Source organism: Ochrobactrum sp. AP1BH01-1 (assembly GCF_018066705.1).
GTDB lineage: Bacteria > Pseudomonadota > Alphaproteobacteria > Rhizobiales > Rhizobiaceae > Brucella.
Genome location: NZ_JAGPOU010000003.1, coordinates 518,699 through 634,041, shown reverse-complemented (window position 1 = coordinate 634,041; position 115,343 = coordinate 518,699). Strand labels below are relative to the sequence as shown.

Sequence of the window (115,343 nt, the reverse complement as noted above, 5' to 3'; positions counted from 1 at the left end):
GAAAGCCGATGGCAAGCCCTAGCAGCATCGAGGTGTATTCAAAGGGAGCGATCGTCGACATGGGCGCATGGCGATAGCATTCGGTCAGAAGGATCTGGCCGACACCACCGGCGAAACCTGCGCCTACCAGCATGGCAATCTGCGGCCAGTCCGGCACAATCCAGCCGAACGGAAAGCTGGCCAAGGAGATAACGCTCGCGGATATGGAAAAGTAGATCACGATGGTCGATGTGCGTTCCGTCTGCACGAGACGGCGCACAAGCATCATGGCAACTGCCGACATAATGGCCGCACCGAGAGCTGCAAGAGCGCCTGTGGCCTCTTCATGCCCCATGCCGCCGCCTGAAAACACGGTGAGCCTTGGCCAGATGATGACCATTACCCCGCCAAGGCCGATGAGAACCGCGCTCCAGCGGTAAAACCGCACGACTTCATGCAGAATGACCGCGCCAAGAATGACGGTAATCAGCGGCGAAGCATAATTGATTGCGATTGCTTCGGGCAGCGGCAGCTTGGTGAGAGCGAAAAAGCTCATCGACATGGAACAGACGCCCACGAGCCCGCGCCAGAAATGGCTGAACCCGTTCCGGGTTCGAAACACGCCAGAAAGCTGCCCACGCCAAGCGAGGTAAAGCAATATCGCGAATATTGCGAAAAATGACCGGAAGAAGATCAGCTGTCCGACCGGCACCCCGTCAGCCGCCTTCAGAAGGGTGGACATTGCGACAAAAACGGCAACAGAAGCGATTTTAAGACCAATGCCGAGCATCGGATTCGATTCAAGGTGGGCAGCCTCGACAGGCGCGCTCATGTGAGCGTTCACGACGCAATTCCTTAAAAACATACTGCGCAGGTTCGCCCAAAGTATTCGGACGCCTGTTTTTCTTATTCCTGTTTGTCACGCAGCACCAGTAGCCCAAAGGTCAACTTGAAAATTATTTGGCGAGGAACACCGGCAAGCCACAAAAGGCCGGTTGGTTGTTCTGGAAATGAGTTTCCCTTGGCAACAATTCCGGTTACGAATCCCGCATGATGAGTTCAACGTGAGTTCAGGGAGAAAGTTTCGCTATGCGTACTGAAACCGGCCAGACATTCCGTCTCGAAGATTACCGTCCGACCCCTTACGCCATACCCGAGACGAAACTGGACTTCTCACTGGAGCCGGAAAAAACCCTTATCCGTGCGACGCTGACGATTGAGCGCCGTGACGACACTCCGGCGGATACGCCGTTGGTTCTCGATGGCGACGAACTGAAACTCGTCAGCATCGCCATTGACGGCAAGCCGCTGGCCGACAACAGCTATGCCGCAACGCCCGACCAGCTTGAAATCAGCGACCTGCCGGAAGGAAAGCGCTTCACGCTTGAAATCGTGACGGAAATCAATCCGACGACAAATCGCCAGCTGTCGGGCCTTTATCGCTCAAGCAACGTCTACTGCACGCAGTGCGAGGCCGAGGGCTTCCGCCGCATCACCTATTATTATGACCGCCCGGATGTTCTGTCGGTCTATACGGTTCGGATTGATGCCGACAGGCAAGCTGCCCCCATTCTTCTGTCCAACGGCAACCCCGTCGACAGCGGACCGGTCGAAGGCAAGCCGGACCGGCATTTCGCTATCTGGCACGATCCGCATCCAAAACCGTCCTATCTCTTTGCGCTCGTTGCCGGGTCGCTCGGCGTCGTGAAGGATCACTTCACCACGCAGTCAGGAAAACCGGTCGATCTGGCGATCTATGTCGAACATGGCAAGGAAAGCCGTGCAGTCTATGCGATGGATGCATTGAAACGCTCCATGCGCTGGGATGAGGAGAAGTTCGGTCGCGAATATGATCTCGACGTCTTCAATATCGTTGCCGTGTCTGATTTCAACATGGGCGCGATGGAGAACAAGGGACTTAACGTCTTCAACGACAAATATGTGCTGGCCGATCCCGAGACCGCAACCGATGTCGACTATGCGGGCATCGAGGCGGTGATCGCGCACGAATATTTCCATAACTGGACCGGCAATCGCATCACCTGCCGTGACTGGTTCCAGCTCTGCCTCAAGGAAGGTCTGACGGTCTATCGCGATCACGAATTTTCCGCCGATGAGCGTTCGCGCCCGGTCAAGCGCATCGCGGAAGTAAAGATTTTGAAAGCGCAGCAATTCCCCGAAGATGCGGGCCCGCTCGCCCATCCGGTGCGCCCCCGCGAGTATCGCGAAATCAACAATTTCTATACGGCGACCGTCTACGAGAAAGGCTCGGAAGTCGTACGCATGATCCGCACGATCATCGGCCCTGATCTGTTCCGCAAGGGGATGGACCTCTATTTCGAGCGCCATGACGGAGACGCCGCAACCATCGAAGATTTCGTCAAGGTTTTTGCCGATATTTCCGGCCAAGACTTTTCGCAATTCGCACTCTGGTACGATCAGGCGGGAACGCCGAAGGTAGAAGCCGCTTTCACCTACGATGCGGCCAGTGAGAGCTATACGATAGAATTCTCGCAGTCGCTTGGAGCGACGCCAGGGCAATCGGTCAAAAAACCGATGCATATCCCGATTGCCTTCGGTCTTATCGGGCCTGACGGCAAGGATATGGCTCCAGCCTCTGTCGAAGGCGGAGATGTGCGCGGCGATGTCATCCATCTGCACCATTCATCTGAAACGATCGTCTTTCATGGCATCAAGGAACGCCCTGTGCCGTCGCTGCTGCGCGGCTTCTCGGCTCCCGTCAATCTGACGGCGCCTCTATCGGACGATGATCGCGCATTCCTTGCCCTGAACGACAGCGACCCGGTGGCGCGTTGGCAGGCGTTGAACGGAATTTTCAGCCAGGTCCTGCTCGAAGGCGCCAAGCGCATTCGCGGCGGTCATGCCCCGGCATTTGACGACAAAATCATCGAACTCGCCGGAAACGTCGCTTCCGATGAAACACTTGATCCGGCTTTCCGCGCGCTCTGCCTCACGCTGCCGAGCGAAAGCGACATCGCCCGCGAAATGGGCAGCAATGTCGACCCGGATGCGATTCTCGCCAGCCGAAACCATTTCGTCGATGCCATCGCCGCCCGCTATGCTGGCGACTTCGCAAAGCTCTATGATGCCCTGAAGCAGGATGGTGCTTTCTCGCCGGATGCAGCGGCAGCCGGCAAACGTGCCTTGCGGAACGTGCTGCTCGATTATCTGTGCCGCCACGAGAAAAGCCAGCAACGCGCCGCCCACCAGTTCGCCAATGCGGACAACATGACGGATCGCTTCGCGGCATTGGCTGTGCTGGTGCACCGGTTTGGTGACACGAACGAGGCGAAGGATGCCCTGGCAAGTTTCGAACGCCAGTTCGGCAAGGATGGTCTTGTGATGGACAAGTGGTTCAGCGTGCAGGCGAGCCGTCCCGGCGAGGAAGCCCTGCAGGCCGTGCACGATCTTACGAAACACGCCCTCTTCTCGCTCGACAACCCGAACCGCGTTCGTTCCTTGATCGGTTCGTTCTCCGCATCCAACCCGACCGGCTTCAACCGCAAGGACGGTGCGGCTTACGAGTTCTTCGCGGAAACGATCCTGTCCATCGACCCCGAAAACCCGCAACTGGCGGCGCGGCTTCTGACTGCGCTGCGTTCGTGGCGCTCGCTTGAAGATGCCCGCCGCGAACATGCACGGGCAGCGCTGGCACGCATTTCAGGCGCGGGCAAACTGTCGACGGATCTGCGCGATATCGTGGACCGCACTCTCGCCTGATTCGCGATCTATCCTGATTGCCGTAATGAGTCGCCCGTTCCGGTTGTTCCATCGACAATCTGAACGGGCTTTTTCAGGTCGGCGGGCGCCGAGGCGGGGACAGCCAGCTTTCATGAGTCTTTTCATAACTTTAGCCGAATCACCTGCTATACAGATTCCACTTAAGCGCTTGAGATTCATGTATAAACTGGCTGATGAAACTCCCGATTTTTACGCCTCGTTAACGAATTCGCTGGACAGCGCGAATCACTTTTGATTCATTGACGTTATTCGGAGGTGGCGTATTCCGAATCACTTCACTCGCAGGGAATTCACGAGGGACCATTATATGGCGAGCACCGACGCGTATGGCGCGCCGGCGGGGACGCATTGCGAATCCGGTCGGAAAAGAAGAAAGGGCAAGCTTTCGGGCCATGTCAGTCTTCTTGCCGGCCCGGCCTATGGCAAATTCGTCTCGATCGAGCCTGTCCTGCGACGCCTCGTTCCGGCACTCATTATCATTTTCCTGATTATTCTCGGCGTTGCGCGCGTGTTTTCGATGCTGGCATGGCGTGAGGATATCGAGCAGCAGCACAAGGCATTCCTGTCAGCAGCGACCGTCAATCTTGCGCAAATGATCGAGCGTGTCGCCAATGGGACCGACGCCGGAGCACAATTATCCGCGAAGGACATGCAGGACACGATGGCGGAGTTTCGCTCTCGCGGATTGTCATCCTCGGGCATGACGCTTGCCGTTATTGATGCGCAATCGTCCGTGGTGGCGGCATCCGGTCCGGTATCCGATATTTCCGGCAAACCGCTCGATACGATCCTCTCGGATGCGCAGCCGCTGTTCCTGTTTGCGGAGCGTGCAGGCGTGCTGAAAGTCGCTCTGCAGGATGAGCCCGCTTTCGGCGCCCTGTCGAAGCCGATGACCCTTCCCTATTCCATTATCGCCGTGGAACCGGAAAGCACGATCTTTGCGGAATGGCGCCGGGCTGTTTCACTCAATGTGACGCTTTTTGCCGGTACGACCGGCGTGATGTTCGCCATCCTTTACGCCTATTTCAGCCAGGCGGCGAGAGCCCGCGAGGCGGACGATCTTTCCGGACAGATTCAGCGGCGTATTGATCTGGCGTTGGGGCGCGGGCGCTGCGGCCTGTGGGATTGGGACATGGCGCGCGGGCGCATCTACTGGTCGCGTTCCATGTACGAAATGCTGGGTTATGAAGCGCAGGACGCGGTACTGCCGTTCGGCGATGTGGCCGCGATCATCAACACGGAAGACGGCGATCTCTATTCCATCGCAGAACAGGCGGCGGCAGGTGATATTTCGCACGTCGACCGTGTCTTCCGCATGCGCCATGCCGATGGTTCGTGGGTGTGGATGCGTGTCCGCGCAGAAATTGCCAGCGAGGGCGATCTTCATCTCGTCGGCATTGCTTTCGACGTCAGCGAACAGCACCGTTTTGCGCAGCAGACGGCGGAAGCCGATATGCGCATTCGCGAAGCCATCGAGAATATTTCGGAAGCCTTCATTCTGTGGGATTCCAACAATCGCCTCGTCATGGCGAATTCCAAGTTCAGCGAGTATGCTGGCCTTCCGGTCTGGACTTTGAAACCCGGCGTGCCGCGCAATGAAGTCGACGCCCATACGCGCCCCTTCACTTTTGAGCGCCGTATGGCCAATGAGCATAACCGCGCCGGTGGCCAGACCTTCGAGCGGCAGTTGAGCGACGGGCGCTGGCTTCAGGTCAATGAGCGCCGCACGCAGGATGGCGGTCTTGTCTCCATCGGTACGGACATTACCCAGCTCAAGCTGCATCAGGAACGTCTTGTCGACAGCGAACGCCGCCTGATGGCGACCATTCATGACCTGTCGATTGCGCGCAAGGGCGAGCGGGATCGCGTGCGCGAGCTATCCGAGCTTGCGCGCAAATACGGTCAGGAAAAGGAACGCGCCGAGGCGGCGAACCGCGCCAAGTCCGAATTTCTCGCCAATATGTCCCATGAGCTACGCACGCCGCTCAATGCGATCATCGGTTTCTCGGAAATGATACAGGCGGGGACGTTCGGTCCGCTCGGCTCTGATCGCTATGAAGAATATATCAACGACATTCATACGAGCGGTAACTTCCTTCTCAACGTCATCAACGATATTCTCGACATGTCGAAGATCGAAGCCGGACATTTCTCGCTGGACCGTGAGGAAATCGATCTCTGCCCGCTCATCAACGAAACGGTGCGCATGATCTCGCTGCAGGCGGATGAGAAAAATATTGCAGTCAATACGCGCATCGAAGAGGCAATGCAGCTTTATGCCGACCGCCGCGCCATCAAGCAAGTGCTGATCAATCTTCTCTCCAATGCGGTGAAATTCACGTCCTACGGCGGACAGATCACCGTGCGGGCGCGCAAAACTGGATCAGCCCTTTTCATGACCATTCAGGATACCGGCGTCGGCATTCCGAAATCGGCGATCAAGAAGATCGGCCAGCCCTTCGAACAGGTGGAAAACCAGTTCACCAAGACCCATACCGGCTCCGGCCTCGGGCTTGCCATCACCCGCTCGCTGGCTGAGCTTCACGGCGGCTGGCTTCGCATTCGCTCGACCGAAGGCGTCGGTACGGTGGTGTCAGTCTGCATTCCCGACCGCAAGCGCGGTCAGGCCGGAAATGGTGCAGAAACCCACGCGGCTTGATTAATTACGCGCCCAGCAGCCTCTCAAAACTCGACCGCACGTCGATGGCCACTTCCGCCAGATGATGCTCCACGCGTTTGATATCCGGCATGTCCGCTGCACGGCATAGCAAGTCAATCATGCCGGGTATGAACTCTTCACGTTTGGCATCGCTTCCAAGGCACAGCCGGATCGTCTGGCTCAAATTGGTATAGAGGCGGTGCGCACTCACGAGATTGTCGGCGAGCGCCGGATCGGCAAAGGACGGGTCGAGCGCTGAAAGGATTTCTTCGGTTCCCAAAGGCCGCGGTTTACGGTCGACCTTGTTTGCCAGCACGGCAAATTGCGCAATGAATTCCAGATCGACAATGCCACCGGGTTTGAGCTTGAAATCCCAATCGTCAGCAGGCGGCTTTTCCTGATAGATGAGGTCGCGCATCTCGCGCACATCCTTGGCGATCTTCTTCACATCGCGCGGCGCGGAAAGCACTTCGTCGATCTCGCTTCTGATGTGATCCATGAAGGTCTCATCGCCATGGATCGGGCGCGCGCGGGTCAGGGCCATGTGTTCCCATGTCCAGGCTTCGCTGCGCTGATATTTGCCGAAGGATTCGATATGGGTCGCAACCGGCCCCTTGTTGCCGGAAGGACGCAGCCGCATGTCGACTTCATAAAGCACACCTTCCGCCGTCGGCGCGGAAAGAGCCGCGATGAGCCGCTGCGTCAGCCGGATATAATATTGCGACGGTGCCAGCGGCTTTTCGCCGTCGGATTCATCCGTTTCCTCGTCATGTTCGTAAAGCAGGATAAGATCGACATCGGAACCAGCGGTGAGTTCGCGACTGCCGAGCTTGCCCATGGCCAGAAGAGCGACCTTGGCACCCTTAACTCTGCCGTGGCGCCGCTCCAGTTCTGCCTCCACGACCTCGAAAGCCTTGCCGATCATGAGTTCGGCCAGATCGGAAAAAGCGCGGCCAGCCCGCACGCCATCAATGGCGCTTGTCAGCAAACGGATACCGATCAGGAAACGATGCTCGGCAGCGAATATGCGCAACCGGTCCAGCACTTCCTCATAATCGGTCGCGGGCCCCAGAAAGACGCGCAGCCGCTCTTCCAGATAGGCGCGCGTCGGCATTTCGGAGAAAATCGCCGGATCAAGTAAACCGTCGAATACATGCGGGTTGCGGGTGATGATTTCAGCAAGCCGGGGCGCAGCGCTCATGATCATCACGAGCAGGTTCAGGAGACGCGGATTGGATTGCAGCAGGCTGAAAAGCTGGATGCCCGCAGGCAGTCCTTTCAGAAAACCGTCAAAACGCAAGAGCGCCTCGTCCGCACGCTTGGTTTCGGCAAAAGCCTTGAGCAGAGCGGGCGTCAGTTCGGTCAGGCGCTCGCGCGCTTCCGCCGATTGCGTGGCGCGATACCGCCCGAAGTGCCATGTGCGGATCACCCGGCATATATCGCTCGGACGCTCATAGCCCATGGCGGCGAGCGTTTCCAGCGTATCCGGATCGTCCACATCGCCGGTAAAGACCAGATTGCCCGATGCGCTTCCAAGCTCGGGAGCCTGCTCGAACAGGGCCGCATAATGTTTTTCCACGACCTTCAGCGCGTCGAGAAAGGCAGCGGAAAAAGCCGCTGTATCGGCATACCCCATCATATGGGCAACACGGGCAAAGCCTTCATCGTCCTCCGGCAAGATATGTGTCTGTTCGTCGGCGATCATCTGGATGCGATGCTCTACATCGCGCAGGAAATAATATTCCTTCGCCAAGGCATCGCGGGCCTTCTCGGTGATCCAGCCCCGTTCTGCCAGTCGCGCAAGCATCGGCACCGTCTGGTTGCCGCGCAATTCTGGAAAGCGCCCGCCAGCGATCAGCTGTTGCGTCTGGACAAAAAATTCGATTTCGCGGATGCCGCCACGCCCCAGTTTTACGTTATGGCCGCGCACGGCAATATCGCCGTGACCCTTATGGGCGTGAATCTGCCGCTTGATCGAGTGCACATCGGCAATGGCCGCATAGTCGAGATATTTGCGCCAGACATAGGGCGACAATTCCGCCAGCACCTGCTTGCCGGACTCGCGGTCGCCCGCGACAGGGCGCGCCTTGATCATGGCTGCGCGTTCCCAGTTCTGGCCGCGTCCTTCGTAATAATGAAGGGCAGCACCAACCGGAATGGCCAGCGGTGTCGAGCCCGGGTCCGGGCGCAGGCGAAGATCGACGCGGAAGACATAGCCGTCGCCGGTACGGTCCTGCAAAATGCGGACAAGGCGGCGCGTCAACCGTGAAAAGGTTTCGACGCATTCATAAGGATCGCCAATGGCCGGTCTGGTTTCATCAATGAAAACTATGAGATCGATATCGGATGAGTAATTGAGTTCGCGCGCGCCGAACTTGCCCATGCCGAGAACGATCCAGCCGCTGTCCTTGTCTGGATGGTTGCGGTCGGGAAGTTCGATCTTGCCCGCACGATCCGCGTCAAGCAGGAGAAACCGGACAGCAGTACCCGTGCAGGCCTCGGCCAGATCGGTGAGCCAGCCTGTCGTTGCTTGCGTATCGAAAATCCCGGCGAGATCGCAAAGGGCGATCAGGACATGCGCCTCGCGTTTAAAAACGCGCAGGCTGGTCATAAGCGAGGCTTCCGTCACGTGTTCGCTTGCGGCACTGGCCGAGATTTCGGCCAGAATATCCTCCAACGCCACCTCCGGCGGTTTGGCGGCGATGCGATCAAGAATACGCGGATGGCGTGTCAAGGCTTCGCGAATGAATGGAGAAAGATCGAGAACGGCAGAGAAGAAGCGCGCGGTTCCTGCCTTCTTCAACAGGGCAACAACGCCTGTCAGCTCCTCTTCCCCGGCGCGTGCCGCAAGATCGGCCAGGAAAGTCTCCGCCCTTGCCGGATCAAGCGGCGTCAAAGCACGAATCTCTCTCTCGAAGAATAGTGCCTTTGCGTTTTCTGCCGCCATGATTCCCTCTTATGTCACGCCATTACAGCAGGCCGCTAAGATGCTAACGCTATCCAAGCCCTGCAAATGCTCAATCGCCGCACGGGCTTATACCCAAGTCTCGATGAGTCAAACTCAACGAGACTTGGTATTATTCGACCTTGTCCGATCGCAACGGGAACTCCAGGACAGCGCGCAGGCCGGGATTATTGCCTTCAAGACGAAGTGCGCCACCGTGCAATTTCATCACCGCCTTGGCAAGACTTAAACCGAGTCCAGAGCCGGGCTGTGTGCGGCTTTCCTCAAGGCGAACAAAGCGTTCCGTCGCCTGTTCGCGTTTTTCCTCAGGAATGCCGGGGCCGTTATCGGCAACGATAATTCGGACCCAGTTCGGGTCTCGCTCCATCGAAAGACTGACGGTCGCGGTCCGTCCATCACCGCCCGCATATTTGATTGCGTTGTCGACGAGATTGGAGATCGTCTGCCCGACCAGCTCGCGATTGATATGGAGCGCAACTTCGTCCAGATCGCCAAGTGTGAGATTCACACACGCATCTTCGGCAACGGGCTCATACATTTCGGCCACGTCCCGAAGAATAGGCGCTACCGGCATGTTTTCCAGACTCTCCGATGAATAGCCTGCTTCGAGACGCGAAATCATCAGGATCGCGTTGAAGGTTCGGATCAGTTGATCCGACTCGCCAATGATATCTTCAAGCGCCTCGCGGTATTCGGGTCCGGCCTTCTTGCCGGAAAGAGCTTCTTCCGCGCGGTTGCGCAGCCGTGTCAACGGTGTCTTGAGATCATGCGCGATATTGTCGGAGACCTGTTTCAGCCCCTCGTTCAACTCCAGAATTCTGCCAAGCATGACGTTGAGATTGCCCGACAGGCGGTCAAATTCATCGCCCGAGCCGTTGACGGGAAGCCTGCCTGTCAGATCCCCATCCATGATGCGCTGCGAAGCCTTCGATACTTCATCTATGCGCTTCAAGGCACGGCGTCCGACAAAAAACCAGATCAGGACCGCTCCAAGACCCATGATGCCGAGAGCCAGCATCAGCGACCGGCGAACGACATCACGGAACCGCTCGGGTTCACCCAGATCACGACCGACAAGAAGCCGCATGCCGTTCGGCAATGCGATCACGACGGCAATGGCGCGATGTTCCGTCTCTGTGCCCTGCTCGCCATAACGGCGATATCTGAAACCGCGCTCGATGATGCCGTCCGTATCCAGAACACCCGGTTCCACGCTTTCCACGTTGCCCGCAAGGATGCGACCTGTCGGGTCGGCGACCAGATAGAGATAGGCGCCGGGCTGGCGCGAACGATAGTCGATGGTGCGCACAAGCTGCGGAATGCCGCCGCGCGCATAGCTTTTGCCGATGCTGGCGATTTCCTCGCCCAGCGACTGCTGGGTCTGCGCGGCCAGCATGGAGGCGGACAGATTGGTCATGTAGAAGACCAGCGCCACCGCGCCAACGATGAACAGCAGCAGGTAAAGCGTCGACAGTCGAACAGCGGTTGTGCGCATGAGCGCTGAAAAGCGGCTCATCACTCCACCTTGGCGGCTGTGGATTGCTTGGCCCGCCCTGCCTTCAGCATGTAACCGGCGCCGCGCACCGTATGGAGCAGCGGGCCGTCAAAGCCCTTTTCGATCTTCGAACGCAGGCGCGAAATATGCACGTCGATCACATTGGTCTGCGGATCAAAATGATAATCCCAGACGTTTTCAAGCAGCATGGTGCGCGTGACGACCTGTCCGGCATGGCGCATCAGGTATTCGAGAAGACGGAACTCACGGGGCTGGAGCGTGATATCCACGTCCTGACGGCGCGCGGTGTGCGCCAGCCGGTCGAGCTCCAGGTCGCCGACGCGGTAGATCGTATCCGCCTCACGGGGGCTGGAACGACGCTGCAGCACCTCGACGCGGGCCAGCAGCTCGGAAAATGCATAAGGTTTGGTCAGATAGTCGTCGCCACCAGCACGCAAGCCGGTAACGCGGTCATCCACTTCGCCGAGCGCCGAGAGAATCAAAACCGGCGTTTCCATGCCCTTGGCACGCAAACCGGCCACCACGGACAAGCCGTCCCGTTTCGGCAACATGCGGTCGACAACCAGAACGTCGTAGCTTCCATTCTCGGCCAGCGCATAGCCGGTTTCGCCGTCACCGGCGATATCGGCTGAATGTCCGGCCTCGGTGAAGGCCTTCTCCAGATAGCGGGCCGCTTCGCGGTCATCTTCAATAACGAGAATCTTCATGGCGCTACTATAATAGTGTTTGAGGACAAGGCGATGCCAGGCGGTGCACCGCCTGGCATCGAATTTCTCAGAGCCTTGAGCAGCCGATCATCATCCCTGATCGATCGGCAGGGCCACGAAGCGGCTCTGGTCGTTGCTCTGCAATTGCAGCAGCACTGCCTTGCGACCCGTCTTTTCGGCTTCGCTGATGGCGTTGTTGATGTCCTTGGCGCTCTTCACCGTCTGGTTGTTGACACTGACGATGATGTCGCCAGAACGGATACCGCGGTCGGAGGCATCGCTGTCGGGATCGACATCGGTTACCACCACGCCGTTACCGTCTTCAGATGGCGTCACGGTCAGGCCATAGGAGTCGAGGGTCTCGCTCTGGCCGCCGCCGCCGTTATCGTCCGAAGGGCTGGTCGCCTTGCCGAGATCGCCCGGCATCGCTTCGATGGTGACATTGATTTCCTCGGCCTTGTTCTTGCGCCAGACGGTGAGTGCCGCCTTTTCACCGGGAGCAACGCCAGCGACCTTGCGCGCCAGATCACGCGTATCCTGCACGGTTTCGCCATTGACTGCCGTGATCACGTCGCCGGACTGGATGCCAGCCTTGGCAGCAGGGCCATCCTTCTGCGGCGAAGCGACGAGTGCGCCCTTCTCTTCGGCAAGGCCGAGCGAAGCGGCGATATCCTTCGTCACCGGCTGTATCTGGACGCCGATCCAGCCACGTTCCACCGAGCCCTTCTTGATGAGCTGGTCAACAACCTGCTTTGCGGTCGAGGCCGGAATTGCAAACGCAATGCCCACGCTGCCGCCCGAAGGCGAGAAGATGGCGGTGTTGATGCCGATGACCTGACCCGACAGGTTGAAGGCCGGACCACCGGAGTTGCCCTTGTTCACGGCTGCGTCGATCTGGATGAAGTCATCGTACGGACCGGCGCCGATATCGCGGCCACGAGCCGACACGATGCCGGAAGTCACCGTGCCGCCAAGACCGAACGGATTACCCACAGCCACCACCCAGTCACCGACGCGAATCTTGTTATCGTCGCCGAATGCGACATAGGTGAACTTCTTCTTCGGATCGTTGACCTTGAGTACAGCCAGATCGGTGCGCGGATCGGTGCCGATCAGCTTCGCATCGAGCTCGGTGCCATCGTCCATCACGACGCTGTAAGCATCGCCGTCGGAAACGACGTGATTGTTGGTTACGACATAGCCGTCTTCAGAAATGAAGAAACCTGACCCCTGGGCAACCGGGCGTTCGTGACCCGGACGGGGACCGCGCTTGCCGCGGCGATCCGGGCGCGCGTCGGGACGTGCATCGCCGCGCGGCTCCATGCCAAAATCGCGGAAGAAGCGCTTGAGTGGATGATCGTCCGGAAGCTGATCGAAACCGGGAGGACCGAAGAACTGGCCGCCACCACGGTCGGCGGTTTGCTGCACGTCCTTCTTGACACGGACGCTGACGACAGCCGGACGAACCTTTTCAACGAGATCGGCAAAACCCGCAGCCTGCGGTGGCGGCGTTACCTGCACGGCATCTGCACGGGCGTCATTGAGCGCGCCGATGGGACCGGTCGCGACAAATCCACCGGCGAGAACGGCCGACAATGCAATCGCGGCAACGCCCTTGCGGTAGTTGGAAATCCTGGCTCTGGACATCTATTTCTCCTTACGAGCAGTAATCCGGCCGCGGCCCTGATCATTCAGGAAACGTGGACCTGTGAAACCTTTATAGAGCGTAAGATAGTGAGGGCTACCTTACCGCTCCGTTTCCACCACATGAAAGTTTCGTAAGGTTACGAATAACAAGCGCAGGCGACCAGTGCCTATTTGCCGTCCAGCAGGCGCGAAAGTTCAGCCTTTTCGCTTTCCGTAAGCGGCTTTGGCGCCTCCCCGACCCGCTTGCGGCCGCGAAAGGCAAAAACCAGCGCTACAGCACCGATCAGCAATATGGCGACAGGAAATCCCCACAGCACAACGGTACGCGCACTAAGACGCGGCTTCAAAAGCACGAACTCTCCGTAACGGTCGACGATAAAGTCCATCACCTGTTCGTCACTATCGCCTTCCTTCAGCCGGTCCCGGACAAGAATACGCAGATCGCGGGCGAGCTCGGCATTGGAATCGTCAATGGATTCGTTCTGGCACACCATGCAGCGCAATTCGCCGGAGATGGCACGGGCGCGCTTTTCAAGCACCGGATCGGACAGGACTTCATCCGGATTGACCGCGAGCGCCGCAGTCCCCTGAAAAGCCAGAGCGGTGCCAAGCAGAAGTGCTGCAAATGCCGACCGCTTTTTCATGCTGCGGCCTCCGCTTCTGGTCGAGCCGATTTGCGGCTGCGCGATGGCGCGCCGACCCGGAGACGACGATCCGCCAGGGAGAACAGCGCACCCGCCATCATGACAAGCGCGCCATACCAGATGAGCGTCACATCCGGCTTCCACCATATGCGCACCACGACCGAACCATCGCCCGGTTCATCGCCAAGCGCAACATAGACCTGGCTGAACCACAGTGTCTTGATGCCCGATTCAGTCGTGGGCATCTGGCGCGCCGGGAAGAAACGCTTGGACGGTTCGATCTGTCCAAGGCTGCGCGAGCTGGAATCGAGCAGCGTGAACGTGCCGCGATTTTCGGTGAAATTGGAGCCAGTCAGCGGGCGCAGGCCTTCAAAGCGCAGCGTATAATCCTGCACCTTGGCTGTGTCACCCGGACGCATGATCAGCACATTCTCCGTACCAAACGTCGTCACGCTCACAATGCCGAGCAGTGTCACGCCAAGTCCGATATGGGCAAGTGCCGTGCCGAAGACTGAGCGCGGCAAACCCTTGAAGCGCGCCAACGCCTTGCTTGCGGAGACCTTGCCGATACCAGCCTTGAGAACGAGATCCGTCAGGCTGCCGAAAATCAGCCATGCCGCAAGCCCGATGCCGCAGGCGGCGAGAACCGATTTCGCCGATGTGCTCCACAGGACGATTGCCGCGGCCACAAGGGAGAGAGCGAAAGCCGCCATCAGACGCTGTGACACGCCGTAAAGATCGCCGCGCTTCCAGGCGAGCAGCGGGCCGAAGGGAACCGCAAAAAGAAGCGGGATCATCAGCGGGCCGAACGTCATGTTGAAGAACGGCGCGCCAACGGAAATCTTGTCGCCGGTCATCACTTCCAGCAGCAGCGGGTAAAGCGTGCCGATCAGCACGGTCGCAGCCGCAGTCGTCAGGAACAGATTGTTGAAGACGAGCGCGCCTTCACGCGAAATCGGATGGAAGATGCCGCCTGCCGTCAGGCTCTGCACCCGGAGCGCGAAGAGTGACAGCGACCCGCCAATGAAGATCGCAAGAATTGCCAGAATGAAGAGGCCGCGTCCCGGATCGGTGGCGAAGCTGTGAACCGAGGTCAGAACGCCGGAGCGGACGAGGAAGGTGCCAAGCAACGACAGCGAAAAGGTGAGGATCGCAAGCAATACGGTCCAGATTTTCAGCGCCGAGCGCTTTTCCATCACGAGGGCGGAATGGAGCAGCGCGGTGCCGACCAGCCACGGCATGAAGGATGCGTTTTCAACCGGGTCCCAGAACCACCAGCCGCCCCAGCCAAGCTCGTAATAGGCCCAGTAGGAGCCCATGGCGATGCCGCCGGTCAGGAACATCCATGCGACAAGCGCCCACGGACGCACCCAGCGCGCCCATGCAGCATCGAGACGCCCTTCGATCAACGCCGCCACTGCAAAGGAGAAGCAGACCGAAAAACCGACATAGCCGAGATAAAGCAGGGGCGGGTGGATCGCGAGACCGATATCCTGAAGGATCGGATTGAGGTCGCCGCCCTCCATCGGGGCCGGAAAAATGCGGGTGAACGGATTCGAGGTGAAGATAATGAATGCCAGAAAGGCAACACCGATCCACCCCTGCACCGCAAGCACATTGGCGCGCAACGTTTCCGGCAGATTGCCGGAAAAGACCGCCACCAGTGCGCTGAAGAAGGTGAGAATGAACACCCAAAGCAGCATGGAGCCTTCGTGATTGCCCCAGACGCCGGTGATCTTGTAGAGGAGCGGCTTTTGCGAGTGCGAGTTTTCGACCACATTCAGGACCGAGAAATCCGACACCACATAGGCATGGACAAGCACCGCCGATGCAAGGCAGATCAGCGCGAAGACCGCAATTGCCGTCGGCACGGCGACTGCCATCAGCTGTGTATCACGGCGATGCGCGCCGACCACCGGCACGATCGATTGGACAATCGACAGTGCCAGTGCCAGAACCAGAGCAAAATGGCCGATCTCGACGCTCATTTGCAGTCTCCATCAGGCACGTAACCGGACATCGCCGGTTTGGATGCGCCAATCATTTGTTTTTACGCATTTCCGAACGCAAAACCGTTTCACGCTTTTGCCGGAAATGCTCTTTCCGTTACTTGCCTTCCCAGACGCCCTTTTCCTTCAGGCTGTCGGCAAGGTCCTTGGGGATGTAATTCTCATCGTGTTTCGCCAGCACGTTGTCGGCGCGGAAAACCCCGCCATCTCCGAAACGCCCTTCGGCGACGACGCCCTGCCCTTCGCGGAAGAGATCAGGCGGAATGCCCTCGAAAACGACCTTCACGGTCTTGATCGTATCGGTCACAGTGAAACGCAGTTCGCTGCCCTCGCGGCTCACGGACCCTTCCTCCACGAGACCGCCGAGACGGAATCGGGAGCCGGAGGCCATATCCTGTTCCGTCAGGTCGGCAGGTGTGCGGAAGAAGCGGATATCCTGACTGAAGGCCATCAGCATCAGCCCGACCGCCGCTGCCAGAACAGCCAGCGCACCGCCGATCAGAAACAGGCGCTTGCGCTTTCTCTGGCTTACGGTGCGGGCAAAATGAGCCGCTGGTTTAGTTTTGCCTGCGTTATCGTCTGCGGTCGCGCTCATTTTTGTGCGTTCCCTGCCTTTAGCTCTAGTCCAAGGCCGGCTGCGAAACTCTCAAGGTTCGTCCGGCTCTCGCCTTCGAGGGCTGTCATTCCGCGACTGAGAGCGTCAAGCGCTGCATCGCGGCGGTTGAGGATCATATAGGAGCGCACAAGGCGCTTCCAGCCTTCGACATCACCACTGTTCTGGCGAAGACTTTCATCAAGACGTTGGACCATGCCTTCGATCATCGCCTGGCGGTCTTCGGGGCTGAGCGTCGAAGCGGCATCAACGTCGTCAGCCGTCGGACCTTTCGGCTGCTGCTGACCGGCTGCGGGATCGCGAAGCCGGGCGATAGCCTGTTCGATCTGGCCGCGCCACGGCGCATCGGCAGGCGCTTTGTCAAGGAAAGCCTGCAGGCGATTGGCCGCCAAATCCATGCGACCGTCCTGCATCTCGCCTTGTGCGAGATAGAATTGCGGGCGCACGTCATTCGGTTCGAGATCGGCAGCTTTCTTGAAAAAGCCTTCGGCCTCGGCGGTGACGGTGCCGCCGGAAGCGGTTGCAAGTGCTTCACCCAGCCCCAGAACGCGCGGGAAATTCTCGCCCGCGATACGAATGGAACTGCGATAGGCATTGACGGCATCCGCAGCGCGGCCGAGCCGCAGGTAAATCGGCGCCAGCACATCCCATCCGCGCACATCGTCGGGATTCTGCGCCAGATGCGCTTCGGCGCGCGCCACCAGCTCATCGACAGAGCCACGATCCGCGCTCGCTGAAAGCCGCTCGGCGAGCGGCATGGACGGCATGTCCGGCTTGCCGAATAGCGGATAGATGCCCCAGGCGATCAATGGAACGGCGAGTACGGCCATAAAGGCCAGCAAACGGCCTGGCGCCGCCTTGCCGGCAGCTTCCACCGCCTCCTTGCCTGACTTTTCGGCATTCAAAATGCGACGTGAAATTTCGATGCGGGCCTGCTCGGCGCTCTGCGGATCGATCATGCCTCTTGCTGCGTCAGCCTCGACTTCGCGCAACTGATCCCGATAGACCTCAAGATCGTTTTTTTCCGCAGGCAGGAATGCCTGTTTGCGCCGCGTGAGAGGCAACAAAACAGCCAGAGTGGCTGCCAATGTCAATAGTGCTGCAATAAGCCAGAATCCCATGGCTACGACTTAAGCGCAGCCAAGGGAAAAACCAACCACTACCTGCAGTAAGTTGCCGCCTAGGGCAATTCGCCGCAAAGGTAAGGTTGAGGAATCAGGTCAATGGGGTCCAACTGCCGTCCGGATTGCGACATGCCGTTCCGCGCGCAGTCTGCTGCGATCCGCCGACGGTGAAGCTATGCGAATACTGACGGCAATTCTGGGAGCCGACCTGATAAGGCTGCGCCGCCGTCACATCGCCGGAATTCGATCCGCTGCCGCTCCAGGAAACAACCTTTCCGGCTGGCGAATATTCAAGCGCGCGATATTCCGCCTCCAGCGCCTTCTTGCGGTCGGCTGCATTCAGTTGATTTGCAGAGCCGCCGAGAAGACCATTGCCGAGCGGCGTCAACAGGCTGGTTTCGGGCTTCTGCGCCGCCGAGCCGCCGCCCAGCGAGCCAAGCCCGATTCCCTTGCCGCTGGTCGTGCCGCAAGCTGACAAAGCAAGCGCCACGGCAAACATCGTCGAAGCAACTGAAACCGGGTGAGACAACCTGGATACCATCACCATAACAACCAGCCTTCATAAACAATTAGCATGCACACTATAACGGCATGTGGCTTTTCAATTTATCTTCTAGTTCGCTTTCAGCCAAAAACAACCGTCAATCTTCCGTCAGGGGCAACAGGACCCGGACTTCCAGTCCACCGAACGAACTCTTGCCCAGATTCAAGCCTCCGCCATATTCGCGCACGGTGTCTTGTACGATTGCCAGCCCCAGCCCGGTTCCGGGTTTCGTTTCATCGACGCGACTGCCGCGTTTCAGCGCCGCCTCGATCTTGTCCGACGCCAGCCCCGGCCCGTCGTCTTCTATCACAATTTCGAACTGCCGTTGCTCGCCGGTAACAGGAGCGAGCCTGATATTGATGCGTTTGCGGCCCCATTTACCGGCATTCTCCAGCAGGTTGCCGACGATTTCTTCCAGATCCTCGCGCTCCCCCGCGAAAACCGCATCCGGCAAATCATTTCGGAAGGTAACGCTGAAAGCCGGATTGAGTTTGGCCGTCACCCGCTGCATACGCTCCAGAACGGGCGTTACGGGCGTGCGAAACACAACGCTGTCGCGCTGCGCGGCAATGCGCGCGCGTTGCAGATAATGCTGGATCTGCACCTGCATCGCTTCGCTTTGTTCCTGGACAATGCGCCCATGTTCGCCGCCCATGCTTCGCGCTTCATTGACCAGCACCGAAAGTGGTGTCTTGAGGGAATGGGCGAGATTGCCGACCTGCGTTCGCGACCGCTCCATGATGCGGCGGTTGTTTTCGATCAGCGCATTCATTTCCGTGGCGAGCGGCGCAATCTCGACGGGCAGCGACGCATCGAGCTTTGAGGAGCGCCCCTCGCGAATGTCGGCCAGCGACTGACGCACCTTGTCGAGCGGGCGCAGACCGAACAGGATCACGGCGGCGTTGATAAGAATGCTGCCGATGCCGAAAATCGCCAGATAGATGGCGAGGCGGGTTCTGAAATCGGATATTTCCTTGAGAACTTCGCTGAGATTTCCCATGACGCGAAAACGCGCGACGCGATTGGCGGTATCCAGAACCACTTCCGTTTCAACGATGAAAAGTTCCTCGCCGTTCAGTCCCGGCAAAGTGTAGCTGCGCATGAAGGAACTGTCGAAAGGTGCCTGCGCGACGGGCATTTCGGGCACCAGACGTCCGACGAGAGAAGGCGACTGAAGTTTTCCGGTAAGATTTGGCGTGACGGGATCGACAGACCAGTACCAGCCGGAAAGCGGACTGGAATAACGCAATTCGCCAAGCTCGGGCCGCCCCTGCAGCGTACCGTCACCGGAAATGCTGACGGCACCGACGAGGCTGAAGAGGTGGGCCGTCAGGAGCCGCTCAAAATTGCTGCGCGCCGCTTCGCCGTATAGCGAGCCGATAAAGGTCGCCACCACCACAAGGGCGACGATGACCCAGATCGTTGAGAGGGTGACGACGCGGACCGCGAGCGAACGCAGCGGAGGAAAGACGCGAAGAAGCTTCAGCTGTCGTTGCCTTTCGTTTCGCCCCCGCCTTCCGAACGGATGCGGTAGCCCATGCCGCGCACGGTCTCGATCAGGTCTACGCCCATCTTCTTGCGCAGGCGGCCGACAAAGACTTCGATCGTGTTGGAATCGCGGTCAAAATCCTGATCGTAAAGGTGCTCCACCAGTTCGGTGCGCGACACCACCTCGTCCATGTGGTGCATCAGATAGGACAAAAGCCGGTATTCGTGCGAGGTCAGCTTGAGCGCGACGCCGTTGATGCTGGCTTTCGATGTTTTCGTATCGAGATAGAGCGGCCCGCAGACAAGTTCGGACGATGCATGGCCAGCCGCACGGCGGATCAGCGCACGCAGCCGCGCCAGCACTTCCTCGATATGGAAGGGCTTGGCAACATAATCATCGGCACCCGCATCGATGCCGGCAACCTTGTCGCTCCAGCGATCACGGGCGGTGAGCATAAGAACGGGCATGGCGCGGCCGCTGCGCCGCCAGCGTTCCACAACACTGATGCCGTCCATGCGCGGCAGGCCGATATCAAGTACCACCGCATCGTAAGGCTCGGTATCGCCCAGATGATGGCCTTCTTCGCCGTCATAAGCGCGGTCGACCACGTAACCGGCAGCGGCCATCGCTTCCGCAAGCTGCCGGTTCAGGTCCTTGTCGTCTTCAACGATCAGGATACGCAAGCGGACGTTCTCCCCTCAATAAATGCAGAACAGCAACGAAAACCGTTGTTATTGAGCGGGAACAGCCACTTCAACGCGGCGCGGGCGTTCGCCATCACGGCCCGGCACCAGCACGACGATGACGCACATGGGACGACCATTTTGCGTCGTGGCGGTTGCCTTGGCCAGCTGGCCACCCTGCTGGGCAGCCACCTGTTCGCCGACCGCGGCGCAATCACCGGCGGCAGCGACAATGAGATTGGACTTCTGCGGCACCGTCATCGGCAATGCACCGGCACTGACCGGCAGCAAGCCAATACTAACCGCGAGAAGCGCGAAAACTTTGAGAGCAGGGTTCTGTTTCATCATGCCGCCTTATATAGCGCCCAACAGCTGAATGATGCATGAACAACCAAACCTCTTGCGGGCCCAAAGGAAAAATCAGCCTCTGACTATCACGGTTTGTGTAATTATGAAATGCGCGATGTTGCCCCGATGCGCCCGATAATCGTAACAATTCCGGCAATTGCGGTCGCCAGTTGCAGCAGAACATCCGTTAGCGCGCCTTGATCGATCAGATCGGTTGCCACACCGAAAACACCGGCAAGCGAGAGAAAAGCGCGACGGACCAGCCCAGACCGTGCGCGAAAGATACCATGATTTATCTGCGTTCATGTTTTTTCCTGTCAGTTGATCATTGCCGGAACGTCGAGACACGCAAAATCGCCCGGTCCGCTCTTTGCGCCGATCATTGCAACCCGAAACTGGAAAGCAGCCCCGAATGCCGCATCGCCAAGATCTGCTTGCCTTACCGCCGCGCCGTAAATCCATGAAGGCGCCAATGCCTGGCTGGCTCGCACCAGCGTGTCGTTCCGCCAGATTTCGATGCGGTAGGCCTCGCGTTCTTCGCCAAGCGGAATATCTTCGCCAAACCAGTTATCGGACCAACCGTCGGCATCGATCCGCCCACGCCTGATCCAGTTGAAGGACAGATCGTCATTCGCCAGCCGCTCCACTTTCAAATGGACGGGGCTGAGCGGACGGAAGCGACACGCTTGCTGCGCAAGCCCGCGCAGGTTTCAAACGTGCTGTCATCGCGCCGTCTTGAGCAAGATGTCCTTGCCTCTTTGTGCCGCCATTCAAATCTCCCTGAAATTTAGTCTGCCGGTTCGGTCACGGCGCGATAGCGCATGGTGCCGAGATAGCTGCCGAGCCCATCGGTATTGCGCGCCAGAACCTCGGTCAGCATCAGGTTCACGACACGATGGCCGCTGACCTCAACCGGCTTCGCGATCTTTGCGGCGATGTCCAGCACACGCTTGCGCCCGCTTTCCCTAGCCCAGATCTGGATATTGAAAAAATGCTCACCGCCCTTTTCCGTCGACGTATTCCAATCGAAACCGCAGCAGGATGCGGTGCGTCACCTCGGGTTGCGGGCGCGTGTCGAAATCCTTCTGCGATGCGGAAAGCGGCTCGGTCCGTCCCCAGACCATGCCGACATCGGACCAGTTCTCGCCGTAACCGCCCATGCCGTCCGCCACAGGCTACAGTGCTTCCAGAACCAGTTCGGATGAGCTGGCCGGATCGATGAAAAGCACGTTGTTCATAGGGACACCCGTTTCCAGCTGTCGATCATCTGGCCGATGACCGGCGGGAAAGAACGCTGCGCGGCATCCGCATCAACACCAGCGCACGATTCGTAAAGATGAGCGACAAGCGTCAGGATCGCCTGTTTCAAAGCGTCCGGCACTTCGACGCCGCTTTCCCCGAAACCGGCCACGAAATCGACTTCCAGACCTACAAATTCGGCTGCGTCGGGATACTGTGCCATATAAAGACGCTGCGGCCTGCGGCTATGATGCAGGACAAATTCTTCCGGCGAAAAACTGATCGCGGTTCCGTCCGGCCTGTAGGCCACGACAGTCGTCACCATTTTTACCGGATATTTGAACAGGGCAAGACGCCCCGAGCGCGGCCAGCGGTCAACACGCAGCCGCCAGGTCTGCTCGATCAGCGACAGTGCGGTTTCAGCTTCAATGATTTCGCGGGCTGCGGCAATGAGGCGACGCAGAATATCGTCCTCGCCGTCGGTGGAAACTCGTAAAAATGCGCGCACGTCGGCTACCGTCACCGGCTCCAGCGCCGGTGGCGTGACAAGAAACATTGTCATGGACTTCCCTCTAAATGATAACTTTCAAATCAGATAGTTAAACACGAACTCCACATGGAGCTTCCCTTGCTTTGGAGCGGGAAACTACCTGCCAAAACCGGCAGGGCAGCCCGGTAATCTACTGCAAAAACTGACAGCTTCAGGCTGCCAGTTCCGTCAGACGGTGAATTTCAGGAGCTTAATGGCCTCGAAATCCTGCACGCCGCCGCCGACGCGCTTGGTCATATAGAAGAGCACATAGGGTTTGGCGGAATAAGGATCGCGCAGCACACGCACGCCAATACGATCCACCACCAGATAACCGCGTCCGAAATCGCCGGCAAGCGAACGGGTAAAAGCGCCCGTTCGATCACGTCATTGCCGAGATCGGACAGGCCGGAGATGTTTGCATAGCTGGAAAAGCTGCCGTCCAGCTCCACATCCTCGATGGCAAGCGCGGCTTGTTTCGTTTCCAGTCGCATATCATGCATCGCCATTCTCTCTCCTTTCCTCCGGCAGAATGCCCGGTATCGGAGCCTGTTTCAGCCGCTCGGAAAAGCGCTTGAAGATGCCGAGCGCCGACCAGGCGGCAAGGCTTGCGGCTGCCGATCCCATGAGAATCAGTTCCGCTCGCCCGAGTAATCCGCCGAGAGCCAGGGTTTCGGAAATCTTGACCCCTGCCGCACCGCCGAAAATCATGCCGCAGATGATGCCGACCGCGAAACGGATCGCCGCTTCGCGCTTTCCGTGCGGCATCATATAGGCGAGCGAGACGGCGGAGCCTGCCACCGCGCCCGCCACCTTGGCGAACCAGATCCAGGCCGCTTCCGAAGCGAATACTGCATCGTTGAGGTTGCTCATAACAGTCTCCCTGCTGAATGCGGCTAATAGCCCACTGCATCCCGTTTTTCGTCGGTGAGAAACGATGCCTCGGAAATGCGCCGCCACAGCGATTCCCGCTCGGATGACAGCCCTTCCACGCGGTCGATATCGTGCTCAAGCCGCAGATCGTCGCCGAAATGCGGGCCGCCATCCGGAGAACGCCTTTGCGGTGCGCCCAATCAGCGGCAATACTGTCAGCCGGTAGAAGGCGCGGTTTTCCTCCGCATAATTGGCATAGGTATTATCGCCCGGAATACCGAGCAGCATGGCGGCACACCGAAGGCAAGCGCGATGTCGCGGGCGGCTCCGTTCTTTGCTTCGATGAAATCCACGTCCTGCGGGCTGTAGCCCATCGCCTTCCAGTCCAGGCCGCCTTCCAGAAGCAGCGGACGGCCCGCGCCGGATTGTCGAGAAGCGCCTTGTTCCACGCGCCAGCCGCATTGTGGAGATCGAGCGCCATCAGGGCCGCTTCCAGCGGCGGAAATCCGTAATGATCGTCCAGCAGACGAAACAGCTGGAGCTGCAAGGCAGCCGCGCCGTCACTTCCAAGCGAAAGCCGTCTCGCCGCCTTGCCGGAGCGATAAACCAGCGCCTGCGGCCAGCCATCCGCATCCGTTATGATGCTGACCCGTTCCGGGCGCAAAAGATGCAGTTCCATGCGGCCGCTCGGCAGATCAAGACGTTCGACATAGGCATTGCCGGAAATCAGAAGATGCCCGTATAGCGGCTCGAAAAATGTCGTTCCGTCCAACCCGCATTGAGGGCGGGCAACAGGCTCAAGCAGCGAATGCGTTTCGTGTTCGGTCGCGCCTGCATAAAGCAGCCACGGCACATTGCTTGCCGCTTCCGCAATCATGCGCACGCAGCGATGGGCGACCGGATTGCGCATGAAGCCCTCACGCGCCAGCGAGGTATAATCCCGCGCAATCCACGATGCGCCGTGATCCATATGCAGCGCGACAAATCCGTTCGCCATTTTCGAGCGGGAACCGCCCGGCATGGCGGATGCGGCCCTGCTCGTAGAGCGCAGCCACCGGCTCCGCCCGCAGAAACTTGCCCCGCGAGGCGTGGCGTTTGAGCACCGGCACGCTTGCATCTTCCGCCGCCAGCACCGCCGCCACCATCTCGCCGCCCTGATTGACCTCCGCAATAATCGCATCGGCCTGATGCGCGTGGAAAAGCGCAATGGCCTTCCGCGCCCATTGGTGCGGCTTGGCGGCGTTCATGCTGGCATCGGCAAGCACATGGCCGCTTCCTTCATTGTCGATGCCGGCAACGACAATGCCGCAGGCATCCGACGCCTTGCCGGACGAGGCAGGCGGGTCGATCGCCACAACGATACGAGCCAGTTCCGGGGCTCTCGCCTCGAAACACCGCTCGATGAGGTCGCGCGACCACAGGGCATCGGCGCGTTCCTCGATCAATTCGCCGTCGAGTTCCTGCCGTCCCAAACGCGTCCCGCCATAGCGGTCGTTGATCGCCTGCATGAAGCCTTGCGCCAGATTGTCGGCGTTTTCTTCCGTCCGCATATGGGTCATCGAAACCGAACCATCACGGACCAGAGCTTTCAGGAGCGGAACCGCGCGCGGGGTTGTGGTCACGACCTGTCTCGGAAAAGCGCCAAGACGCAGGCCGAATTGCAGCATGTCCCAGGTTTCCTGCGGGTTTTTCCATTTCGCCAGTTCGTCGCACCATGCAGCATCGAACTGGGGACCGCGCAGGCTGTCGGGATCTTCGGAAGAATAAACCGACGCCACCGCACCGTTCTCCCATAAAAGCCTGCGGCGTGTCGCTTCATAGCGCGGGCGCGCCAGCCGCGACACCGCCAGAATGCCGGACGGCCCGTCCACCATCACCTCGCGTGCATCGCTCAGGGTTTCGCCCACCGGCGCGATGTGCCCGCAGGCTACCTTGGCAAAGGGCGGCAGTCCCAGCGCTATGCCGGACGCCCATTCCGCCCCTGCCCGCGTCTTGCCGGAGCCGCGACCGCCCATGATAAGCCATGTGCGCCATTCGCCATAAGGCGGCAACTGGGCGTCACGCGCCTGAAACAGCCACTCCGCCTCGGCTGCTTCCATTTGCTGCGGCGTCAGGCCTGCCGTCCAAGATCTGCCGCGCCCGACTTTCTGCAAGTTCGTTTATCCTCCTGCTTATACGCGCCAGCGCCCTGCGCGTGTCGCCCAACGAAGCAGCCGCGCGACCGGCGGGCAACGGACCGGCCGGCTTGTCCTCGGCGCTCAGTTCGCCGACAGACCTGACCGCGCGGGCAAGCGCCATCAGCGCTTCCGACTTGCTCTTGTCCGGCAGGTCCTCGCTGTCGAGCAACCGTTTCAGTTCTGCCTGAAGTCGCTCCAGAATTGCATCGCCTGTCTTCATCCGCGAATCCGGCGCTGCGGTTGAACAGGCCAGGTTCAGGCGATGCAGACGGTTGAGATACTGGCTTATCGAAACAGAGAGCAACGCCGCCATATCCGCGGGGTCAATGCCATGTGCAATCTGCAATTGATGCGCCAGACGGATGTGGGCTTCGCCCCGTGACATGTTTTCCACAATTTTAGGATGTATATTCACAATCTTTGCAATTGCTGCAAAAGACATAACCCTGAAAAGCAGCTATGGCTCCTCAGGGTTATGCACACCGGTATCTGCCGGGGGTAATATAGCAAAACCGGCGACGGTCACACTTTGTCGACCGTAGATAAAACCTAACAAAGCACCGTCACGCAGTCAAGGACTATTTTCCTATTATTTGATTTTTTTCCTATAATGAAAAAGCTGCCAGCGCTTTAACCATTTCGCATGAGCTGTGGCTTACTTATCTGCTATGATGGACAGGCAAGCTCCATCTGTCCGCGAAACCAACCGCGCCGAAGTCAGTGAATGCGTAAGACGGCAGAAAAAGATCCCGGAAGCCAAAAGCGCAAGCCGTTCAGGGTTTCGCGCCTGATCGGGCTCGACGCGTGGATCGATTCCACCCTCTACAGCCTGCGCTATAATCTCGGCGAGTGGTGGGAAAACATCACCATCTTCTCCCGGCGTTTTCGCGTGCGGGGTTTCCGGCGTTTCGTCGTCGAGGTTCTCGACGAGGGATTTACGCTCGGGGTTGCCGGAGCGGTGCTGATGCTGGTGCTGGCACTGCCCGCCTTCGAGGAAACCAAGAAGGACTGGCGCGCGCAGGACGACTATGCCGTCACCTTCCTCGATCGCTACGGCAATGAGATCGGCCAGCGCGGCATCCTGCATCGTCAGGCCGTGCCGATCGATGAATTGCCGGATCATGTCATCAAGGCCGTGCTCGGCACGGAGGACCGGCGCTTCTTCGATCATTACGGCATCGACTTCTGGGGCCTGACCCGCGCGTTAAGCCAGAACATGCGCGCCAATGGCGTCGTCCAGGGCGGCTCGACCATCACCCAGCAGCTTGCCAAGAACCTCTTCCTCTCCAACGAGCGCACCATCGAGCGCAAGATCAAGGAAGCCTTCCTCGCGCTCTGGCTGGAAAGCAATCTCAGCAAGAAGGAAATCCTGCAGCTTTACCTCGACCGGGCCTATATGGGCGGCGGAACCTTCGGTATCGCAGCCGCTTCGGAGTTTTATTTCGGCAAGAACATCAAGGATGTCTCGCTGGCGGAAGCCGCGATGCTGGCGGGGCTGTTCAAGGCGCCTGCCAAGTTCGCGCCGCATGTCAACCTGCCCGCAGCGCGTGCGCGCGCCAATGTCGTGCTTTCCAACATGGTTGAAAGCGGTTTCCTGAGCGAGGGACAGATCGCCGTCGCGCGCCGCCATCCGGCAAGCGTCATCGACCGGGCCAAGAATGAGAGTCCCGACTATTTCCTCGACTGGGCGTTCGAGGAAGTGAAGAAGGTCGCTGCCAATATTTCCCAGCACACGCTGATCGTGCGCACGACGCTCGACCGCAATATCCAGAAGGCGGCGGAAGAATCGCTCGAATATCACCTGCGCCAGTTCGGCAAGGATTATAATGTTTCGGAAGCGGCAACCGTAGTGATCGCCAATGACGGCTCGGTCCGCGCACTCGTCGGCGGGCGGGACTATGGCGAAAGCCAGTTCAACCGTGCCACAAAGGCGTTGCGGCAGGCCGGTTCGTCCTTCAAGCCTTACGTCTATGCGGCGGCTATGGAAAAGGGGCTGACGCCTAGCACCATTGTCTCGGACGCGCCGATCAGCTGGGGCAACTGGTCACCGCGCAATTATGGCCGCAGTTTCGCGGGCCGCGTGGACCTGACGACCGCGCTTGTGCGTTCGTTGAACAGCGTGCCGGTACGGCTGGCGCGCGATTATCTGACCACCGCCCCCATCGTCGCGCTGACCAAGGCAATGGGCGTCGAATCACCAATCTCGTCGCACAAGACTATGGTGCTCGGCACTTCGGAAATGACGGTGATGGATCAGGCCACCGGCTTCAACGTGTTTCCGAATGCGGGCATGGCCGGCAATCGCCATGCCTTCACGCAGATCGTTTCGCCGGATGGCAAGGTGTTGTGGGATTTCGGTCGCGATGCGCCGAAGCCGCACAGGGCGCTATCGGAAAAGGCAGCGCTCGAAATGAACTCCATGCTGGTGCAAGTGCCCGAACGGGGCACCGGGCGCCGCGCCGCGCTGCCCATGACGCGGGTTGGCGGCAAGACCGGCACGACGCAGAATTATCGCGATGCATGGTTTGTCGGCTTCACCGGAAATTTCACGGCGGCGGTTTGGTTCGGCAACGACAATTTCACTCCGATGAAGGAAATGACCGGCGGCGTTCTGCCTGCCATGGCCTGGCAGCGGATGATGTCCTACGCGCATCAGAACATCGAACTGAAGCCCATACCGGGCGTGACGCCGCCCTTCCCCGCGCCGCCCAAGAAGAGCGAGCCGCAAGTGGCAAACGCCAAGCCGGAGGAAGCCATGGCCGCGCCGCCGCGCGTGCTCTCGCCCCTGTCGACAAAAGTCATTAAGGAGCTGCATGACCGCTTCCTTGCGGCCCCGCCTCTGCCTAAGATCGCCGGGCGCACAAAAATATCGGTACTCTGAGGGGCGATGTTCAAGACGATATTCAATACGGCGATCGTGCTTGCGCTGGCGCTCGGCGGCGGCATCTGGAGCGTCGACAAGGTGCTCGACCGGTTCGAGGGGTTCGGCGAGCTTCGCGTCGGGACCTGGAGCGCCTATCCGGCGGCGGGTACGCCGGATGCCGATCCCTATTCCAAGGCCCGCGCAGCCCGCAAAGCCTATCTGGCGCTTGGAACCGCCGAGGGCCTGCCCTTCTATGCGCGCACCGACGATAGCGGGCGCACGCTTCGGCGCGGCTGCACCTATCGCCTGAGCGGCATGACCCCGCCCGCCCGTTTCTGGACAGTCTATCCGGCCACGCCCGATCTTGAGCCGATCACGCCGCGCGAGGGATTGCTGCCAGCGCTGCATTCCCGCGAGGTGCTTTATGGCGATGACGGCAGCGTCACGATAACCATCGGCCCGGATGCCGCGCCCGGCAACTGGCTCCCCGTCGAAGGCGGCGGCGATTTCGTTCTCGTCATGACGCTCTACGACACGCCTGCGGCATCATCCTCCGGTCTTTCCGATCTGGTCATGCCGGGGTTGGTGCGCGTTGCCGGCGTAAATCCGGGAGCTTGCCGTGGCTAGAATTTTCCGCCTCGTCCTTCTCGGTATCATCGGCGCGGCGATCGTCCATATCGCGGTCCTGTTCCTCGTTCCCTTCTATTCCGACAAGAATGCCTGGTCGCGGATCGAAACCGGAAGCGAGCCATACCGTTTCCAGCGGCTGGATCATAAGACCGGCCCCGTCAGCGACAGCGACCCGCTCATACAGGAAGCCACCTGCCGCTTCGATCTTGCCGACGGCCCGGTGCACATCACGGCAGACGCAAACGTGCCTTACTGGTCTCTTTCGATCTACGCGCCCAACGGGGACAATCTCTACAGCCTCAACGACAGCGTTTCCAATGAACGCAAGCTCGATCTTATCCTTGCCGATCCCATCGGCATGGCCAGTCTTCGCTCGGATGGCCTTCGCTCCGATGGTTCGCAGGCCGATGCACATTCGATCCTGATCGAGCAGAATATCGGTGAGGGTGTCGCCGTGCTGCGCGCCTTCGTGCCCGATGCGACCTGGAACAGGCAAGTGCAGGGCTTCTTTACCGAAGCGCGGTGCGCGCCGTTTGAGGGACTCTGACCCAGCCGCAACCAAATGCTGTTTCTTTATGGCACGGTTAATGAGTTGCTAAGGCTTCAACGCTACTATCGGGAACACCGACCCATGCGGGGTGCATTTCGTGCAGGCCAGCTGCTGCTGGATGCGTGATCTGCGATTGGGCGGGTGAGTTGGGTGCCTACCGGAGTATTCTGCGTGACAAATGATCAGTTCCGCGCCCTGGAGGATATTTCAGGCCACCGGAGCCCGTCGGATTCAAAAGCGGGGAGAGCCAAGGCGGACGACCTTCTGGCGGCCGCGATTTCGGCATTTGCGGGCATCATGCGTCCCGGACGGCAGGATATGCAGCAGCTCGAAGATCTTGCCATGCCGCTTCTGCAATGCGCTTCCACCCGCGGCAAGCGCCATGCAGCCAATGCGCTGGCCCAACTGGAAGACGCGCCGCGCCGCCTCATTCTCGCGCTCGCCGACCAGCCCGTGGAAATCTCCGCGCCCATTCTCCTGCGCTCGCCCCTTCTGCGCCCTTCCGACCTGATCGAGATCATCGGCAAGAACGGTCTTGCTCATGCGCGCGCCATTGCGCGGCGCCAATCGGGGGATGTGCTTCTGCAAGGCGTGTTGCGCAGTTTCGCCGATCCGGTCATCGACCGCACGCTGGCGCTTCAGGAAAACCTCGCCAATATCGAGGCTGAGCCGCTTGAAAAACCGGATGTGCCAGACCTGTCCACCGCCAAAATACCCCTGATGAAAGAGGGCAGTTCGGAGCGGCTGGCGCGCGCGCTGCAACAGCCTTTCTACGAAACAGGTGCCGCCACCGGCTCGCAGCATCTCATCGATACCGCCCTTCTGATCGACGGCCAGTTCTTTCGCAACGCACTGGCCGATGCGCTCGACCTTTCGTTCGAGCGGGCCGATGCGATTATCGGCCAGTGGCCGGATTCGCACCTGCCGATTGCGCTCAAGGCGCTCGGATTGTCGCCAGCGGAATGCTATCTCACCATGACGGCCATTCTCGGCCCGATCGACACCAATCGCGACAGCCTGCGTGAGTTCGTCCACATCTACCGTTCCATCGACCGCGAAAAGGCGATGGCGCTCGTGCGGCGCTGGAAGGCTGAAGACATGTCGGCCATGCTGCGCGGCAAATTGCGCGAAATGGCGGAAGCAGGGGACGACACCCCGCTTGTGGATGCGGCCAATTCCGATCATCCGTCGCAGCAGCGTTTGGTAAAATAGAACCGTCAGCTAGACGCTTCCCCGTCCTGCGAAATCGAAAAGAACGCCGATGCGTCGGCAATATCTTCCAGTTCGACCAGCCAGAGGTCGGGGTCGAAACGCGTTTCCCGCGCCATGCGGTCACTTGCCGCCAAGTCATCCGCGTCATGAAGAATGCGCAGGAACATGCGCTCTCCATCGTTATCCTCGTCATAGGAGGTTTGCGGCGCAGGCGAATATAAGTCGCATGTGCCGAAGCGCGAGCTTACCTTGATGAAGATCGCACCCGCTTCCGGCGAACCGCGACGGGCGAGATAGGCAAAGCCGCCCTCGCCCTGCACCTTGCGGATCAGGGCGGAAACCCAGAAATCGGATGTCAGGCGCATCGCGAAACCATCAGCTTATCAGGCCGATCTCGCGCATCTTGGCGATGAGCGTTCCATCGATTTCGCCGGTCACGGGCAAGCTGAACAGTTTCTGGAATTCGCGCACGGCTTCCTGCGTCGACTTGCCCGGCTGCCCGTTCACCGGCACCGTGTCATTGCCGAATGCCTTCAGCCCGGCCTGCACGCGGATAATATCCTGCGAACTCACTTTTCCCGATTGTATGGCGGGCGTTGCCGCAACCTGCTTTTTGGCGGCCGGTTTTTCATAGGAAGCAAGGTCAGGCTTCGGCTTTGAAACTGTTTCCGATTTCAAAACGGCAGGCTGCGGACGCGGCGATGGAACCGCGACCTCGATGGCTTTTGCCACCTCATCCTGAACCGGATTGCGCTTCTGCGTGTCAGCCAGCATTTGTGGAGGGATGTTGGCCTCCTGCACGCCGAGCTTTTGCTGCAAGGCGCGCCAGCGTTCCACCGCTTCGCGGGTCTGCGGCCCGGTAAAACCGTCCACCGGCCCCTTGTAAATTCCGAGCGTCGAAAGCCGATGCTGCAGCCGCGCGATCTCCAGATCGGCATTGGGCGCAAGTGCTGGCAGCATATCGTCCACCGATGCGCTCATATTCAGCCGGTCAGCCGACAGGCTGGCGGTTTCAGGCGCCGGTGCGGTCTCGCTTTTCGCGGTTTCAACCGGTTTGGGGGCGTTGTCGCTCGCCGCCGCCGTTCCCGGCAACACCTCGCGCGGGGTTGGCTTGAACACGAAATCCGGCCTGGTGCGGAAGAACACGGCGTTGTGCGCCTCCGGCTGATACCAGAGCGCATTGGCCGAAACGAAACTCATGACCACCAGAAATGCGGTTGCCCCGCCGGTCAGGACGGGGTTGCGCGCAATGAAATCTCCGGCGGCGATTGCAAGCGCCGAGGCCGACGTGAAGAAGAAATGGAGGAGCCGCGATCCGAGACTACGCCGTTTTGCGGGCTTGCGCATTTTTCTGCTCCCGGATTTCGTCGTTCTGCCAGTCATGCTGCCTTTCTCCCTGGTGACGGTGCATGTCGATCACCGTGCCAAGCTCCTGATGTTCGTCTTCTCCCATGACAAATTGCGGCCCCGACACCGGAAGGCGGACCGTGACGATCGTGCCTTCGCCGGGGCAGCTTTTCAGTTGCATCGTTCCCTGATGCAGTTCCACCAACCCCTTGACCACCGAAAGGCCAAGGCCGCTTCCTTCCTGCGCGCGCGCATAATCGTTGTTGGCGCGCACGAATGGCGTGCCGATGCGCTGCATGTCTTCCGGCTCGATGCCGATGCCCGTATCCGACACGCTGAATTCCAGCATTGCACGGCCTTCAGCCATCACGCGCGCCGCATCGATGGTGACGCAGCCGCCGCTTTGCGTGAACTTGACCGCATTTCCGGCGAGGTTGAGCAATATCTGCTGGACGGCGCGGCGGTCGGCCACCAGTTCGCCAACGCCGTTGCCGACGCGGTGGCAGAAGGCGACGCCTTTCTTTTCAGCCAGCGGCAGCATGACGGCGGTGCACATTTCGGCTGCTTCGCGGAAAGCGAGCGTCTGCGGATCAATGCTGTAATTGCCGGTTTCCAGACGCGAATTGTCGAGAACGGCGTTCACAAGCTCCAGCAGATAATGGCCGGACTGGTGGATGAGGCCAGCATATTCGCGCTGCTTTTCATTGGCCAGCTTGCCGCCCATTTCATGCGACAGCATGTCGGAAAAGCCGATGATGGAATTGAGCGGCGTGCGCAGCTCATGGCTGACGGCTGCGAGCAGACGGCCCTTGCCGATGCGCTCCGATTCCAGTTCCGCTTTCAGCGTGGCGATTTCTTCCAGAAGCTTCTGCTCGCCTTCCAGCGAACGGCCGATCAGCGTGATGGCGCGAGCGCTTGCCGCACCTTCGAGCCGATAGGCGCGGAAGACGGTCTCGCCATTTTCGATGGAGCGCAGGCGCACGTCGATCTTGCGCACCGTGGCACCGGCGCGCAGATCGGCCAGAAGCGAAAGATATTCAACGCGGTCGGCCACATGCACGCGGTCGATCAGGGCAGTGCCCTCCAGCATTTTCGGCTGCACGCCCAGAAGCCTCGCAGAGTTCGCATCGACCGAAGACACTACGCCATCCGCATCGAGGCAGAACTGCACGTCACCGGCAGCAACCGCGATCTGCGGTGCGCCGACCTTGATCTCGGCAGGCCGGGCGGCGCTCACAAAGCCACGCGCGACAAGGCTTGCGGCATAAAGGACAAGAACCGCGACAGACACATAGCTGCCGCCGGAAACAGCGCCGCCGCTTGCAGTCGCAAGGAAACCCAGAATGATCGCGGCGAAAGCAGCGCCTGCGGCGGCAGCGCCCGGCTTGCGGGTTGCAAACCAGATCTCAAGCGGCAGAGCTGCCGCCATCAGCCACAGGACCGCATTGCCATGCGAAAAGGCGCCAAGGGCAGCAAGACCCGCGCCATAGGCAGCGAAGTTCAGGCCAGCCAGAACGGGCGCAGCGACGCCCATCAGCGACAGCGCGCACAGGATCATGGCCACGCCTGCAAAGCTGGCGGCGAGAATCGCAAATTCCGTGAATCCCGGCGTCACGCCGGAGCCAAGCACCGCAGCACAAAGCAGGACCGGCACGGTGACGACCGAGCCGATGACACGTATGGAGGCCGCGTCGGGCGTGGATACCCAGCGGCGGCAGAAACGTTCGTAAAAACGGCTGATCGCCTGCACATTCATGCGGACGGATTCGGCTGTTTTCAAAAGAATGGCGTTCAACGTGCCCTACTCACTCAATACTCTTGCATGGTCTGAACCGGAAAACCGTGCGCCGTGGCGACGCTCTTCCAGCCAGCAACAGATTGCAGCCGAGGCTTTAAAGAAACGATAAAGCGGAGCCAACCAAAGCGGATAAGTGAGACGCCGGGTCTGCTTTTCTGTCTATGGTAAACAGAGAGTAGCAATCGACGAGACGCCACTGCCGCCTGCGTGCAATTTAGCGTTCAAACCGGATGGTTACGGAATCTTTTCAAATTCATCCGACATTGACGCGTACATATCGCAACAGAAGCAAGGCAATGATCCGTTTTCTCCTCAAATCCGCATTCTGGCTGACGCTGGCATTCCTTGTCATGCCGCGCATCTTCTCCGCGGATGAGCAGAACAAGCCGCAGGAGAAACCCGCCATCGCCGAAACGAAGCAGGAACCGGATTCCATCGGCCAGCTTCTCGCCAATGGCAAAACCGCCGTGGAGCTGGGCAAGCTTTGCATCGACAACCCGTCTTTTTGCCCGAACGGAACCTCGCTCATTTCCAGCGCCGGAAGCGGACTTCTGGAAGGAAGCCGTGTTGCGCTCGAATATCTGAGCGACCGCTTCGGCACCAAGCCGCAACCGCCCGCGAAAGCGGAACCCGCCGCATCCGAACCCGCGCAGGCCGCAACCGGCATTCCCATCCCGACATCGCGGGAAGAAGCCCTTCGCGCACTGGATCGTCGCGCGACTGGCGCGATTGGGCGTTAGTCATCATGCTCCAGGCTTTTGTTCGAGCATGATTTTATCTGATCGCAGCAGGATCAGAAATCAGTCCAGTGGACTGATTTCCCTGCGTAGGCGGTTCCCACTTTTCGGAATCATGGTTCAGGCTTTTGTTTGAGCATGATTTTACCCGAAAACCGGTTCCCACTTTTCGGAATCATGCTCTGGTTTTCCGTGACCTCGCCACGTTTCATGACTATATAAGCGGCAAGAAACTTCTTTCAGGCGAGTACAATGACCACGACCATCGATAGCATCATGTCCGATTTCGAATTTCTCGACGATTGGGAAGACCGCTATCGCTATGTCATCGATCTCGGCAAGGAACTGCCGCCCTATCCCGACGATGCGCGCGATGCGGAGCACAAGGTGCAGGGCTGTGTCAGCCAGGTCTGGCTGAAGACGCTGCCGCAAGGCGGTAGCGATCCGGTCATCGAGTTTCTCGGCGATTCCGATGCGCATATCGTGCGCGGCCTTGTGGCCATTGTGCTGGCGCTTTATTCGGGCCGCAAGGCTTCGGAAATCCTGACGATAGACCCCGAAGCCATTTTGAAAAAGCTCGGCCTCGACGAGCACCTCACCCCGCAGCGCGCCAATGGCCTGCGTTCCATGGTTGCGCGCATCCGCCGGGAAGCGGAACTGGCGAAAGAATCAGCCTAGCAGTTTTTCCACCGACAAGGCTGCGGCCAGCAGCCTTTTGTCCGTGCTGCCGCGCGCGGTGAGCATGAAGCCGGTCGGCAGCACCATGCCCGGCATGGGCAAGGTGATGCTGCACAGGTCGAACTGGTTGCCGACTTGTGTATCCCGCAAAAGCAGCCCCTCAACTCGATCATACTCGGCCTCGTCATTACTGACCGAGGCAATCGTCGGCGCAACGATGGGCGTAGCGGGCGTCACGAACATGTCGAACCGGCTCAAACGCTCGTCCATTTTCCGCACCAGCGCTGCCCGCGTTTCCATGATCCCGCCATAGGTTTCCATCGGCACCTTGACCCGGACAGAGAGCGGGCGCTTCACGCGGATATCGACATTGGCATCGGGATCACCAAGCCATGTCGACGCATGAACATGGCTTGCCTCAATGCCGGCGATGGAGCCGACGCTGGTTGCCTCACGCAGGCGCTGGATCAGGTCGTCGACTTCCAGATCGGCAATGACAGCGCCCGCTTTTTCAAGAAGCGCGACGGTGGCCGCGAAATGCTTTACCACATCCGGCTCCATATCGGCCAGAAGATAGCCCTTCGGCAGCGCGACGCGCAGACCTTTCAGCGGCAGGGCTTCAGGCAGGACCGGCGTTTCGCCCGCCATGATCGCGTCCGTCAGAATGGCGTCGGCGACGGTTCTGGTCAACGGGCCGACGGAATCAAGCGATGGCGCCAGCGGAAAAGCACCGTCGAGCGGAATGCGCCGGGCTGTCGGCTTGAAGCCGACAAGGCCGTTCAGCGCCGCCGGGATACGCACCGACCCGCCCGTATCCGAACCGATGGCAATCTCGCTCGTGCCTTCCGCAGCCGAGACTGCCGCACCCGAGGACGAGCCGCCCGGAATGCGCGTCGGGTCAATGGCATTGCCCGGCTCGCCATAATGCGGATTGAGGCCGACCGGCGTGAAGGCAAATTCCGTCATATGGGTTTTGCCGACAATGACCGCGCCCGCCTCGCGCAGACGGCGGACAATCGTTGCATCCTGCGTCGCAGGTACCGCATCACGGCGGATAACCGAGCCTGCGAGCGTCGGTTCTCCGGCAACATCGAAGAGATCCTTGATCGAAACGATGCGCCCGTCGAGGGGGCCGATAGTGCGTCCGTCGCGCAGGCGCGCATCGGCCGCATCCGCCTCGGCACGCGCCTGCTGCGTGTAAACCTTGCTGAAAACGCACTCGTTCCCTGCCCGCGCTTCCAGCCGCGACAGGATGCTTTCCAGCCGATCCCGTACCGAATTCATTTGATTTCTCCCCACTTCCCCATCAGGCCTGCCAGGCTTGTTTGGGACACAGGCGATAGACCCGACCCAATGGAGTGTCAATGAGGGAGATGGCTTCACGTCTTCTGCGGCTGCATCCGGGGGCGATAGTCGTCAGTTCCCCAATGCAGGGCAACACCTCCCCGCTTCCTTTCGAGTTGCGGATTATAGTGCCGGTGCAGTGCAGCCAGGCCGGCCTTGAGCAGCATCTTGGCCGAACGCGCGGGCCATTGCCGCTCGCGCTCCACGGTTTCAAGACCTTTCAGGAAGCAGCAGACATCAACCAGAACACCGTTCAGTTCCGGCCCGACCGCCTCCAGCGCCCGCTCGACCCGGACGCGGCTGGCAAGCGCAATATCCGTCAGTTCGGCCATGCCGCCCGGCCCGCTCGCCCTGCTCCTGACGCTTTTGTCCCAACGCATCGTGATGGAAGGCATGAGCGATCCGCGCGTGAAGTCGGCACGCAGCCGCTCGCCTGCAAGAAATTCGTCCTCAGAAATGAAGGAAGAACCGCTCGCGGTCTTGCGCCGGTAGAGCATGGCCAGCGGCGACTCTTCCGGATTGATCTCGACCTTCTCGCCCTGCTCATACTCGACCGTGAGTGTGGCCCTCGCCGGAACGGGCAGCGGCCCGGCGTCCGCCTTCAAGCGTTTGGCAGCCCGCTGCGCGGGCACAAGACGTTCGCCCTCCCACCGCAGCAATCCCCTTTGATGCATGGCCTTCAGTTCGGCCCGGCTAGCCGCGATGGTGCCGTGATCCGCCGCCAGCAATACATGCGTGGCGCGAACCGAATCCTGGACCTCGCAGGCCCCGCCCTTCAAAAAGCGTATGATTCTCGCTTCGGACACTGACAGTTGGGTGGTCATGCCGCCATCCTCCACTCCGCGAAAGCACTTTGCGCAATGCGCTCGAAGGTCGAGACGATTGCATCAAATTCGGTATCGTCGCGCATGTCTTCCACCAGATGGCAGGCGTGCATTACCGTGGTGCGGTCCCGGGCAAAGCCCACGGCCACATCCCGCATGGCGAGGCCGAAAGCCGTATGCGCGACATACATGCCGATCTGCCGCACGCGCGCGACCTCGCGCCTGCAACGCAAGGGAGAGCGCAACTCGGTGCCGGAAACCCCAAACATGGCTACGAGCAAATCAATCAGGGCCTCGCACAGCGCTACATTGCGCCGCTGCCGCAACCGGTCGGACGAGCCCTCCTCCATTGCGAGGCTAAGGTCGCGACCATGCCTTGCTGCCAGCAGCTTCAATGCTTCGAAAGCTTCCGCCCGCGTGTGAATGACATCCGATAGTTCCAAAGACATTCATCTTCCCTCGCCAGAATAGGAATATCTTCTTATACAAAGGAAAATGCAAGAGTGGATAAGTTTTGTAGAATGGATTGCGCTACACGGTTGATACCGACACTTCAAAGATAGGCTAAAGCCTTGTAACCATGGCATTAACGCGCGGCGAAAGAGTGCGGCTGCCAGCTATTTTACAGAAAACTTCGCAAAAATCTAGGAATATTATCCAACGCCATCTTGCAAGGCTCATGCTCGTTCACACCGAGAAATGAGGATTGTGACGATGGAAGCGGATCTCAAGCACGCCCGCAAATTATTCTTTGCCCGACAAAAAGAGAATCAAATGACTGCGGCGCAACGCCTTGCCTTGCAGATCATCGCCGGTATCGATCTGGATGAGGTTCTCAAAGCATCGCAGGAAGAAAAGGAACAGACCAAGCGGCGCCTGACGCGCCTCATGGAAAGGGAACGGCTGAAAGGAATGTGCGGCCACTGGAGTTATGACCTGAACCGGCACATCGCACTGAAACAGGCTTTCGACCGGATTGGCTGATGAAGACGAGCCTTTCGGGAAAAACGGCCACAAGCAAAATGGCCGTTATCGTTAAGCTTTCGCTTCCCGATAACGACCATTTCAACAAATGCTTACGAATAGATGCGGTAAAGCGCAGTGCGCTCTAAAGTCAGAGCGCTCAGGCTTCCTTCGGCTTGCGGCCGAGGCCCATCTTCTTCGCCAGCCGCGAACGGGCAGCAGCGTAGTTAGGAGCGACCATCGGATAGTTCGGGTCGAGATCCCACTTTTCGCGGTACTGTTCCGGCGTCATGTTGTAATGGGTCATGAGGTGACGCTTCAGCGACTTGAACTTCTTGCCGTCTTCGAGGCAGATGATGTAGTCGTCATGAACCGATTTCTTCGGATTGACGGCAGGCTTCGGCTTCTCAACAACGACAGGAGCTTCCTCGCGTTCGACGTGACGCTTGAACGCGGCATGTACTTCGGCGATCAGCAGCGGCAATTCGCCAGCGCGAATCGAATTATTGCCGACATATGCAGCCACAACATCTGCAGTAAGGCTCAGAAGCAGCTCTGCGCTCTCGTCGTGCGTGTCCAGATTTTCCATCATATTTCCTTTTTTACTTCTTATTGTTGCGCAATCGACGACTGGAGATCCCCGCCTTTCATCGCCGTTACGTATTCCAACTCTACCCCATCCATTCCCGACTGCGAATATCAGTTGATAATGTCATTTGCAATAGAATTGTCAAACCACATTACATTAATAACAAGTCATTCTTCTTAATTCGTCAAATACAAAAATTCGGAACCCAACCGCGCCAACCTATGGAAACTTTGAATCACAATGTGTTGGCGTTGCCGCCCCTGTCATTTATTACAGGATTTGGGTGAAGCCGCAGTTCACTGCCGCGCTTCCATTAATTTGCCCAGCTATCGTTAGCAATAGTTTTCTCCCTCAAGTTTTCTTGTACGCGACTCAAGACTAATTGCCTCCCGCAGCGTAGCTTTTGGACGCGGAATCGGGCCTCAAAATGGCATTGTTCAAATATATTTCAACGGATTGAACTCGCTTTCGCCCTTTCGGCCAACTATATAAATATCCCCATCACCCGCTGGTGGTCTGATTCCAACATTTGCATTCCCGGTTCAAGCGCTGAGCAAATGTCGGTATTCAAAAGACCACCAGGAAGTATATGTATCTAGTGGATTTTTCAAATTTGACGTTTGAAACGGCATCTATGCCAGCTGGAATTCAAACGTCAAATTCTATCTACTAGCACGGCTTACCGGCCTTGCAGCAAATCGAAACAGTTTTCATCGGAATTGTGGATGTCTCAAAGCTCCTTGCAACTTCAACCGCCGCACGCAACCAAACATCCGGTCAGCGATACCCGTCACGGCATCACCCGCACCGACGATTATGCTTGGCTGCGCGCAGATAACTGGCAGGAGGTATTCAAGGACCCCTCGGTTCTCTCCGCCGAGATCCGCGCCCATCTGGAAGCGGAAAACGCCTATCAGGCAGCACTGATGAAGGACACGGAAGCGCTGCAAAAAAGCCTGTTTGCCGAAATGCGCGGGCGGATCAAGGAAGACGATTCATCCGTTCCTTCCAAGGATGGCCCTTATGCATATGGCGTGTCCTACCGCACCGGCGGCGAGCAGCCCTATTTCATCCGCACGCCGCGCGACGGGGGAACAGAAACCATCCTTCTCGACGGCGACGCGGAAGGCAAGGACAAGGCATATTTCCGCCTCGCCTCCGCCGACCATGCGCCAGATCACAAGCTTTTGATCTGGGGCTATGACGACAAGGGATCGGAATTCTACAAGCTCAAGGTCCGCGACCTGTCATCGATGAAAGACCTTGAGGACATCGTTACCGATACGAATGGCGGCGGCGCGTGGGATGCGCAAAGCGAAGGCTTCTTCTATACGCGCCTCGATGAAAACCATCGGCCATCCAAGGTCTTCTATCACAAGATCGGCACGGCGCAGTCGGACGACCGCCTGATCTATGAGGAGAAAGACCCGGGCTTTTTCCTTGGCGTCGGCGGTTCGGCGCTGGACGACTATATCTTCATCGATATTCACGACCACGAGACCTCGGAGTGCTGGCTGCTTCCCGCCAGCGACCCGGCGGCAAAGCCGCAGCTCGTCATGAAGCGCAAGACCGGCACGGAATATGACATCGCGCCGGGCGGCGATGTCTTCTACATCCTGACCAATGCCGATGGCGCCAAGGATTTCAAGATCTGCCAGGCGCCCGCCAGCGCTCCGCAGCCGGAAAACTGGGTGGAGGTCGTGGCGGAAAAGCCGGGACGGCTGATCCTGTCGCACTCGGCCTACAGGCATCACCTGGTCTGGCTGGAACGCGACAACGGCCTGCCGCGCATCGTGATCCGCGATCGCGAGACCGGCGAGGAACACGCCATCGCCTTCGACGAGGAAGCCTATTCGCTCGGCCTGCATGGCAGCGCCGAATATGATACGGACGTCATCCGCTTCTCCTATTCGTCCATGACGACGCCGGAACAGCTTTTCGACTACAATATGCGTACGCGCGAGCGGAAGCTGTTGAAGACGCAGGAAGTTCCGTCCGGCCACAATGTGCAGGATTACGTCACGCGCCGCGTCTTCGCGAAGGCATCGGATGGCGAACTGGTGCCGGTCTCGCTACTCTATCACAAGGACACCCGGCTCGACGGCTCTGCGCCGTGCCTGCTTTATGGCTATGGTTCCTACGGCATCACAATTCCGGCAAGCTTCAGCACCTCGCGGCTGTCGCTTGTGGATCGCGGCTTCGTCTATGCCATCGCCCATATCCGCGGCGGCAAGGACAAGGGTTTTGCATGGTACGAAAACGGCAAGCGCGACAAGAAGGTCAACACCTTCACCGATTTCATCGCCGCCGCAAGGCACCTCGTTGCCGAAGGCTTCACCAGCCATGACCGCATCGTCGCCCATGGCGGTTCGGCAGGCGGGATGCTGATGGGTGCGATTGCGAACATGGCCCCCGACGCCTTTGGCGGCATCATTGCCGAGGTGCCGTTTGTCGACGTGCTGAACACGATGCTGGACGACACGCTGCCGCTGACCCCGCCGGAATGGCCCGAATGGGGCAACCCGATCACTTCGGAGGCGGATTACAGGACGATTGCGGGCTATTCGCCCTATGACAATGTCAGCCGTCAGGCCTACCCGGCCATTCTGGCGGTGGCGGGGCTTACCGATCCGCGTGTTACTTATTGGGAGCCCGCCAAATGGGTCGCCCGGCTGCGTGAACTGAAGACCGACGACCATCCGGTCCTGTTCCGCATCAATATGGATGCAGGCCATGCCGGAGCCTCGGGCCGTTTCTCACGGCTGGAAGAAGTTGCCTATACTTACGCTTTCGCGCTCAAGGTGACAGGCAGGGCTTGCGACACGCTCTGATTGCAGATAAGGTATCGCACCCGGGTTTTAAGGGTGCGATACTTCTCAATGGAAGAAATCGCACTATTTTACTTATGAAGTTGTTTTATAGCTGTTCTTTTCATGGAGAATCCGATGTTGCGTCAAGTCATTGCTGTTTGCCTCACTTCCGCATCGCTTGCGGTTCCCGGCCTTGTTGCCCTGCCCATGTCGGCTGAGGCTCAGGTGCGCAAGGATGTGAGCGAATATGCGGGCCAGCGCTGCAGCATGCCAAGACGAGGCAGCGGCATCATCGTCGGCCAGTTCAGCGGCGTGGACGATTCACCCTTCATCACCGGCGGCGACGGACTGGTCTCGATCGACCGTATCCGCTGTTTCAGCAGCATGTCCGAATGCAAGGGGTGGCTCTATACGATGCAGAGCAAATACACCAATGCCGGTGCTGCAACGCTCGTCCGCTGCACGAAACGCTAAAGCGGTTCCTGTTTTACGCAATCGCTGGAACCGCCCTATCTATTTGTTTTTGCCGCATTTGCGAACGCACAACCGTTTCACAATTTTGCTGGAATGCTCTGGAGCCGTGCGTCCTTACGGACGCACAAAGGTCGCTCACCCTATTGCATCCACGCATCATCCTTTGCGAAATTCGATCCCGCTTTTCAGGCCGACGCCGTAGGAACCGTGACGAATTCCGTTCATTCCGCGCTGAAAGAGAAACGTTAAATACTCCTGATATTTTGGCATTCAGCCGCTTGCAAAGCGAAGGCGAGAATGCATATTACGTAAACGTAAGATTTTTGGGAGAATTTCCATGGAAGAACTGATCGCACGCATCACCTCCAAAGTCGGCATCGATGCGGCAACGGCAGAAAAGGCTGTCGGCATGATCCTCGCCTTCCTGCAGAAGGAAGGCCCGGAGGCGGAAGTCCAGAAGCTTTTCGCGGCGTTTCCCGGCGCTGAAGAAGCCATTTCGCAGGTCAAGGGCGGCGGCTTCCTGTCCGGCCTGATGGGCGGTGTGATGGGCCTCGGCTCGCAGCTCATGGGTGCGGGCCTCGGCATGGGCGAGATTTCCGGCGTTGCCAGGGAAACCATCCGCTTCGCCAAGGAAAAAGCGGGCGACGAACCGGTCGACGCCGTGATCGGCGCGATCCCTGGCCTCGGCCAGTTCGTCTGATCGAACGTGCATTTATGAGAAAGGCCCCGGTTTTTTCCGGGGCTTTTTTGCATTGGCCGCCTGAAATCCCGTTTCGCCGCCGAGCTTACAGGCCGGCATAAAACAATATCGTTTAAGTCATGTTTTTCACGATAACGTGAACCCCATGTAATAATCTCACTAAATTAGCGATGATACTTGCAGCATTGGGGATTTAAGCGGATGCAGTGATTGCAATGCCCTCCATTGTATCGGATATTTGAACCAAAGAACGAAATCTGTTCAATTTTTAAATGCGGAGGATCACATGCGTTTGTTTTTCCTGACTATCAGTTCTGCTGCTGTCTTGGTCGCCGGTGTAGCACAGGCTGACGTGACAGCTGATCGTCAGGCGATCATGAAGGACCTTGGCCGTTCGGTCGGCTCTATAGCTCCCATGATCAAGGGCGAGAAGCCTTTCGACGCCGCCGCCGCGCTTGCAGCGCTCGAAAAGATTGACGCAGACGCCAAGAAATTGGACGTGGACGCGCTGTTCCCTGCCGGTTCCGATCAGGGCGACACGGAAGCCTCGCCAAAAATCTGGGAAAACAAGGAAGATTTCGTCAAGCACGTTGAAAAATTCCGCACCGACGCCGCCGCTGCTCTCGCCGCCAAGCCGCAGGATCTGGATGCGCTGAAGCCAGCCTTCCAGCAGGTTGCCGCCAATTGCGGTTCCTGCCATCAGGCCTATCGCGTCAAGAAGGACTGATCTTAACGGTTGATGCCGAGCGTACCGGACCGAAACATTCGGTGCGCAAGAGCATTTCCAGCAAGGTGCGGGGGAACTCCGGAGGCCTTCGCACATTGAAACTGTCGTGCTGAACGACAGCCATAAGAGCGGTCCGCTTCGTCGGAACCGCCAGACGGGAACGGATGAAATGGTCCGAAAACTGGCATATGTCGCGGGTGCCGTGGTCGTCCTTGGAGCCGCGGCTTTCTGGATTCTGACCACGCCGCAGAAGGTCAGCGATGCCGTCCTGGACGCGATGGAACCGGGCGATCCGGTCAAGGGCGAGCAGGTTTTCTGGGCGGGCGGCTGTGCCTCCTGTCACGCCGCGCCCGGCGCAACCGGCGATGCGCGCAAGGTTCTGGCGGGCGGGCATGAACTTGTTTCGGATTTCGGAACATTCATCGTCCCCAATATCTCGCCGTCCGAGCAAGGGATCGGCACGTGGACGATCCAGGATTTCGCCAATGCCATGCTGAAAGGCGTCGGCAGGCAAGGCGAACATCTTTATCCCTCCTTCCCTTACACATCCTATGCGAAAATGCGGCCGCAGGACGTGGCCAATCTGTTCGCCTTCATGAAAACACTGCCGCCATCCGCCAATGTAGCGGCGCCGCACAAGCTTTCCTTCCCGTTCAACATACGGCGCGGGCTGGGCCTCTGGAAACAGCTCTACCTCTCCGACCAGCCTGCGGTGGAAATCGCAAATGCCTCCGATCAGGTGAAGCGCGGCCAATATCTGACCGAAACCCTTGGTCATTGCGGTGAGTGCCACACGCCGCGCAATGTGATCGGCGGGCTGGACAAGAGCCGATGGCTTGCGGGCGCATTATCGCCCGAGACCGGCAGCGACGGGAAAAGAGGCGTCGTGCCGAACATCACCCTGGGCGAAGCAGGCATCGGCGGCTGGAGCGAGAAGGACATCGCCTATGCGCTGCAAAGCGGCTTCACGCCGGATTTCGATTCGCTCGGCGGATCGATGACCGATGTGGTCGCCAACATGGCCCATCTTTCCGAAGCGGATCGCAACGCAATCGCCGCCTATCTGAAAGCCATTCCAGCCCGTCCGAACGGCTATCCGGCGCGCTGAGGTTCAGCCGCAAGCTTCGTTCCCTCGTCTACGGCGTCTCCCGAGGCTTTTTCTTGTCGTGACGATGAGCGACGTTTATACGTTGAAGCGAGATGAACAGAGGGAGCAAACCGCCTGATGACTGCCGAAGACGCTATTTTTCTTGGCGCGAGCCGCAAGCCGGACGACTCCTACCAGCAGCCGGAATATCTAGCGCTGAAATACGGCAACCGCCATGGCCTCGTCACCGGCGCGACCGGCACGGGCAAAACGGTTACATTGCAGGTTCTGGCCGAAAGCTTTTCGGCGGCGGGCGTGCCCGTTTTCTGCGCGGACATCAAAGGCGATCTTTCCGGCATCGGCGCGATCGGCGTTCAAAATGACGGCCTCGTCAAGCGGGCGGACGAGATCAAGCTCGACCCGTATGAAATGCGCGCGGCGCCAGTAATCTTCTGGGATATTTTCGGCGAACAGGGGCATCCCGTCCGCGCAACCATTTCCGAAATGGGGCCGCTGCTGCTGTCGCGCCTGATGAACCTGACCGAGGCGCAGGAAGGCGTGCTGAACATCGCCTTCCGTCTGGCGGACGAAGAAGGCTTGCTGCTTCTGGACCTCAAGGACCTGCAAGCGATCCTTGCTGAAATGGCGGAACGCTCGGCAGAGCTTTCGGGCAAATACGGCAATGTCAACAAGACCTCGGTGGGCGCGATCCAGCGTTCGCTTCTGGTTCTCGACCAGCAGGGCGGCTCGAAATTCTTCGGGGAACCGGCGCTCAAGATTGCCGACCTGATGCGCACCACCACCGATGGGCGCGGCGTGGTGAGCGTGCTGGCCGCCGACAAGCTGATGATGAGCCCGCGGCTTTATTCCACTTTCCTGCTGTGGCTGATGTCGGAATTGTTCGAGGAACTGCCCGAAGTGGGCGATCCGGACAAGCCGCGGCTCGTTTTCTTCTTCGACGAAGCCCATCTTCTGTTCGATGAAGCCCCCAAGGCGCTGATTGACCGCGTGGAGCAGGTCGTGCGCCTGATCCGCTCCAAGGGCGTCGGCGTTTATTTCGTGACGCAGAACCCCCTCGATGTGCCGGAAACGGTTCTGGCGCAGCTTGGCAACCGCGTGCAGCACGCGCTTCGCGCCTATACCCCGCGTGAGACCAACGCGGTGAAGACCGCAGCCGACACTTTCCGCCCCAATCCGGATTTCAACACGTTTCAGGCAATCACCAATCTTGCCACGGGCGAGGCTCTGGTTTCCACGCTTCAGGCCAAGGGCGTCCCCTCCATCGTGCAGCGGACCCTCATTCGCCCGCCCTCTTCCCGCATCGGTCCGCTGACGCCCGACGAGCGCGCCAGGATCATCGCCGCAAGCCCGGTTGCCGGTCAGTACGATCAGGCCGTGGATCGCGATTCCGCTTTCGAAATGCTGGCCCGCAAGGCGCAGAATGCGGCGGCAGCCCAGCAGAAGAGCAAGGAAGAGGAGGAAGGCGGCGGCGGTATCTTTGGCGAGATCGCCGGTACGGTGTTCGGCACGGGCCGCCGCTCCGGTCGCCAGACGGTGGCGGAAGCAGCCATGAAGTCCGTTGTCCGCTCGGTCGGCAATTCACTCGGCCGTGCGCTCGTGCGCGGAATTCTCGGCAGTTTCAAGCGGTGAATTAAGGCAGTAAGGCAGCAAGGCAGCAAGGCAGCAAGGCAGCAAGGCAGCAAGGCAGCAAGTGAAATAGGGCAGAAGGTTTCAGTCAAGCAAACATATTGCCCTACTGCCTTACTGCCCTATTCCCCTAAGCTCACATTACGAGAATTGGCGACTTCGCCGGAACGCGATCGTAGAGATCGATGATGTCCTGGTTCAGGAAGCGCACGCAGCCCGAAGAGACTGCCTTGCCGATGGACCACCATTCCGGATTGCCGTGCAAGCGGTACAGCGTGTCCTTGCCGTCCTGGAAAATGTAGAGCGCGCGGGCGCCCAGCGGGTTCTTGAGGCCCGGAGCCATGCCGCCGTTCTTGGCGCTGTACTGCGTCAGTTCCGGCTGGCGGGCAATCATTTCATCCGGCGGAGTCCAGCGCGGCCACTGGCGCTTGTACTGGATCACGGCGCGGCCCGACCACGCAAAGCCCTCACGACCGATGCCGACGCCGTAGCGCATCGCCTGGCCGCCTTCGAGGACCAGATAGCAGAAGCGGTTGGCCGTATCGATGACGATCGTACCCGGCAGTTCGCCGGTCGGGTCCTGCACCACCTGACGCAGGTAGCGCTTGTCCATCTTCTGGATCGGGATTGCCGGAAGCTGGAAGCCGCCATCCTCGACGGCGGCATACATCTGCGCCCAGCCGCCATAGGAAGAGTCTACATTGGCCTGCGGGGTGCGGTTGATCGGGTTGCCCGACTGATCCACATCGATGATTGGAACATTCTGCCCCAACTGAGCGCAACCGGCCAGGCCGGTGGCCGCTGTTGCTGTCATTGCCGTCAGAAAGGAACGGCGGGTAAGGGTCGTTTGCATATGAAAACCAGTTTAGTGACGGGAGGAGTTACAGATACACATTCAGGGTTAACGAATTGCGACCCAACCAAATTGTGGCAGATGCGCAGTGAACGGTCGAAACGGCCCGAAATGGCTGTTTCCGGTGTTCGATTGCACGGAAAACGCCCGAAAATTGTGGCGTACACCCGTTCTTAATGCGGCCTAAACGTGGCGAAGGCACACCAGCATGGCTCGTGTTGCAGCCGCGACACAATTTTGGGTGCAAGAGGAAGGTTTCAATAAACTGGTCGAGTTCAACTTTTAGTGAGAAGTCAATCCAGCAATTGAAGGCTTGGCAAAATGAGCGCCGGCGCGAACTGCCTGTATTCGTCGGGCTGGTTGGAACGGTTGATCCAGACCCCGCGCATGCCGAACCGCACCGCCCCCGCCACATCCCAGCGGTTTGAAGACTGGAACGAGATCGCTGACGGATAAAGTCGCCAGTGCAGCGTGACAAGTTCATAGACTGCCGGTGCGGTCTTGTACTTCCTGACTTCATCGACGGAAATCACATCGTCCAGCAGAACATCGAGCGCTGCCGACCGGACGGCGGATTCCAGCATTGCGGGCGAGCCGTTGGAGAGAATTGCAAGCCTTGCGCCCTTCTCTTTCAGGCCTTTGAGGGCAGCGGGCACTTCCGGATAGCAATCGAGCTTCCAGTAGGCGTCGAGCAGGTCGCCGCGCAGGGCCGGATCGACGGAAGGGTAGCGCGCGAAGGCGAAATCAAGCGATTCCTCGGTGAGTTTCCAGAAATCGCTATAGGCGCCCATCAGGCTCAGCACCCAGGAATATTCAAGCTGCTTTGCGCGCCACAGCTCGGAAAATGCCCTTCCGTCCGGCCCGGCCTTGTCCGCATGTCGCCGCACCGCCGAATGGACATCGAACAATGTGCCATAAGCGTCGAAGACATAAGAACTGTGGGACACCATTTCCTCCTGTGAGGGTCCGCCGCGGATCGCGAAGCGACAGAGCGCGTTTCGATCTGACTGGATCAGACCGACGCTCCAATCCTTTGTTTTTGACACGCATCTTGTCCGAAAACCGTTTCACACTTTTCCGGATGCGCTCTAAATTCAGAATTACGCCATCCTACTGTGATTTCAATAATAATTCATTGTCTTGAAGCTGAATCGCTCATTGACGCCATTGCCGCCCGCACCGATGCGGCCTATGTAGATTCCGCACGCAAGTTTTGTGGCAGCATCTGCTCGGCCAGCCGCGAGCTGCCCATATAAGCTGAAGAAAAGAGGAGAGTTTCCAATGGCTTTCGAACTGCCCGCCCTGCCGTATGACTATGACGCCCTTACGCCCTACATGTCGCGCGAGACGCTTGAGCTTCATCACGACAAGCACCATCAGGCCTATGTCACCAACGGCAACAAGCTGCTCGAAGGCTCCGGCCTTGAAGGCAAGAGCCTGGAAGAGATCGTCAAGGAAAGCTACGGCAAGAATCAGGGCCTCTTCAACAATGCCGGCCAGCACTACAACCACATCCAGTTCTGGAAGTGGATGAAGAAGGGCGGCGGCGGCAAGAAGCTGCCGGGCAAGCTTGAAAAGGCAATCGAGTCCGATCTTGGCGGCTACGACAAGTTCCGTGAAGATTTCATCGCCGCCGGCGTCGGCCAGTTCGGTTCGGGCTGGGCCTGGCTGTCGGTCAAGAACGGCAAGCTTGAAATTTCCAAGACCCCGAACGGCGAAAACCCGCTCGTTCACGGCGCAACGCCGATCCTCGGTGTCGACGTGTGGGAACACTCCTACTATGTCGATTATCGCAACCTGCGTCCAAAATACCTCGAAGCCTTCGTCGATAACCTCATCAACTGGGAATTCGTCGAGGAACTTTACGAAAAGGCTTGATGCGTTTCGCCTGACGGTAAAGAAAAACCCCGGTTTTGCCGGGGTTTTTTGCTGTTTTATTCGTTTGTCACCCGCACGCCCACATGCCGCGCGCGCCCCGCGCCCCATCCGGCAGTGGCGGCCCCCAGTCCGAGAAGCGCAAAGAACGCGCCGCAAGCCGCAAAGCTGCCCGTCGCGCTGTGGATCATGCCGACGATCAGCGGGCCGATGGCGGCGATGGTGTAGCCGACGCATTGCGCCATGCCGGACAGATGCGCCGCCGTGTGTGAATCCGGCGCACGCAGAACGATCACCATCATCGCAGCCGCGATAAGACCGCCCTGCCCGATGCCCTGAACGACTGCCAGCCCCCAATAGGTCCACTGCGGCAGGTAGAGAAAACCGATTAGCGGCAGGGCAGCACAAGCACACAGAATGACATTGAGCAGGCTCTGGTTTTTCTGGCGAGTGGCTATCGACGGCACCCCAAGACAAGTGACGACCTGCACCATGATCGAGAAAGAGACGAGACCGCCAGCCGCAGCCGGGCTAAGCCCCTGCTCGCGCAGGATCGGCGCCAGCCATCCAAAGACGATATAGGCCGTGGAGGATTGCAGCCCCATGAACAGCGTTACCTGCCAGGCCAGCCTGTCCTTCCAGAGACCGATCACGCGGAAGCCCGAATGCGCCACATTGTGTTTTGCGCGCATGGCCTGCGGCAGCCACAGAAGCAGCACAAGTGCCGCCGGAATGGCCCAGAAGGCCAAAGCAAGGTTCCACGAGCCGCCGAGCAATCCCTTGACAGGAATGGTGAAACCGGCTGCGGATGCAGCGCCGCCGCACAATGCCATCGTATAAAGGCCAGTCATGATGGCCGCTGTCTTCGGAAAATCGCGCTTGACGACACCGGGAAGCAGCACGTTGCCCATGGCAATGGCGGCACCGGCGAGCGTGGCGCCAATATAAAGCGAGGAGAACGAGCCGAAGCCGCGAATGGCCGTGCCGACGGTCAGCACTGCCAGCACGACAAGCAGGACGCGTTCCGCGCCGAAACGCTGTGCCATGCGCGGCGCGAACGGGGCGAAGACACCAAGGCAGACAACCGGCAGCGTGGTCAATATACCGGCCGCAACGGACGACATGCCCGTCGCCTCGATGATTTCCGGCAAGAGGACGGAAACGCTAGAGAATACCGGCCGCAGATTGGCGGCGATGAGCACGAGGCTCAATCCCAGCAAAATGCGCATCGCCTTGCTGGGCGGCTGCTGGACAGACGGCGGCGGAACGCTGTCAGCCTCCGCGTCGACCAGCGCGTCCGGCTGCATCGCCTCATTTTCCGTCGTGTCCGACAGGGCTGTGTTCGTGTGGCTCATGATGCGAGCAACCTTTCAAGTTCTTCAATCAGGGGCGCCATGAAACGGCGAACGGTCGCGCCGGCCTTGTCGGGATCGCCCGAGGCGATGGCTTCGACGATCTGGCGGTGTGCTTCGTCGTTCGGTTCGGGCAGTTCGCCATTGAGCGTGGCTTCTATGGATTCGCGAATGGATGCGGAGAAAAAGGCATAGACCTCGATCAGAGCGCTGTTGCCCGAGGCCGCGACAATGGCCTCATGAAAGGCAAAGTCCCGGGCCACGAAAGTTTCGCGGTCAAGTTCGCCGCGATTGCCACGTTGCACCAGCATTTTCTCAAGATGCGCGAGCCCTTTCCGCGTGATGCGCGAGGCAGCCAGGCGCGCCGCTTCCGTTTCCAGAACCGCCCGGGTCTCAAAACGGTCGCGCAGGCTGGTGTGGCGGATGCGGTCAAGGCTGCGCGCAGTATCCGCCGTCGAGCGGACATAAGTGCCCGAGCCCTGCCGGGTTTCCAGCATTCCCTGCGCCACCAGCGCCCGCACCGCCTCGCGCACCGTGCCGCGACTGACATCGAGCGTTGCGGAAAGTGCCGCCTCGTTCGGTAATTGGTCGCCGACCGACCAGCGCCCCGACATGATTTCCGCACGCAGTGCCTGCGTGGCCGAATCCGTCAGGGTCTTGCGGGATATCGCCTTCATAAGCTCCACCAAAGTCATCTGATGACTTGATGAATTAGACCCACGGAAGGAAGCTGTCAACCGTCATGGAGAAAGCTGATTGCGGACTGGAAACCGCTGCCGCATTCCGTTAACAATTTTCGCGCACAGTGCCCATAATCCCGCTGCCCGACATTCGGGCCAGACTTCAGGTGCCAGTATGATCACACTCTACAGCCTTTCCGGTGACCACCTCGAACAGGTGGAGGTCGAACCGGGTACTCCGTTGCCCGAGAATGTGATCTGGATTGACCTCTTCGCTCCCGGCGTCAACGAGGACAGCATTGTCGAGGCATGGACGGGCATTTCGATCCCGACGCGCGAGGACATGACGGAAATCGAGGAATCGAGCCGGTTTTATATGGAGACCGGCGCGCAATATCTGACGGTCCCGATCCTGCACGCCGTCGATCTCGACCATCGGGAGCTTGCGCCAGTCACCTTCATCCTGCACGGTTCGCGGCTGATAACCGTGCGTTACGCCAATCCGAAATCCTTTACCACCTATGTTCTGCGCTCGACCAAGCCGGGCAATGGCCTCATTTCGGCCAAATGCTCGGGCCTGTCGATCATGCTCGGCATCACGGAAGCCACGACGAACCGGCTCGCGGATATACTGGAGGGCGTTGCGGGCAAGATCGATGCGGCCTCGCACTCCATCTATCGCCGCCAGCCCAAGGCTCGCCCGATGACGACGCAGGATTTCCGGCACATACTGACCCAGATCGGCGGACAGGGAACCTTTCTCTCGCGGATGCGGGAAAGTCTGGCGGGCATCAGCCGCATGCTGGTCTATTTGTCGGCCACCAGCAATCCCGCATCCGGCAAGAAGGAAACGCGAAGCTGGATCAAGTCGCTGGAGCGCGACACGCAATCGCTGACCGCCTATGTGGACTTTCTGTCCAACAAGGTCACGTTCCTGCTCGATACGATCGTCGGGCTGATCTCGGTCGAGCAAAACGCCATCATCAAGATATTTTCGGTCGCGGCCGTCGGCTTCATGCCGCCGACGCTGGTCGCTTCCATCTACGGCATGAACTTTTCCTTCATGCCCGAATTGCACTCGCCTTGGGGCTACCCGATGGCGCTTATTCTGATGGTCGCCTCTGCCCTGCTGCCGCTCTATTATTTCCGCCGCAAGGGCTGGCTGTAGTTTGCAGTGACAAGGGAAGCGCACTATGTTATATCATGCGTTATAACATAGGAGAAAGGCCATGAATGTAACCCTGCGCAAGATCGGCAATTCTGACGGTGTGATCATCCCGAAGGAAATGCTGGAGCAGTTGAACGTGCAGACGGGTGACACCTTGGTCCTGACCGCAGACAAGGACGGGCTGAGACTGACCCGAAGCACCGAAGACCCGGAAATCTTCGAGAAGAAAATGAAGATTGCCCGCGAGCGGATGAAAAAATATGAGACCGCCTATCGCGTGCTCGCTCAATGATAGACTTTCATTCGCGGACCTTCATAGAAGCGCTGCATCAGGAGCAGTTGCGCCTGCATGGTGGCGCGGCAGGAATTCGCGATTCCGGCTTGCTGGATTCCGCGCTGGCGCGACCGCTACAAAAGGAAGCCTATGGCGATCCCGACGTTTTCGATCTGGCGGCGGCCTATCTGTTCGGCATCCTGAAGAACCATCCCTTTGTGGATGGCAACAAGAGAACCGGACTGGCTGCCGCCGATTTGTTTCTTTATTTCAACGGCTACAGTCTTGAAGCCGGACAGGAAGACGTTATCCAGCTTGTCCTGATGGTTTCGACCAGCGAAATCGATGAATCTGGCGCAGCAGCGTTTTTCCGTGACCATACGGTCGCGATAGAAGGTTAACCCCCTTTCAGCGATACGATTTCCCATTCGACATTGTTGATTTTGACAACATCGCCGACCGGCTTGCCGAACAGCAGGATGGCAACAGGCGCGACGTGGGAAATCTTGCCGTTTGACGGGTCGGCCTCGTCCTCGCCCACGATGGTCCAGCGGCGGACCTTGCCGTCGTCCAGATTTTCCAGCTCCACTGTCATGCCGAAACGCACCACATCGCTGTCGGGAGCGGGAATGGAAAGCTCGGCATTTTCACGCCGCGCCGTCCAGTAGCGCAAATCGCGCGAGATGCGCGCAACCGCCGTGCGCTCGCCGGCGACATTGGCATCGGCCAGCTCGCGTTGCAGCCGGGCAATTTCATCATCGATCATCTTCAGACCGGTTGGCGTGACGAGATTGCGATGCGGGCTGACAGGACGCTCCCCGAGGTCGGTCGGCGCATCATCCTGTTCTTTGGTGAAAGCTCTGCTCATTGCCTCAATGTAAGCAAGCATATCCCTGCCGACAAGCCTTCCCCCACCCGCTTCCGCGATGCGTAAACGCATGATTTGCATGACGGGTTTTTATTGATTGATGAGTCAATCAAAGATAGACTACGCCAGAATTAGCCTGAGAACGGACCAAGATTATGCCCAAGATCGGGATGGAGCCCCTGAGACGGCGCGAATTGATCGATGCCGCCATTCGCACCATCGGCCAGCGCGGTTCGCTGGATGTAACCGTTGCGCAGATCGCGCATGAAGCGGGCGTGTCGCCCGCGCTCGCGCATCATTATTTCGGCGGCAAGGACAAGCTCATTCTCGCTACGATGCGGCATCTGCTGCGTGAGCTCGGGCAGGATCTCAAGGCGGCCATCGGACAAGCCGAAACGCCGCGGGCGCGGATCGCGGCAATCATCGCCGTCAATTTTTCCGCCTCACAGTTCACGCAGGAAACGATTGCTGCCTGGCTCACCTTCTATGTTCACGCCCAGCAGTCGAAAGACACAAGGCGGCTGTTGCGCATCTATGCGCGCCGCCTTCATTCCAACCTCGTTTTCGCGCTGGAGCAGCTGACCTCCCGCGAACAGGCGCACCGCATTGCCGAAGGTGCCGGGGCGATGATCGACGGCCTCTATATCCGTCACGCGCTTGGCGCCGACGCGCCGGATGCAGCCCGAGCAACGGCACTGGTTGAAGACTATATCGCGGTTCAGCTTGCGGGGAAGAAATGAGCATGGAAGCGGATTTCGTCATCATCGGCTCGGGCTCCGCCGGATCGGCCATGGCCTATCGCCTGTCGGAAGACGGACGCTATTCGGTGATCGTCATCGAATATGGCGTGCCGGATGTCGGACCGTTGATCCAGATGCCTGCCGCCCTCTCCTTCCCCATGAATATGGAGACCTATGACTGGGGATTCTCTACCGAGCCGGAACCGCATATCGGCGGGCGCAGCCTTGTGACGCCACGCGGCAAGGTGCTGGGCGGATCGTCCTCGATCAACGGCATGGTTTATGTGCGTGGCCACGCCAAGGATTATGATCATTGGTCGGAAAGCGGCGCGCGCGGCTGGGCCTATGCCGATGTGCTGCCCTATTTCAAGCGGATGGAAAATTCGCAGGGCGGACAGGAAGGCTGGCGCGGCACCAGCGGCCCGCTCTATATCCAGCGCGGCAAGCGCGACAATCCGCTGTTTCATGCCTTTGTGGAGGCCGGCCAGCAGGCGGGCTTTGAAGTCACCGAAGATTATAATGGCGAGAAGCAGGAAGGCTTTGGCCCGATGGAGCAGACGATCCACAACGGTCGTCGCTGGTCTGCCGCCAATGCCTATCTGAAGCCTGCGCTGAAGCGCCCGAACGTCAAGCTGGTCAAGGGCCTTGCGCGCAAGATCGTGCTGGAAGGAAAGCGCGCCGTCGGTGTGGAAATCGAGGCGGGCCGCAGCTTTTCGACCATCCGCGCGCGGCGCGAGGTCATCATTGCCGCTTCATCGATCAATTCGCCGAAGCTCTTGATGCTTTCCGGCATCGGCCCGGCTGCGCATCTGAAAGACCACGGCATCGACGTGGTTGCCGACCGCCCCGGCGTCGGCCAGAACCTGCAGGACCATCTGGAAGTCTATATCCAGCAGGAATGCACGCAGCCGATCACGCTCTATTCCAAGCTGAACCTGTTTTCGAAAGCGAAGATCGGCGCGGAATGGCTGTTCTTCAAGACGGGCGACGGCGCGACGAACCATTTCGAATCCGCCGCCTTTGTGCGTTCAAAGGCGGGCGTCGAATATCCCGACATCCAGTATCATTTCCTGCCGGTCGCCATCCGCTATGACGGCAAGGCTGCGGCGCAGTCGCACGGCTTTCAAGCCCATGTCGGCCCGATGCGATCGAAGTCTCGCGGCAGCGTGACGCTTCGCTCGGCCAATCCGCGTGAAAAGCCGGCCATCCGGTTCAATTACATGTCGCATGAAGACGACTGGGCGGACTTCCGCCATTGCGTGCGGCTGACACGGGAAATCTTCGGGCAGGCCGCGTTCAATCCCTATCGGGGAGCGGAAATCCAGCCCGGCGACAAGGTGCAGACAGACGAGGAAATCGATAATTTCATCCGCGAGCATGTCGAAAGCGCCTTCCATCCCTGCGGCACCTGCAAGATGGGGGCGGTTGACGATCCAATGGCCGTGGTCGATGCTGAATGCCGCGTGATTGGCGTCGATGGTTTGCGCGTTGCGGATTCATCCATCTTCCCGCGCATCACCAATGGGAATCTCAACGGCCCGTCGATCATGGTCGGCGAAAAAGCCTCCGACCACATTCTGGGCCGCACGCCGCTCGCCCGCTCCAATCAGGAGCCGTGGATCAATCCGAGGTGGCAGGTTGCAGACCGCTAACGCGGTCAAGGCAATAGGGCAGTAAGGCAGTAGGGGAATATGTCAAGTCGTGTTCCCGGCGCTTAAAAACATACTGCCTTATTGCCTTACTGCCCTACTGCCTTAAACAAGGAAACAACAATGAAAGCACAACCCAAAGCCTCGCATTTCATCGGCGGCGCATTCGTGGAAGACAAGGCCGGAAAGCCCTTGCCTGTTATCTATCCGGCCACCGGCGAGGAGATTGCCAAGCTTCATTCCGCCACGCCCGGCGTGATCGAAGCGGCTTATGCGGCCGCACTGAAAGCGCAAGGCGAATGGGCCGCGCTGAAGCCTGTCGAACGCGGGCGCATCCTGCGCCGCACGGCGGAAATCCTGCGTGAGAAGAACAAGAAACTGTCGAAGCTCGAAACGCTCGATACCGGCAAGGCGCTGCAGGAAACGCTGGTGGCCGATGCGGCGTCAGCCGCCGATGCTCTGGAGTTCTTCGGCGGCATCATTTCCGGTTTCAACGGCGAGTTCGTGGAACTCGGCGGCTCATTCGCCTATACGCGCCGTGAAGCGCTTGGCATCTGCGTCGGCATTGGCGCATGGAACTATCCGATCCAGATCGCCGCGTGGAAATCCGCGCCCGCACTTGCCATGGGCAATGCCTTCATCTTCAAGCCGTCTGAAAACACGCCGCTTTCAGCGCTCGCGCTGGCCGAAGCCTACAAGGAAGCGGGGCTGCCGGATGGCTTGTTCAATGTCGTGCAAGGCTTCGGCGACGTGGGCGCCGCACTCGTCAATCATCGCCTGACGGCAAAGGTTTCCCTGACCGGCTCGGTGCCGACCGGCAAGCGCATCATGGCGCAGGCCGGCGAACATCTGAAGCATGTCACGATGGAACTTGGCGGCAAATCGCCTATCATCGTCTTTGACGATGCGGAACTTGAAAGCGCCATCGGCGGCGCGATGCTCGGCAATTTCTATTCGACGGGACAGGTCTGCTCGAACGGCACCCGCGTATTCGTTCATAAAAACCTGCGTGAACGTTTTGTCGAACGGCTCATCGCGCGTACGCGCAAAATCCGCATTGGCGATCCGCTGGATGAGGCCACCCAGATGGGTCCGCTCGTCAACGCGGCCCAGCGCGAAAAAGTTCTCTCTTATATCGAAAAGGGCAAGGCGGAAGGCGCAACGCTTGCCTATGGCGGCGGCGTGCCGAAACTGCAAGGCTTCGATAAGGGCTACTTCATCGAGCCGACCATCTTCACGGATGTGACCGACAGCATGACCATCGCCCGCGAGGAAATCTTCGGCCCGGTGATGAGCGTGCTGGAATTTTCCGATGAGGACGAGGTGATTGCCCGCGCCAACGATACGGAGTTCGGACTGGCGGCGGGCGTCTTCACCGCCGACATCGCCCGCGCCCATCGCGTGATCGGCCAGATCAAGGCCGGCACATGCTGGATCAATGCCTATAACCTCACTCCGGTGGAAGTGCCGTTCGGCGGTTACAGGCAATCGGGCATCGGGCGCGAAAACGGCATTGCAGCCCTTGCGCATTACAGCCAGATCAAGACCGTTTATGTGGAAATGGGCAAGGTCGACAGCCCTTACTGACCATCGGACCGGTTATATGGAGCCGGGTCCGGCTCCATATAACCGGGACTGCAATCATAACGATAGAGTTGCGGTGACGGCGCAGCCTGCGGATAGACGATAGCGCGCTGCGACCGCGAGCCTGCCGGTCTCGACAGCGGCATCGCCCACGATGGTCTCGCAGCGCCAATTGAAACGCCCGTCCCCTCCATCGGGACAAGACGGCACGCCGTCTTGACATGATCTTTCAGCGCCTCCGCAGAGGCAATATCGGCGCAGCTGATCAGAGCCAGAACCACAAAAGCAAAAAACGGTCTCATCTCGCAACACTTTCAGACACCATAAATATCGGTGCGGATTCGCTTCGGTCCAGCGCCAACCATAAATTTAACGCTGCGGCCTTATTAATGGCAACACCCCCAAGAAGGTCAAATATATTAATGATCTCTAATTCCATTTTGAGATAAATTAATTAATAATCTTATTTTATAGTTATTAATATTGAAAATATTTAAGTTCAATAACGAAAATTTCATAGACAAAATAATTTTGATGCCATATTAATAAGGAAGCAATTTCTTGGTGCCTATAAAAAAATCAGACATATACTTATAGTATCTAATTCTAATTCATGATTAATTCCCTGTCATGTTATGGTATTTGTCCAAGCGGTTTACAATGAGCAACAATTTATCAATTTCGACAGACATGATTGAGGACGGGCTGCGCAACGAATTCTGGCGTGCTGTCATCAAGCCAATGTACGAAATCAAGGCTGAGAACGACGATTATCAGTTGTCGGGATCAATTGTTGTGCGGGCCCTGGGCTCCATTCAAATCGGCATAACCTCGTTCAATTCACAACGCTACACACGAACACGAAAGCTCATCGCCGAGGGCGGACTGGATCACTATGTCCTGCAACTCATCACCGGCGGAAATCTGAACGGCGATTTCAACGGTGTCGATGTCGAAGCGAAACAGGGCGATATCGTTGTCATCGATTTGAGCCAGACGGTGGAGAGCCGCGTGTCGAGCGGCTCGCGCATTACAGTGGTGATTCCGCGCGAGGAACTGGAGAGGACGGTCGGCTGGCGGAACCTGCATGGCCTCGTAATGCCGGCAGATGCCCCCATGACATGCCTGCTTTTCAGCTATCTGCGCAATCTGCAGTCCGTGAGCGGGGTCCTGGACAGGGCGGAGGCACAAGCGGCGCTGGATGCAATGTTCATGCTGCTTGGAGCAGGCATCAATGGCGCGGAAGGTGGCGTGATCGAAAGCCTTCCGGCCAACCTGCCCATACGCAAACGAATCCTTGCCTATATTGATGAGAAGCTTTCCGATCCGCTGCTCGGCCCACATTCAATAACCCAGAATCTGCGCATTTCCCGCTCCGGCCTTTACCGAACGTTTGAGAGGGATGGCGGCGTGGCCAGAATTATTCGCGACAAACGGCTGGATCGCGCCTGTCGCATTCTGGCCGATGAACGGGGGCGGCATATTTCATCCAAGGAAATTGCCTATCGTTGCGGATTTCATGACGGGGCACAGTTTACCAAGGCATTCAAGGCCCGTTTCGGTATGTCGCCCAAAGAGGCCCGAGCATCTGCCACGGCTCTGCTGGCGTCGGATGCTGACGATTTCGGCTGCGCGGCCCGCGGTTCGAGAAATGCCGTCAAGCGCGGCATACTGATGCTCTGATACCTGGCCAAGCTCTTCATGACCAAGCCATTATCATCCCGATGAAAGACGCTTCAGAAAGTCGTCGCACCAGCGGTTGACGTCATGGGTGGTCAGAAAGCGCATCATGCTTTCAAACCGCTCCTTGCGCTCCTCAAGCGGCATGGCCAGCGCGCGGGCCATGGCATAGGCCATCGCCTCTGTGTCATACGGATTGACGAGAAGCGCGCCGTCAAGCTCCTGCGCGGCGCCGGCAAAGCGGGACAGCACCAGCACGCCGGGATTTTCGGGGTTCTGGGCGGCAACATATTCCTTCGCAACAAGGTTCATGCCATCGCGCAGCGGCGTGACCAGACCGACAGCGGCGAGCCGATAGAGACCGGCCAGCACGTCACGATTAAGCGAGCGGTTGATATAACGTATCGGGGTCCAGTCCACCGTGGCATTCGCTCCGTTCACCCGCCCCGCCAGTTCGGCCACCGCGCGCTGCATATCCTTGTATTCCGGCACTTCCGAACGTGATTTCGGCGTAACCTGCAGAAAGGTGACCTTACCGCGATTGCCGGGATCAACCTTCAGGAAATGCTCGAAAGCCTCCATGCGATTGGTGATGCCCTTCGAATAGTCGAGCCTGTCGACACCGATGATGAGGCTGCGATCCAGCATGCTTTCGCGCATGCGCCGCACCGTCGAATGGCCTTCCGCCTTGCCGGCAATCTCCGCAAATGCGGCCGTCTCGATACCAATGCCGAAACGCTCGGCCCGGAACCGGTGCCCGAAAGCCTCAAACAGGCCGTCATCGCTGAGGGGCTTGCCGATTTTCTCACGCCGCAGGCAGCTGATGAAGTTATCGACATCGTTTTCGGTCTGGAAGCCGACGACATCATAGGAAGCGAGGCCACGCATGATGGTTTCGTGCACGGGAAGCGTGAAGACCATGTCTGCGGGCGGCCATGGAATATGCAGGAAGAAGCCGATGCGGTTGGTAATGCCGAGATTGCGCAGTTCAGCAGCAAGCGGGATGAGATGGTAGTCGTGAATCCAGATGAGGTCATCCGGCTCGATCATCGGCAGTAGATGCTTTGCAAACAGGCGATTGACCCGGAAATATCCGGCCATGTCCTTGCGCGTGTAATCAATAAGATCAAGCCGATAGTGGCAGAGCGGCCAGAGCATTCGATTGGCGAAGCCAGCATAATATTCATCGATATCCTTCTTGTGGAGATCGAGCAGCGCATAGCGGATCGGTCCCTCGTCGCGGATCGTCAGTTCCTGCGGCTGACGGGCGGGAAGCGTCTTGCCGGACCAACCGAGCCATATGCCGCCGCGTTCGTTGAGCGCTGCCTGCAACGCAACCGCCAGACCGCCCGCTGGCGCCTTGCCCTGTTCGTCAGGCAGGGGAACACGATTGGAGACCACGATCAGCCGACCCATACACCGAATCCTTTCATTGCTTTTCCTGTCCCTTGTCCTGGAGGCGGGAGAGCCAGAGGCGAAGCTCATCCGGGTTTGCAAAACGCGCAGCCCCCGGACGGTCGATTGCACGCCCGATCACGACGGCTGTTCCTCCCAGTTTTTCCGCCGCCTCGAGCATCGGCAAATCGGTCAGATCGTCACCGAAAGCGATTGGCACCCTGCCCGCGAACGGTTCCTCCCGCATGAAGCGGCGCAAGGCCGCCCCCTTGTCGCTTATCGCGGGCCGCAGCTCGAAAACCATCTTGCCTGCCTGCACGGTCCAGTCCGGACCGGCGAGCTTCAACGCCTTGTCCACGAGCTCATGGGCAAGTTCGGCCTTTTCGGGCGCGGCGCGATAATGAAGGGCGACGGCACTGCCCTTGTCCTCCGCACGAAGGCCGCTGACGCGAAGTGCCGTCTGCCGCAGGAAATCCTTGGCGGTTCGAAAATGCTCGCCGGGCTCGATCAATTCGACCAGCCCTGATGCGTGACGAAACTCGGCACCGTGCAAGGCGGCTATCGGCCCGCGATAGTCAGGAAAGCGTTCCTCAATGAAGGCGATTGCCCGGCCGGTGATCAGCGCCGTTGCCCCCGACAGATGCCCGGAGAGAGCCGAAAGGGACTTTTGCAGGCCGACCGGAACGACCACGCCGTCTGGATCGGCGGCGATATCGAGCAGGGTTCCATCGACGTCGAAAAAAAGTGCGTGTTTCTGAAAATCGATGAACGGCATGCCGATCAGATCGGTCGCCGCCTCTTGTTCATTACCTGGCATATAAGGCAAACATTCGCGACGGCGAATGGTTCCCGAATAAATACCGCGCCCGGAAATTTCCGATTCTTTTTGCCAAGGCGCTGGAATGCCGACACATCACGCCTTGGAAAAATTCAGCCGCTACCGGGCTTGATCAGAGTCCAAAGAGTTACTCAAAGGACCCTGATATTATGTGCGCCCATAGACGTCATCGAAACGCACGATGTCGTCTTCGCCCAGATATTCGCCGCTTTGCACCTCGATGAGCACGAGCGGCAGAATGCCCGGATTTTCCAGCCGGTGCCGGAAGCCACAGGGGATATAGGTCGACTGGTTCGTCGTGAGCAGGATCTCGCGGTCGCCATTGGTCACCTTCGCGGTGCCGGAAACGACGATCCAGTGTTCGGAACGGTGATGATGCGCCTGAAGGCTCAGACGCCGCCCCGGTTTCACTTCGATCCGCTTGATCTTGAAGCCGTCACCTTCCTCAAGCACCGTGTAGGTGCCCCAAGGACGATGGGCAGTGCGGTGAAGCTTGGCCGCTTCATGGCCATCGGCGCGCAGCGTGTTGAAGACCTTGCGCACCTCCTGCGCCTTGTCCCGATGGGCGACCAGCAGCGCATCGGGCGTGTCCACGACAAGAAGGTCGCGAACGCCGACAAGGCTGACGAGCCGGGTTTCAGACAGGACAAAACTGTTGGTCGTGTCTTCGATGACCGTTTCGCCGCGCAGCCGGTTGCCCTCGCTGTCGGGCGTGATGAGATCGGCCATTGCCGCCCAGGAACCAATATCGGACCAGCCGCAGGACACCGGAATGCAGGCAATGTTGTCGGCCTTTTCCATGATCGCATAATCAATGGAAATCGCGGGCGCCGCCGCAAAATCGTCCTTCGCGATCTCAACGGTCTTCGTCTCGCCATTGACGCCGCGCCGGGCATGTTCGAGCGAAGCCTGAGCAACAGCGAAGATTTCAGGCGCATGGCGCTGCATCGCTTCGAGCATGGTTCCGGCGGTGAAACAGAACATGCCGGAATTCCAGAAGTACCGGCCGCTTTCCACATAGGCCTGCGCCGTCGCGGCGTCGGGCTTTTCGACGAAGCGCAGCACGTCGATGCCCTCGGCCTCGATATAGCCGAAGCCGGTTTCCGGATGATCCGGCACAATGCCGAAAGTGACGATGCGGCCCGCTTCAGCGAGCGGCCTCGCCTTTGAAACCGCCTCGGCAAAAGCAGCCTCGTCCTCGATCAGATGATCGGCAGGCATGACCAGCAATGTGGCGTCCGGGCCGTAAGCGGTCGCGGCATGGAGCGCGGCGACGGCAACAGCCGGCGCGGTATCGCGTCCAAGCGGCTCCAGCAGAAATGCGTTATCGACCTTGGGCGCGTTCGCATCGGCATAGGCGTCGAGCGTCAGAAACAGGAAGTCGCGATTGGTGACGGTGAGGATATGGTCCACACCGTCGAGCCTTGCCGCGCGCTTGTAAGTCTTGCCGATCAGGGTGCTGCCATCCGGCAACTCGATAAATGGCTTCGGATGCGCGTCGCGCGAAAGCGGCCATAATCTCGAACCGGAACCGCCGCTGATGATGACAGGAATAAAGCTCATTGCTCAGTTGTCCTTGTTGCGTCGCGGGCGATGGCGAGCCCCGTTTCCAGAAGTGTTTTTGCCTCGCTCTCGCCTGAGGCTTCCACATAGCACCGCAGTTCCGGCGCGTTGCCGGAAGCACGATAGTGGATGGCATTGCCTGAATGGAAGAAGAGTTTCACGCCGTCGATTGCCTCAGACCGGACAATCGGATCGTCCATTTGAAACAGTGCGCCGCGTGCTGCCTCGCTTGTCAGCGAGGATAGAAACGCGAGGCTCTTTTCCTGCGCGACATTCTGGAGCCTGTCGCTCAGCGCAACGCGGAAGTGGAAACCTGATGCTATTTCAGACAATGGCTTGCCTGTTTTCTTAATGGAACCAAGGCACCCCAAAATTGGCAGCAGCGCATCGCGGGTCGAAAGCGCGGTTAGCGCATGTCCGCCACGGCTTATATCCGTGCCCAACAATACACCGCCATTGGCCTCAAACCCGACCACCGACCGTGCGCCTCCGGCGATGGCCCGCTCCATGCCTTCGATGACATAGGGCGATCCCACCCGCGTTCTGATAACGCGATCAAAACGCTCTTCAAGAGCGGAATTGGACGTAACGGGCGTCACGATCATTTCAACGCCAAGCCAGCGCGCGGTGATTGCTCCGACCAGATCGCCCCGGACAAAGCGCCCCTTCTCGTCCGCAACCAACGGACGATCGGCATCCCCGTCCGTGGATACAATCGCGTCGAAGTGGCTTTCCTTCGCCCATCGATCGAGAAGCGCAATATCTTCGGAACGAAGGGCCTCGGTGTCGACCGGCACGAACACATCGGACCGTCCGAGCGGCACAGCCTCGGCACCAAGACCGGTGAGAATCCTGACGATGAGATCCCGCGCGACAGAGGAGTGCTGATAGACGCCAACCCGCAACCCCTCAAGGCTTCCGCGCTCCAAAAACTCGACATAGCGTTGCACATAGAGATCGATTGCATCGCTGCCAAGGGGCACTTCGTGCAAATGGCGAAAGGCAAGATTTGCAGGCAAAGCCGCGTAGGCGGCACTGATGGCACTCTCGTCGCTCTTGTCGATTTCGCCATCAGCGCGATAGAATTTGAGCCCGTTGCGGTCGTCCGGGATATGGCTGCCAGTGACCATGATGCTGGGCGCTTGCTGCGAGATTGCATAATGGCTTAGTGCCGGAGTCGGCAAGACGCCGCAATCGACCGGCTGAAATCCCGCATCCTCGATTGCCGCCATGCAAAGTGCGGCAATGGCAGGACTGGATGGGCGAAGGTCGCGACCGACGAAGACCTTGTCGCCCTTTCGCAGCTTGCCAGCTTCGGACAGCATTCCGACGAAAGCAAGAGAATAGGCATAAGCGGGCAAACCATTCAGTTCATCCGCCAATCCCCTAAGACCGCTGGTGCCAAATTTAAGGGATGTACCGCTCATGCTTTCCGCCAGATCTTTTCGTATCGAAAGGACTACGCCTGCAAGCGCATTCCGGGCTTAAAAGTTTTGTCATCTTATAACGTGAATCCGAAAATCATTATCCCCACAATGGTGCAATCGCATGCACCTTATTGTGGGTCATAATCCGTATAGGCAGGCAATTTCAAATCCTTAACGCAGACTGCGTTAATAATTGCTGTTTGCGCCCTTACTGGCTGTGAAACTAAATCAGCCGGGACACAACGCCCTGCAGTGACGACTGCCAATGCGGGGCCGACCAGTTGAACACCCGCTGGAATTTGGCCGTCGACAGGCGCGAGTTAGCGGGGCGCACGGCCTTGGTTGGATAATCGGCTGTCGTAATATCCGAGACAGTCGCAGTCGGACCTCCAAGCCTGGCGCTTTCACTGAATATAGCGCGCGCAAAGCCGCTCCAGTTCGTGTCACCCGTTCCCGCCAGATGATAAATACCATAAGCTGAAAAGTCCGGCGTGGCCGCCAAATGGTCTGCCACCCGGATAATTGCGTCAGCGATATCGAGTGCGCTGGTCGGGTTGCCCTGCTGATCAGCAACGACCGAGAGAACGTCACGCGTTTCCGCGAGCTTCAGCATCGTCTTGACGAAATTCTTGCCGAAAGGGCTATAGATCCAAGCCGTCCGCACAATGATGTGCCGTGGATTGGCCTGCGCAACCAGACGCTCGCCTTCAAGCTTGGAGCTTCCGTAGACATTGCGAGGGCCGATGGCATCCGTTTCAACATAGGGTTCGTCAGCGTCACCCGCAAAAACATAATCCGTGGACAGGTGGATGATGGGAACGCCACAAGTCTTCGCCGCTTCGGCAACTGCTTGAGCGCCAGTAGCATTCACCGCAAAGGCAAGTTTCTGCTCATCCTCTGCCTGATCCACCGCCGTGTAAGCGGCGGCGGAGACAACGAGATCGGGCTGGATCGCCTCAATGGCACTATGCACTGTTTCCGGCTTTGTCAGATCGAGTTCCGGGCGTCCCAGCGCATTCACTTCCAGATCGGGGCGTTGGGCTGCCTTCTCAATCAGGCTCTGGACAACCTGCCCTTCCCGCCCGGTCACAGCGATCTTCATGCCTTGACCTCTTTCGCTGGCGTGCTGCCCAGACGCTCACCAGCATAGGTACCGCTGCGGATCGGTTCCCACCACCATGTATTTTCGAGATACCATTGAATGGTTTTTTCCAATCCCGTCTCAAAGGTCTCCTGCGGTTTCCAGCCAAGCTCACGCTCAATCTTGGAAGCGTCAATCGCATAGCGGCGATCATGGCCGGGACGATCTGTCACGAAGCTTATCAGATCGGCGTAGCTCTTGCCGTTTGCGCGAGGCCGCTTCTTGTCGAGGATAGCGCAGATCGTTTCCACCACATTCAGATTGGTGCGCTCTGCGCGTCCGCCGATATTGTAGCTTTCGCCGAGCCTGCCAGTTGTCGCGACCAATGCCAGGGCGCGCGCGTGATCCTCGACATAGAGCCAGTCTCGCACATTCGCCCCTGCCCCATAAACCGGCAGCGGCTTTTCATCGAACGCATTGAGAATGACGAGCGGAATCAGCTTCTCCGGAAAATGGAACGGTCCATAATTGTTCGAGCAATTGGTGAGCACCACCGGCAGGCCATAGGTTTCGTGCCAGGCGCGCACAAGATGATCCGAGGCTGCTTTTGAAGCCGAATAGGGCGACGAAGGCTTATAGGGCGTTTCTTCCGTGAAAATGCCGCTGTCGAAAGGCAGATCGCCAAACACTTCATCCGTCGAAATATGATGGAAGCGGAAAGCCGACTTGCGCGGCTCCGGCAGTTCACGCCAATAGGCAAGTGCGGCATTGAGGAGGCGGAAGGTTCCGACGATATTTGTCTCGATGAATGCACCCGGACCATCAATTGAACGGTCGACATGGCTTTCCGCCGCCAGATGCATGACCACATCGATTTCGTGGGCACGCAAAGCTTCCAGAATGGTTGCGTCGTCGCAAATATCGGCCTGAAGAAAGCTGTAATTCGGATGATTTTCAATCTGGCGCAGAGACGCCAGATTGCCCGCATAGGTCAGCTTGTCGAGATTGACGACATTGATCTTGGGATCAGCAGCCAGATGGCGACAGACCGCCGAACCAATGAACCCTGCGCCGCCGGTAACGAGAATATTCATATCATTTCCTCAAGCAAAAACTTCTGCATCAGCCAAAAGCGGGGCCTTCCGATCCTTGTCGGAAAGCTGGACGCCTGAAGAAGAAAGGGGCCAATCGATACCAATGGCCGGGTCATCAAACCGGATCGAGCGGTCATGCTCGGGGGAATAATAATTCGTCACCTTGTAGATAACTTCAGTGTTTTCCACGAGTGTCATGAAGCCATGTGCGAAGCCCTTGGGCACCAGAATCTGGTTCCATTTTTCGGCCGAGACTTCCAACGCGACCCATTTTCCGAAAGTCGGCGAACTTTTGCGAATATCGACCGCAATATCCAGAATTGCACCGCGCGTGACGCGCACTAGCTTGTCCTGCGCGAACGGCGGCAACTGATAATGAAGCCCGCGCACGACACCCTTGGCGGCAGAATAAGAATGATTGTCCTGAACGAAAGTCAGATCAATCCCGGCTTCGGCAAATGATTTCGCATTGTAGGTTTCGGAGAAAAAACCACGGTCATCACCGAATTTGCGCGGGATGATTTCAAAAACACCAGCAAGCTCCAAAGCGTGAACCATCATCTTTCGCTACCGATTTTCTCGACGCGACGACGCAGATAAGCCGCATATTCGGTCTGGCCGAGTTTTTCCGCCCGTTCTAGAACAGTATCACTATCGATCCAGCCTTTTTCAAAGCCGATTTCCTCAGGGCAGGCAATCTTGATGCCTTGCCGTTTCTCAATTGTGCGCACAAAAGACGACGCGTCCTGAAGGCTGTCATGCGTTCCAGTATCGAGCCAGGCATAACCTCGTCCTAACTGCTGGACGGTAAGATCGCCACGCTGAAGATAGATATTGTTAATGGCTGTAATCTCCAGTTCGCCGCGCGCGGAAGGCTTGAGCAAAGCGGCAATATCAACGACTTCATTGTCGTAAAAATACAGCCCAGTGACCGCCCAGGAGGATTTGGGCTTGATCGGCTTTTCCTCAATGGAGATTGCCTTACCGGTTGTCTTATCAAACTCAACCACGCCATAGCGCTGGGGGTCTTCCACTCGATACGCAAATACGGAACCACCCTTATCAAGACGGGCAGCGCTTTCGCACAAATGGGACAGGCCATCGCCGAAATAGATATTATCGCCGAGGATCATCGCCACATTGTCGTTACCGATAAAATGGCGACCGATGATGAATGCTTCCGCCAGACCGTTTGGTTGCGGTTGTTCCGCGAATGAAAAATCCATGCCAAATTCGCTACCATCTCCGAGCAACTTACGGAAAAGTGGTAGATCGTGTGGTGTAGAAATAACCAGAACATCTCTGATCCCCGCCAGCATCAAAACACTCAACGGATAATAGATCATCGGCTTATCATAAATCGGAAGAAGTTGCTTAGAAACTGCAATAGTCAGAGGGAAGAGACGGCTACCGCTACCGCCAGCGAGAATGATCCCTTTCATACAATCTCCGTAATCAGTTTCGTCTACCCGCCCCCCAATACTCCAGTCTATCAACGCATCGCACAACTTCACTCTTTGAAATTAGCAACGACTGACCCCGCGAAATTTTGCGGACTATATCACGAGCACTAAACTTCACCCAGGTCAAATACCTACGGCGCGGACTCATAAACTTTGACACCCTATTCTCGTAGAGACGAGCTTTACGGAAGGGCAACGCAGAGAAGTGCCGGAATGAAATTTTCGTAAGCGCATGCAAAATTTTGAAAGGGCGAGCAACAGGTGCAAGACACATAAAAGTTTCCAGGCAAACGCCTGGATTCCCAGCCAGACCAAATTCCTCAATGATTTCAATAAATCATTTTTTCACATTAGCCAAATGTGTCATAGGTTTGTGCTACAGTTGGCGCACGGCGTCAAGCGCCCGAAAACAGGATGTGACCGGGTCTCAGGTCACACATCATCGGTCTCTCTCACCAACAATTAACGTTCCCAAAGCCCCGTCCGTCGATTGCTGCTATTGACCTACTCTCTCTGAAATGTCCTCGCAATTTGGTTAGTCTGTTTTCCAATACTGCTCTAACAAACCGAACCACTTCTGTGAACACGCATGTACACTGTTGCATCCAGTTTATTTTACAGGCATTAGTCCGTTTTAATCGCTACATGTTCTGATTTAGTTAGGGATATGAATGAGTTCGATCCGTAAAATCCGCAAGGCTGTTTTTCCTGTCGCTGGTCTCGGTACCCGGTTTCTGCCGGCCACCAAGTCCATTCCGAAGGAAATGCTGACCGTCGTCGACAAGCCTGTTATCCAATATGTGGTCGATGAGGCACGCGAAGCGGGCATCGAGCATCTGATCTTCGTGACGGGGCGCAACAAGTCCGTCATCGAGGATTATTTCGATGCACAGGTGGAACTCTATTCGACGCTGGCCGAGCGCGGCAAAATGGCGGAACTGGAGCATCTTCAGGATTTGCAGCCGCAGCCGGGAACGACGAGCTTCACGCGCCAGCAGGTGCCGCTGGGTCTGGGGCACGCCGTCTGGTGCGCACGCGAACTGGTCGGCGATGAGCCTTTTGCACTGCTTTTGCCCGATATGGTGATGCAGTCGAAAAAGGGCTGCCTGAAAGAGATGGTCGAGCTTTATGAAAAGACCGGCAATAATGTCATTGCCGTGCAGGAATGCGACCCGGAAGAGGCGCATAAATATGGCATTGTCGGCAAGGGTAACGCTGTCGGCAACGGTTTCGAGATCACGCAGATGGTCGAAAAGCCGGCCAGAGGCACCGCGCCGTCCAATCTCTATATCAATGGCCGCTATATCCTCCAGCCGGAGATTTTCGAGTTGCTGGGCAGGCAGGAAAAGGGGGCTGGCAACGAAATCCAGCTGACCGACGCCATGCTCAAACTGGCCGCTGCGCAGAAGTTTTACGGTTTCACCTATCAGGGGCGGACCTTCGATTGCGGCTCCAAGGCGGGCTTCATCGAAGCCAATGTCGCTTTCGCCTTGTGGCGTCGCGATATTCGCCCATCAGTGGAGCGGTCTATCGGCGAGCATTTGCGGAATATTATGCCGGAGTAGTGCCAAGCTTATCCAAAAGCCTGAATTTGCAGTCCTTCCGATCCGAGACCGTTAACAATTGGAGACTCGAGGGTTCCCGATTTTCAGTTTCTACGTGCGTAGTCGATCCAGCGAACATCCATTAGGATGCGCCGTCGCCGCCTCATTTCGGATATTTTGCGCGATGATCTTTCTGGCAGAAGGTCTTCGAAAATGTAAACGCGTAAACCGTCCCATGTATCAGTAATCGTTCCGATGGGCGATTTCCGCATGAAACATGCGGAGAGTCCTATGAACGACGATATAAATCATCCCCAGTTATTTGAGATATTGACTGCGGAACCCGTACGTAGCCGACGCAAGCCGTGTGTGCATTTTCCTTGATTGTGAGGTGAACGAGCAGACGTGCGGCTTGCCTCATATATATATAGCCGTTGAAAATGCCACCTCAGCGCGCCACGCGACGGACAATTCAATATGTATGTCTCAGTTTAACGGTATGAAAACGTGAAATCTCGCATTGTCTTTATTGCTCATTGCAATCTAAGGGAGTATCAGCCGAATCGCTTTGCGACATAGGGGGCTAGTAGATGAAATCACACTCACGAAACACAGATATTTTCTTGCTACTCATAGCCACGGCGTCTGCTGCTTTCTGCATATATGCATTCTTCCCAGGATACATATATTCTGATGTCTTCGATCAGTATACGCAGGCTGTCACATCTACATATACTGATTGGCACCCTCCTATGTTGGCATTTTTATGGCGGCTGCAGTATCTATTTTTGGGCAATGGCAATTGGTTCTATTCAATAAATTTTACCGTTGCCGCAATCTCTTTATTTTTTCTCGTAAAACGTTTGCCACTGTATGCATCAGTACCAGTGTTTTTGATAGTTTTTTTCTCGCCATTGTTCATAGGACAACTTGGATTTCCTGTAAAAGATGTTGTTCTATCCGTTCTACTTCTAGCAATAATTGCTCTGATATCTACAACAGACCAAAACGGTGCTTTATTAGATAGAAAATTTGTACTGTTTCTACTCGTTATATTAATTACCATCGCCCTTCTTTCAAGAACAAACGCGCCGTTCATTGTTGCACCCATTATCGTCTACCTAACAATGGGATGGAAATTTTCCATTCGAAGCGTCACTTCTGCGGCTCTCATTACACTGTTGGCCATCGGTATATCTGGGCCGATCAATCATAAGGTCTTTAGGGCAGCGGAAACGAGGCCCATCACATCCCTGCAAATATTTGACCTTGGTGGAATTTCTTACTTCACAGGAAAAAATCACATTCCGGGACAGTGGACAGCCAAAGAGCAAACAGAAATCGAAGACGACTGCTATACCCCCCTGTCTTGGGATAACTATGCGTGGGGTGAATGTGGTTTCGTCAATCAAAAAGTTCGGAAGCAAAACCTAACAACAGCATGGGTTCAAGCGATATATGAAAACCCCATTGCTTACATTAAACACCGCGCAATGTATTTTAATGAGTTTCTTAGATTTGTAGGCGATTTTGAAGCTTTCCGCTACGTTTCGTGGACTGAACCGGGCTATCAGAACGAGAAATTTCCAGGCGATTATATTATTCACAAGAGCTATGTAGAGTTAATGGGGGCACATCCAAGACAGCCATGGCATATGCCGTATATTTGGCTGGCCCTCTCTGCAGGGCTATTAATCGCGAGCGCACCGTGCAGAAATACAAATGCAAAATTGATCAACTGTTTTTCTTTTGCTTCCCTGGTGTACATCGGAGCATACTTACCCGTCGGGGTTGCATCTGATTTCCGCTATGTTTTACCGTCTTCATACCTGATTATTGCATCCCTGCTGTTGTGGTGGGAGCGCAGAGAAGCTATAGGAACCCGAGCTACCGTCATATCTGGTGGCTTTGTATCCACGTCCATTATCGCAGTTGGGGTTCTTCTGTGAAAAATTTCGAAGATGTTGCTGTCATTATACCGTGCTACAATGAAGAAATCACCATTGGAAAGGTTGTTTCTGATGCCAAGAATTATCTTCCCGGCGCCGGAATATTTGTCTATGATAACAACTCGAGCGATAATACCTCAATCGTAGCTGCCACAGCTGGGGCTAATGTTCGGAAGGAGTTGCGGCAAGGAAAGGGCTACGCAATACGTCGAGCTTTTACAGACATTGACGCTGAAATATTTCTGATGGTTGACGGAGATGATACATATGATCTTTCGAAGGCTGCTGAAGCCATAAAGCAGTTTAAAGATGACCACCTCGACTTTCTGAATGTGCGGCGTATCGCGTCTGTATCAGATGCCTACCGCCGAGGCCACGTTTTGGGTAATATGGTGCTGACAGGAGCTATTGGCCTAATATTTGGAAAGCAATTGCACGACATGCTGTCCGGTTACAAAATCCTATCGCGCCGTTTCGTTAAATCTTTTCCAATTTCTTCATCCGGGTTCGAGATTGAAACGGAACTCCTCGTTCATGGGCTGGAGCTTGGCATTCCCGCTACAGAGATATCAGCTCCATATAAAGAGAGGCCCGCAGGTTCAATAAGCAAGCTATCAACATATAAAGATGGCTTTAGAATTTTATTGACGATTATTCGTCTAGTGCAGATTGAAAGGCCTTTACTATTTTTTTCGAGCTTATCTGGCCTGTTCTTACTCATATGTCTTTTTGTAGGCCTGCCCGTTGTGTCTGATTTCTTTGAGACAGGATTGGTTGAACGGTTACCGTCAGCTGTTCTAGCTGGATTCTTAGGATTAATTAGTGTGATCCTCACGGGCGTCGGGTTGACACTAGACCTCGTTCAACGAATGCGGTCCGATCAGAAGAAGCTTGCCTTTTTGGCAATCCCCAAGAAATGAAGGTAATTATTAAGTTTGCATTGGTGGGAGGATTAGGCTTCATAACCGATATAGCCATCCTAACCATCATGTTGCAACTCGGCGCTGGAGCTATTTATGGCCGTGTCATTTCATTTTCCTGCGCCGTTTTACTTACATTCTTTTTGAATAGGCGCATCACGTTCCAATCTATTGGCCCCATACCAAACCAGTTATTTTCATACTTAAGTGCCAGCTTTATAGGGCTTCTTGTAAACTGGTTTGTTTATTACTTTGGATTAAGTTTTACTTCCGCACAGGTATCTTTAGGAATAGCAAGTGCCGTAGCAATGATATTCAATTTCGTTCTTTATCGATATGCCGTATTTAAGACGCCGAAACAGCCGCCCCCCAAGCCATGACATGATGGACTTAACACATAGTGGACTGACTCCAACGTTTGCAACCCACGGCTTCAGGCTGTGATGTCGTCCGTGTTTACTTTCCAGACACACATCAGAGCATAATAAAATGCAGCAAAATTAATACAGATTGACCTAGCCAAAACTTAGGCTAAAAGGGTCATAATATAAAATTTGTAGGGGTTATAAATGCAAAATGTTACTCTATGCATTACTGCAGGGGGACGGCCTGATTTGTTGCGGGAAACACTTACATCGTTGCTTCCATATAATGGTCGCTTCTTCGCAGATATGTTGTTCACAAATGACCGCAATGATGATGAGACAAATGCGGTGATTAGAGAGTTAGCGCCAAAAGGTAGGCTATTCAACCATCAAACCCCGTTCGGACAACACCGTTCTATCGATGAAATGTATGATCATGTTCAAACTGAGTTCATCTTTCACTGCGAGGATGATTGGTTCTTTGATCCCATTCCCTTCATCCCAACTATGCGAAGCGCACTCACCGAGCTCCCTAATGTTAGCTCTGTGAGCGCGCGACAGAGTGGATCACTTCGTTCCCACGATGGGCGATCAAGGAAATTTGGACCTACTGTTCCTATATCCGGTGGATTTGCTCGGAGATTAGAGGAAGAATCTTGGTACGGACATAGCTTTAACCCAGCAATGCTACGAACAAGCCTATGGCGCGATGTAGGACCATTTAGCCGATACATTAACGAATCGCAGGTCAATGCTGCAATACAGGATACCGGATTGTCGCGGGCATTCCTTGTCCCGGGGATATACTATCATATAGGAGATGGGCGGCATATGCCCAACGTTACAAGTCTATCTCCTGCTGAGATGGAACTTTCGTAGAGTTCTGTAATCTATCTGATCGCAGCTCATTGCCGATCCATCATGTCAATTGGATTGCTAGATTGGGCGCACCGGTTTTAGTCAGTGAGCGTTGGTATAAACCAGTCTAGTTACAATATCCCGTAATGACGACTGCCAATGCGGTGCAGACCAGTTGAACACCTGTTGGAATTTGGCGGTCAACAGGCGCGAGTTGGCAGGACGTATCGCTTTGGTCGGATAATCGGCTGCCGCAATATCCGCAACAGTTGCGGTCGGCCCGCCGAGCATGGCGCTTTCACTGAATATTGCGCGCGCAAAGCCACTCCAGTTTGTATCGCCCGTACCAACCAGATGATAAACACCGTAAGCTGAAAACTCTGGCGTAGCCGCCAAATGGTCGGCGACCTGGATAATCGCGTCGGCGATATCAAGAGCACTGGTCGGATTACCCCATTGATCGGAAACAACCGAGAGAGCATCACGTGTCTCCGCAAGCTTCAACATCGTCTTGACGAAATTCTTGCCAAAGGGGCTATAGACCCACGCCGTTCGCATAATGATGTGTTGCGGATTGGATTGTGCAACCAGACGCTCGCCTTCAAGCTTGGAGCTTCCATAAACACCGCGAGGTCCGGTAGCATCCGATTCAATGTACGGTTCGTCAGCGTCGCCCGCAAAAACATAATCAGTCGACAGATGGATGACAGGAGCACCGCAGGCCTTCGCAGCTTCAGCAACTGCTTCAGCGCCAGCGGCATTCGCCGCAAACGCAAGTGCCTTTTCATCCTCGGCCAGATCCACCGCAGTGTATGCAGCGGCCGACACGACGAGATCGGGCTTGATCGCCGCGATGGCACCGTGCACGGTGCCCGGCTTTGCCAGATCCAGTTCCGGACGACCCAACGCAATCACATCCAGATCGGGACGTTGAACCGCCTTCTCAAGAAGGCTCTGAACAACCTGCCCTTCCCGCCCGGTGACAAGGATTTTCATGCCTTGGCCCCTTTTACTGACGTGCTGCCCAGACGTTCACCAGCATATGTACCGCTGCGGATCGGCTCCCACCACCATGCATTATCGAGATACCATTGAATGGTTTTTTCCAATCCCGTCTCGAAACTTTCCTGCGGCTTCCAGCCCAATTCGCGCTCAATCTTCGAAGCGTCAACTGCATAGCGGCGGTCATGGCCGGGTCGATCTATCACGAAGGTTATCAGATCAGCATAGTTCTTGCCGTTTGCGCGAGGCCGCTTCTTATCGAGAATGGAACAGATCGTTTCAACGACACTCAGATTGGTACGCTCCGCACGCCCACCAATATTGTAGCTTTCGCCGATCTTCCCGGTCGTCGCGACCAAAGCCAGTGCGCGGGCGTGATCCTCGACGTAAAGCCAGTCGCGCACATTCGCCCCTGCCCCATAAACTGGTAGCGGCTTTTCATCGAGCGCATTCAAAATGACAAGTGGAATGAGCTTTTCCGGGAAATGGAATGGCCCGTAATTGTTCGAACAGTTCGACAGAACCACCGGCAAACCATAGGTCTCATGCCATGCGTGGACCAGATGATCGGAAGAAGCCTTCGATGCCGAATAGGGCGACGATGGCTTATAGGGCGTTTCTTCCGTGAAAATGCCGCTGTCGAACGGCAAGTCGCCGAACACTTCATCAGTTGAAATATGGTGAAAGCGGAAGTTCGACTTGCGCGACTCCGGCAGTTCTCTCCAATAAGCAAGCGCCGCATTGAGCAAACGGAACGTTCCCACGATATTCGTCTCGACGAATGCACCCGGGTCATCAATTGAACGGTCTACGTGGCTTTCCGCCGCCAAATTCATGACCACATCGATTTCGTGGGCGCGCAATGCTTCCAGAACGCTCGTGTCGTCGCAGATATCAGCCTGCAGGAAGCTGTAGTTCGAGTGGTTTTCGATCTGACGCAGCGATGCGAGATTGCCCGCATAGGTCAGCTTGTCCAGATTGAGAACATTGACCTTCGGATCAGCGGCAAGATGACGACATACCGCCGAACCGATGAAGCCTGCACCGCCAGTGACGAGAATATTCATATCATTTCCTCAAGCAAAAACTTCTGCGTCAGCAAAAAGCGGGGCCTTCTGATCCTTGTCAGAAAGCTGGACGCCTGAAGAAGAAAGTGGCCATTCAATACCGATAGCCGGATCGTCAAAACGGATCGAGCGATCATGCTCCGGCGAATAGTAATCCGTGACTTTGTAGATAACTTCGGTGTTTTCAACGAGCGTCATGAAACCGTGGGCAAAGCCCTTGGGCACAAGAATCTGGTTCCACTTTTCGGCTGAAACTTCCAGCGCGACCCACTTCCCGAATGTTGGCGAGCTTTTGCGGATATCAACCGCAACATCCAAAATTGCACCACGTGTAACACGCACCAGTTTATCCTGTGCAAATGGCGGCAACTGATAATGAAGCCCACGCACAACGCCCTTGGCGGCCGAATAAGAATGATTGTCCTGAACGAAAGTCAGATCAATCCCAGCTTCAGCGAATGTTTTGGCATTATAGGTCTCGGAAAAAAAACCTCGGTCATCACCAAATTTACGCGGGCTGACCTCGAAAACGCCGTCTAAACCTAATGCACCAACTCGCATCAATCTTTTCCTAATTCTGCAACACGGCGACGAAGATATGCAGCGTATTCAGTTTTACCAAGCTTGGCCGCGCGTTCGAGCACAGCTTCACTGCTCAGCCACCCTTTATCCAAACCGATTTCCTCTGGACAAGCTATTTTAATGCCCTGACGCTTTTCTATAGTCTGAACAAATGACGACGCTTCGTGGAGGCTGTCATGTGTACCCGTATCAAGCCAAGCATAGCCGCGACCAAAGCGCTGAACGTTCAGTTCTCCGCGTTCGAGATACACGTTATTCACCGTGGTGATTTCAAGTTCGCCACGGGCGGACGGCTTAATCGAACGTGCAATATCGACCACCTGATTGTCGTAAAAATAAAGCCCTGTGACTGCCCAATGAGACTTTGGCTTTTCCGGCTTCTCTTCAATCGAGATTGCTTGTCCAGTATTGCTATCAAATTCTACCACACCATAGCGTTTCGGATCATCCACGCGATAAGCAAAAACAGTTCCACCTTTCATTGGCCGGGAGGAAAGTTGTGACAAGTGCGACAGACCATCGCCAAAATAGATGTTGTCGCCAAGGATCATGGCCACGCTGTCGTTGCCAATGAACTCTCTACCGATGATAAAAGCCTCCGCGAGGCCGTTCGGATGCGCTTGTTCAGCATATGTGAAATGCAATCCGAACTCGTGGCCATCACCGAGCAATTTCTGGAAGAGGGGCAAATCGTGCGGAGTCGAAATAATCAGAATATCTTGAATACCCGCAAGCATAAGCACGCTGAGCGGATAATAAATCATCGGCTTATCGTAAATTGGGAGAATCTGTTTGGAAACAGCAATGGTCAACGGATAGAGTCTAGTGCCGCTGCCACCCGCGAGTATAATGCCTTTCATACGATTTCGCTTCCCTGCATCTTACTTCTTGCACTTTTCAGACGAATACATCTGCATTAACACCGTGGCTTCGATTTGGCGACGCACTAAAAAAAGCAGATACCCACAAAGAAAAACGGTATGTAAACCGCACAATGGCATTCGTCGATTTCCAAACAGAAACTCCTATGTTAACCATCGACAAGGTAGAAAAATCAATGAATGAATGCGTCTCAATCAATGATCGGCCGTTGTTAACAATTTCTGTCGTGACGTTTGATCCCAATTTTGTCGAATTGCGCCAAACTCTCGACAGTCTGACAATAGCTCTCAAGAAAATTGAGAAATGCTCCTTTTTATTAACAATCATTGATAATTCTGCTGGTAATTCTGTTTCAATATTTCTAGCGGAAAACTACCGACATCTTCCTATTCGTTTACTCCATGGGCACGGAAATATTGGATTCGGTCGGGCACATAATCTTGCATTAGATACGTTGGGAAAATTTCATCTAATTCTGAATCCGGACATTCAGTTACATCCAGAGGCGCTCGCAAATGCTGTTGCATTTATGAATGCTAACCAGAAGTGCGGATTAATTAGCCCGTATGCTGAGTGGCCAGATGGAGTGCGCCAATATCTATGTAAAAGATACCCATCGGTATTCGATCTTTTCTTAAGAGGATTTGCTCCCAAAATAATCAGAACATTCTTCAAAAAGCGTTTGCAACGTTATGAAATGCAGACAGAGACACAAAATAATGTTTATTGGAACCCCCCGATAGTTAGTGGGTGCCTCATGTTTTTTAGGAGCCAAACAATAATAGAGACCGGGGGGTTCTCGGATTCATATTTTCTCTATTTTGAAGATTTCGATCTATCTCTCAGAGTCCATAGCTTTTCGCAGATCGCTTATGTTCCAGCGGTACGACTAATCCACTCCGGTGGCAATACATCAAAGAAAGGATTTTGGCACATTCGCACTTTCATCCGGTCAGCAATATTATTCTATAAAGATCATGGGTTAAAGATCATATAGATAAAATACATCAGAAATATCAGATCGCCGGACACTCAATAGATACACAAAAATCTGGGCGTTACTTTTAAAATACGGATACTATGAAATATAGAGGCGATTGACTTTAGATCATTGAATAGATGACAACTCCGGCCGGGGCTAGAAAGCCCCGTACTCGGTCGAAATGGCATTCAAAATGTCTTGTCTGGTCGCATGGAACGATACACTCGGAAAGTATTTCTTCAACGAGTGATTATACACCGCCTCGTTCTTATAGTAATTATTCGCAGTCATATAGACATGTTTCCCGAGAAACGATGCCAAAATTGCAACATGTAAGCGGTCCGTAGCAACGACAGCATAGGGCGATAGTGATGCGGCCATAGCTTCCGTACTAGCCTTGCTCAATCGTTCATTTGTCCACCAAGAGCCATTCCAAGAGAGCGAAATATCCTGGTTCCCGTCGACCCAAGTATCCGTATCTCGCTCGTCGTCTTGTCGAAAGCAATAGAATACACCAGTTCCTCGCTGCCAGAAGGATTGAAAATAATTTTTTGGTAGATAAAATGTCATATCGTGAGCAAGTGAAACACCACAGTTTTTCGATGCAGCTTCATACGAGATTGGATCACGAAGAAATATTTCCAAATTATCTTTCTCAAAGAGATCAGAGTAACCTTTTATTGTGTGAGGTAGAATGATCCCACTACTCCCGTCGATGTTCGCCAGAATCGTATCATGAAGGGTTTTGTATTTTCCTTCGATGAGATTCCCACCGCCGCCAAATAGTAGTGTACTCCCCTTAGGAGCTACTTCTTTTGGTCCTAAGCATGTGAAATTTATATTTAAGGCGCGCAATAGCCACATTGTAGCGTAAGCAATGAAGCCATCGCCGCCGTTTCCTGTGTTAGGGAAATAGAAGACGTGCTTATTCCGAAGTTGGTTTAGTCTAACAGTCAACGCATCGTTTATCATAACGAACCACCAATCGACTTTCTGGCCAACCAAGACGTGGCACGATGCATCACACTAATAATCCTTCCAGCGATTGGATGTCTTTCTCTGGCTGCGCGGATGAACTTCCCTCGAAGAATGGCAATCTGATCCTGTTGGCTTAACGAATGCATAGCAACTGTTTCGCCGCTTCCCTCGGCCTGCATTCTAAAGGTCTCCCGTGACGTCATAATTTCTAACATCAGGTCATCTGGTACGCGATTTTGTTTTAAAGCAGACAAAATCCTCTTAGAGAGTAGCTCGGCTGTCAGCGCTGCTTGTCCGCTTGACCAAGGCCACGACATACTGCCGGGCGTGACTCGGTAATGGAAAAGTGCCTGCGGCAACATGGCCGCTTTATAGCCGAGCTCATTAAATCGAAGCCAGAAATCCCAATCATCGGCCTCACCGTGGCGCATCGATGGGCGAAAATTGACAGACCTAAGGGTCGCCGTTTCAATTAGCGATGTCATGCGCAAATCATTCCACAGAAAAAATTCATAATCGTCAATATTGTGATTAATGACAAGATGATTGTTAGTGCCGAAATTCTTTCGCCAAGTCAGTACAGCATTTGCAGAAAAATTATTATAATTGTAAACACTCAGTGTTCTTTCCAAGTACGCGGAATCAATGGTGTCATCATCATCTATAAAGATCGACAAAGGAGATTCACATGCACTGATCAGCTTGCGTCTAGTAGCACAAAGCCCTTCATTGCCGAGAGACTTAATGACTTTAACTTGATCTGAGGCTATTGTGTCGAGCCTATTTAGAGATTCCTGATCATTCGATCCATCGCTGCATATAAGGACTTTGGCGCCTTTTACCGTCTGCCTGTTAATGCTTTCTAATGTCTCATGAATACGAGCATTTGGATTGAATGTTGCCATTAAAAACGTCACATCGTGAGCACGTGCAGGCTGCTTCACTGTTGCGGATACCGTTTGTTTCGGCTTGACCAGATGGGAAACTGCCCGGTCATAGTTCAGGGCGAAAGTTGCCGGATCCGTAACTCTTTTCGAATGGTCGCGGACTTCGGTCCAGAAGTTGTTTCCAAGAGATAGGTATTTGTAGATACTGGGCAATTCACTGAGATCGAAGTCTCTCGGTACGAGATATCTCTGTAGATGATCTGGATAAAATTCGGCCACAGCTGTTCCAGCTAGCCCGAACGGTGTCCATCCAAAATCCAGCATTTCAAGGAATGCAAAATTAAATGTTTCTGGTGGAGAAAAATTAAGAGAGTATCCCTTTTCTTCCGGATCTCTTAAGATAGAGTTTATCTGTCCAGTATCTAGCCGCCCTGTAAATTGTATTTTGTCTCGCAGATTGGACGCGATTTTCTTGAGCACATATTCTTCCGCGTCATTGATTTTGAACGGTATATAATCTTTCTTTCCAACAAGAGTTATCCCACTAACCGGAGCGAAAGAATTAAGCACATTTAGAAAGTGAACGATATGGTCAAGCCCTTTAGAGATACTCAGGCGTCCTAAAAAGGCGAAGCTATCGTCTGGCCTCGTAACTTTTCTATCTGGCGACCCCCAATAGTAGGGTTCTGGAACGACTACTATGTCTGAAAGGTTCCCACACTGCCTGACAATAGTGGACTTTGCGTGGTTAGAAGGTGCAAAAACCATGTCTGCCCATCGCAGCGTGGTGCGCTCGAGTGAAGTGTCTACACGCTCCCATGCGGTCGGAATCGATGCATTCGCTCTGTAAATTTCCCTTTGAAATCCATGATTGTAGACAACAACAGGTTTAACCTGAGTAGGCTTCAATGCCCCGTTCCGTCGACAGTTTTGGTATGCAAATAATGGCCCCAGATAATCAGTTGATTCAATGATATCCGGATTTATCGTGTCTATTACTTCTAGGATATACGGCAACAGGTAATAGCTTAGAGCCTGATTAAAGGGGCCTTGTGGGAACATCTTCCATATTTCGTCCCCATTGATTTTTAGTTCGAAGAATTGTCCATCCGAGGCCAACCTCGTCGGGCCGCCTTCATCAAAGGACCAACTAAAAGAAAATACTTCGTGGCCCGACGAAGAAAGGGCCTGATCAGAGAACTTACTGTATGTCGCTATCCCGCCGCCCCCGTTAAAATGGGTTTCCGGGCTAACAAAAAGAATTCGCATCAGATGTTCCTGTATTTCATTTCAAACAATCGGAGTGGGTTTGACAATGACGCCGACACCACCCCAAAGGTCCATTTGCTTTGTTTCCCAAAGCATGAATCGATGGACGGGTAAATCCATAACAACGGAATAAACAGGTAAAATCCTATCTATCATAAGCGCTGCCTGCGCTTTGCCTTTACCCCACTCATTGCCTTCCCAAAGAATATCATGGATTAGCATGAAGCCTCCTGGCTTCAAAAAAGGCAAATATAGATCTAGTTCTCGCATTATATGCGAATACATATGACTAGAATCAAGGAATATAACGTCCGCCAACTTGCCATCTAGTACGTCATGGAGACCAGAGATAGTACTCTCTCCCACACTATCACCTACGATAGATGTGAATTTCTGTGTTCCCTTAATATAAGTGAGCAGCTTTTCCTCGGCTTGGGCATTTGGCTCGATATCAATGTCAATGAGATGAGCATTATCATCGGCAAGTGTCGAAACCCACGCGACATTGCCTTTGTCTCGAGATCCCACCTCGATATAAGTATGACAACCCCGTGCGACCCTAAACGCCCGAATGATATCGTTCATATAAGCACCAGGGCCACCTTCAGTGAAAAAATCCTCGCGAACACGTTTCGCGTGCGCAAGCTCTTCGTCAGTTGCAAGCGCAATCATAGGACGAAGATATTCAGGCACGGACTGAAGGATAGAAGGGATGCCCGTTGTGTTGAATGGGTTCATTCTATTCGGCCCTAATTATATTGTTGCCGGGCAAACAAAACGGCATGTAGAATGGTCTGCACCTCACATCCATGCCATCACGCTGAGCACCACGAATTAGATAGCCCAAATCGGCTCCTGTCAACCAGTACCTGTCGTTACCGGATCAGCCCCATCAACTGTAGCACGCTAACTTCATGGCCAAGCTTACCGATCGCGCACGCCTAGCATACGCAGCGGCCTAAGTCTCCATAGCAACACTGTAGCTCGGCAACTCCACAAAGAACTGCAGAAGCTTGCCACACGGTAGCTTTCTACCAGAACTGCGCCGCCATCGATTCCAGGCGCATGTACCTGAAACACCCCTATGCAAGGCGTAAACTTACAATGCTATCGAGATGAGAACCTACCCACCACTTATCAGTGAAATCAAGAGGTTAATTACCTTTGGAAGGTTCCATACCCCACTCTCGAATTAAATCTTCAATTTTCTTCTGAGCTGCCGCGATCATTGGGCTATACCGTTCATTTTGAAAGCCCCATAAAGTAGACATCACATCTTCTTTGTGACCGGCTATAAACGGTACTGTCACGACGATCCGCAATGTCTCCTGCCGTTCTAAATACCTATCAATCGTATTCGTGACAGCATCAGTATCAAGCGGATTCCATTGAGAGATCATTTGCAACGCGCTTTTGTTGTATATATTGAAAACGGTGCTTGTCATCTTATCAAGCGTAACATAAGTGCGACCACCAGCTTGGTCTACGGAAATAATTTTTGCATTGGGATGAACATCCGCCATTAGCCCCGAAAATATATCCCAATCGGAACTGCGCGCATCAAGATATTCATTAATCTCTATTAGGACGCTATCGAAGTTGTCGGGCAGCTCCGCATCATCTTCAATGACAGTTAGCCTGTCTATTTTATTCGCAACTGCATAACGTGACAATGCATTGAAACTACTCCCGCAACCAATCCAGCCCAAGCTATGACGAATACCGTCGAATAACTCGCAACCATTCGGCAGCGCGCTGGCTATTGTTCGACGCCTCTCTATCGTCTCCGGCAAGGAAAGAGCAAAAAAATCACTTTTCCGAACCACATGCACTGGACGTTCAATAATATCATTGGGTGGAATAATTCCTATAGCTACCAAAAAACGGTCCATCATAAAATTGAAGCGTGACGCGCTTACTCCCACCGCCGCATCAAGGCGATCATATATATCCTCAAGACCATTCAGCATGTCCTCAGCACAATCCATCATACTATCAAGGGAACCTTCATCAAAGAACTTCACAGCCCCCTCAAGCTCAGGATACTCATCCTTATCAGACGTTCCTTCGGAAAGAACAGGCACACCTAAAGATATACACTCGCATATCCGAGGCATCTCCAACAATGCGCCTTCATAGTAATGAATATTAATTACAGCCCTGGAATCACTTATTGCAGCATAAAGTTCATCACCAAATAAATTTTTACATACTCTTACAGTATACTTTTCTTGTAATTTAGAAATAAATCTACGACGCCTTTCACTGCTTAAAATATCGCCATAAAATAAGAAATCATACTTTTTTGAAGCAACATCATTGTGACGTATTTCGTTCAATACAGCTCCAACAGGGATATAATGAACTTTTGGGTATTTCACTCCATTTTTAGCTAAAAAATCGATATTCGTTAAAGAATAATCAATAACCGCTAATGACTCAGCGATAATTTTCATATATTTTTCTGTAAACCATCTGGAACTAACAGATTGCTCAAGCTGAAATATCACACGTTTATTTGCAGGTGGAAGGCGTTCAAACATTTGAGCACACAGGACGATATAAAAATCATGATAAAAATCCCTCACCGAGGAAGTTAAGATTTCACTCTCAATACCGTGTACCGCCAAACGCTTTGATATCGCCCTTGCTAGAAAAAGGGTGTGCGGCGTACAAATGATCCCCCAAACAATACCGTCTCCCTGCGCAAGCCGTCTTTGTAATTTGGCATGACTATATTCTCGACCATGCCATTTTATTCGGCTGAGCAACCCCATAAAGTCCCCTCGAACCAAATAGCGCAGAGCGTTAATCGATTGCCTTAAACGGCTAGCGAACTTAGGCATTGTTTAACAACCTACAGTTTTTTTGAGCGGCGTGTACAATAAAAAATCAACTTGAAGATCGCTTTCCAAGCTCTTCACCCATCGCGTCTTCAATTTTTGCATTCACTTTGTTCATTCTCCAAAGTAAATAGGAAGTAACTCATCAGGCGAGCCATCCATTTTAACCTTACCATGTTCAAGCCAGATTATTCTGTTGCAGTTTTTCTTCATCAAATCCTTTGAATGACTTGCAAGAATGAGTATCTTTGTTGAATCGACTAATTCACGCATACGTGCATTAGCGCGCTCCTTAAAGTCTTCATCACCTGTCGAAAGCCATTCGTCCATGATCAGAATTTCAGGTCGAACCGCCGTTGAGGTCGCAAAAGCCAGCCTTAATTGCATGCCAGATGAATAAGTACGGAATGGCACATCCAAAAATTCACCTAGGCCGGAAAAATCTGCTATCTGATCAAACTTTTCGGTAATTTCGTCCGGAGACATCCCCATCATTGCAGAGCGCAGGCGAATATTCTCCCGTCCTGTGGCATCTGGATCTATTCCCAGATTGATATTGATCAGAGACACACAATGGCCACTAATCACTGAACTTCCGTGCGTCGGCGTATAAATGCCTGACAAGACACGCAGTAGAGTGGTTTTTCCCGATCCGTTGTGACCGATTAGCCCAATTCGATCTCCATCCTTGAATGTCATAGATACATTATCGAGGCCACGAACTATCACTAGGCGATCACTTCGCCGTTCGATTTTCCCACCGGTAGCGATACTAAGGACCCGGTTTTTGAGAGAACGGCTGGTCGAATTATAAATAGGGAATTCGACGCTCACATTCTGAAGATGAATTAAACTCATTTTCTACAACCAATACGCTACGCGCCAACGATACCGACCGAAAAACACAATTGCTATAATCCAGCCGACTATCGTGCATGCAACCCCAAAGATCCAATCAAGTAAGGATGGCGGAAAGCCGAATAGTGGGGCTCTTACAAGCTCTATAAAGTGATAAAATGGGTTCAACTCAATGAATGCTCGGGAGACATGATCGGGCAGAACCTTAACCATCCACATGATGGGCGTAGCGTAGAACAGAACTTGTAGAATATTTGTTACAACTTGGGTCATATCACGAAATCTAGCGCATAAAGTAGCCAGAATGAGCATCATCCATGATAAATTTAGACACAATAGCAGGAAACCAGGAATTGCCCAAAGTGCATTTAAACTGATCATTCTACCGAAAATAAGAAGAAGAGCAGGAAAAATAACAATATTATGGGCAAATATTATTACATTTCTCCACACCGTGCGCATAACATGGGTAAACAATGGCATTCTAACTTGCAGAATTATTCCGTCTGAAGAAGTAAATGTTGTGCATCCCTCATTCAGACAGGTTGATATAAAGCCCCAAGTAATAACGCCAGCACAAAGATACGGCAGAAACTCACGCATCTCACTTTGAAAAAGCGTTCCAAAAATCAATCCAAGCGCGCCGATAAACACAGCCATATTCAAGGTGAGCCAGAATGCACCGACACGAGACCGACGATAGCGCTGCGCGACATCCTGCCATCCGAAAATCAAAGCCAGACGATATTTGGATAAAGCCTCCGAAATATCTGCAATGGCAACTTTAGCTCCTTTTGTCGGTTCTGTTGCTACAGCGTTATGTGACATGGATATCTTGGAGACCTCAATACTCATGTTTTTCCCAGGTTAATCTGCTGTTTGTCACGACTGCCGCCCTCTCGAATAAATTTAACCAATCCGTTTGAGCGTAATTGAAGAAATCTGGCGGTTAAGTCAACTCTGTCGTCGTCGGCGAATAAGGCGCATTTAGGGCCCGTTCGTTATAGACGAATTTACGAGCCCTCATTTGTCCTTTTCGCCCCTCTCCCTGTTTATTGTTAGGAAGCGCTATTAGACCGCAATCTCGCCATTAGTACTCCATTAGCTATCTGATTTTGTATTCGTCTACCACAAAATCCCACCGAAATCCGTTTCGGCCCTGCTCCCACCTGTAACCGTAAGGATTGCAGACAATACGGCTTCGGCCGATCTGAACGTCAAACGCGTGGTGCGTATGGCCACAGATCCACAAATCAGGAGCTTGGTCGGAATGCAGGATGTCATTGAAAGCCTCTGAGCCAGAGGCAAACAGAAAATTTGCCTCTTGCCCCGTATAGACGGGCGGCGTGCAATCGGGATGCGGCATGTGATGGGTCAACACCACAGTGGGGCCGTCAAAGGATTCTGACAGCTTTTGTCGGATATAAGCTGCATCTGAGCGATGGAGGTTCAGCATGTTTTCAGGCGTAAACCGTTTGCCATCTTGCATGTAGATTGCATGAAAATCGTTGAGTATCTGACGCGCCATCACCAGTCGCTGTCGCAGGTCAGACTTCTTGGCAAGTTTCATCTGAAAATCGACCCATAAGCTTGCGCCAATGAAGCGCGTGTTGTCGATAATCACCGTATCTGCATCGAGACAACAAAACCGCTGCGGCCATTGCAGAGAAAGGGCCTCGATTGTTTTGATCGTCCGCCTGTCGCTTTCAAGCGAACGGGTGCGGTCGTTCATAATCCACTTGTTCTGATAAAATTCGTGATTGCCAGGTACATAGATAATCGGCTTTTCGTAGCGCCTGATCAGGAATTCCAGCGTTATGTGGAGATCTGGCGCCGCATTAAGATCGCCGGCTATCATGATCACATCGCAATCCGGTGCTTCTTCAGGTGGTGGATAGACAACATCCTGCAGTTCATTATGCACGTCGGACCAGATCCAGAGTTTCATGCCATTCTCCCTCTATTCCTATCCGTATTATCGAAGCCGTTTTCGTGTCAGGCTTTTCCAAGACAGGCATCCGCGTCTCTGGCAGACGTGCAGAGACGCGGATACCGGCTGCATGTCGGTTGATATTGTGCTGTCTGATCAGCTTCATTCTGTCTCATTGGCCTATGTCTTTTTGGCCAAGCCGATAAAAGCGACTGAAGGTGCGGGCATAATTTCTGTCGAGATCGAGTAACCAGAGCTCGGACGTGATGCCATTGGGCACGATGTAACCAAGATGAGGATGTTCGAATAATACGCCCTCCAGACACGTTGCCCGCCGCGCGCTCAGCTTCCAGTTGGTGATCGCTGGCGAAATTGTCAGTATCCGCTCATCCGGATAATCACCCTGGAATATCCGCTCGAGATCACCGACCAGAGCTTTCAGCATCCTGATTTCGAGTTCGAGCTGTTCGCGATTGTATTTTCCGTTTTCGATTATGACTGTCATGACGTGTTCCTGATGTATGAAAAAATGAGGGATCGTTCGGGCGCGCAACAACGCGCCCGGGGATTGGCGTTTCCTGATTTCCACGCATTTGATTGTTATCGAGAGCAAAAAGCTGAGCTGTTCAGCGTAACAAAGGCGTCCACCCTGATATCTGGGCAGAAGCTTCTCCGCTGCCTCAGCTATTTTGCTATAGCCCTCGTTCTCATTGGTTGGCCGTTAGTTCACCATTGAGATACCGGATACCCTTGTTGGTCTGCGTCGCGGCAAACGTCCACGCCGTTGCATAACGGATAAGTCCGTGACACGCAGTTTCATTAGTTTCGCGCGAGGCATCGGCTGATTGGCTCACGTCGGCTCAGCGCCACTATCCGGCGTCAAAATCTGAACCTTCGGCACAGGCATCTGGTCGAGCGCTTCGACCGCAATCTTCGCGATCTTTTCATCGATCAGAAGCGCTTGCTCAGCTTCAGTTTCCGCGAAAGTGTCACCAAGCCAAATGATGAGCTCTTCACGAAGCGCTTTTTGCACATCCATTATTTTCTCCGCGATACCCGGTGCGCCGATCAGTCGGTCAAGATCAGACAGCGCCCAGATCCCCGCATCGCGTTGGCTTTCGCTCAGCAGCGGATCGATCAGCGCGAATTCGTAGTGATCAATATCAACGCCATAATATTGTTGCGCAAGCCGCCCCCACAATGCTGAGGTATTCGATGCTTCAATACGCCATTGATCCAGAGCCCTTTTATGGGCGCTGATCCCGTAAATCAGACTGAACACCCGGAGGCGTCTGCGCTCTTGTTCATAGACTATCAATTCGAACGCGTAAGGGTCTGCCGGGAGTTCCAGGGCTCTCCGATTTGTATCGTTTTCGTCTGCGGGGGATTTCGACGCAACAGACTCGATGACGTTATTAAAAGTATCGCGTGTCAGTGGCATAGAATGAGACGAGCGCAAATCCTTAAAGCTGGCTTTCACCACCGCTTCTTCAATAAGGCTGATGATTTTTTCGCCTTTGTTCCAAAGTGCCCAGCGGCAGATCTGCTCTGACAAAGCTCGTTTCTGGCTACTCCTGTCATGAGCGCGGTCAATCATATGAAAACATAACGACAGGTGTAGCGCCGCGTTTAATTCACGTGTGTAGCTGCGCTGCGGAATTTTGTTTTCGATCAAGTCGATGTAGCCGATCACCGTTTCTGCAAACATAGTTTCTCCTTCTCCGGAGCGACTATCGGCCGCCGGAGCTAAATGGTGTGAAAGGTCGGTCGCGCTTGCCCTTGCAAGCGGCACCAGTTTTTAAAGACAGCAAAGACCGTGACGTTGCGCACGAACGCACACGACCAGAGTGTCAAAATGGGAAATTGGGAGTTCAGCTTTAAAAAGCGCCGAACGCGTCAGAAGCGGAAATTACTTCCGCTGAGGAGCCACAAAGCCGATAAGATTATCAGGCCACAGATCTTTTAATCCGGCACGAATGTCGATAATAACCAGCATAGCTTGGCTCCTGTGTTGGCAGGCTAAGTTAGTCTCCATTCCGGTGCTCGAACACCGGAATGGAGATGTCTGATCGATCAGACAAGGTGACTATTGCAGGATCTCAAACGCGCTGCAAGGATCCGGAACAAAAAAAGATCTCCAGACAGCATTTTTATCTAAGCCCCGGATATCACCGGCTTTTTCGGATTCGTCCCAATCGCTACAAAACCCAGTAGCCACAAGGCTTCTGCTTTGGTCGGCGACTGATCCGGGCGGTTGGAAGCAAGATAAAAAGTTATCCACAGGCGAGCCATCAGGCCCATTTTAGCATCCGGCAAGAGTGCTCATCCAACGAAGCACCCTTGCCGGATGTCTCGCCGGAAACAAGGCATGGGTTTAAAAATGCGATACCGAACACATTTCGGCCTTACTTTCAAACGGCGTTTGCCGCTGAATCGGGAAAATTCCCTCGGGTAACGCTCTTCTCGAATTTTGAATCCGATTACTGCAAATTATTTCGATTTGAAACGCGTTACCAACAAATCGAAATGACGTGCCTGCACATTGCGTGGCCCTAGGCGGCGTGGACGAATTGGTTGACGAATTGATCGCAGCTTGATTCAAGACTGCTTTTTGGAGGCAGTCATGAGCCGAGGCGATCTGAGCGAATCCGAATGGCGTGTTCTGAAGGATTTATTGCCGATTGAAGCAGTCAATCGGGGACGCGGTCGTCGTCCGGAGCAAAATCGTGCGATCATCAACGGCATACTTTGGAGACTTCGCTGCGGGACGCCTTGGCGGGATGTCCCACCCAAATACGGCAATTGGAATACGATCTATCGGCGGTTTCGGCGTTGGAGCGAAGCCGGGGTCTGGGAGGCTGTTTCGATCACGCTCGCTGAGATCATGGCTGACAGCGGCCACTACAGCATCGATAGCACCACAGTTCGGGCCCATATTTCGGCAGCGGGCGGAAAGGGGGGATTCATCGACGCGCTCTTGGCCGCTCGCGGGGCGGGTTCACCAGTAAACTTCACTGTCTGGCTGATGCCAGAGGAAGACCGCTTGCCTTCCATCTGACGGTTGGCGAAGCCGCAGATTGCAAGGCTTACGACACTCTGATCAGCTTACCCGAGCAAGCGCCACAGGCGCTTCTTGCTGACAAGGGATATGATGCGGATGCCATTCGTGATGATCTTGCCAGCCGCAATATCAAGCCCGTCATTCCTGGCAGAGCAAACCGCCGCGTGAAGATTGAATATGATCGCACGCTGTATAAACAGCGCAACCTAATCGAACGGATGTTTGGCAGACTGAAAATCAACCGCGCCATTGCTACTCGATACGACCAACTCGCCGAGAGCTTCATCAGCATGGTTCATATTGCTACCGCAAGATACTGGCTCAAATTCGTCCACGCCGCCTAGCCGCCTGCCATTTCTAGCTCGATATTTCCGATTCACCTGCAAACGGCGTTTTATGAAGTAATGGGGGGAGAACAGACAAAAGGGACAAACGCCGTTTGAGCAACGAACCAGTTGAAATCAGGCTGCTACGGTTTTGGAAGCCATCTTCATTGCTCGGGGTCGTCGGCATCTCCAGGAGGCATCAGATGCACTTTGCGTCGGAAATCCCACCCCCTTTTGGTGTATTTGTCGATCAGATCGTCAATGACACCCAACGAAGCATCTTTATCGAAGCCCTGATCTGCCAGCCCGTAATGCAGCAAAACCCGGACGATGTCGTCACGCGTCGGTTAGCGCTCTGCTCTCAAACGATCGCGATAATCTTTCTGCCGCTCGCACTGTTTGCGCAAACGCTCCGACTGCTGCCAGTTCGATGCCATCACTTCTTCAGATTACGTCCCCATAATCAAAGCATGAGCCCGAAAACCGTCGGCGCAAAGCATTTTTCCGCCAAGCCCCGCCCTACCCGTAAACGTCGTTTGCCCCTGAATCGAAAATCTCGTGCTCAGCAACGTTTGCCCGGAACTTTGCAACACTCTTCCCAAGTTTTGAATCGGATTACTGCAAATTATTTCGATTTGAAACGCATTGTCGACAAATCGAAATGACGTGCCCGTACGTTGCGAGGCCCTATTCACCTGCCATTTCTAGCTCGATATTTCCGATTCATCTGCAAACGGCGTTTTGTGAAGTAATGGGGGGAGAACAAACAAAAGGGACAAACGCCGTTTGTGAAACGAGGCCGTTGAAATTAGGCTGCCACGGTTTTGGAAGCCACCTTCATTGTTCGGGGTCGTCGGCATCTCCATGAGGCATCAGATGCACTTTGCGTCGGAAATCCCAGCCCCTTTTGGTGTATCTGTCAATCAGATCATCAATGACATCCATTGAAGCCTCTTTATCGAAGCCCTGATCTGCCAGCCCATCAAGCAGCATATCAATCAGCTTCTCCATCCCGTCTTGATTGCCAGACTTCATCGCTTTGGCAATCATGAAATGCAGGAACACCCGAGCAACGTCGTCGCGCGTCGGTTTGCGCTCTGCTCTCAAACGATCACGATATTCTTTCTGCCGTTCTCGTTGTTTGCGCAAGCGTTCTGCCTGCTGCTTGCTCGATGCCATTTCATCCCCATTGCCCGCTAACAATTAAATTATGAGCTCGAAACCTGTCGGCGCAAAGCGTTTTTCATCATCCCCGCCCGCCTACAACAGCGTTTGCACCTGAATCGGAAATATCGAGTTCAGCAACGTTTACCCCGAACTCTGTAACGCTCTTCCCAAGTTTTGAATCGGATTCTCGATTACGAATTGCGACGCCGGGACGGCTTCTCTTTTTCTTTTCTAAACCAGGGCGCTGGTTCTTTTGCCTCTACATACGACAGCAAGCGTAAGGGCTGTGGTTGCAGATGCCCCGTAATGACCGGATACACGTCAATTGTTTTTTTCATCACCGTCAAGCTGGCAATGTTCGTATAACGTGTCTCTCCCTCCGTTCGGCCCAGATGCCCGGTAATGTCTTCCATGATCGACATTTCTATCCCCTTCTGTTTCAGCGTGTTGCTGAACCCATGGCGCAGGGCATGGATTGCACGACCCCAAAGCTGATCACCAAGCCCCGTTTCCGCTTTCAGCAAAGGGACAAAGCTCTTGTAGAAACGATCACCGGTGTCGTTTTTGCGTCTTGGAGCGACCAATTCCGGAAATAAACATCTGTGTCCGAGTTCCTTCAAACGCTTTGCGTAGTCGATAAAACCCAGTCGGATAAGCTCATCGGGTACGGGGAGATCGCGGACTGATTGGAGGTTCTTCAATCCTCGGAGCTCATTTTTCCGAATTTTGATGGACCACATACCTTCGTCCTTTGCGTAAACCACATCATCAACCATGAGGCCCGTAAATTCGGCGCGTCTTGCGCCCAGATATGCGTAAAGCATTGGCACATAATAAAGGGACGAATGATATACGGTCTGCCCGAACTCCCGCATTTCCTGCGGCATCGGCCCGGCACAACCGGTGAACACCGGAAGCTGGAAGATCGGTTCAACCTCCTCAGGGCCGGGTTTGGCAGTCAGCGCCCGAACAGATGCGAGGCTGCGCTTCTTCGGCTTGATCCCTTTAAACGTAAATGCCCGCAACATGAAACCTGACGCGACAAGATGGTTCAGGAATTGTTCGAGGTTACCAAGATGACGCCTGATTGTTCCACTCGACAAGCCGACCTTGGGTGCTGGCAAATTAAGCTTTTGTGCGCGGATTACTTCCCGTTCTGTCGCCTCACGTAATTGCACGGTCGTCATTGCCACGTAACGCGAACTACTTCCCCATCTGGCAAGGATGTTATTGAAATGCTGGCGCAACGCCGCCAAGTGGGTCTGGTTAATGCCGCTGCTCTTGAGAACATTGTGCTCGTCCAGAATACCGCAGAAAATGCGAACAACTGTCTTGACGTCCTTTGCCGTGTCTTCGTTCCAGTTCTCACGGTTGTTGGCGATCAGAAGGTCGCACTGCTTCATGAATTGCTTCACTGGCAAGTCCTGCCCAGTAAGCCCCAACACGTCAGATGCTGATACAGGAACAGGATTTTCCACAACTGGCTGTGGCTGTGGCTGTGGCTGTGGCTGTGGCTGTGGCTGTGGCTGTGGCTGTGGCTGTGGCTGTGGCTGTGGCTGTGGCTGTGGCTGTGGCTGTGGAATGATATCCGGCACAGGTTCCACGTTTACAACCGAAACAATTGGTGCTGGCTGGATGGGGGCTGGTTCAGCCTGTTCGTCAGGAAAATCGATGAGATAGCGATCCTCGGTGCTAAGCAGCACATCAGCACGCGCTTTAAAATATTCGGCCTTCGCTTTTTCGAAATTCAAGATCGAGTAAGCGAGGCCGTGCTCCTGCATCAGCGCTCTCAGTTCGCGAGCGAAGCGTGATGTTTCTGCGTCTTCTCGCTCTCCGCGATATGTTGTAACGATGCCTTGATACAGGCTCTTTGGCACCTTCGCCTGCTCAAGAAAGCGCCAACCCTGACAACCTCCCTCTTCAAACAGGGCACGGCGAGTACCGAATTTTTCCAGAAGCCTGTAAGCCCATCCGACTTCCAAATCGGCAGTCAGATTATCGATCTGATGGAACCCGGTCGGAGTGCGCTGGCCTGCAAATTGCAGGTTCTCCATATGATCATTCATCCGCGCAATTTCGGACTGGAATAATCCTTCAAGGGCTTCTTTCGACATCAATACACTTCGCGGGTTCTCTGCAATTTCATAAAGCATAAGATTGAGCTTGCGGGCCATGTAGCCTGCTTGTCGATGATCAGATTGTTTGAGGCTGAAAGCAAGGTGACGCGAACCAATATTGCGTCCCAGATGTGCCGGAAGGCGCGCGCGCCAATAAAAAATATTTCCGCGCCTTTGAAGATTCTGAACCTGATGTCTGATTGCCATGATGGACTCGCCGTTTGGAGCCACGAGACAAACCGACCAGGCGAATCGGCATGTGTCATAGCTCTGTGTCACAGTTTTGTGCACAGTCGGCGAAATGGAAAAAAGTTTGAGGATTCCCAGCGGGGGAAACATTAAGTAAAATCAATAAGATATTGATTTTACGCATGATTCATGGCTGGGGCGCCTGGATTCGAACCAGGGAATGGCGGTACCAAAAACCGCTGCCTTACCGCTTGGCTACGCCCCAACAAATCAAACCGAAGCAACCGGTTGCGCGGCCTTATAGCCGCTTCGAAACCGGAGCGCAATCGCCTAATCACGAAATCCCGCCCAAGCTTACAGCCTCCGTGAAGAACGTTTTCAACACCAAAGCAATTCGCGCTTTATCCTATTCAAGTGGCATGCTTCAAACTCCCGTTTTCACGCATGTCTTTATCGCGAAACCGGTTCCCACTTTGGGGAGACATGCTCCAGGACCACTGGCCGTCACATAAAGCGAAACCGTCGATTTGCGTCCCGCTTCAAAGCTGCTACTTCCTATTGAAAACTGTGTTCTCGGTGTTCGCTATGCTGTTTCTGTTGATCTCATTTCTCGTGAGCGCCGCCTTGTGCGGCATCGGTCTCTATCTGCTGAACCGGCTCTTGCCCGAGCGCTTTCTTGCGGCCCGCATGAGTTCGCGCTCCAACCATACCACAGTGGCCCGACAGATCGGCGGGCTGGCGCTCGTTCCCGCAATCATCGCGACGATGCTGATTTTTGCGCCGGATCTGGAAGTCAATGCGCATCTGGCGCTCTGTCTTTCGGGAGCCTCTCTACTCCTCTGGATCGTCGGAGGGCTGGATGATCGTTACGAGCTTTCAGAAATTATTCGGCTGGGGTCGCAGTTCATTGCGGCTGGACTCGTTGTTTACGGTCTGGGACCGGATTTCCGGCTGTTGCCGGAACTATTGCCGCACTGGCTGGAGGCAGCGCTCATAGTCATTGCGCTCATGGTAGCGATAAATGTGACCAATTTCATGGATGGCCTCGACCTGATGACCGCTGCGGGCATCGGGATTCCTTTGGCGGGTATCGGGCTTCTTGCAGCTCTTGGGCTCGCTGGGTTGGAAAGCGGCGGCATCGGGACTATTGCGGCGGGTGGAATTCTCGGTTTCGCGCTGTTCAACCGACCGCCAGCGACAATTTTTCTGGGTGATTCAGGAAGCCTGCCGCTTGGCCTGATCACGGGCACGGCGCTGATCCTGCTGGCACGCGAAACACACATCGTCGTCGCGCTGATCCTGCCGCTCTATTACATTCTCGATGCGGGAACCACCATCGTGATGCGGCTGAGCCAAGGCGAGAATATCCTGAAAGCGCATTCCAAACATGCTTATCAGACGGCGAAGCGCGCGGGCTGGAGCGTACCGAAGGTCGTCAGCCACGTCGCACTTCTGAACCTGATTCTCATCGCCTGCGCCGTTGCGCTGCTTGCTTTGGACCACACAATCACACAGGTCGCATTCCTGCTCGTGGCAGTCGTGGCGACGCTGCTTCTGCTGCTGGATTTCCGCGGCCGGTTCAGGAAGCTATAACGTCGAACAGCACCTTGCGGACTGCATCAACATCGCCGCTTTCCATGGCAATACGCAGGGCTGCAAGGCTGGCCGGAACATCCACAGCTGCCTTGTTGCCTTTCGGCGCGCGCATGATCTTGGGATGGCGCGTCGGCTGCGCCAGCGAAGGATCGTAGAAGAGTTCTTCATACATCTTCTCGCCTTCGCGAATCCCTGTCACCTCGATGGCGATGTCGCCATGCGGATTTTCTTCATTGCGAACGGTCAGCCCTGCCAGCAGAATCATATTCTCTGCCAGATCGCGAATCCTGACCGGCTCGCCCATTTCCAGCAGTACCGTGTCGCCGGATGCGGCAATGCCACCGGACTGCACGATAAGCTCGGCAGCCTCCTTTATCGACATGAAATAGCGGGTCATGTCTTCATGGGTGAGGGTAATGGGACCGCCACTGGCAATCTGCTCACGGAAAAGCGGGACGACCGAACCGTTCGAGCCCAGCACATTGCCGAATCGGACTGAATAGAATGCCTTCTTCTTTCCCGACTCCTCGGCGAGTATACCGGAATAATAGACAACCAGCTCGGCCCAGCGCTTGGTTGCGCCCATGACATTGGTTGGCCGCACTGCCTTGTCGGACGAGATGAGGACCATGCGTTCGACGTCAGTATCAAGAGCCGCCTGCGCCACTTCCAGCGTGCCGAAGACATTGTTGTAGATACCGACCAATGGGTTCTTTTCGACAAGGGGCACGTGTTTGTACGCCGCGCAGTGATAGACCGTATCGACGTTGTGGTCGCGAATGGCCTTCTCGACGCATTTGCGACTGCTGACTGTGCCGAGGATCGGCACGATCTCGCAACCGGCTATTTGCCTCAGTTGCCTGTCGATATTGTAAAGCGCGAACTCGCTTGATTCGAACAGGACAATGGAGGCCGGGTTCCATTGCGCAATGGTACGGCAGAGCTGGCTGCCAATCGATCCACCGGCACCCGTCACCATAATGCGTCGGCCTTCAACCACTTCCCGCAACAAGGCCGCATCCGGCGGCACCGGCGAACGTCCGAGCAGGTCGTCGATTTCAACATTGCGAAGCGAGCTGACCAGATATTTGCCCGCCGTCAGATCGGCAATGGGCGGCAGAATACGCGTATTGACCGGAAGGCGCCCAAGAAGCCGCGCAAAATCCTGACGCTGCTTCTGTTCCAGCCCCGGCTCCGACACGACCACCTGCTTGATGCCGTAGTTTTCGATCAGGGCGGGAATATCTTCCACACCGTAAACACGCAATCCCACGATATCCATGCCAATAAGCTGGCCGTCAGGATCGACAAAGCCGACAACCAATGTGTCGCTGTGGCTGCGAAGCGCGGTTGCGAGCTGGCGGGCGGGTTCGCCCACGCCAATGATCAATGCAGAACTTGTATAGCGTTTGTCCGATTCAGCGCTGCGCAAAAGCCATTTCGCACCGAAACGGCTGGCGGAGATAAAAACGGTGCTCAAAAGCCAGTAGAGCAGCGGGACCGAGCGCGGCAGCCCGGCGCTGCCGTAGAGTTCCATCAGGAACACCAGCGCAACCCAGAACAGGGAGGCAATGGCCGTCGCCTGAAAAATCGGCCAGATTGCACGCTCCGCCAGATAGCGGATGATGGCGCGGTAAAGCCCGAAGCGAATGAAGACCGGAATTGCCAGAACGGGCGCGATGAAAATCAGGAACGTTTGTCCCTCGTTCGGTACGAAAACGAAGCCGAGACGTATGACGAACGCGATATAGGCACTCAGCAACAGCAGAACACAGTCGCTCAGCATCAGAATGATCTGTTTGCTGGCGCGGGGCAAAAGCGCCAGTCTCTGCCATGGATATTTCAAACTCATACGCGTGTAATCCCGCTCCCCGACGGAGAGAAATACCGGAACGATTCCAGCGCCATAAGGCTATTCATACTACTATTTGGGACTAAAACTTAGTCAATCCCTTCGCGGCGTGCCGCACGTCGTAGCTGCGAAGTATTCTAATGTCTCGCCACCGTTATCATGAGTCCACTGACAGGACTATATCAATTGCAGTTTCAGGCGCTTAACAAACATCTTTTGGCTGCGAAGCAGCGCTGCGCCCGCCGCACGGCAAACCCGCCGCGCCTAGTGGATTTGCGAAACCCGACTCACGGGGATCGTGCTTCAGGCAATAACGGCACCGCTGCGAACGCTTCGCCAGTTCACGCCATCCGAATAGAGCATTTCCGCGCCGGACGGACCATCGGTGACGAAAACCATCGCGCCTGAGCCGTTGCTTCCCGCGGAGGGCAGCGCCGCAATGGCATAGGATGCGGGGCGGATCGGGCCATCGACATGAAGCCTGGTCTGCGGCCAGACCGAACCGATGGCGACATTGCCTGTAGCGTGATCGATCTTGATCGCCTCCCGCCATTGTCCTGCATCGCTGCTTACCTTCACGCTGAAATCGTTGCTGCCATTCAGCCCCATTTCGGCAAAACCGGTCCAGTTGGTCTGGTATAGAAGGCTTGCCGTATCAGTGACCGCCTGCTTGTTTACCTTGATCTGGTGCCCTGCCCCGGCATTGTTGAACAGGCTTGCGTCGGACGAGACCGCGAGCCGGTTGACCGCATCGGCTGTTGCCTGCACGCCCAACATGGTCAGGGACAAACTGTCAGGAACTGACGAAACGCCTTTCCAGAGCGCGCCATCGAAAACCAGCAACTGTGCTTCATCCTCGACATAGGCCTGCCAACCGATAGCAGGCGTGACGAACAGCCAACCGCCATCAATGAAGCAGGCAATCGTCCCCTCTTTGCCGGTCCAGTTCCCTGAAGCGGGTGCGGCCACCAGATAGCGGTCTCCGCCTGCAGGGGTTTCCGGTGCGTCAGTTCGGGTTCGCGACCTGACGCTCAGATGCACCACGGCATCCAGCAAGCGCAATGCCTCATTGTGGGTGACATGCTTCTGCGCCTGGCTGGGCAGGATATAGGGCAATTTCAGATTTGGGGTTTGGTCCATGAAGAACTCCTCGCAATGAATGATGCGAGGAGTCTATTTCTCTCAACGGCAGAGGGGATAAGTCCGGTCAACTTCCGCGATAGGTGGAATAGGACCACGGGCTAACGAGCAACGGCACATGGTAGTGCCCCTCGACATCAGCAATTGCGAAGCGGATCGGAATAAGGTCCAGAAACGGCGGATTGGCCAGTTCGGCCCCACGTCCCTCAAAATATTCGGCAACATGAAACTGCAATTCATAAGTGCCGGTCCGCATTTCGTCGCCTAAAAGCAGTGGCGCATCGGTGCGGCCATCCAGATTGGTCACCGTCCGCTTGATGAGTTCGGACCCGCCGTTTGCGACAATCCGATAAAGCTCGATGCGCATCGCGGCGGCGGGACTGCCGTGGGCGGTGTCGAGAACATGTGTGGAAAGTTTACCCATAAGTCTACCTCAATACGCTCAGGCCGGTTTGATCGTTTCGATGCGATAGAGAGCATCGGAGAAGAAAAACTCCTCCAGATTGTCCTCCTTGCCTGCCCTGTCGACAACCAGAAAATCGGATTTCTGCTCGAGCGCCAACAGTGGGTGATGCCATGCATTGCGCAGATAATTGACGCCCTGGTCACCGCGCGCAAGGAAAACACGGGGACGTGCAGGCTTGCCGCCAGCATCTTCGGCAACCACCACGAGGAACGGCCTGCCGTTCAACGGAATGAATGCCTGCGAGCCGAATGGGTGGCGTTCCATCATGGCGATTTCGATGGGCGCCTCGAATGATTGTCCCCGGAAAATATTGACGAGCACCCGGGCCTCGGTGCCAGCGGCTTCAACACGTGCGAGATCGTGATACCGCTCCGTGGTGCCATTGTTGATGAGCCGAAGTTCAGCCCCTTCCGTCTCGATGACATCGCCAAACGGCGCAAAAGCCTCTTTTGTCAGCGGTTCGACCACCAGAGTTTCGACGCGCAAATCATCCTCCCCTTGAAAACAGATCCGTTATAGCGACAAAGCTGGGCTGCAACGCATCTGTCAATTGCGAAGCAGTTTCAACCGAAACACAAAAGCCGGGCGAATCGCCCGGCTCTCATCACGCTTAGAACTGGAAATTTCAACGCTTCAGAAGCGACATCATCGCAGGCACGCCGCAGGCAGCGAGTGCGAGCTTCACAAGGTCGCCCACGATGAATGCGCCGAAGCCGAAGGCAATGGCCTTTTCCAGACCGAAGAGATAGGCCATCCAGCCAGCGCCCATCAATAGAATGATGGCTTCCGCGAGCAGCATGGCACCGCCGAGAGCGAAGGGATTGCGCGCCAGACCCTTGTCGGCGGCGCGTCCGACGATCCAGGCCGCGGCAAGGTAGGAAAGAAGGTAGCCGCCCGTCGGGCCAACCATATAGGCAAGGCCAATGCCTTTTTCCGGCGTTCCGGTGAAGACCGGCATGCCAAGGGCGCCTTCAAGCAGATAAAGCGCGACCGTCGCCACGGCGAGGCGCGATCCGTAAAGGGCCGAAATTGCAAAAAGAGCGAAGGTCTGCATCGTCACATTGACGTAGACGAGATCGACCTTGATCTTGGCGGAAATGGCAAGCACAGCCGTTCCGATCAGCGCAAGACCCACAAACCAGAAAGCACGGGCCAGTTGTCCGGTGGGCAGATACTCCGCAGCCAAAGATGCGACAGCAATGCGAGACTTTGCTCTATGAGACATATCCAACTCCACTTTTGACGCGGCGGCAGATACCGGAATCTGACTCCTGACGCGATTGTCAGCGCGCGCGACTGTTCACGTTTGCAACCCGACTATATAAGGCCTATGCCGTTTCATCAATCAAACCAAAGAAGAATTGGAAGCCGCTTCCATGGCGCTTGTTTTCGACAGCAGTTTCACACCCCAATATGGGGAACCGGTCGAACTGGGTAAAGGCATTTTGCGCCTCACCGTCAATAATCCGAGCGCTTTCACCTTTCACGGCACCAACAGCTATATTATCGGCACCGATACGCTGGCCCTTATCGACCCCGGCCCTGAAGACGAGGCGCACTATCATGCCCTGATCGCGGCTATTGCCGGTCGGCCGGTCAGCCACATTTTCATCAGCCACACCCACCGCGACCACTCGCCGCTGGCGCAACGCCTGAAGGTAACCCTTGGCGCGCGCACGGTCGCCGAGGGGCCGCATCGCCCTGCCCGCCCCTATTATGCGGGCGAAGTAAACATGCTCGAAGCAAGCGCCGATACGGATTTCATTCCGGATATCGTGATGGCAGACGGCAGCACGATCGAAGGCGACGGCTGGGCTCTGGAAGGCATTCATACCCCCGGACATGCCGCCAATCACATGGCGTTCGGCCTGAAGAATACCGGCGTTGTTTTTTCCGCCGACCATGTCATGGCGTGGGCGACATCCATTGTCGCGCCGCCCGACGGCTCCATGAGCGATTATATGGTCTCGCTGGAAAAACTGCTGGCTCGCGATGACAAGGTCTATCTGCCGGGCCATGGCGGGGCCGTCACCAAGCCTGCTGCTTTCGTTCGCGGCCTGCGCGCGCATCGCAAGATGCGCGAACGCGCCATCTTCGAGCGCGTCCTGCAGGGCGACAGGACGATCGGCGACATGGTTAAGGTCATCTACCGCGATACCGATCCACGACTGCATGGTGCGGCTGCGCTATCGGTGCTGGCGCATCTGGAAGATCTGGTCGGACGGGGCGAGGTCAAGGCCGACGGCCATCCGTCGCTCGACAGCATCTATTTTCCGGGCTGATTATTCCACGTCGCGTGGAGCCTTGTTGACCTCACCTTCAAGCGCACCCAGAAATTCGGTGATAAAGCTCGCATTCTGCCCCATATCGCGCCTGCCGTAGCGCGACAGCGAGCGCACATCGACATAGGTCGTCTCGCCCTCGTCAGACAAACGGATGACGATATCGCTCTTGAGGCCCAGAATGAAACTATGCGCGGTTGCGACAAACCGCGTTGCATTCTGCTCCGGCGACGGAGCATCATGCGCGATCACCTGCCATCCGAATGTCTTGAAAACCGTTTTGACACCTTGTGCGACCCGATCGGGGGCGGCTTCATAGCGGCGTCCGACGACATCGGGATAGGCCGTCAATTGGGTCAGCACATCGCCGCTCACCGCAACGGTCAGCGGGTTCATCCATTGCAGACGCGACGGCATGTCAGGTGGAAATTGCGGCGGTGTCTCAAAGTCGGTCGAGAGGTCGTAAAGCGGTGGGGACGTGTACCACAGTGCTGCCACCAGCCCCACCGGCACTAACACGGCAAAAGCGAACAAACCGCCCGAGACGGACCGTGCGCCGCCCTTGTCGCCATTGACCCACAGGTTGCGAAAACCCTTGGCGGCACAGAGCAAGGCCAGAGCCGCGAGAGCGGTACTCAATCCGGCAACCAGTACCAGATCCGGTGTCTCCAGCTTCCAGAAGCGATGCAGCAAAAACGCCAGCGCGAGCAGCAAGGCCGCAAAAATGCCAAGCCGAAGCGCCCAGACCGCAGAGCGCGACTGACGCCGCTGGTAGCGAAGTTTTCTCATGCAGTCTCCGAGAACGTCCCTCTGTTTTCACGGTATGAATAGCAGAGAGATTTTCGCTCGGCAAAACCCCAAAGTGGAAATCAGGCACCCGACCTGTCCTGCGCATGGCCGGGTGCTTTTTCCGGTGGCCCATTCAGTAACGCGCGTCTTTCGGCTTCTTTGTGTTCGGCCAGTCCTTCACCTTGCCGGCGAAATCAGGACGCGGCATGTGAGTGAAATATTCCGATACGTCGACTGCTTCCTGATCGGTCAGAACCCCGCCCTGCCCGATGGGCAGATTGTAGTTCTGGGCAGGCGGCATCGCATATTTGACAAATTGCGCCGCCTTGTAGGTGCGAGCCAGTCCCGCCCCGATGTTGAAGCTTTCATCACCCCAAAGCGGCGGGAAGATATAATCGCCTGCCTGATCTTTCATGCCTTCGCCGCCAGCTCCATGGCAGGTAGAGCATTGTGCAGCGTAGATTTTTGCACCGTTAACCGGATCGGGAACGAGGCTTTCATCGATGGGACCGGCATTGCGTATCGCCACTTTGGTTCCCTTTTTCACATCCTGCCGCAGCCAGTCCATATAGGCGACCATCGCCTTCATATCAGCGCCGTCGGGGGGCAAGGGCTTGCCGTTCATCGAACGCTGGAAACAGCCATTGATGCGCATCACCAGATCGACTTCCTTGCCTGCACGGGGCATGACGGCAGGATAAAAGTTGCTGGTATTGATATAGGGCGCAACGTTATCCATCTTGCCCTGCCCCATGTGGCAGGAATTGCAGTTCAGACCATTGCCGACATAGTCAGGCAGAAGCCGCGCCGTTTCGTTGAGCAACCGCTTTCCATGCATGATCTCGGGCGCGTTCGGCTGTTTTAGAATGTCACGGTCCGGCGGAATGACATAGGTTCCGACCTGTTTCTTATCCTTGTCCAGGACCGCATAGGCCTTGGGAGCCGGAGCATCCAGCGAAGGCCGCAGATGATTGAAAAGGAAAGCGCCGCCCGTTACCGCCACGGCAAAACCGGCACCAAGAACGACAATCGTACTGGTTTTCATTGCTTGTTCTCCGGAACGTACTGGGCAGGCTTGTGAGCGATTTCACGCCGCATGCGGGCGATATCCTGCTCCGTTATGGCTGCGCCGTGGTTGCCCCAGCCGTTGCGAATGAAGTTCAGGATTTCGGCGACCTGCCAGTTCGGAAGATCGGCAAAGCCGGGCATGGTGAAAGCCATCTTGTCCGCTGGCGTTTCGGGCGTTCTGCCCCCGGTCAGCGTAACTTGAATAAGCGAGCTTGGGTCATCGGCAAAGACAATCGAATTGCCTGCAAGTGCAGGATAGATGCGCGGCGCACCCTTACCGTCCATTCGGTGGCAAACCGAACATTGCTCGACATAAGACAGGGCGCCCGGCGCAGTGAAATCCCCAGCCTTGAGGGCGGCAGTCGTCACATCTTCCTTGGGCCGCCATTCGCGCTCCCGCCCTTCACTGGGCGGTAGCGACTTCAGATAGCGGGCAATCGCACGCAGATCATCTTCCGCCAGATACTGAGTCGAGTGCTGCACGACATCGGCCATCGAGCCGAATGCCGCGGTGCGGTCGGTCCGTCCGGTCTTCAGGAAGGTGACGATCTCGTCCTCAGCCCATGTCGAAAGACCGGTGTCCTGATCGCGCAGGTTTTTCGCATACCAGCCTTCCAGAACCGAACCGGACAGGAACTTTCCTTTCGCGTCGTTCTTGATCGCTTTTTCTTCATAGGCGAGACCACGTGGCGTGTGGCACGCGCCGCAATGACCGAGCCCTTCGACCAGATAGGCGCCGCGGGCGATCACCGGATCGGTATCGGCTGCAATCTCGAACGAACGCGAGTTTCCAAAGAAAAGCTGCCAGTAGGCGAGCGGCCAGCGCATATTGGTCGGCCATGGCAAGGTGCTGGGCTGGTTGTCCTGCTTTACCGGCTCCACCTTCGACATGAAGAACGCATAAAGCGCCTTCATGTCCTCATCATTGACGACCGTATAGGAGACAAACGGCATTGCCGGATAAAGATGGACGTTATCCCGGCGCACGCCCTGCCGCACCGCGCGCTCGAAATCGGCATAGCTGTAGCTCCCGATGCCGGCCTCACGATCCGGCGTGATGTTGGTGGAATAGATCGTACCAAGCGGCGTCTGCATGCCGAGCCCGCCTGCAAAAGCCTTGCCACCCGGTGCCGTATGGCAGGCAGCGCAATCGCCCGCATGAGCAATATATTCGCCCTTTTCGATCAAAGCCTTGTCGGTGACATCGACGGCGCTTTCCTGCCGTGTTGTCAGCCAATGGGGTGTTGAAAGCGCAAAGAGCCAGGCTGCGGCCAGCGCACCCGCGCCGCCGACCGCCGCTTTCCAGATCAGTTTCATGTGCCCTCCGACACCATTTCCCTTGTGATGGGGAGAACGTCGGAGATTCGGAATGAAAGAGCATTGACCGCGATCAAGGCTCGTCTGGGTTAACGTTCAGCAGGCGATAAACGCAAAGGCTTATGCACGTTTAGCGTGCTTGATAACCCGGGCAAATCGCTTTACGGGCGGCACCCTATCCGAAACCCTTGCACACTTTTCGAGATGGGCTCTTAGCCTGCAAAGATCACCAGCTTTAAGAATAAGTGAGAAAAAGCTAGGTAAATCAAATAAAAAAGGCATTGCAGCAACCGCTAACAGAAGGCATGATTGCACATATGGGGGCAGGTATTGCAATCGTCGGAGAGGACGGAATGGATCGCGCCCTTCAAAATGGCAGCCCGTTATCGGACGGGACAACTGCAGACGATATGATGACACTTGAAGCCGTCGAACTGGAGTTCGCGCTTGGGGCCATTGACGTACTGATCGAAGGTTTTGACTCCGCTCTCGCCAAGGCCGCCGAACGTGTTGGCGGTGAAGTGCTGTTCAACATGCCGGCGCTGGACACCAGCGAAGCACAACGCATCGGGGCAATTGCCATCGCCGGACAACCGGAAGATCAGGTCATATTCGTCACATTGCGCAATGACGGCACGACGCTGTCCGTCGAGCCGCCAGCGGGCGAGAATGCCGTTTTCGAAAGCCTGGGCCGCAACTATGCCGCAGTGATGAAAAGCCTTTCTCCGAAGGAAAAAGTCAACGGCGCGTGAACTGTCAAACTGGATTATTTCGGCGCTGCGGACTTTGGAACGCCCGCGTGAAGGTTGTGCGGTGCGACCGGGTTGAGCGTCATGGTCGTCTCGACGTCCTTCAGACGGACGAATTTCATTCCCTTCGCTTTCAAGGCCAGCACGCCTTTGACCACGCCCTCGCCCGCCGAGCGTGCCGGCTGGTTGACATGCGAAATGATGACGTCTCCATCCCGGGCGGCGGCGATGCGGCGCTCGACCGCCGGTGCCAGCAGGGAAGCGCCCTGATCGCCGTTCAAGGAATAACCGCCGATCTTGTAGCCCATGCTCGTCGCCAGCTTGACGGCGTCTGTCGAATAACGGGCCGTCGCATCGCGATACCAGACAGGCTTCGGCATTTCGGTATCAGTGATCGCCTTCGTTCCCCCCTCTATTTCCGTACGCACAGCTTCAAGTGAGCCCGCTGTCGTGATGCCGTACATTTTCGGCTGGTTGGTGATAGCCGGAACATGCATCGCACCATGATTCTCGATATCGAAGAGATCGGCATTGGCCTTAAGAACCGCCATGGCGTCCGGATTCTGCTTGATCCACCGACCCGTTACGAAAATCGTTGCCGGAATGCGGTTCTGCACCAGCATGTCGAGTATCCGGTGGTCTGTCTTGCCCATGCAGGCATCAAGCGTCAACGCCACCTGCGGCGACGCCGCGCCGCCGCGCGCAATATGCAATTGCGGCTCGACAATTCTTATCGTGTCGGGGCCGACTTTGTTCTCCGCACGCTCCTGCGGCGAGATATCATAAGCGCTGGCAATGCCGGTCGTAATGAGAAAGGCGGCTCCAGCCGCAGCAATATAACGAAACATGACAAGGTCTTCTAAAAATGTTTTAACCAGCGGCACGTTGCGCCGCCAGTTAAGCCAAACTGTGGCATACTGCCTCAAACCTTGCGTATAGCCGACTGCGCCGCCGCCAGACGGGCAATCGGCACGCGGAACGGCGAGCAGGAAACATAGTCAAGACCGGTCTTCTCGCAGAAGGCGATCGACGCCGGATCACCGCCATGCTCGCCGCAAATGCCAAGCTTGATATTGTTGCGTGTCTTCCGTCCACGTTCGGCGGCGATTTCCACCAGTTCACCGACACCTTCCAGATCGAGCGATACGAACGGGTCCTGTTCGATCACGCCCCGCTGCTGATAGGAGGTGAGGAAGGACGATGCGTCATCGCGTGAAATGCCGAATGTCGTCTGCGTCAGATCGTTGGTGCCAAACGAGAAGAACTCGGCGGTTTCAGCGATTTCGGCGGCGCGCAGTGCGGCACGCGGCAACTCGATCATCGTGCCGACCATATAGTCGATCTTGATACCCGCCTCGGCCATGACGTCCCTTGCAACGGCATCGATACGCGCCTTGACGAAATCGAGTTCAGCTTTCAGACCGACCAGCGGCACCATCACTTCCGGCCCCACAGGCTCGCCGGTTTTCCTGCCAGCCTCGACGGCTGCTTCAAAAATGGCGCGCGCCTGCATTTCCGCGATTTCCGGATAGGATACAGCCAGACGGCAACCGCGATGGCCCAGCATCGGGTTGAACTCATGCAGGCTATCTGCGCGTTCACGCAGTTTTGCCGCATCGACCCCCATCGACCGGGCAACTTCTGCAACTTCCTCATCCGTATGCGGCAGGAACTCATGCAATGGCGGATCGAGCAGACGGATCGTGACGGGCAGTCCCTTCATGATCTCGAAAAGCTCGACAAAATCCGAACGCTGCATGGGCAGAAGCTTTGCCAGCGCCGCGCGTCGGCCTTCTTCATTGTCGGAAAGGATCATCTCGCGCATGGCAACGATGCGGCTTCCATCAAAGAACATATGTTCGGTACGGCAAAGGCCGATACCTTCCGCACCGAACGACCGCGCCGTGCGGGCATCGGCAGGCGTTTCGGCGTTAGCGCGCACCTTCATCCGGCGAGTACGGTCGGCCCATTCCATCAGCTTGCCGAAATCGCCGGAAAGCTCCGGCTGCAGCATGGCGACCGCACCTTTGAGAACCTGCCCGGTGCCGCCGTCGACCGTGACCACGTCGCCCTTCCTGAAGGTCTGGCCAGCCGCCAGCATGACGCCGTTGCGATAATCGACGCGTAGCGATCCCGCGCCGGAAACACAGGGCTTGCCCATGCCGCGGGCAACGACTGCCGCGTGACTGGTCATGCCACCGCGTGTCGTCAGAATGCCTTCCGCCGCGTGCATACCGTGAATATCTTCCGGGCTGGTTTCAATGCGAACGAGGATAACCTTGCGGCCTTCCGATTTTGCCTGTTCGGCATCTTCGGAAGAGAAGACGATTTCGCCCGTCGCAGCCCCCGGCGATGCGGGCAGCCCCTGACCGATCACCTGACGCTCGGCGCGTGGGTCGATGGTTGGGTGCAGCAACTGGTCGAGCGCTGCCGGATCGACGCGCAGAACCGCTTCTTCCTCGGAAATTAGGCCTTCGCCCGCCATTTCGACGGCCATTTTCAACGCGGCCTTTGCGGTGCGCTTGCCAGAGCGGGTCTGGAGCATCCACAATTTGCCGCGCTCGATAGTGAATTCAAGGTCCTGCATATCGCGATAATGCTGTTCGAACCGGTCGGCGACGTTGAGGAATTCAGCAAAAGCTTCCGGCATCACCTTTTCCAGCGACGGCTTGTCGGACCCGGCTGCGATACGCGCTTCCTCGGTAATATTCTGCGGCGTGCGGATACCCGCGACGACGTCTTCGCCCTGCGCATTGACGAGGAACTCGCCGTAGAGTTTCTTCTCGCCTGTCGAAGGATTGCGCGTGAACGCGACGCCCGTGGCAGAGGTTTCACCCATATTGCCAAATACCATGGCCTGCACATTGACGGCCGTGCCCCAGGCCGCCGGAATATTGTGCAGGCGCCGATAGGTGATGGCGCGCGCATTCATCCAGCTTGAGAAGACAGCGCCGATGGCGCCCCAAAGCTGTTCTCGCGGGTCTTGCGGGAAAGGCTGGCCAAGTTCTTCCTCAACCTTGGCCTTGTAAGAGCCGATAACATCCTTCCAGTCCTCCGCTGTCAGCGCCGTATCGACCTCGACGCCGAGGTCGGCCTTCTTGTCTTCGAGAATTTCTTCAAAAAAGCCGTGGTCGACGCCCAGAACGACATCCGAATACATCTGGATGAAGCGGCGGTAGCTGTCATAGGCAAAGCGCTCATCCCCCGCCTCGCGCGCAATGGCCTCCACGGTCTCATCGTTGAGACCAAGATTGAGCACCGTATCCATCATGCCCGGCATGGAAGCCCGGGCGCCGGAGCGCACCGACACCAAAAGCGGCTTTTCGGCATCGCCGAAATTGCGCCCCGTCACTGCCGCAATATGGCTCAAAGCCGCCTGAACCTGATCATTCAGTTCGGTTGGATAGGAACGCTCATGATCGTAATAATAGGTGCAGACTTCGGTCGTAATGGTAAAGCCCGGAGGCACTGGAAGACCAAGGCTGCTCATTTCAGCCAGGTTCGCTCCCTTGCCGCCGAGAAGATTACGGTCGCTTGCCGCACCTTCTGCCTTGCCGTCGCCGAATGTGTACACCCACTTCGCCATCATGGCCTCCCTTGATGCAGGACGGCTCATAAAAGGCTTGCAACAGTTGCAAGCACTCCTTGAACCTGCTCCTGTTGCTTATGCGATCAGCAACACTGCTGCCAACCAAAAAAGCGCGGCCGCGACAATAGAATCGATTAGACTTCAACCTGGAAAGAAGTTTCCTGACTTGCGTGAAAGGGCGCGCTCCGTGAAATTGAGGTCCGGTCGGTAATGCCAATATTATCCCTTCAACACGCAATCAGTTTATCGCTGGTGCAGGGGAAATAACGTCCCGATAGGTTGAAATGTTTCAATATGCCGACATGCCAACGATGGGGCGACTGCGTTTCTGAACAGTTTCCATGTCGTATCGTCTTGACAAGAGTGGGGATTCCCCACCATCGTAAGAACAAATAGAGAACTTTTGGAAGTCGTACCATGCGTATCACAGGAAAACTCGATTATCTGGAAATGCCGGCCGCCAATGGTTCGCTTGACGCGACCAAGAGCTTTTATGCACGGGCCTTCGGGTGGAGTTTTACGGATTACGGTCCCACCTATTCGGCTTTTGCAGAAGGACTGGACGGAGGCTTTGATGCAGATGGCGGCGCAATCGCAAAGCCGCTGCCTGTGCTTTATTCCGCCCAACTGGAAGACACGCTGCAGGCGGTCACGGAAGCGGGCGGAACTATCGTCAAGCCCGTATTTTCCTTTCCCGGCGGACGCCGTTTCCATTTCATCGATCCCGCAGGCAACGAGCTTGCGGTCTGGAGCGACCGATAGATTTTTTCTCGCATCCATTCCGCCGGTTTGTCGCGGAACAGGATGACGGCTCGCCGCAAGCCAAATGCGGCGAGCCGTTCGAATTCAAGAGCGGCTCCTATTTTAACGGAATCGCCGGAACCGCTCTAACTATTTGTTTTATCGCATTTTACGACGCAAAACCGTTTCACACTTTTGCTGGAAATGCTCCGCTTGCCATTACAACTGCAATTGATGGCCTTGGAACCTCAATGAATGCGTACTTTCGGAATACAGCTTTCCGTTTCAGTCTGTAGTGTGGTGTGATGGAGGTCATATTGCTCTTGCAAAACCTGTTCGACAGCACGCCGCACTGTCTCGCCGTCGGCTTTTTCTTCCAGAACGATGTGAGCCGTTAGCGAATGCTGGCCCTTGGTTAGCGACCAGATATGAAGATCATGCACGGAAGCCACGCCGGCAACCCCGGCGATCGATGTCTTGATCTGCGCCACATCGATCCCCGCCGGTACGCCTTCCAGAAGAATGTTGATGCATTCCTTGAGCAGAACCCATGTGCGTGGAAAGACCATGAAGCCTATCCCCACAGCGATAAGGGAATCGATCCATTCCCATCCGGTTAGGTAAATGAGGAGTGCGGCGGTAATCACGCCCACCGAGCCGAGCATATCCGCCCAGACCTCGAGATAAGCGCCCTTCACGTTCAGGCTCTCATCCTTGTGCCCTGCCAGCACCCGCATGGAAATGAAGTTGACGACCAGCCCGACAATGGCTATCGCCATCATGCCTAGCGACTGGACCTCAGCCGGTTTCGACAGGCGTTCGTAAGCCTCGTACAAAATATAGAATGCGACGGCCAGCAGCAGAAGTGCGTTGAACGCCGCTGCCAATATTTCGAAACGTGCATAGCCGTAAGTACGGAAAATATCGGCAGGACGCCGGCCAATATAAATGGCGATTAGCGCCAGCAGAAGCGCAAAGGTGTCCGTCGCCATGTGCGTGGCGTCGGAAAGAAGCGCCAGACTGCCAGTGATGAAACTGCCGACAGCTTCGGCGATCATGAAGGCTCCGGTCAGGCCGAATGCGATCCACAGCCGGGAGATCGGCGTATTCTTTACATCTGCATGATCGTGGCCCGCTTCCATACGTCCTCCCGCACAGAACGCGTTTCGCTCTGATTAATTCAGATCGACGCTCTAACGCCTGTTATCTGAAGTAGAATCCTGCGCTCGTTTCATTCCGGTCGGATTCTGCTCCATATCGAAAATCAGCTTGCCTCGCGCAGCCGCTCCGCAGTCTGCAAGTCCACCGAAACGAGCTGGCTCACGCCCTGCTCGCCCATGGTGACACCGAACAGGCGGTTCATGCGCGCCATGGTGATCGGGTTGTGGGTGATGACTACAAAGCGCGTTTCGGTCGAAGCCGCCATTTCATCCATCAGATTGCAATAGCGCTCGACATTGTGATCGTCGAGCGGCGCGTCCACTTCGTCGAGCACACAGATCGGCGCTGGATTGGTGAGAAACACCGCGAAGATGAGCGCCATGGCAGTCAGTGCCTGTTCACCGCCGGAAAGCAGCGTCATGGTTTGCGGCTTCTTGCCGGGCGGGCGGGCCAGAATCTCCAGCCCGGCCTCAAGCGGATCGTCACTTTCGATCAGTTGCAGTTCCGCCGTGCCGCCACCGAAGAGATGTGTGAACAGCCGCTGGAACTGCACATTCACCACATCGAACGCAGCCAGAAGGCGTTCGCGCCCCTCGCGGTTGAGGCTCTGAATTGCCTGGCGCAGCTTCTTGATCGCCTCGATCACGTCCTCGCGCTCTGAGACGATGGTATCGAGACGTCCGGACAATTCCTGCTGTTCTTCATCGGCACGAAGATTAACCGCACCAAGTCGCTCGCGCTCGATCTTCAGCCGCTCCAATTGTCGTTCCAGCTGGTCTGGATCAGGCAAGGCTTCGTCCGGCTTCAAACCGGCCTGGCGGATAGCCTCATGCGGCGGGCAGTTCAGCGCTTCGGCGATGCGGGCTTCCGCATCCTTGCGCCGCTCTTCGGCTGCGGCAAGACGTTCTTCGGCACGTGCCCGCTGTTCGCGGCTAGCCGCCAGTTGCTGAATCGCAAGGGTTGCGATTCTGTCGAGTTCCGCCTGCGCCGCCTCGGCTTCAGCCAGAATGTCAGCCGCCTGCTTGCGAAGGGCATCTGCCTGAGAAAGCTCGTTCAACAGCGCACGGCGTCTGTTTTCGATCTCGTCAGGTGCCTCGGCCAACGCTTCGGCCTCATCCGCCGTTTCTGCCCGACGATCATTCAATGCCGCTATATGGCGGTCGGCATTTTCGGCGCGCGATTTCCAGTTGCGGCGCTCCAGCGCAATTATTTCCAGCCGTCGCTTGCGGGCATCAGCTTCACGCCGCAGCCCTTCATAGGCAGCGCGCGCCTCAGCTAGCGCCGCGCGATCCGCCATGACCTCGCTGCTCAATGCGGCGAGCCGTTCGCCAATCGCATCGATATCCGGCATTTCGCCGAGCCGATCTTCGGCTTCCGCGACACGCATCTGCGCTTCTTCGAGATTTTCAGTGAGATGCGCCTTGCTGTCTTCAAGACCGGCGCGGCGTGTTGCAAGCTGGCCTGCGGCGCGTTCGGCAGCAGCCAAGGCTTCGCGCGCTTCGTCAAGCTTGCGCTGGTTTGCGCGCCATTGGTCGCGGGCGACGCGCTCCCGCTCGATGGCCTCGCGAACGCCAGCCTCGCTGCGCTGCACGTCCTGCTCTGCCTGTTCGGCACGCTTGCGGGCGGCAACAGCTTCCTGTTCGAGTTCCGCCAGCCGGTTTTTTTGTGCCAGCCGCTGGGCCGCAGGCGTCGGCGCATCGGCGCTCGCCGTATACCCGTCCCAACGCCATAGCGCGCCGGCCTTGCTCACCAGCCGCTGACCCGGTTGCAGCAAGGCTTGGAGGCGCTTGCCGTCGCTGTCCGAAACAACGCCAACCTGTGCCAGCCTGCGGCGCAATTGCTGCGACCCTTCCACCAACCGGTCGAGCGGCGTCGCACCCTCCGGCAAAGCTGGATCGGCGTTGGCGGCAGGATTATAAGCCCAATAGACCGGCGCGCGCTCATCGCTGGCCGCATCGAGGTCTTCGCCAAGTGCGGCCCCGAGCGCGACTTCATAGCCCTTCTCGACGCGCAATTCTTCGACCACCGGCGGGAACTGTCCCATTTCACCGGCATTCAGAATGCGGGCCAGCGTCTGCGCTTCCGTTTCGATACGGTTCAGTTCAGTGCGGGCTTCGCTCAAAGGCTGACGGTTGGCAGCCTCCGCCTCGCGTGCATTCGCGACAAGCTCTTCCGCGCTGGCAACCATTTCCTCGGACGAAGCCAGTGCTTCCGCGCAATGGTCGACCACGATGCGCTTTTCCGCCGGATCGAACAAACCGCCGATCTGCTCCGCAACCGAAGCGATGTCGCGCTCAATTGCTTCCATCTGGACAGCCAAGCGGTCGCGGCGGTCGCGGGCTTCCTTCAATGCCCGCTCAATCTGCGCGCGTTCCGCAGCAGCTTCGGCACGTTCAGCCGTTACGCGGGACAATGCATTCTCGCTGTCCTGCAAGCGAGCTTCCGCTTCCTCGAACAGCGCACGCAATTCCTGATCGCGTTCGCCGGACTCTTCGGCAGAAGCGATCAACTCCTGCTCTTCCTCATCGAGCCGCGCCAGAATGTCAGCGTTCTCGCGCATCATTTCTTCTTCACGCGCGATGTCGGCGGAAAGCTGCTCAAGACGCTTTATCAACTCGGCCCGGCGGACACGGAGGCGCTCGCCTTCCTCGTCCAGCTGGGTCCGTGCAATGGAAAGGCGCTGCAATGCAGCAGCGGCCTTCGCCTCGGCCTCGCGCAGTTCGGGCAGTTTGTGCGCGCCGATTCCTTGCGCCTTGGCGGCGTTCATCTGCGCCTGCGCCATGTCTCCAACAGCAGAGGTTGCCTGCGCCAGTGCGCTTTGCGCCTCGCCTTCCTGCATTTTTGCCTGCGCCCAGCGCAGATGGAGGAGTGCGGCTTCCGCCCGGCGGATATCTGCGGAAAGCGCTTTGAAGCGGTTTGCCTGACGGGCCTGACGCTTCAGGCTTTCGATCTGGCTGCCCAGTTCGCCCACCACGTCATCCAGACGTTCCAGATTGGTTTCGGCGGCACGAAGGCGCAGTTCGGCTTCATGACGGCGCGTATGCAGGCCGGAAATGCCAGCGGCTTCTTCGAGAAGCGCACGGCGCGCCTGCGGCTTTGCCTGAATAAGCTCACCGATACGCCCCTGTCCGACCATAGATGGCGAACGTGCACCGGTCGACTGATCCGCGAAGAGAAGCTGCACATCCTTGGCGCGCGCTTCCTTACCGTTGATGCGGTAGACCGATCCGGATTCGCGTTCGATGCGGCGCGAAACCTGCAACTCGTCAGCATCATTGTAGCTGGGCGGTGCGGTGCGGTCCGAATTGTCGAGGAAGAGCGTGACCTCCGCCGTATTGCGCGCGGGTCGCGTGGCGGAGCCGGAGAAAATCACGTCGTCCATGCCGGAAGCGCGCATGTTCTTGTATGAGTTTTCACCCATCACCCAGCGCAGTGCTTCGACCAGATTGGATTTGCCGCAACCGTTCGGGCCAACGACGCCAGTCAGCCCGCCTTCGATAACGAACTCCATTGGCTCGACGAAGGATTTGAAGCCGACAAGACGCAGCCTGGAAAAGCGCATCAGCGAACGCCTCCCGCTACGGTCTCAGAAACGCAAAAAGCGGGCGCAAAGAAGCGCCCGCTTTTCGATCTGAAAAACGGATCAGAGAAGCTTGTCGATGATTGCCGACATTTCGTCAACCGAAAGCGCTCCAGCGTATTTTTGTCCGTTAATGAAGAAAGTCGGCGTTGCATTCACACCGAAATCCTTCGATCCACGCTCCATCGTAGCTCTCACATCATCGAGAAGTTGCTGGTTCGTCAAGCAAGCCTTGAAGGACTCCTGTGTAAAACCGGCAAGTTTTGCAATTTGCAGGAGAGCGGCTTCGCCGTCTTCGGCAGTCGCCCATTGCTGCTGCTGCTTGAAGAAAACGTCAACCATCGGGAAGTACCGGTCTTCCGGTGCGCAGCGCGCCAGCATGAAAGCGGCAGTTGCGCGCGGATCGAACGGAAATTCACGGAAGATGAGCCGCGCCTTGCCCGTATCGATATATTTTTCCTTGATTTTCGGGAAGGTGTTGATCGTGAAATCGGCGCAATGCGGGCAGGTCAGCGAGGCATATTCAACGATGGTGACCGGCGCGTCCGCCTTGCCGTAGACCATATCCTTCAGCTTGCCAGCTTCGGCAATCTTGGCTGCATCGACTGTGCCTTCCGGACTACGCTGCTGCGCATTCGCGCCACCGGCAAAAGCCAGACCGGCAGCAGCCGCTCCAGCAAGAGAAATAACGTGTCTGCGATTAAACGCTGCAGGCATCCGAATCATCCAGTCCTGTTTCAATAGTTGACTTCGACATACAATCTAAAGCGGCAGATCGCACTTCGCTAGACCCGCAGCGTTCACATGAAAGTCAGCACCTTGCGTTTTTTGTCTTCATATTTGCGACAATTCAATTGGGGTACCGAACTCAAACTGCTGAAAGCTTGCATCAAATTTATGGCAGTTAGCCGAATTCAGCTATCTTTGCGATCTTTTCGGCCCGTCGTCCGCTTCTCCGCAAGAATGTTCTTGCCAAGACGGGCAAGTGCCGCGCGAAGCGCATCGTCTTCTATGGCGTCCGTCGCCTTGTCGATGCGACGCTCGTCCGCTGGCCCGAGGGGCGTCAGCCGCTTCACCCGTCGCTTGACCGGGATGACCGGGGGCTTCTGCTCGATGCGAATGCGCCCCACCGCCGAGAACCCTAGAAACCCGTTGATACGACTGAT

General features: G+C 56.1%; 103 protein-coding genes, 1 tRNA gene and 7 pseudogenes (2 of these 111 running past the window's edge). 35 read left to right on the top strand and 76 right to left on the bottom strand.

Annotated features, from left to right (window positions below):
- Positions 1-823, bottom strand: the 5' portion of a protein-coding gene (locus tag J9800_RS13655) for a DMT family transporter (protein ID WP_112590624.1). The gene continues 137 nt to the left of window position 1, outside the view; the window shows 823 of its 960 coding nt (coding positions 1-823); it begins with the start codon at positions 821-823; its stop codon lies beyond the left edge, outside the window.
- Positions 824-1,068: 245 nt separating this feature from the next.
- Here J9800_RS13655 and pepN point away from each other — a divergent pair, with 245 nt between their 5' ends.
- Positions 1,069-3,720 carry an aminopeptidase N gene (pepN, locus tag J9800_RS13650; RefSeq protein ID WP_112590625.1) on the top strand — a complete coding sequence of 884 codons (2,652 nt, stop codon included), beginning with the start codon at positions 1,069-1,071 and terminating at the stop codon, positions 3,718-3,720.
- Positions 3,721-4,048: 328 nt separating this feature from the next.
- Positions 4,049-6,400 carry a PAS domain-containing sensor histidine kinase gene (locus J9800_RS13645; protein ID WP_112590627.1) on the top strand — a complete coding sequence of 784 codons (2,352 nt, stop codon included), beginning with the start codon at positions 4,049-4,051 and terminating at the stop codon, positions 6,398-6,400.
- 4 nt (positions 6,401-6,404) lie between these two features.
- Here the strand turns inward: J9800_RS13645 and J9800_RS13640 are convergent, their stop codons facing one another.
- The 24 genes and pseudogenes from J9800_RS13640 to J9800_RS13530 all read right to left on the bottom strand — a co-directional run bounded on the left by J9800_RS13640 (position 6,405) and on the right by J9800_RS13530 (position 25,892).
- Positions 6,405-9,347, bottom strand: a complete 2,943-nt coding sequence (locus tag J9800_RS13640) for a bifunctional [glutamine synthetase] adenylyltransferase/[glutamine synthetase]-adenylyl-L-tyrosine phosphorylase (RefSeq protein WP_210845850.1) — start codon at positions 9,345-9,347, stop codon at positions 6,405-6,407.
- Between the two features lie 130 nt (positions 9,348-9,477).
- Positions 9,478-10,884: a sensor histidine kinase gene (locus tag J9800_RS13635; RefSeq protein ID WP_210845849.1), complete on the bottom strand. Its 1,407-nt coding sequence runs from the start codon at positions 10,882-10,884 to the stop codon at positions 9,478-9,480.
- The gene (locus tag J9800_RS13630) at positions 10,881-11,588 is read right to left on the bottom strand and encodes a response regulator transcription factor (protein WP_121983061.1); all 708 of its coding nucleotides are present in this window, start codon (positions 11,586-11,588) and stop codon (positions 10,881-10,883) included. Before J9800_RS13630 ends, J9800_RS13635 begins: the two co-directional genes overlap by 4 nt.
- Before the next feature lie 90 nt (positions 11,589-11,678).
- A complete protein-coding gene (locus tag J9800_RS13625; RefSeq protein WP_121983062.1) occupies positions 11,679-13,235 on the bottom strand; it encodes a Do family serine endopeptidase in 1,557 nt (518 codons plus the stop codon).
- A 167-nt stretch (positions 13,236-13,402) separates the two neighbouring features.
- A complete protein-coding gene (locus J9800_RS13620) occupies positions 13,403-13,879 on the bottom strand; it encodes a cytochrome c-type biogenesis protein (protein WP_121983063.1) in 477 nt (158 codons plus the stop codon).
- The gene (locus tag J9800_RS13615) at positions 13,876-15,867 is read right to left on the bottom strand and encodes a heme lyase CcmF/NrfE family subunit (protein ID WP_121983064.1); all 1,992 of its coding nucleotides are present in this window, start codon (positions 15,865-15,867) and stop codon (positions 13,876-13,878) included. Before J9800_RS13615 ends, J9800_RS13620 begins: the two co-directional genes overlap by 4 nt.
- Positions 15,868-15,985: 118 nt before the next feature.
- Complete coding sequence (gene ccmE / locus J9800_RS13610; RefSeq protein ID WP_121983065.1) at positions 15,986-16,483, bottom strand: cytochrome c maturation protein CcmE; 498 nt, start codon at positions 16,481-16,483, stop codon at positions 15,986-15,988.
- Entirely contained in the window at positions 16,480-17,622 is a 1,143-nt protein-coding gene (gene ccmI, locus J9800_RS13605; protein WP_121983066.1) for a c-type cytochrome biogenesis protein CcmI, read from the bottom strand. The genes ccmE and ccmI overlap by 4 nt, the downstream gene beginning before the upstream one ends.
- Before the next feature lie 94 nt (positions 17,623-17,716).
- Entirely contained in the window at positions 17,717-18,172 is a 456-nt protein-coding gene (locus tag J9800_RS13600) for an RT0821/Lpp0805 family surface protein (RefSeq protein WP_121983067.1), read from the bottom strand.
- A gap of 94 nt (positions 18,173-18,266) precedes the next feature.
- Positions 18,267-19,565, bottom strand: a complete 1,299-nt coding sequence (locus tag J9800_RS13595; protein WP_210845870.1) for an ATP-binding protein — start codon at positions 19,563-19,565, stop codon at positions 18,267-18,269.
- Positions 19,566-19,651: 86 nt separating this feature from the next.
- Complete coding sequence (locus J9800_RS13590) at positions 19,652-20,341, bottom strand: response regulator transcription factor (protein ID WP_025091278.1); 690 nt, start codon at positions 20,339-20,341, stop codon at positions 19,652-19,654.
- A 48-nt stretch (positions 20,342-20,389) separates the two neighbouring features.
- On the bottom strand, positions 20,390-20,686 hold the full coding sequence (locus J9800_RS13585) for a hypothetical protein (RefSeq protein WP_121983069.1): 297 nt from the start codon (positions 20,684-20,686) through the stop codon (positions 20,390-20,392).
- 104 nt (positions 20,687-20,790) lie between these two features.
- A pseudogene (locus J9800_RS13580) lies at positions 20,791-20,995 on the bottom strand (hypothetical protein).
- 11 nt (positions 20,996-21,006) lie between these two features.
- Positions 21,007-21,342, bottom strand: a complete 336-nt coding sequence (locus J9800_RS13575; RefSeq protein WP_428980600.1) for a hypothetical protein — start codon at positions 21,340-21,342, stop codon at positions 21,007-21,009.
- A gap of 23 nt (positions 21,343-21,365) precedes the next feature.
- Positions 21,366-21,459 (bottom strand): annotated as a pseudogene (locus J9800_RS13570) (phage major tail protein, TP901-1 family); the annotation flags it as partial.
- 17 nt (positions 21,460-21,476) lie between these two features.
- Positions 21,477-21,716, bottom strand: a pseudogene (gene gp17, locus J9800_RS13565) (tail completion protein gp17); the annotation flags it as partial.
- Positions 21,715-21,927, bottom strand: a pseudogene (locus J9800_RS13560) (head-tail adaptor protein); the annotation flags it as partial. The pseudogenes gp17 and J9800_RS13560, both read right to left, overlap by 2 nt.
- Positions 21,924-22,490 (bottom strand): head-tail connector protein, encoded by a 567-nt coding sequence (locus tag J9800_RS13555; RefSeq protein ID WP_122066676.1) that lies wholly within the window; start codon positions 22,488-22,490, stop codon positions 21,924-21,926. The gene J9800_RS13555 and the pseudogene J9800_RS13560, both read right to left, overlap by 4 nt.
- Before the next feature lie 156 nt (positions 22,491-22,646).
- Positions 22,647-22,808, bottom strand: a pseudogene (locus J9800_RS13550) (phage major capsid protein); the annotation flags it as partial.
- Between the two features lie 144 nt (positions 22,809-22,952).
- Entirely contained in the window at positions 22,953-23,330 is a 378-nt protein-coding gene (locus J9800_RS13545) for a DUF6107 family protein (protein ID WP_121983072.1), read from the bottom strand.
- A gap of 23 nt (positions 23,331-23,353) precedes the next feature.
- Complete coding sequence (locus J9800_RS22220; protein ID WP_208851939.1) at positions 23,354-23,530, bottom strand: hypothetical protein; 177 nt, start codon at positions 23,528-23,530, stop codon at positions 23,354-23,356.
- A gap of 15 nt (positions 23,531-23,545) precedes the next feature.
- A pseudogene (locus J9800_RS13540) lies at positions 23,546-24,207 on the bottom strand (phage portal protein).
- Positions 24,208-24,247: 40 nt separating this feature from the next.
- Positions 24,248-25,429, bottom strand: coding sequence for a DNA-packaging protein (locus J9800_RS13535; RefSeq protein WP_121983073.1), 1,182 nt, complete (start codon positions 25,427-25,429; stop codon positions 24,248-24,250).
- Positions 25,389-25,892, bottom strand: a complete 504-nt coding sequence (locus J9800_RS13530; protein WP_121983115.1) for a hypothetical protein — start codon at positions 25,890-25,892, stop codon at positions 25,389-25,391. Before J9800_RS13530 ends, J9800_RS13535 begins: the two co-directional genes overlap by 41 nt.
- Positions 25,893-26,231: 339 nt before the next feature.
- Between J9800_RS13530 and J9800_RS13525 the strand changes: the two genes are divergently transcribed.
- From J9800_RS13525 to J9800_RS13510, 4 genes are all read left to right on the top strand, one after another.
- A complete protein-coding gene (locus tag J9800_RS13525; protein WP_121983074.1) occupies positions 26,232-28,388 on the top strand; it encodes a penicillin-binding protein 1A in 2,157 nt (718 codons plus the stop codon).
- Positions 28,389-28,394: 6 nt separating this feature from the next.
- The gene (locus J9800_RS13520; RefSeq protein ID WP_121983075.1) at positions 28,395-28,997 is read left to right on the top strand and encodes a DUF1214 domain-containing protein; all 603 of its coding nucleotides are present in this window, start codon (positions 28,395-28,397) and stop codon (positions 28,995-28,997) included.
- Positions 28,990-29,547 carry a DUF1254 domain-containing protein gene (locus J9800_RS13515; RefSeq protein WP_121986783.1) on the top strand — a complete coding sequence of 186 codons (558 nt, stop codon included), beginning with the start codon at positions 28,990-28,992 and terminating at the stop codon, positions 29,545-29,547. The genes J9800_RS13520 and J9800_RS13515 overlap by 8 nt, the downstream gene beginning before the upstream one ends.
- Positions 29,548-29,721: 174 nt before the next feature.
- Positions 29,722-30,762 carry a DUF2336 domain-containing protein gene (locus J9800_RS13510; protein WP_151682609.1) on the top strand — a complete coding sequence of 347 codons (1,041 nt, stop codon included), beginning with the start codon at positions 29,722-29,724 and terminating at the stop codon, positions 30,760-30,762.
- A gap of 5 nt (positions 30,763-30,767) precedes the next feature.
- Here J9800_RS13510 and J9800_RS13505 read toward each other — a convergent pair whose 3' ends face one another.
- The 3 genes from J9800_RS13505 to J9800_RS13495 are packed head-to-tail and all read right to left on the bottom strand — an operon-like array spanning position 30,768 to position 33,904.
- Positions 30,768-31,127 carry a DUF1491 family protein gene (locus J9800_RS13505; RefSeq protein ID WP_121986785.1) on the bottom strand — a complete coding sequence of 120 codons (360 nt, stop codon included), beginning with the start codon at positions 31,125-31,127 and terminating at the stop codon, positions 30,768-30,770.
- Positions 31,128-31,137: 10 nt separating this feature from the next.
- A complete protein-coding gene (locus tag J9800_RS13500; RefSeq protein WP_121986786.1) occupies positions 31,138-32,109 on the bottom strand; it encodes a peptidoglycan-binding domain-containing protein in 972 nt (323 codons plus the stop codon).
- On the bottom strand, positions 32,084-33,904 hold the full coding sequence (locus tag J9800_RS13495; RefSeq protein ID WP_210845848.1) for a sensor histidine kinase: 1,821 nt from the start codon (positions 33,902-33,904) through the stop codon (positions 32,084-32,086). Before J9800_RS13495 ends, J9800_RS13500 begins: the two co-directional genes overlap by 26 nt.
- Positions 33,905-34,203: 299 nt before the next feature.
- Between J9800_RS13495 and J9800_RS13490 the strand changes: the two genes are divergently transcribed.
- Positions 34,204-34,647 carry a hypothetical protein gene (locus J9800_RS13490; protein ID WP_210845847.1) on the top strand — a complete coding sequence of 148 codons (444 nt, stop codon included), beginning with the start codon at positions 34,204-34,206 and terminating at the stop codon, positions 34,645-34,647.
- A 249-nt stretch (positions 34,648-34,896) separates the two neighbouring features.
- Positions 34,897-35,322, top strand: a complete 426-nt coding sequence (locus J9800_RS13485; RefSeq protein ID WP_121983082.1) for a SufE family protein — start codon at positions 34,897-34,899, stop codon at positions 35,320-35,322.
- Here the strand turns inward: J9800_RS13485 and J9800_RS13480 are convergent.
- From J9800_RS13480 to J9800_RS13470, 3 genes are all read right to left on the bottom strand, one after another.
- Positions 35,314-36,606 (bottom strand): amidase, encoded by a 1,293-nt coding sequence (locus J9800_RS13480; protein ID WP_121986788.1) that lies wholly within the window; start codon positions 36,604-36,606, stop codon positions 35,314-35,316. The two genes, J9800_RS13485 and J9800_RS13480, sit on opposite strands and share 9 nt — an antisense overlap.
- Before the next feature lie 95 nt (positions 36,607-36,701).
- The gene (locus J9800_RS13475) at positions 36,702-37,490 is read right to left on the bottom strand and encodes a DUF6456 domain-containing protein (protein ID WP_210845846.1); all 789 of its coding nucleotides are present in this window, start codon (positions 37,488-37,490) and stop codon (positions 36,702-36,704) included.
- Positions 37,487-37,933: a helix-turn-helix domain-containing protein gene (locus J9800_RS13470; protein ID WP_121983116.1), complete on the bottom strand. Its 447-nt coding sequence runs from the start codon at positions 37,931-37,933 to the stop codon at positions 37,487-37,489. Before J9800_RS13470 ends, J9800_RS13475 begins: the two co-directional genes overlap by 4 nt.
- 271 nt (positions 37,934-38,204) lie before the next feature.
- Here J9800_RS13470 and J9800_RS13465 point away from each other — a divergent pair, with 271 nt between their 5' ends.
- Positions 38,205-38,474, top strand: a complete 270-nt coding sequence (locus tag J9800_RS13465; protein ID WP_121983085.1) for a cytoplasmic protein — start codon at positions 38,205-38,207, stop codon at positions 38,472-38,474.
- A 139-nt stretch (positions 38,475-38,613) separates the two neighbouring features.
- Here J9800_RS13465 and J9800_RS13460 read toward each other — a convergent pair whose 3' ends face one another.
- Positions 38,614-39,042 carry a Ros/MucR family transcriptional regulator gene (locus J9800_RS13460; RefSeq protein ID WP_006466324.1) on the bottom strand — a complete coding sequence of 143 codons (429 nt, stop codon included), beginning with the start codon at positions 39,040-39,042 and terminating at the stop codon, positions 38,614-38,616.
- A 725-nt stretch (positions 39,043-39,767) separates the two neighbouring features.
- Between J9800_RS13460 and J9800_RS13455 the strand changes: the two genes are divergently transcribed.
- From J9800_RS13455 to J9800_RS13430, 6 genes are all read left to right on the top strand, one after another.
- Positions 39,768-41,873, top strand: a complete 2,106-nt coding sequence (locus J9800_RS13455; RefSeq protein ID WP_210845845.1) for a S9 family peptidase — start codon at positions 39,768-39,770, stop codon at positions 41,871-41,873.
- A gap of 114 nt (positions 41,874-41,987) precedes the next feature.
- Positions 41,988-42,326 carry a hypothetical protein gene (locus J9800_RS13450; RefSeq protein ID WP_122066670.1) on the top strand — a complete coding sequence of 113 codons (339 nt, stop codon included), beginning with the start codon at positions 41,988-41,990 and terminating at the stop codon, positions 42,324-42,326.
- 337 nt (positions 42,327-42,663) lie between these two features.
- Positions 42,664-43,026: a DUF2267 domain-containing protein gene (locus J9800_RS13445; protein WP_210845844.1), complete on the top strand. Its 363-nt coding sequence runs from the start codon at positions 42,664-42,666 to the stop codon at positions 43,024-43,026.
- A gap of 286 nt (positions 43,027-43,312) precedes the next feature.
- Positions 43,313-43,753, top strand: coding sequence for a c-type cytochrome (locus J9800_RS13440; protein WP_121986792.1), 441 nt, complete (start codon positions 43,313-43,315; stop codon positions 43,751-43,753).
- Between the two features lie 169 nt (positions 43,754-43,922).
- A complete protein-coding gene (locus J9800_RS13435; protein WP_210845843.1) occupies positions 43,923-44,861 on the top strand; it encodes a c-type cytochrome in 939 nt (312 codons plus the stop codon).
- Positions 44,862-44,978: 117 nt separating this feature from the next.
- A complete protein-coding gene (locus tag J9800_RS13430; protein WP_121983089.1) occupies positions 44,979-46,490 on the top strand; it encodes a helicase HerA-like C-terminal domain-containing protein in 1,512 nt (503 codons plus the stop codon).
- A gap of 133 nt (positions 46,491-46,623) precedes the next feature.
- Here J9800_RS13430 and J9800_RS13425 read toward each other — a convergent pair whose 3' ends face one another.
- Together J9800_RS13425 and J9800_RS13420 are read right to left on the bottom strand one after the other, a co-directional pair.
- The gene (locus tag J9800_RS13425; protein ID WP_121983090.1) at positions 46,624-47,340 is read right to left on the bottom strand and encodes a L,D-transpeptidase; all 717 of its coding nucleotides are present in this window, start codon (positions 47,338-47,340) and stop codon (positions 46,624-46,626) included.
- Between the two features lie 293 nt (positions 47,341-47,633).
- Entirely contained in the window at positions 47,634-48,287 is a 654-nt protein-coding gene (locus J9800_RS13420) for a haloacid dehalogenase type II (protein ID WP_121983118.1), read from the bottom strand.
- 334 nt (positions 48,288-48,621) lie between these two features.
- Between J9800_RS13420 and J9800_RS13415 the strand changes: the two genes are divergently transcribed.
- Positions 48,622-49,218 (top strand): superoxide dismutase, encoded by a 597-nt coding sequence (locus J9800_RS13415; protein WP_121983091.1) that lies wholly within the window; start codon positions 48,622-48,624, stop codon positions 49,216-49,218.
- A 56-nt stretch (positions 49,219-49,274) separates the two neighbouring features.
- Here the strand turns inward: J9800_RS13415 and J9800_RS13410 are convergent, their stop codons facing one another.
- Positions 49,275-50,522 carry a CynX/NimT family MFS transporter gene (locus J9800_RS13410; protein WP_235964075.1) on the bottom strand — a complete coding sequence of 416 codons (1,248 nt, stop codon included), beginning with the start codon at positions 50,520-50,522 and terminating at the stop codon, positions 49,275-49,277.
- Positions 50,523-50,566: 44 nt separating this feature from the next.
- On the bottom strand, positions 50,567-51,244 hold the full coding sequence (locus J9800_RS13405) for a FadR/GntR family transcriptional regulator (RefSeq protein WP_210845842.1): 678 nt from the start codon (positions 51,242-51,244) through the stop codon (positions 50,567-50,569).
- Positions 51,245-51,422: 178 nt separating this feature from the next.
- On the opposite strand from J9800_RS13405, the gene J9800_RS13400 reads away from it, so the two are divergent.
- The 3 genes from J9800_RS13400 (at position 51,423) to J9800_RS13390 (ending at position 53,090) form a co-directional block, all read left to right on the top strand.
- Positions 51,423-52,415 carry a magnesium transporter CorA family protein gene (locus tag J9800_RS13400; protein WP_121983094.1) on the top strand — a complete coding sequence of 331 codons (993 nt, stop codon included), beginning with the start codon at positions 51,423-51,425 and terminating at the stop codon, positions 52,413-52,415.
- A gap of 61 nt (positions 52,416-52,476) precedes the next feature.
- Positions 52,477-52,707 carry an AbrB/MazE/SpoVT family DNA-binding domain-containing protein gene (locus J9800_RS13395; RefSeq protein ID WP_061347202.1) on the top strand — a complete coding sequence of 77 codons (231 nt, stop codon included), beginning with the start codon at positions 52,477-52,479 and terminating at the stop codon, positions 52,705-52,707.
- A complete protein-coding gene (locus J9800_RS13390; protein ID WP_210845841.1) occupies positions 52,704-53,090 on the top strand; it encodes a type II toxin-antitoxin system death-on-curing family toxin in 387 nt (128 codons plus the stop codon). Before J9800_RS13395 ends, J9800_RS13390 begins: the two co-directional genes overlap by 4 nt.
- Here the strand turns inward: J9800_RS13390 and J9800_RS13385 are convergent.
- Positions 53,087-53,557 (bottom strand): GreA/GreB family elongation factor, encoded by a 471-nt coding sequence (locus tag J9800_RS13385; protein WP_210845869.1) that lies wholly within the window; start codon positions 53,555-53,557, stop codon positions 53,087-53,089. The two genes, J9800_RS13390 and J9800_RS13385, sit on opposite strands and share 4 nt — an antisense overlap.
- A gap of 155 nt (positions 53,558-53,712) precedes the next feature.
- Between J9800_RS13385 and betI the strand changes: the two genes are divergently transcribed.
- The 3 genes from betI (at position 53,713) to betB (ending at position 57,533) form a co-directional block, all read left to right on the top strand.
- Positions 53,713-54,297, top strand: a complete 585-nt coding sequence (betI, locus tag J9800_RS13380; protein WP_210845840.1) for a transcriptional regulator BetI — start codon at positions 53,713-53,715, stop codon at positions 54,295-54,297.
- A 2-nt stretch (positions 54,298-54,299) separates the two neighbouring features.
- Positions 54,300-55,949 carry a choline dehydrogenase gene (betA, locus tag J9800_RS13375; RefSeq protein ID WP_210845868.1) on the top strand — a complete coding sequence of 550 codons (1,650 nt, stop codon included), beginning with the start codon at positions 54,300-54,302 and terminating at the stop codon, positions 55,947-55,949.
- Positions 55,950-56,069: 120 nt separating this feature from the next.
- A complete protein-coding gene (gene betB, locus J9800_RS13370; RefSeq protein WP_210845839.1) occupies positions 56,070-57,533 on the top strand; it encodes a betaine-aldehyde dehydrogenase in 1,464 nt (487 codons plus the stop codon).
- Here betB and J9800_RS13365 read toward each other — a convergent pair.
- Positions 57,527-57,832 (bottom strand): hypothetical protein, encoded by a 306-nt coding sequence (locus J9800_RS13365; protein ID WP_210845838.1) that lies wholly within the window; start codon positions 57,830-57,832, stop codon positions 57,527-57,529. The two genes, betB and J9800_RS13365, sit on opposite strands and share 7 nt — an antisense overlap.
- 358 nt (positions 57,833-58,190) lie before the next feature.
- Between J9800_RS13365 and J9800_RS13360 the strand changes: the two genes are divergently transcribed.
- Positions 58,191-59,213 (top strand): helix-turn-helix domain-containing protein, encoded by a 1,023-nt coding sequence (locus J9800_RS13360; RefSeq protein WP_210845837.1) that lies wholly within the window; start codon positions 58,191-58,193, stop codon positions 59,211-59,213.
- A 33-nt stretch (positions 59,214-59,246) separates the two neighbouring features.
- Here the strand turns inward: J9800_RS13360 and otsA are convergent, their stop codons facing one another.
- The 8 genes from otsA to rfbA (J9800_RS13320) all read right to left on the bottom strand — a co-directional run bounded on the left by otsA (position 59,247) and on the right by rfbA (J9800_RS13320) (position 68,050).
- Positions 59,247-60,626, bottom strand: a complete 1,380-nt coding sequence (gene otsA / locus J9800_RS13355; RefSeq protein WP_210845836.1) for an alpha,alpha-trehalose-phosphate synthase (UDP-forming) — start codon at positions 60,624-60,626, stop codon at positions 59,247-59,249.
- A 13-nt stretch (positions 60,627-60,639) separates the two neighbouring features.
- Positions 60,640-61,422, bottom strand: a complete 783-nt coding sequence (gene otsB / locus J9800_RS13350) for a trehalose-phosphatase (protein WP_210845835.1) — start codon at positions 61,420-61,422, stop codon at positions 60,640-60,642.
- A 168-nt stretch (positions 61,423-61,590) separates the two neighbouring features.
- Positions 61,591-63,006 carry a mannose-1-phosphate guanylyltransferase/mannose-6-phosphate isomerase gene (locus J9800_RS13345; protein WP_210845821.1) on the bottom strand — a complete coding sequence of 472 codons (1,416 nt, stop codon included), beginning with the start codon at positions 63,004-63,006 and terminating at the stop codon, positions 61,591-61,593.
- Positions 63,003-64,433, bottom strand: a complete 1,431-nt coding sequence (locus J9800_RS13340; RefSeq protein WP_210845819.1) for a phosphomannomutase — start codon at positions 64,431-64,433, stop codon at positions 63,003-63,005. The genes J9800_RS13345 and J9800_RS13340 overlap by 4 nt, the downstream gene beginning before the upstream one ends.
- A 223-nt stretch (positions 64,434-64,656) precedes the next feature.
- Complete coding sequence (rfbD, locus tag J9800_RS13335; protein WP_210845817.1) at positions 64,657-65,535, bottom strand: dTDP-4-dehydrorhamnose reductase; 879 nt, start codon at positions 65,533-65,535, stop codon at positions 64,657-64,659.
- On the bottom strand, positions 65,532-66,608 hold the full coding sequence (gene rfbB, locus J9800_RS13330; protein ID WP_210845814.1) for a dTDP-glucose 4,6-dehydratase: 1,077 nt from the start codon (positions 66,606-66,608) through the stop codon (positions 65,532-65,534). Before rfbB (J9800_RS13330) ends, rfbD (J9800_RS13335) begins: the two co-directional genes overlap by 4 nt.
- Positions 66,609-66,617: 9 nt before the next feature.
- The gene (gene rfbC, locus J9800_RS13325) at positions 66,618-67,169 is read right to left on the bottom strand and encodes a dTDP-4-dehydrorhamnose 3,5-epimerase (RefSeq protein WP_210845812.1); all 552 of its coding nucleotides are present in this window, start codon (positions 67,167-67,169) and stop codon (positions 66,618-66,620) included.
- Positions 67,166-68,050, bottom strand: a complete 885-nt coding sequence (gene rfbA, locus J9800_RS13320; RefSeq protein ID WP_210845810.1) for a glucose-1-phosphate thymidylyltransferase RfbA — start codon at positions 68,048-68,050, stop codon at positions 67,166-67,168. Before rfbA (J9800_RS13320) ends, rfbC (J9800_RS13325) begins: the two co-directional genes overlap by 4 nt.
- 692 nt (positions 68,051-68,742) lie before the next feature.
- On the opposite strand from rfbA (J9800_RS13320), the gene galU reads away from it, so the two are divergent.
- From galU to J9800_RS22215, 5 genes are all read left to right on the top strand, one after another.
- Entirely contained in the window at positions 68,743-69,636 is an 894-nt protein-coding gene (gene galU, locus J9800_RS13315; protein ID WP_210845807.1) for a UTP--glucose-1-phosphate uridylyltransferase GalU, read from the top strand.
- Between the two features lie 569 nt (positions 69,637-70,205).
- Positions 70,206-71,564 carry a hypothetical protein gene (locus J9800_RS13310; protein WP_210845805.1) on the top strand — a complete coding sequence of 453 codons (1,359 nt, stop codon included), beginning with the start codon at positions 70,206-70,208 and terminating at the stop codon, positions 71,562-71,564.
- Positions 71,561-72,484 (top strand): glycosyltransferase family 2 protein, encoded by a 924-nt coding sequence (locus tag J9800_RS13305; protein ID WP_210845803.1) that lies wholly within the window; start codon positions 71,561-71,563, stop codon positions 72,482-72,484. The genes J9800_RS13310 and J9800_RS13305 overlap by 4 nt, the downstream gene beginning before the upstream one ends.
- On the top strand, positions 72,481-72,864 hold the full coding sequence (locus tag J9800_RS13300) for a GtrA family protein (protein WP_210845801.1): 384 nt from the start codon (positions 72,481-72,483) through the stop codon (positions 72,862-72,864). The genes J9800_RS13305 and J9800_RS13300 overlap by 4 nt, the downstream gene beginning before the upstream one ends.
- Before the next feature lie 189 nt (positions 72,865-73,053).
- A complete protein-coding gene (locus tag J9800_RS22215) occupies positions 73,054-73,728 on the top strand; it encodes a glycosyltransferase (RefSeq protein WP_210845798.1) in 675 nt (224 codons plus the stop codon).
- Between the two features lie 81 nt (positions 73,729-73,809).
- Here J9800_RS22215 and rfbD (J9800_RS13290) read toward each other — a convergent pair whose 3' ends face one another.
- Genes rfbD (J9800_RS13290) through rfbA (J9800_RS13275) form a run of 4 tightly spaced genes read right to left on the bottom strand, consistent with a single transcriptional unit; the run spans position 73,810 to position 77,218 of the window.
- Positions 73,810-74,703, bottom strand: coding sequence for a dTDP-4-dehydrorhamnose reductase (rfbD, locus tag J9800_RS13290; RefSeq protein WP_210845797.1), 894 nt, complete (start codon positions 74,701-74,703; stop codon positions 73,810-73,812).
- Positions 74,700-75,776, bottom strand: a complete 1,077-nt coding sequence (gene rfbB, locus J9800_RS13285) for a dTDP-glucose 4,6-dehydratase (RefSeq protein ID WP_210845795.1) — start codon at positions 75,774-75,776, stop codon at positions 74,700-74,702. The genes rfbD (J9800_RS13290) and rfbB (J9800_RS13285) overlap by 4 nt, the downstream gene beginning before the upstream one ends.
- 9 nt (positions 75,777-75,785) lie before the next feature.
- Positions 75,786-76,337 carry a dTDP-4-dehydrorhamnose 3,5-epimerase gene (rfbC, locus tag J9800_RS13280; protein ID WP_210845793.1) on the bottom strand — a complete coding sequence of 184 codons (552 nt, stop codon included), beginning with the start codon at positions 76,335-76,337 and terminating at the stop codon, positions 75,786-75,788.
- The gene (gene rfbA, locus J9800_RS13275) at positions 76,337-77,218 is read right to left on the bottom strand and encodes a glucose-1-phosphate thymidylyltransferase RfbA (protein WP_210845791.1); all 882 of its coding nucleotides are present in this window, start codon (positions 77,216-77,218) and stop codon (positions 76,337-76,339) included. Before rfbA (J9800_RS13275) ends, rfbC (J9800_RS13280) begins: the two co-directional genes overlap by 1 nt.
- A 167-nt stretch (positions 77,219-77,385) precedes the next feature.
- Between rfbA (J9800_RS13275) and J9800_RS13270 the strand changes: the two genes are divergently transcribed.
- Complete coding sequence (locus tag J9800_RS13270) at positions 77,386-78,237, top strand: glycosyltransferase family protein (protein ID WP_286191722.1); 852 nt, start codon at positions 77,386-77,388, stop codon at positions 78,235-78,237.
- A 141-nt stretch (positions 78,238-78,378) separates the two neighbouring features.
- Here the strand turns inward: J9800_RS13270 and J9800_RS13265 are convergent, their stop codons facing one another.
- The 9 genes from J9800_RS13265 to J9800_RS13225 form a co-directional block, all read right to left on the bottom strand.
- Positions 78,379-79,194: a polysaccharide pyruvyl transferase family protein gene (locus tag J9800_RS13265; RefSeq protein ID WP_210845789.1), complete on the bottom strand. Its 816-nt coding sequence runs from the start codon at positions 79,192-79,194 to the stop codon at positions 78,379-78,381.
- Positions 79,191-81,356, bottom strand: coding sequence for a glycosyltransferase (locus J9800_RS13260; RefSeq protein ID WP_210845788.1), 2,166 nt, complete (start codon positions 81,354-81,356; stop codon positions 79,191-79,193). Before J9800_RS13260 ends, J9800_RS13265 begins: the two co-directional genes overlap by 4 nt.
- Before the next feature lie 21 nt (positions 81,357-81,377).
- A complete protein-coding gene (locus J9800_RS13255; protein WP_210845785.1) occupies positions 81,378-82,094 on the bottom strand; it encodes a class I SAM-dependent methyltransferase in 717 nt (238 codons plus the stop codon).
- A 416-nt stretch (positions 82,095-82,510) separates the two neighbouring features.
- On the bottom strand, positions 82,511-84,133 hold the full coding sequence (locus J9800_RS13250; RefSeq protein WP_259030373.1) for a methyltransferase type 11: 1,623 nt from the start codon (positions 84,131-84,133) through the stop codon (positions 82,511-82,513).
- Positions 84,134-84,313: 180 nt separating this feature from the next.
- Positions 84,314-85,057, bottom strand: a complete 744-nt coding sequence (locus tag J9800_RS13245) for an ABC transporter ATP-binding protein (RefSeq protein ID WP_210845781.1) — start codon at positions 85,055-85,057, stop codon at positions 84,314-84,316.
- Between the two features lie 3 nt (positions 85,058-85,060).
- Positions 85,061-85,912, bottom strand: coding sequence for an ABC transporter permease (locus J9800_RS13240; protein WP_210845779.1), 852 nt, complete (start codon positions 85,910-85,912; stop codon positions 85,061-85,063).
- 250 nt (positions 85,913-86,162) lie between these two features.
- Positions 86,163-87,005 (bottom strand): metallophosphoesterase, encoded by an 843-nt coding sequence (locus J9800_RS13235; protein WP_210845778.1) that lies wholly within the window; start codon positions 87,003-87,005, stop codon positions 86,163-86,165.
- A 154-nt stretch (positions 87,006-87,159) separates the two neighbouring features.
- Positions 87,160-87,492, bottom strand: coding sequence for a hypothetical protein (locus J9800_RS13230; RefSeq protein ID WP_259030372.1), 333 nt, complete (start codon positions 87,490-87,492; stop codon positions 87,160-87,162).
- A gap of 345 nt (positions 87,493-87,837) precedes the next feature.
- Positions 87,838-88,695: a hypothetical protein gene (locus J9800_RS13225; protein WP_210845776.1), complete on the bottom strand. Its 858-nt coding sequence runs from the start codon at positions 88,693-88,695 to the stop codon at positions 87,838-87,840.
- A gap of 915 nt (positions 88,696-89,610) precedes the next feature.
- Here J9800_RS13225 and J9800_RS22210 point away from each other — a divergent pair.
- Together J9800_RS22210 and J9800_RS13215 are read left to right on the top strand one after the other, a co-directional pair.
- A pseudogene (locus tag J9800_RS22210) lies at positions 89,611-90,392 on the top strand (IS5 family transposase).
- 95 nt (positions 90,393-90,487) lie between these two features.
- The gene (locus J9800_RS13215; RefSeq protein ID WP_210845775.1) at positions 90,488-91,039 is read left to right on the top strand and encodes a hypothetical protein; all 552 of its coding nucleotides are present in this window, start codon (positions 90,488-90,490) and stop codon (positions 91,037-91,039) included.
- 172 nt (positions 91,040-91,211) lie between these two features.
- On the opposite strand, the gene J9800_RS13210 is transcribed toward J9800_RS13215, so the two are convergent.
- The 3 genes from J9800_RS13210 to J9800_RS13200 all read right to left on the bottom strand — a co-directional run bounded on the left by J9800_RS13210 (position 91,212) and on the right by J9800_RS13200 (position 94,112).
- Positions 91,212-91,553, bottom strand: a complete 342-nt coding sequence (locus J9800_RS13210; RefSeq protein ID WP_210845774.1) for a hypothetical protein — start codon at positions 91,551-91,553, stop codon at positions 91,212-91,214.
- 179 nt (positions 91,554-91,732) lie between these two features.
- Positions 91,733-93,865 (bottom strand): DUF6538 domain-containing protein, encoded by a 2,133-nt coding sequence (locus tag J9800_RS13205; RefSeq protein WP_210845772.1) that lies wholly within the window; start codon positions 93,863-93,865, stop codon positions 91,733-91,735.
- 172 nt (positions 93,866-94,037) lie between these two features.
- Positions 94,038-94,112 (bottom strand) — tRNA-Gln (locus tag J9800_RS13200).
- A 320-nt stretch (positions 94,113-94,432) separates the two neighbouring features.
- Between J9800_RS13200 and J9800_RS13195 the strand changes: the two genes are divergently transcribed.
- Complete coding sequence (locus J9800_RS13195; protein ID WP_210845770.1) at positions 94,433-95,440, top strand: MraY family glycosyltransferase; 1,008 nt, start codon at positions 94,433-94,435, stop codon at positions 95,438-95,440.
- On the opposite strand, the gene J9800_RS13190 is transcribed toward J9800_RS13195, so the two are convergent.
- The 5 genes from J9800_RS13190 to J9800_RS13170 all read right to left on the bottom strand — a co-directional run bounded on the left by J9800_RS13190 (position 95,427) and on the right by J9800_RS13170 (position 100,126).
- Positions 95,427-97,295 (bottom strand): polysaccharide biosynthesis protein, encoded by a 1,869-nt coding sequence (locus J9800_RS13190; protein ID WP_210845768.1) that lies wholly within the window; start codon positions 97,293-97,295, stop codon positions 95,427-95,429. The genes J9800_RS13195 and J9800_RS13190 overlap by 14 nt on opposite strands.
- A gap of 303 nt (positions 97,296-97,598) precedes the next feature.
- A complete protein-coding gene (locus J9800_RS13185) occupies positions 97,599-98,435 on the bottom strand; it encodes a DUF2793 domain-containing protein (RefSeq protein ID WP_210845766.1) in 837 nt (278 codons plus the stop codon).
- A 67-nt stretch (positions 98,436-98,502) separates the two neighbouring features.
- Complete coding sequence (gene uraH / locus J9800_RS13180; RefSeq protein ID WP_210845764.1) at positions 98,503-98,859, bottom strand: hydroxyisourate hydrolase; 357 nt, start codon at positions 98,857-98,859, stop codon at positions 98,503-98,505.
- 18 nt (positions 98,860-98,877) lie between these two features.
- Positions 98,878-99,387 carry an ureidoglycolate lyase gene (locus J9800_RS13175; RefSeq protein ID WP_210845761.1) on the bottom strand — a complete coding sequence of 170 codons (510 nt, stop codon included), beginning with the start codon at positions 99,385-99,387 and terminating at the stop codon, positions 98,878-98,880.
- Positions 99,388-99,526: 139 nt separating this feature from the next.
- Positions 99,527-100,126, bottom strand: a complete 600-nt coding sequence (locus J9800_RS13170) for a biotin transporter BioY (RefSeq protein WP_121980498.1) — start codon at positions 100,124-100,126, stop codon at positions 99,527-99,529.
- A 151-nt stretch (positions 100,127-100,277) separates the two neighbouring features.
- Between J9800_RS13170 and J9800_RS13165 the strand changes: the two genes are divergently transcribed.
- Positions 100,278-101,183 (top strand): MBL fold metallo-hydrolase, encoded by a 906-nt coding sequence (locus J9800_RS13165; RefSeq protein ID WP_210845759.1) that lies wholly within the window; start codon positions 100,278-100,280, stop codon positions 101,181-101,183.
- Here J9800_RS13165 and J9800_RS13160 read toward each other — a convergent pair whose 3' ends face one another.
- The 3 genes from J9800_RS13160 to J9800_RS13150 all read right to left on the bottom strand — a co-directional run bounded on the left by J9800_RS13160 (position 101,184) and on the right by J9800_RS13150 (position 104,357).
- A complete protein-coding gene (locus J9800_RS13160; RefSeq protein ID WP_210845757.1) occupies positions 101,184-101,972 on the bottom strand; it encodes a DUF1499 domain-containing protein in 789 nt (262 codons plus the stop codon). It lies immediately after the preceding gene.
- A gap of 133 nt (positions 101,973-102,105) precedes the next feature.
- Complete coding sequence (locus J9800_RS13155) at positions 102,106-103,017, bottom strand: c-type cytochrome (RefSeq protein ID WP_210845756.1); 912 nt, start codon at positions 103,015-103,017, stop codon at positions 102,106-102,108.
- A complete protein-coding gene (locus J9800_RS13150) occupies positions 103,014-104,357 on the bottom strand; it encodes a c-type cytochrome (protein WP_210845754.1) in 1,344 nt (447 codons plus the stop codon). Before J9800_RS13150 ends, J9800_RS13155 begins: the two co-directional genes overlap by 4 nt.
- Positions 104,358-104,710: 353 nt before the next feature.
- Here J9800_RS13150 and J9800_RS13145 point away from each other — a divergent pair, with 353 nt between their 5' ends.
- On the top strand, positions 104,711-105,109 hold the full coding sequence (locus J9800_RS13145) for a hypothetical protein (protein WP_121980503.1): 399 nt from the start codon (positions 104,711-104,713) through the stop codon (positions 105,107-105,109).
- 14 nt (positions 105,110-105,123) lie between these two features.
- Here J9800_RS13145 and J9800_RS13140 read toward each other — a convergent pair whose 3' ends face one another.
- A complete protein-coding gene (locus J9800_RS13140) occupies positions 105,124-105,954 on the bottom strand; it encodes a polysaccharide deacetylase family protein (RefSeq protein WP_210845752.1) in 831 nt (276 codons plus the stop codon).
- 74 nt (positions 105,955-106,028) lie between these two features.
- Positions 106,029-108,692: a pyruvate, phosphate dikinase gene (gene ppdK / locus J9800_RS13135; RefSeq protein ID WP_210845750.1), complete on the bottom strand. Its 2,664-nt coding sequence runs from the start codon at positions 108,690-108,692 to the stop codon at positions 106,029-106,031.
- Between the two features lie 420 nt (positions 108,693-109,112).
- Between ppdK and J9800_RS13130 the strand changes: the two genes are divergently transcribed.
- Positions 109,113-109,457: a VOC family protein gene (locus J9800_RS13130; protein WP_210845748.1), complete on the top strand. Its 345-nt coding sequence runs from the start codon at positions 109,113-109,115 to the stop codon at positions 109,455-109,457.
- A 227-nt stretch (positions 109,458-109,684) separates the two neighbouring features.
- On the opposite strand, the gene J9800_RS13125 is transcribed toward J9800_RS13130, so the two are convergent.
- The 4 genes from J9800_RS13125 to J9800_RS13110 form a co-directional block, all read right to left on the bottom strand.
- Entirely contained in the window at positions 109,685-110,578 is an 894-nt protein-coding gene (locus tag J9800_RS13125; protein WP_210845746.1) for a cation diffusion facilitator family transporter, read from the bottom strand.
- A 122-nt stretch (positions 110,579-110,700) separates the two neighbouring features.
- Positions 110,701-114,159, bottom strand: coding sequence for a chromosome segregation protein SMC (smc, locus tag J9800_RS13120; protein WP_210845744.1), 3,459 nt, complete (start codon positions 114,157-114,159; stop codon positions 110,701-110,703).
- 81 nt (positions 114,160-114,240) lie between these two features.
- Positions 114,241-114,894, bottom strand: coding sequence for a DsbA family protein (locus J9800_RS13115; RefSeq protein ID WP_112590578.1), 654 nt, complete (start codon positions 114,892-114,894; stop codon positions 114,241-114,243).
- 197 nt (positions 114,895-115,091) lie between these two features.
- Positions 115,092-115,343: the end of a DUF721 domain-containing protein gene (locus J9800_RS13110; protein ID WP_112590279.1), read on the bottom strand. Its footprint extends 276 nt past the window's final position; the window shows 252 of its 528 coding nt (coding positions 277-528); the start codon falls outside the window, past its right edge — the gene reads right to left on this strand; it ends in the stop codon at positions 115,092-115,094.

What these genes read in the sequence shown, in the direction of transcription:
- J9800_RS13480 (WP_121986788.1), bottom strand. Translation starts at nt 36,606, where the DNA reads ATGAATTCGGTACGGGATCGGCTGGAAAGCATCCTGTCGCGGCTGGAA.
- J9800_RS13145 (WP_121980503.1), top strand. Translation starts at nt 104,711, where the DNA reads ATGGATCGCGCCCTTCAAAATGGCAGCCCGTTATCGGACGGGACAACT.
- J9800_RS13170 (WP_121980498.1), bottom strand. Translation starts at nt 100,126, where the DNA reads ATGTCTCATAGAGCAAAGTCTCGCATTGCTGTCGCATCTTTGGCTGCG.
- rfbA (WP_210845791.1), bottom strand. Translation starts at nt 77,218, where the DNA reads ATGAAAGGCATTATACTCGCGGGTGGCAGCGGCACTAGACTCTATCCG.
- J9800_RS13425 (WP_121983090.1), bottom strand. Translation starts at nt 47,340, where the DNA reads ATGCAAACGACCCTTACCCGCCGTTCCTTTCTGACGGCAATGACAGCA.
- J9800_RS13345 (WP_210845821.1), bottom strand. Translation starts at nt 63,006, where the DNA reads ATGAGCTTTATTCCTGTCATCATCAGCGGCGGTTCCGGTTCGAGATTA.
- J9800_RS13255 (WP_210845785.1), bottom strand. Translation starts at nt 82,094, where the DNA reads ATGAACCCATTCAACACAACGGGCATCCCTTCTATCCTTCAGTCCGTG.
- J9800_RS13190 (WP_210845768.1), bottom strand. Translation starts at nt 97,295, where the DNA reads ATGAGTTTGAAATATCCATGGCAGAGACTGGCGCTTTTGCCCCGCGCC.
- J9800_RS13435 (WP_210845843.1), top strand. Translation starts at nt 43,923, where the DNA reads ATGGTCCGAAAACTGGCATATGTCGCGGGTGCCGTGGTCGTCCTTGGA.
- J9800_RS13150 (WP_210845754.1), bottom strand. Translation starts at nt 104,357, where the DNA reads ATGAAACTGATCTGGAAAGCGGCGGTCGGCGGCGCGGGTGCGCTGGCC.
- otsA (WP_210845836.1), bottom strand. Translation starts at nt 60,626, where the DNA reads ATGGGTCGGCTGATCGTGGTCTCCAATCGTGTTCCCCTGCCTGACGAA.
- J9800_RS13535 (WP_121983073.1), bottom strand. Translation starts at nt 25,429, where the DNA reads ATGGAAGCAGCCGAGGCGGAGTGGCTGTTTCAGGCGCGTGACGCCCAG.
- J9800_RS13300 (WP_210845801.1), top strand. Translation starts at nt 72,481, where the DNA reads ATGAAGGTAATTATTAAGTTTGCATTGGTGGGAGGATTAGGCTTCATA.
- J9800_RS13235 (WP_210845778.1), bottom strand. Translation starts at nt 87,005, where the DNA reads ATGAAACTCTGGATCTGGTCCGACGTGCATAATGAACTGCAGGATGTT.
- J9800_RS13395 (WP_061347202.1), top strand. Translation starts at nt 52,477, where the DNA reads ATGAATGTAACCCTGCGCAAGATCGGCAATTCTGACGGTGTGATCATC.
- J9800_RS13405 (WP_210845842.1), bottom strand. Translation starts at nt 51,244, where the DNA reads ATGAAGGCGATATCCCGCAAGACCCTGACGGATTCGGCCACGCAGGCA.
- otsB (WP_210845835.1), bottom strand. Translation starts at nt 61,422, where the DNA reads ATGCCAGGTAATGAACAAGAGGCGGCGACCGATCTGATCGGCATGCCG.
- J9800_RS13165 (WP_210845759.1), top strand. Translation starts at nt 100,278, where the DNA reads ATGGCGCTTGTTTTCGACAGCAGTTTCACACCCCAATATGGGGAACCG.
- J9800_RS13640 (WP_210845850.1), bottom strand. Translation starts at nt 9,347, where the DNA reads ATGGCGGCAGAAAACGCAAAGGCACTATTCTTCGAGAGAGAGATTCGT.
- J9800_RS13465 (WP_121983085.1), top strand. Translation starts at nt 38,205, where the DNA reads ATGGAAGCGGATCTCAAGCACGCCCGCAAATTATTCTTTGCCCGACAA.
- J9800_RS13340 (WP_210845819.1), bottom strand. Translation starts at nt 64,433, where the DNA reads ATGAGCGGTACATCCCTTAAATTTGGCACCAGCGGTCTTAGGGGATTG.
- J9800_RS13555 (WP_122066676.1), bottom strand. Translation starts at nt 22,490, where the DNA reads ATGACAATGTTTCTTGTCACGCCACCGGCGCTGGAGCCGGTGACGGTA.
- J9800_RS22215 (WP_210845798.1), top strand. Translation starts at nt 73,054, where the DNA reads ATGCAAAATGTTACTCTATGCATTACTGCAGGGGGACGGCCTGATTTG.
- J9800_RS13205 (WP_210845772.1), bottom strand. Translation starts at nt 93,865, where the DNA reads ATGGCAATCAGACATCAGGTTCAGAATCTTCAAAGGCGCGGAAATATT.
- J9800_RS13645 (WP_112590627.1), top strand. Translation starts at nt 4,049, where the DNA reads ATGGCGAGCACCGACGCGTATGGCGCGCCGGCGGGGACGCATTGCGAA.
- J9800_RS13270 (WP_286191722.1), top strand. Translation starts at nt 77,386, where the DNA reads ATGTTAACCATCGACAAGGTAGAAAAATCAATGAATGAATGCGTCTCA.
- rfbD (WP_210845817.1), bottom strand. Translation starts at nt 65,535, where the DNA reads ATGAAGATCGCTGTGACCGGGCGGGAAGGGCAGGTTGTCCAGAGCCTG.
- J9800_RS13250 (WP_259030373.1), bottom strand. Translation starts at nt 84,133, where the DNA reads ATGGGGTTGCTCAGCCGAATAAAATGGCATGGTCGAGAATATAGTCAT.
- J9800_RS13440 (WP_121986792.1), top strand. Translation starts at nt 43,313, where the DNA reads ATGCGTTTGTTTTTCCTGACTATCAGTTCTGCTGCTGTCTTGGTCGCC.
- J9800_RS13260 (WP_210845788.1), bottom strand. Translation starts at nt 81,356, where the DNA reads ATGCGAATTCTTTTTGTTAGCCCGGAAACCCATTTTAACGGGGGCGGC.
- J9800_RS13630 (WP_121983061.1), bottom strand. Translation starts at nt 11,588, where the DNA reads ATGAAGATTCTCGTTATTGAAGATGACCGCGAAGCGGCCCGCTATCTG.
- J9800_RS13265 (WP_210845789.1), bottom strand. Translation starts at nt 79,194, where the DNA reads ATGATAAACGATGCGTTGACTGTTAGACTAAACCAACTTCGGAATAAG.
- ccmI (WP_121983066.1), bottom strand. Translation starts at nt 17,622, where the DNA reads ATGGGATTCTGGCTTATTGCAGCACTATTGACATTGGCAGCCACTCTG.
- J9800_RS13410 (WP_235964075.1), bottom strand. Translation starts at nt 50,522, where the DNA reads ATGCAGCCGGACGCGCTGGTCGACGCGGAGGCTGACAGCGTTCCGCCG.
- J9800_RS13585 (WP_121983069.1), bottom strand. Translation starts at nt 20,686, where the DNA reads ATGAAACAGAACCCTGCTCTCAAAGTTTTCGCGCTTCTCGCGGTTAGT.
- J9800_RS13385 (WP_210845869.1), bottom strand. Translation starts at nt 53,557, where the DNA reads ATGAGCAGAGCTTTCACCAAAGAACAGGATGATGCGCCGACCGACCTC.
- J9800_RS13525 (WP_121983074.1), top strand. Translation starts at nt 26,232, where the DNA reads ATGCGTAAGACGGCAGAAAAAGATCCCGGAAGCCAAAAGCGCAAGCCG.
- J9800_RS13195 (WP_210845770.1), top strand. Translation starts at nt 94,433, where the DNA reads ATGCTGTTTCTGTTGATCTCATTTCTCGTGAGCGCCGCCTTGTGCGGC.
- J9800_RS13210 (WP_210845774.1), bottom strand. Translation starts at nt 91,553, where the DNA reads ATGGCATCGAGCAAGCAGCAGGCAGAACGCTTGCGCAAACAACGAGAA.
- smc (WP_210845744.1), bottom strand. Translation starts at nt 114,159, where the DNA reads ATGCGCTTTTCCAGGCTGCGTCTTGTCGGCTTCAAATCCTTCGTCGAG.
- betA (WP_210845868.1), top strand. Translation starts at nt 54,300, where the DNA reads ATGGAAGCGGATTTCGTCATCATCGGCTCGGGCTCCGCCGGATCGGCC.
- J9800_RS13365 (WP_210845838.1), bottom strand. Translation starts at nt 57,832, where the DNA reads ATGAGACCGTTTTTTGCTTTTGTGGTTCTGGCTCTGATCAGCTGCGCC.
- J9800_RS13225 (WP_210845776.1), bottom strand. Translation starts at nt 88,695, where the DNA reads ATGTTTGCAGAAACGGTGATCGGCTACATCGACTTGATCGAAAACAAA.
- J9800_RS13460 (WP_006466324.1), bottom strand. Translation starts at nt 39,042, where the DNA reads ATGGAAAATCTGGACACGCACGACGAGAGCGCAGAGCTGCTTCTGAGC.
- J9800_RS13520 (WP_121983075.1), top strand. Translation starts at nt 28,395, where the DNA reads ATGTTCAAGACGATATTCAATACGGCGATCGTGCTTGCGCTGGCGCTC.
- J9800_RS13545 (WP_121983072.1), bottom strand. Translation starts at nt 23,330, where the DNA reads ATGAGCAACCTCAACGATGCAGTATTCGCTTCGGAAGCGGCCTGGATC.
- rfbA (WP_210845810.1), bottom strand. Translation starts at nt 68,050, where the DNA reads ATGAAAGGGATCATTCTCGCTGGCGGTAGCGGTAGCCGTCTCTTCCCT.
- J9800_RS13625 (WP_121983062.1), bottom strand. Translation starts at nt 13,235, where the DNA reads ATGTCCAGAGCCAGGATTTCCAACTACCGCAAGGGCGTTGCCGCGATT.
- ppdK (WP_210845750.1), bottom strand. Translation starts at nt 108,692, where the DNA reads ATGGCGAAGTGGGTGTACACATTCGGCGACGGCAAGGCAGAAGGTGCG.
- rfbD (WP_210845797.1), bottom strand. Translation starts at nt 74,703, where the DNA reads ATGAAAATCCTTGTCACCGGGCGGGAAGGGCAGGTTGTTCAGAGCCTT.
- J9800_RS13130 (WP_210845748.1), top strand. Translation starts at nt 109,113, where the DNA reads ATGCGTATCACAGGAAAACTCGATTATCTGGAAATGCCGGCCGCCAAT.
- betB (WP_210845839.1), top strand. Translation starts at nt 56,070, where the DNA reads ATGAAAGCACAACCCAAAGCCTCGCATTTCATCGGCGGCGCATTCGTG.
- J9800_RS13240 (WP_210845779.1), bottom strand. Translation starts at nt 85,912, where the DNA reads ATGAGTATTGAGGTCTCCAAGATATCCATGTCACATAACGCTGTAGCA.
- J9800_RS13160 (WP_210845757.1), bottom strand. Translation starts at nt 101,972, where the DNA reads ATGAGAAAACTTCGCTACCAGCGGCGTCAGTCGCGCTCTGCGGTCTGG.
- J9800_RS13490 (WP_210845847.1), top strand. Translation starts at nt 34,204, where the DNA reads ATGATCCGTTTTCTCCTCAAATCCGCATTCTGGCTGACGCTGGCATTC.
- rfbB (WP_210845795.1), bottom strand. Translation starts at nt 75,776, where the DNA reads ATGAATATTCTCGTCACTGGCGGTGCAGGCTTCATCGGTTCGGCGGTA.
- J9800_RS13430 (WP_121983089.1), top strand. Translation starts at nt 44,979, where the DNA reads ATGACTGCCGAAGACGCTATTTTTCTTGGCGCGAGCCGCAAGCCGGAC.
- J9800_RS13140 (WP_210845752.1), bottom strand. Translation starts at nt 105,954, where the DNA reads ATGTTTCGTTATATTGCTGCGGCTGGAGCCGCCTTTCTCATTACGACC.
- J9800_RS13185 (WP_210845766.1), bottom strand. Translation starts at nt 98,435, where the DNA reads ATGGACCAAACCCCAAATCTGAAATTGCCCTATATCCTGCCCAGCCAG.
- J9800_RS13455 (WP_210845845.1), top strand. Translation starts at nt 39,768, where the DNA reads ATGTCTCAAAGCTCCTTGCAACTTCAACCGCCGCACGCAACCAAACAT.
- J9800_RS13500 (WP_121986786.1), bottom strand. Translation starts at nt 32,109, where the DNA reads ATGCGCAAGCCCGCAAAACGGCGTAGTCTCGGATCGCGGCTCCTCCAT.
- J9800_RS13530 (WP_121983115.1), bottom strand. Translation starts at nt 25,892, where the DNA reads ATGTCACGGGGCGAAGCCCACATCCGTCTGGCGCATCAATTGCAGATT.
- J9800_RS13125 (WP_210845746.1), bottom strand. Translation starts at nt 110,578, where the DNA reads ATGGAAGCGGGCCACGATCATGCAGATGTAAAGAATACGCCGATCTCC.
- J9800_RS13485 (WP_121983082.1), top strand. Translation starts at nt 34,897, where the DNA reads ATGACCACGACCATCGATAGCATCATGTCCGATTTCGAATTTCTCGAC.
- J9800_RS13230 (WP_259030372.1), bottom strand. Translation starts at nt 87,492, where the DNA reads ATGACAGTCATAATCGAAAACGGAAAATACAATCGCGAACAGCTCGAA.
- J9800_RS13310 (WP_210845805.1), top strand. Translation starts at nt 70,206, where the DNA reads ATGAAATCACACTCACGAAACACAGATATTTTCTTGCTACTCATAGCC.
- rfbB (WP_210845814.1), bottom strand. Translation starts at nt 66,608, where the DNA reads ATGAATATTCTCGTTACCGGCGGCGCAGGGTTCATTGGTTCGGCGGTC.
- J9800_RS13245 (WP_210845781.1), bottom strand. Translation starts at nt 85,057, where the DNA reads ATGAGTTTAATTCATCTTCAGAATGTGAGCGTCGAATTCCCTATTTAT.
- rfbC (WP_210845793.1), bottom strand. Translation starts at nt 76,337, where the DNA reads ATGCGAGTTGGTGCATTAGGTTTAGACGGCGTTTTCGAGGTCAGCCCG.
- J9800_RS13475 (WP_210845846.1), bottom strand. Translation starts at nt 37,490, where the DNA reads ATGACCACCCAACTGTCAGTGTCCGAAGCGAGAATCATACGCTTTTTG.
- ccmE (WP_121983065.1), bottom strand. Translation starts at nt 16,483, where the DNA reads ATGAGCGCGACCGCAGACGATAACGCAGGCAAAACTAAACCAGCGGCT.
- J9800_RS13390 (WP_210845841.1), top strand. Translation starts at nt 52,704, where the DNA reads ATGATAGACTTTCATTCGCGGACCTTCATAGAAGCGCTGCATCAGGAG.
- betI (WP_210845840.1), top strand. Translation starts at nt 53,713, where the DNA reads ATGCCCAAGATCGGGATGGAGCCCCTGAGACGGCGCGAATTGATCGAT.
- J9800_RS13445 (WP_210845844.1), top strand. Translation starts at nt 42,664, where the DNA reads ATGGAAGAACTGATCGCACGCATCACCTCCAAAGTCGGCATCGATGCG.
- J9800_RS13450 (WP_122066670.1), top strand. Translation starts at nt 41,988, where the DNA reads ATGTTGCGTCAAGTCATTGCTGTTTGCCTCACTTCCGCATCGCTTGCG.
- J9800_RS13415 (WP_121983091.1), top strand. Translation starts at nt 48,622, where the DNA reads ATGGCTTTCGAACTGCCCGCCCTGCCGTATGACTATGACGCCCTTACG.
- uraH (WP_210845764.1), bottom strand. Translation starts at nt 98,859, where the DNA reads ATGGGTAAACTTTCCACACATGTTCTCGACACCGCCCACGGCAGTCCC.
- J9800_RS13615 (WP_121983064.1), bottom strand. Translation starts at nt 15,867, where the DNA reads ATGAGCGTCGAGATCGGCCATTTTGCTCTGGTTCTGGCACTGGCACTG.
- J9800_RS13115 (WP_112590578.1), bottom strand. Translation starts at nt 114,894, where the DNA reads ATGCCTGCAGCGTTTAATCGCAGACACGTTATTTCTCTTGCTGGAGCG.
- J9800_RS13155 (WP_210845756.1), bottom strand. Translation starts at nt 103,017, where the DNA reads ATGAAAACCAGTACGATTGTCGTTCTTGGTGCCGGTTTTGCCGTGGCG.
- pepN (WP_112590625.1), top strand. Translation starts at nt 1,069, where the DNA reads ATGCGTACTGAAACCGGCCAGACATTCCGTCTCGAAGATTACCGTCCG.
- J9800_RS13600 (WP_121983067.1), bottom strand. Translation starts at nt 18,172, where the DNA reads ATGGTGATGGTATCCAGGTTGTCTCACCCGGTTTCAGTTGCTTCGACG.
- J9800_RS13360 (WP_210845837.1), top strand. Translation starts at nt 58,191, where the DNA reads ATGAGCAACAATTTATCAATTTCGACAGACATGATTGAGGACGGGCTG.
- J9800_RS13505 (WP_121986785.1), bottom strand. Translation starts at nt 31,127, where the DNA reads ATGCGCCTGACATCCGATTTCTGGGTTTCCGCCCTGATCCGCAAGGTG.
- J9800_RS13400 (WP_121983094.1), top strand. Translation starts at nt 51,423, where the DNA reads ATGATCACACTCTACAGCCTTTCCGGTGACCACCTCGAACAGGTGGAG.
- J9800_RS13620 (WP_121983063.1), bottom strand. Translation starts at nt 13,879, where the DNA reads ATGAAAAAGCGGTCGGCATTTGCAGCACTTCTGCTTGGCACCGCTCTG.
- galU (WP_210845807.1), top strand. Translation starts at nt 68,743, where the DNA reads ATGAGTTCGATCCGTAAAATCCGCAAGGCTGTTTTTCCTGTCGCTGGT.
- rfbC (WP_210845812.1), bottom strand. Translation starts at nt 67,169, where the DNA reads ATGATGGTTCACGCTTTGGAGCTTGCTGGTGTTTTTGAAATCATCCCG.